This is a genomic window from Bacteroides ndongoniae (genome assembly GCF_900108345.1).
Taxonomy (GTDB): Bacteria; Bacteroidota; Bacteroidia; order Bacteroidales; family Bacteroidaceae; genus Bacteroides; species Bacteroides ndongoniae.
This window is the reverse complement of record NZ_FNVV01000012.1, coordinates 807,401-922,743: the sequence shown is the minus strand read 5'-3', so window position 1 is coordinate 922,743 and position 115,343 is coordinate 807,401. Positions and strand designations below refer to the sequence as shown.

Here is a 115,343-nt window from a genome sequence, read left to right as displayed (position 1 = left end):
TGACGGGTGACGGCATCCTCGCCCAGCAGTTTCTCGTAACGGGTCAGTTCGCGGCGGGCATTCTCCATCTGCACGCGGGCCTCCTCGATGCCTGCATCGCTCACACTCAGGTTGTTCTGCGTGGTGGCAATGCCTGCCGTAGTGGCCTTGCTGCCTGCCAGCGCATTGGCAAGGTCGGCCTCGGCCTGTGCCAGACGCAGGCGGAACTCAGTATCTTCGATGATGACCAGCGTGTCGCCCTTGTGTACGGGTTGGAACTCCTCGAAACAGATGCGCTTGATGAAGCCCTGTACGCGGGTATTCACGGGGGTGATGTGCTGCTTCACCTGTGCATTGTCGGTATATTCTACACGGCCCAGGTGCAGGAAGCGCGAGCAGACGTAAACCAGTCCTGCCACGAGGCAGCCGATGATGACGATGTTGTATATCAGTTTCTTTGCAGTTCTTGTAATCATGACTTTAAGTATTATGGTTTGTTGAATATATGAAATAAGAAAGGTTAGAGTGTATGCGTGATGTAACGCATCTTATAATAATTGTAGACAACGTTGATGCGCGCGTTCACCAGCGCCAGGTCGGCACTGAGTTTCATGTTGCCGGCATCGAGCATGTCGGTCAGCAGGGCCAGGTCGTTGTCGTAGCGGTTGCTGGTCACGCGGTAGTTCTCGTCAGCCAACTGTACGCTCTTCTCCTGCGTGTGCAGGTCGGTGAAGGAGGTCAGGAAGTTCACGTAGCCTGCCTGTACGGCATTCTCCACCTGCTCGGCTGCCAGTTCGTGTTCTTCCTGCGCCTTGCGGGCGTTCAGACGTGCCTGCTTCAGCTTCTTGTTGTTCTTGAAGAGTGACGATATATTGTACTTCACGCCCACGCCTACGTAACAGTAGTTGAAGTTGTTGTCCAGCACAGGCACTTCGATGGTGATGGGGCCGTCCAGATGCTCGGCTGCTACCAGCGCCACTTTGGGCAGCAGCTCCGAACGCTCCAGCTTCACTTTCTGCTTGCCCATCTCGACCGAAAGGCCACTCTGTTGCAAGGCCAGGTTGCTTTGCAGGGCCATCTGTTGCCAGTCGCTTTCGGCCAGCGCGGGCACGTCGGACGAGAGCAACGTAGTGTCGGGGATAATCTCGGTGCCGGCCGGCAGATGCAAGGTGGTCACCAGCTGATGGTTCATAATGCGGCGGGCGTCTTCCACTTGCGCCAGCTGCAGCTTCAGCGTTTCGCGTTGCAACTCGTAGCGGGTGATATCGTTCTTCAGGGCAGTTCCCTGGTTGCGGCGTGCCTCCATGTTGCGGATTACCTGTTCGGCCAGTTCCAGGTTCTTCTGCAAAACCTGACGCTGATTGCCCAGCTTATAGATGTTCAGGTAGTAGCCTATCAGCAGGAAACGGATTTCCTGACGGTTCTTCTGTGCGTCCAGTCCTGCCATCTGCTGGCCCAGTTCGGCCAGGGCAATGCTGCTGTTCACCGCACCACCGGCGTAAATCACCTGTTGCGCCTCAAGAGCGAAATTGTTGCCGAAGTGGGGCATCGGAATGTTGGTGCCGTTGCTGAAGTCGCGGTCCCACAAGCGGCCGTCGCCCAGGTAGCTGACCGACAGACTGGCGGAGACATCGGGCAGACGCTGTGCCTTGGCGGCCTGCAGCGCTTGGTCGGCAGCCTCGCGGGCCGTGGAATAGGTTTGAATACTCTTACTGTTTTCGTCGGCCAGGCGGAACATCTCATCGACGCTCAACAGGCGGCCCGACGAAGCGGACTGGGCGTAAAGGCCCGGACTGCACAGCACTGCCACACACAGCACCATGAGTCCTTTTCTGTAACTCATAAACATGTAATAATTGAAGTTAAGGGTTACGGTTGTACGGACAAGGCACCGGTCCTCCTGCCGGCACGCGACAACACGACCTGTCACCGGACAGTCCGCAAAACCTGAATAAGAAATTGAAATCGGATGGGAAATGCTTCCGCCCGTCGGACGGAAGAAACAGGAATTAAATCAGAGCAGCCACACCCCAGGCATGGAAGTCGTGTATCTTGTTCTGATAACGGATGGCGATGTGGTAAAAACGTATTTTCATTCTGACTTTCTTTTTCCTGCTGATTTGCGGGTGCAAAGGTACAAAATCAGACACATAAGTTGTAACCTTTATAGGCCCAACTTATAACATTGTTTAACAAAACCAACGTAAATCAGGTCAACGAAAAATAATATTGGTGATGACCTGTGCACCGACGTGGCGGTTCAGGTTGCGCACCAGCAGGTCGCGCCCCATCATCAGCTCCTGCCGCAGGGCAGCCGAGGTGAGGTGAACGTAAAGCACTTGATTCTTTATATAAAGATCGCGCGTGTACGAGGCAATGGTCGGACCCAGCACTTCGGGCCACGCGTTGATGAGCCGCCGTTCGTTGAGCGGCGACTCCAGGCACTCCTGACGCAGGTAGTGCTGTATCAGCTTGCCTATCTGTTCGGCATCGTTCCGTTTCATGCTTCGTCCTCCTCCATTTCCGATACTTCGCCCCGCTCTACGCGGAACATCTTGTAGTCGCTGCCCACCTTATGCAGAATGCGGTCGAGGTGTTCGCGGTTGGTATCGGTGATGAATATCTGCCCGAAGCTGTCGCCCGCCACGAGCTTGATGATCTGTTCCACGCGCGAAGCGTCAAGCTTGTCGAAGATGTCGTCAAGCAACAGCAACGGCACGGTCGAGCCTGTCCGCTTCAGGAAGTCGAACTGCGCCAGCTTCAGTGCCACCAAGTAAGTTTTGTTCTGCCCCTGCGAGCCCTCGCGCTTGATGGGGAAGTCGCCCAGCAGCATGTTCAGTTCGTCCTTGTGCACCCCGCGCAGCGAATAGCCCATGATGCGGTCGCGCTCGCGGCTGGCCTTCAGCACTTCGAGCAACAAGGCGTCGCGTGCGTGCGAATCGTAGGTCAGCCCTACCCGCTCCTTGTCCTGCGAAATGAACGAATAGAAGTTCTGGAAAATAGGAATAAACTCGCGGATAAACTCTTCGCGCTTTCTGAATACCACTTCGCCCGTCTGTGCCATCATCTCCTCCCAAACCAGCAGCAGCTCGTCCTCGACGGGTGTTTCGCTTTTCAGCAGGACGTTGCGCTGAGCCAGTGCCTTGTTGTAGCGTATCAGAGCTTCGAGATACTCCTTGTCGTACTGCGAAATAACCACATCCATAAAGCGGCGACGCTCGTCGCTTCCCCCGGCAATCAGGTCCGAATCGGCAGGCGACACCATCACCAGCGGCAGGAAGCCGATGTGGTCGGACAGGCGGGTATATTCTTTCTTGTTGCGCTTGAACTGCTTCTTCTGACGGCGCTTCATGCCGCAGTATATCTCCTCCGGACTTCCATCGGCTGCTTCGTAGAACCCCTGAATGACGAAAAAGTCGGCATCGTGGCGGATGTTCTGCGAATCGATGGGGTTGCCCGCGCTCTTACAGAACGACAGGTAATAGACGGCATCCAGCAGGTTGGTCTTGCCCATGCCGTTCTGTCCGAAAAAGCAGTTCAGCTTGGGCGAAAAAGACAGCTCGACCTGCTCCAGATTCTTATAGTTGAGTATCGATATGCGCTTAAGTATCATGTAAATCTATCGCTAAGTTGACGTACAAAGATAGGCCTTCTTGCGGAAAAGCGGGCCGAAAATAAAGGTTTTCAGCAGCAAAACAAAAAAAGATGCCGCTAAATTTCGCCGATAACTATAAAAAACTTACTTTTGCGGGTCGAATTCCCTACATAAGAATAATAACAAAAAGTATATATCAAAAATGGCAGAACAAAAAAAGACCAACGAAGCCCTGAACGTGGAAGATGCGTTGACACAGTCAGAGGCATTCCTCATCAAAAACAAGAAAGCAATTATCGGTGCCGTGCTGGCAATCGTCATCATCGTGGCCGGAGTAGTGATGTACAAGAATCTGTATGCACAACCTCGTGAAGAGAAAGCACAGGCTGCCCTGTTCAAAGGACAGGAATATTTCGAAGCCGACAAGTACGAACAAGCCCTCAACGGCGACAGCATCGGTTACAAAGGCTTCCTGAAAGTGGCCGAAGAATACAGCGGAACTGACGCTGCCAACCTGGCCAAGGCTTATGCAGGACTTTGCTACGCTCACCTGGGCAAATACGAAGAAGCTCTGAAAGCACTCGACAGCTTCAGCGGCAACGACCAGTTGGTAGCTCCCGCCATGAAAGGTGCTATGGGTAACTGCTACGCTCAGCTGGGTCAGCTGGACAAAGCCGTATCGCTGTTGCTGCAAGCAGCCGAAGAGGCCAACAGCAACGCCATCAGCCCCATCTATCTGCAACAGGCCGGAGAAATCCTGGTGAAGCAAGGCAAGTACGATGATGCCATCAACGCTTACACCACTATTAAGGAAAAATACTTCCGTTCTTACCAATCCATGAACATCGATAAGTACATCGAGCAAGCCAAGTTCATGAAGAAGTAATTGCGCGAAGCATATATACCTTATATATAAGAAATACCGAAAGCACGGAATACATGGAAAAAACACGGAAAGGAGAAGTCCCCGTGGTATCCGTGTAATCCGTGCTTTCGCTTTATACAAACCGCCTTAAACCAAACTCAAAACCATAACATTTTAACACCTATGGCAACAGCTTACCACAATCTTTCCGACTACGACTTCAACTCAGTACCCAATGCCGAGAAAATGAAATTCGGTATCGTCGTTTCCGAGTGGAACTACAACATCACGGGCGCACTGCTCGAAGGTGCCGTGAAAACTCTGAAAAAACACGGAGCTAAAGAAGAAAACATCCTCATCAAAACCGTTCCGGGCAGTTTCGAACTGACTTTCGGAGCCAGCCAGCTGATCGAATATAGCGAAGTAGACGCAGTTATTGCATTGGGCTGCGTAGTTCGCGGAGATACGCCACATTTTGACTATGTTTGCATGGGAGCGACCCAAGGCATAGCACAATTGAACGCAAGTGGCGATGTACCAGTGATTTACGGCCTGATTACGACCAATACAATGGAGCAAGCCGAGGACCGCGCCGGAGGGAAATTAGGCAATAAAGGCGACGAATGTGCAATTACTGCAATAAAAATGATAGATTTCGCTTGGAGTTTACAAAAATAGTCGTATCTTTGCATCGCAATTGAGAAACAAAGGTGCTTCACCCGAGTAGCTCGAAAGCCAAAGGGCAAATACCAGAGTGGCCAAATGGGGCAGACTGTAAATCTGCTGGCTTACGCCTTCGGTGGTTCGAATCCATCTTTGCCCACATAAATTTGCGGAAGTAGCTCAGTTGATAGAGCATTAGCCTTCCAAGCTGAGGGTCGCGGGTTTGAGTCCCGTCTTCCGCTCTTAAGAGAATCAGATAGTTATCGCAAGATTTCTATCTGATTTTTCTTTTCTGCCTATTCCAATCCCCCACCATCTCTGAATGATACAAGTGGTGCTCGCGAGAGACACTTGTGTGGCTCACGAGCCACACTTGCATTGCTCGCGAGCCGTGCAAGTGTCCCATAAATGAATGGCAAGTGTCCTACAAAGGCGATAAAAACAGAGTAAAAAAAGAAGACGCAGAAAGAAATCCGTACCTGCCCGAACATAGGAAAGAAAATTACCATATCTTTGCCGCAAAATGCTTCTGCTATCTATCTGACGAATACATATGAAAGCAACTGAAACCAGCCCGCTCCGGCAGAATATGCTGCGGGAAATGAAAGACTATCTGATGATCGCTTTGGGCATGATCATGTACGGCATCGGCTGGACCGTATTCCTGCTGCCCAACGACATCACCACCGGAGGCGTGCCGGGCATCGCGTCCATCGTCTATTTCGCTACCGGTTTTCCGGTGCAGTACACTTACTTCGGCATCAACGTGCTGCTGTTGCTGCTGGCCATACGGATACTGGGATGGAAGTTCAGCATCAAGACCATCTTTGCCGTGTTCACTCTGACTTTTTTCCTGTCCGTCATCCAGAAGCTGACCGAGGGTCTGGTGCTGCTCGACGACCAGCCCTTCATGGCCTGCGTCATCGGTGCCTCGTTCTGCGGAGGCGGCATCGGCATCGCCTTTTCGGCGAACGGCAGCACGGGCGGAACGGATATCATCGCCGCCATCATTAACAAGTATCGCGACATCACGCTGGGACGCGTCATGCTGATCTGCGACCTCATCATCATTTCATCCAGTTACTTCGCGTTGCAGGACTGGGAAAAGGTTGTCTACGGATACGTCACCCTTTACATCTGTAGCTTTGTGCTCGACCAGGTGGTCAACAGTGCCCGCCAGTCGGTACAGTTCTTCATCATCAGCGACAAGTACGAGGAGATAGGACAGCACATCAATAAATATCCGCACCGCGGCGTGACGGTGATTCACGCTTCGGGCTTCTACACGGGTCACGAGGTGAAGATGCTGTTCGTACTGGCCAAGAAAAGCGAGTCGCCCATCATCTTCCGGCTGATCAAGGACATCGACCCCAAGGCATTCGTATCGCAGAGTGCTGTCATCGGAGTCTACGGCGAAGGGTTCGACAAGATTAAGGTAAAGTGACGAATTTCCCCTCTTTCCAGGTATAAACCACAGGGCGGCGGACAAAAGGTTTCAACCGGTCCGCCGCTTCTTTTTCCATATAGTCGGGGGTGCAGAAGGTGAAGGTCAGCGCGGCATCGGTGGGCGAAAGCGAAGCCTTCAGGAAGAGGATATCGGCCTGGCGGCGGGCATCCTGATAGTCGTAGATGTCGGCCGAGTCGGGGGCGGCTTCGATGAAGTCGTCCGTCACGGGCAGAGCGGGCAGGAAGTCGGCAGCGGGCAGCTCTTTCCAGTCGGTGGTGTAGAAACGGATGTGGCTGTCGCACGCCGGGGCGCAAACGGTAGAGACGGTGCACACCACCTTGGTGCTATCGGTCAGCGGCAGCAGTTTCATCTCCCAGGTGCTTTGGGGCGTCATGCGGATGTGGATGTAGTCGGGCGTCAGCGCAGTCATCTCCGACTTGCCGTCGAAGCGGTTGGTCACTTCGGCCTTCATTTTGCTTTCCAGAAAGTCGATGAAGTCGGCACGGTTCACCGACGTCAGCAGCAGATTCAGCGAATCGGGCATGGCCTTGAAAACGTCTTTCGCCAGCTGTGCACGCAGCGACAGGGGCAGCACCAGCAAGCTTATAGCGAGTAATATCAATCGGTTCATAACGGTTAATTAATAGTTTACAATTAATAATTAATAGTTGATGGGGGAGGAAATGAACGAGTCTTCATCCTTCATTCTCCATTCTTAATTCTTCATTCTTAATTCTTCATTTCCCTCCTATTTGCTCCCCAAATATAAGAAGAACATTCCTATCAGCACCAAAATCAGGTCGACAGCCTTGCTTTTTAAATTCTTTTCACGGAAGAACAAGGCTCCAAACAGGAACGACACCACCACGCTGCCCCTGCGCACCATCGACACGATGGATATCATCGAATCTTCGTAACTCAAGGCATAGAAGTAGGCAAAGTCGGCCGCACAAAGGAACAGCGAGATGAAGACAATGGTCCACTTCCAGCGGAACGGCGTACTCGACTTACGCTTGGGGTACCACAACAGCAGGATAACGGGGCACATGATGAACACCTGATAGACATTGTACCACGACTGCACCAGTATCGGGTTGAGGCGGGTCATCAGATACTTGTCGTACAGGCCGCTGATGGCACCTGTCACCGCAGCCAGCACGATGAAGAAGATCCACTTGTTGTGACTGAAGTCGATGCCCTCCTTCTTGCCCGAACGGCTCAGCATGAAGAACGAAGCCACGGCCAGCAGCACGCCCGCCCACTGATACAGGTTGAGCCGCTCGCCGAAGAACAGCATGGCGCCCACTAACACCATCACCGGACGCGTGGCATTGATGGGTCCCACGATGGTGAGCGGCAAGTGCTTCATGCCGAAGTAACCGAACACCCACGACGAGAGGACGATGAACGACTTTACAACGATATACTTATGCGTTTCCCATCCTGCCACGGGCATCTCGAACATCGTGCCCTGCAGCACTTCGGGCGCCGCAAACGACAGCACGATAAAAGGCAGGAAAATCAGGCTCGAAAACAGTGTATTCAGAAACAGGACGGGCAACACGGCGTTGTCGCGCAACGACTGCTTCTTGAAGGCGTCGTAAAAGCCCAGCAGCGCAGCCGAAAGAAAAGCAAGCAATAACCACATAATAAAAAAACGAATTAACAGACGTAAGTCTTACATATATAATAAGGAAAGGAGCCTCATCGCTCCTCTTCCTTCAAGAACAGTTCCTCGGGATAGGCCACGTCGACCAGAAACAGCGCATTGCCGGGTACGGAAGTCCCCGCACGGCAGCGGTCCTTCTGCTCGATGACCCGGCAGAAACCCTCGACCGACAGTTTGCCGCGGCCCACTTCGAGCAGCGTGCCCACAATGGCCCGCACCATGTTGCGCAGAAAGCGGTCGGCACGGATGGTAAACACCCAGGTCACCTCGTCCAGTTGTGTCCACTCGGCGTGCATGATGCGGCAGTTGTTGGTCTTTACGTCGGTATGCAGCTTGCTGAAGCTGGTAAAGTCGGTATAGTCGAACAAGCGGCGCGCCGCTTCGTTCATCCGGTCGAAGTCGGGCCGTTGGAACAGTCGGCAACGGTATTGCCGGTCGAACGGCACCTTCGCCGTCGTGACGTAATACTTGTACATGCGTGCCGTGGCATCGAAGCGTGCATGCGCATCGGGCTTCACCGCCCGCAGACGGTAGACCGAAATGTCGGGCGGCAGCAGACGGTTCAGCTTGTCGGTCATGAAGGCCGTGTCCAGGGGCTGCTCACTGTCGAAATGAGCCACCATCAGCGAGGCGTGCACCCCGGCATCCGTGCGCCCGGCTCCCGTCACCTCCACCTCGCGGCGCAGCAACGTCGAGAGCGCCTTCATCAGACACTCCTGCACACTTGCCCCGTTGGGCTGTATCTGCCAGCCGTGATAGGCCGTTCCGTCGTAAGCCAAATAGATGAAATATCGTTGCACAGTTCTTCCTTTTTATATTAGAGGATTCAAAAGAAAAGGACATCTGTCCGTAACCTGCCAGCCGCTCGCAAGCATTCGTCCCGCATCCGGCCATCGGTCAGCCTGTCCCTGCATTTTGGGTGCAAAGATAATGCAGTTTCTGCGGATTAAAGTATCTTTGCCGTGACTTTTGCAAAGACTTGCATATAAATTCACAAAAACAAAGCAATGAAAAAGAACAGATTTACACACTACCTCCCCCTCGTGTTGCTTGCGGCAACCGTAGCTACGTCCACCCTGGGAAGCTGCAAAAAGAAAGACATGTCCCTCAAACTGAACGAACCGCGCAACATCAAGGGCGTCGTCAGCTATAAGCGTTCCTTCGGCGACCTCAACGCCAAGCACCTCGAAGTGGCCCGCGCCATCGGCATCGCTCCCCTAGGCTCGCGCCAGGAAGCCGAAGCCCTGAAGGAGAAGCTTCGCCACATCCAGACCAACGACCTCTACGCTGTCGACTCACTCACCCACTCCATCCCCTACCTCGTGCCCGGCGCAGCCGATCTGCTCGACAGCATCGGAAGCAACTTCCTCGATTCGCTCACCTCGAAAGGACTGAATCCGAATAAAGTCATCGTCACCTCCGTCCTCCGCACCCAGGACGACGTGAAGCGCCTGCGCCGCCGCAACACTAACGCTTCGAGCAATTCTGCCCACTCCTACGGCACTACGTTCGACATCAGTTGGAAACGTTTCGAAAAAGTAGAAGACGAAGACGGCCGCCCCTTGCAGGACGTCAGCGCCGACACACTGAAACTTGTACTGTCCGAAGTGCTGAGAGACCTGAAACAGAATGGCGAGTGCTACGTCAAATACGAACTGAAGCAAGGCTGCTTCCACATTACTTCGAGAAAATGAATAAAGAAGCATCGTTTTTGCATAAATAATCTTCTTTTCGGCAAAAACAGAATAAAAAATCATTATTTTTGCATATTCTTTCCAAAATAATCCCTACTTTTGCAGCGTTGAAAGAATAATTATACAGAAAGATGAAGAAAAAAGCCAATCGGTTAGATGCTATCAAGATGATTATTTCGAGCAAGGAAGTCGGCTCGCAGGACGAGCTGTTGCAAGCCTTGGGAGAAGAAGGATTCGAACTGACGCAGGCAACCCTCTCGCGCGACCTGAAGCAACTGAAAGTAGCCAAAGCTGCCAACATCAACGGACGGTACGTGTACGTGTTGCCCAACGACATCATGTACAAGCGCAACAACGATCAGAGTCCCAGCGAAATGCTGATGTACAGCGGATTCGTATCGCTTCAGTTCTCGGCCAACATTGCCGTCATCCGCACCCGCCCGGGCTATGCCAGCAGCATGGCTTACGACATTGACAACCGCGAGTACGAAGGCATACTGGGCACCATAGCAGGCGACGACACCATCATGCTTGTGCTGCACGAACACACCTCGCACGAGGAAGTACGCCAGTTCCTGTCCAGCATCATACCGAACATCCAATAAAAGAACGCCGGCAAGCACCCCCGAAAAGAAGCATTCGTCAACGAGCGTCCCCAACGGGCCACACCCGCCAACGAAAAACGCCAAGGGCCGATGCCGACACACACAGAAGTAAACGATATAAAAGAACAAAAGAAATAAACTGATCAAGAGAGAAATGGATTCGAAACAAATTGAAGTCATGGTGGCCGACGCTTCACACGAAGTCTACGTCGACAAGATTTTGGATACCATACGCGAAGCAGCTAAAGTACGCGGCACCGGCATCGCCGAACGCACACACGAATATGTAGCAACCAAGATGAAGGAAGGAAAAGCCATCATTGCCCTGTGTGGCGACGACTTTGCCGGCTTCACCTACATCGAAAGCTGGGGAAACAAGCAGTATGTAGCTACCTCCGGTCTGATTGTACACCCCAAGTACCGCGGACTGGGACTGGCCAAACGCATCAAGCAGGCCTCCTTCCAGCTGGCACGCCTCCGATGGCCCTGGGCCAAGATATTCAGTCTGACCAGCGGCGCCGCCGTTATGAAGATGAACACCGAGCTGGGTTACGTGCCTGTTACCTTCAACGAACTGACCGACGATGAAGCCTTCTGGAAAGGTTGCGAGGGATGTATCAATCACGACATACTGGTGGCTAAGAATCGCAAGTTCTGCATCTGCACCGCCATGCTCTACGACCCCGCGCTGCACGAAGAAGACAGAATCTGACATAAATAAAGAATGAAAAATGAAGAATGAAGCATTTTCAGATTCAGGACGCAGGATTCATTCGACAAAGAAACAACAAATAAAGCAAAAACAGCGATGAAGAAAAGGGAAAGAAGAGCGACAAAGCCATTCTTCATTCTTAATTCTTCATTCTTAATACAATAGTTATGGAAGCAAAGAAGAAAAAAGTAGTTGTCGCATTCAGCGGCGGGCTGGACACTTCGTTCACCGTGATGTATCTGGCCAAGGAAAAAGGATACGAAGTATATGCTGCCTGCGCCAACACCGGCGGATTCAGTGCCGAGCAGCTGAAAACCAACGAGGAGAACGCCTACAAACTGGGCGCCGTGAAATACGTGACACTGGACGTCACCCGCGAATACTACGAAAAGAGTCTGAAATACATGGTTTACGGCAACGTGCTGCGTAACGGCACCTACCCCATCTCCGTCAGCTCGGAGCGCATCTTCCAGGCACTGGCCATCGCCCGCTATGCCAACGAAATCGGTGCCGATGCCATCGCCCACGGTTCGACCGGAGCCGGTAACGACCAGGTGCGTTTCGACATGACTTTCCTTGTCATGGCACCGGGTGTGGAAATCATCACCCTGACCCGCGACATGGCTTTGAGCCGCCAGGAAGAAATTGACTACCTGAACAAGCATGGCTTTGCCGCCGACTTTGCCAAACTGAAATACTCGTACAACGTCGGCATCTGGGGAACCAGCATTTGCGGCGGTGAAATACTCGACTCTGCCCAGGGATTGCCAGAGAGCGCTTACCTGAAGCACTGCACCAAAGAGGGCACCGAGCAACTGCGCCTCACCTTCGAGAAGGGCGAACTGAAAGCCGTGAACGACGAACACTTCGACGACCCCATCAAGGCTATTCAGAAAGTAGAGGAAATCGGAGCTGCTTATGGCATCGGCCGCGACATGCACGTGGGCGACACCATTATCGGCATCAAGGGCCGTGTAGGTTTCGAAGCTGCTGCCCCCATGCTGATTATCGGCGCACACCGCTTCCTGGAGAAATACACCCTGAGCAAGTGGCAACAGTACTGGAAGGACCAGGTAGCCAACTGGTATGGCATGTTCCTGCACGAAAGCCAATATCTGGAACCCGTAATGCGCGACATCGAAGCCATGCTGACCGAAAGCCAGCGCAACGTAAACGGTACGGCCATCCTCGAACTCCGTCCGCTGGGCTTCCACACCGTAGGCGTAGAGAGCAAGGACGACCTGGTGAAGAACAAATTCGGCGAATATGGCGAGATGCAGAAGGGATGGACAGCCGAGGATGCCAAGGGCTTCATCAAGGTTTCGTCGACTCCGCTGCGCGCTTACTATGCTACGCACAAGGACGAGTTGAACAACATCTGACAAGCGTATGAGCACGGACAAAAAACTACGACGCCCACGCAACGGCCGCATGATCGCAGGCGTGTGCGCCGGTCTGGCCGAGTTCTTCGGCCTTGACGTTTCACTGGTACGCATCGTCTATACGTTGGCTACGATATTTAGCGCCTTTTCCGGCGTCATCATTTATTTCCTGATGGTACTGATTGTGCCCGAAGAGGAAAACCGTTATTTTAGACAGTAAAAACACAGATTATTTATGATAAAAGTAGGAATTATCGGCGGGGCCGGCTACACGGCAGGCGAACTGATCCGTCTGCTGCTGAACCACCCGGAGGCGGAAATCGTCTTCATCAACAGTGCGAGCAACGCCGGAAACAAAATAACCGACGTACACGAAGGTCTGTACGGCGAGACCGACCTGACCTTTACCGACCAGTTGCCGCTGGACGAGATTGACGTGCTCTTCTTCTGCACCGCCCACGGCGACACACGCAAGTTCATGGAAAGCCACAACGTCCCCGAGGACTTGAAAATCATCGACCTCTCGATGGACTACCGTCTGAAGAGCGACGACCACGACTTCATCTACGGTCTGCCCGAACTGAACCGTCGCGCCACGTGCACGGCCAAGCATGTAGCCAATCCGGGCTGCTTTGCCACCTGCATCCAGCTGGCTCTGCTGCCGCTAGCCAAGAACCTGATGCTGAACGACGACATCATGGTGAACGCCATCACAGGCAGCACCGGAGCGGGCGTGAAGCCGGGTGCCACGAGTCACTTCAGCTGGCGGAACAACAACATCAGCGTCTACAAGGCTTTCGAACACCAGCACGTGCCCGAAATCAAGCAGTCGCTGCGCCAGCTTCAGAACAGCTTCGACTCGGAAATTGACTTCATCCCCTACCGTGGCGACTTCCCGCGCGGCATCTTCGCCACCTGTGTGGTGAAAACCAAAGTTTCCTTGGAAGAAATCCGCCGCATGTACGAGGAATACTATGCCAAGGACTCCTTCACGCACATCGTGGACAAGAACATCGACCTGAAGCAGGTGGTGAACACCAACAAGTGCCTCATCCACTTGGAAAAGCACGGCGACAAACTGCTCATCATCTCGTGCATCGACAACCTGCTGAAGGGTGCCAGCGGCCAGGCCGTTCACAACATGAACCTGATGTTCAACCTCGAAGAGACGGTGGGACTGAGGCTGAAGCCGAGTGCATTTTAATGAAGAATGAAGAACGAAGAATGAAGAATTCACGCAACAGAAAAGACTCGTTGCTGCATGCCAAAAGCTATGCATTTGCATTGCGGGTGATTGGCATGAACAGGTACTTGAGAGAAGAGGTACAAGAGTTCGTGCTGAGTAAACAAATTCTTCGTTCGGGTACGGCCATCGGCGCACTGATTCGTGAATCAGAGTTTGCCCAAAGCCAAGCCGACTTCATTAATAAACTGAGCGTAGCGCTGAAGGAAGCAAATGAAACCGATTACTGGCTCAATTTGCTTCACGACTCACAATACATAAACGACTATTCGTTCGAAAGCATGGAAAACGACTGCGGCGAACTCATCGCCCTGCTTGTTTCCTCCATCCGAACGGTAAAAAATAACCTGAAGAAGAATGAAGAATAAACTCAGGAACACATCGGGAAAATTCTTCATTCTTCATTCTTAATTCTTCATTTAAACATGAAACTTTTCGACGTATACCCCCTCTTTGACATCAACATCGTCAAAGGAAAAGGCTGCCACGTGTGGGACGAGAACGGTACGGAATATCTCGACCTGTATGGCGGCCATGCAGTCATCTCCATCGGCCACGCGCATCCGCACTATGTGGAGATGATCAGCCAACAGGTGGCCACACTGGGATTCTATTCCAACTCCGTCATCAACAAACTGCAGCAGCAGGTGGCCGAACGACTGGGCAAAGCCAGCGGTTACGAGGACTACTCACTGTTCCTCATCAACAGCGGTGCCGAAGCCAACGAAAATGCACTGAAGCTGGCTTCGTTCTACAACGGACGCACGCGCGTCGTGTCGTGCGCCAAAGCTTTCCACGGACGTACATCGCTGGCCGTGGAGGTGACGAACAATCCGAAAATCATCGCTCCTATCAACGACTGCGGACACGTCACCTACGTGCCTCTGAATGATACCGCCACGATGGTGGCCGAGATTGACAAAGGCGATGTCTGCGCCGTCATCATCGAAGGCATTCAGGGCGTGGGAGGCATCCAGCTGCCTACCGACGAGTTTATGCACGCCGTACGCGAGGCCTGCACGCGCAACAACACCGTGCTCATCCTCGACGAAATCCAGAGTGGTTACGGACGTAGCGGTAAGTTCTTCGCCCACCAGCATCAGGGCATCCGTCCCGACCTCATCACCGTGGCTAAGGGCATTGGCAACGGTTTCCCCATGGCGGGTGTACTCATCAACCCCATGTTCACCCCCGTGTACGGACAGCTGGGAACTACCTTCGGTGGCAACCACCTGGCTTGCGCCGCCGCACTGGCCGTGCTCGACGTGATGGAGCAGGAGAACCTCGTGGACAACGCCGCCCGCGTAGGCTCGTATCTGCTGGACGAACTGAAGAAGCTGCCGCAAATCAAGGAAGTGCGCGGACGTGGCCTGATGATCGGTCTGGAGTTCGACGCTCCCATCAAGGACCTGCGCCTGCGTCTGCTGAAGGAACAGCACGTATTCACCGGCGTCAGCGGCACCAACGTCATCCGTCTGCTGCCGCCCCTGTGCCTGTCGATGGACGAAGCCAACCTCTTCCTGGAACGGTTCAAGAAGGTGCTGGGATAATGGGTGCCGGCACATAGCACTATATACATAGGAGGGTGTAGAAATAAAGTATACATCCTCCTTGTTTTTCCCCCACCTGCCCCCCTCGCGAGCGACACTTGCAATCCATTTGTTCCACACTTGCACGGCTCGCGAGCCACACTTGTGTTTCTCGCGAGCCGTACAAGTGTCTCTCAGAAGCCCCTCAGGCACTTCCTCCGCAAAGCTCACGGCCACTCCCCCTCCATCTGCTTTTTCGCAAGGAAAGACAGCATTTTGATAGTATATTCTAAAAAAAATGTATAATTTTGCCCGAAGAGAAAAGAATTTAATTGACCAACGATATGAAGATAGCAATCATAGGTGCGGGCAACATGGGAGGAGCCATCGCCCGCGGGCTGTGCAAGGGAACCATCATCCCTGCCGCCAACATTATCGTATCCAATCCCTCGGCTCAGAAGTTAGAAGCCCTGAAGGCCGACTATCCCGACATCTGCACCACCAGCGACAACTGCCAGGCTGCCAGCCAGGCCGACATCGTGCTGCTGGCCGTCAAACCCTGGCTGGTACACGACGTGCTCAGCGGAATCAAGTTGAACGAACAGCAGATGCTCATCTCCATCGCCGCCGGCATCAGTCTGGGCGAAATCTGGAACCTGCTTGGATGTCCTCAGATGCCCATCTTCCGCCTGATACCCAACACCGCCATCAGCGAGATGCAGAGCATGACACTCATTGCCAGTGCCCACGCCAGTGCCGAACAGCAACAACTGGTGCTCGACATCTTCAACGAAATGGGACTGGCCATGCTGCTGCCCGAAGAAAAGTTTGCTGCTGCCACGGCCATGACCTCGTGCGGCATTGCCTATGCCCTGAAGTACATCCAGGCAGTCATGCAAGCGGGCATCGAGCTGGGCATCTATCCCAAGGACGGCATGAAGATGGTGGCCCAGTCCGTCAAAGGTGCCGCCGAACTCATCCTAAAGGGCGACACCCATCCCGCACTTGAGATAGACAAAGTCTGCACCCCCGGCGGACTTACCATCAAAGGCATCAACAGCCTGGAGCACGACGGATTCACGTCGGCACTTATCAAGGCGGTAAAAAACAGTACCATTTAATACTAAACACTAACAGCTAACCACTAAATAACAGTATGGACGAACAGATTAAACAAATAGCCGAGCGTCTGCGTGGACTGCGCGACGCCATGGAACTGACAACGGAAGAACTGGCCAGCGATTGCGGCATCGACCGTCAGGAGTACGAACAAGCCGAATCGGGCGAGCACGACATCTCCGTAAGCATGATGCAGCAGATAGCCCGCCACTACGGCATCGCCCTCGATGCCCTGATGTTCGGTGAAGAGCCCAAGATGAGCACCTACTTCCTGACCCGCGCCGGCAAAGGCGTAAGCGTAGAGCGAACCAAAGCCTACAAGTACCAGTCACTGGCTGCCGGATTCAAGGACCGCAAGGCCGACCCGTTCATCGTCACCGTCGAGCCCAACGATAACCCCATGCACTACAACACGCATCAGGGACAAGAGTTCAACCTCGTCATCGAAGGTACCCTGCTGCTCAGCATCGGCGGCAAGGAAGTCACCCTGTATCCGGGCGACAGCATCTACTTCAACTCCAGCCTGCCACACGGCATGAAAGCGCTGGACGGAAAAACCGTACGGTTCCTGGCAATAATCATGTAAATGAAGAACTAAAAAATGAAGAATGAAGAATTTCCATGCGGCGGGACAGCTTGTCCGGATTCTTCGTTATTCGTTCTTCATTCTTCATTCAAACAGAGATTCTTCATTCTTAATTCTCAATTCTTCATTAAAAAGATTCTTCATTACAACAACTATGATAGAAAGATTTCTAAAACAGACCACATTTACCTCACAACAGGACTTCAAAGAGAACCTGAAAATAAACGTACCCGAGAACTTCAACTTCGGCTACGACGTCGTCGACGCCTGGGCAGCCGAACAACCCGATAAACCCGCCCTGCTCTGGACCAACGACAAGGGCGAACACCGCCAGTTCACCTTCGCCGACATGAAGCGCTACACCGACCAGACGGCCAGCTACTTCCAAAGCCTTGGCATCGGCCACGGCGACATGGTGATGCTCATCCTGAAACGCCGTTACGAATTCTGGTTCAGCATTGTGGCCCTGCATAAGCTGGGAGCCGTTGTCATCCCCGCCACCCATCTGCTGACGAAGAAAGACATCGTCTACCGCTGCAACGCTGCCGACATCAAAATGATTGTCTGCGCAGGCGAAACGGTCATCACCGACCACATCACCGCCGCCATGCCTGAGTCGCCTAGCGTGAAGTGCCTGGTCAGCGTAGGTCCCGAAGTGCCCGAAGGCTACGAAGACTTCCACAAGGGCATCGAAGCAGCCGCACCCTTTGTTCGCCCCGAACACGTCAACACCAACGACGACATCTCGCTGATGTACTTCACCAGCGGCACCACGGGCGAACCCAAGATGGTGGCTCACGACTTCACCTACCCGCTGGGACACATCGTGACGGGCTACATCTGGCACAACCTGAAGCCCAACAGCCTGCACCTCACCATCGCCGACACCGGCTGGGGCAAGGCCGTATGGGGCAAACTGTACGGACAGTGGATAGCCGGAGCCAACGTCTTCGTCTACGATCACGAGAAGTTCACGCCCGCCGACATCCTGCAGAAGATTCAAGACTATCACGTCACCTCGCTTTGCGCGCCGCCCACCATCTTCCGCTTCCTCATCCACGAAGACCTGACGAAGTACGACCTGTCTTGTCTGGAGTACTGTACCATCGCCGGCGAAGCTCTGAACCCCGCCGTGTTCGAGACCTTCAAGAAACTGACCGGCATCCGTCTGATGGAAGGATTCGGGCAGACCGAAACCACCCTGACCGTAGCCACCATGCCCTGGATGGACCCCAAACCCGGCAGCATGGGTTTGCCCAATCCGCAATACGATGTCGACCTCATCGACCACGAAGGCCGCTCGGTAGAAGCCGGTGAGCAGGGACAAATCGTCATCCGCACCGACAAGGGCAAGCCCCTCGGCCTCTTCAAAGAGTATTACCGCGATCCCGAACGTACCCGCGAAGCCTGGCACGACGGCATCTACTACACAGGCGACGTGGCCTGGAAGGACGAAGACGGCTACTTGTGGTTTGTAGGCCGTGCCGACGATGTCATCAAGAGTTCGGGCTACCGCATCGGCCCGTTCGAAGTAGAAAGCGCGCTGATGACCCATCCTGCCGTTGTAGAGTGTGCCATCACCGGTGTGCCCGACGAAATCCGCGGTCAGGTAGTGAAAGCCACCATCGTCCTCTCCAAAGCCTACAAGGACAAGGCCGGCGACGCCCTCATCAAGGAGCTTCAGAACCACGTGAAGAAGGTGACCGCCCCCTACAAGTACCCGCGCGTCATCGAGTTCGTCGACGAACTGCCCAAGACCATCAGCGGAAAGATCCGCCGTGTGGAGATACGAAAGAACGACGAGAAATAATAAGCAGTAGCTATTATGTCATTAAAAATTCCCAGTTAGGAAAAAATTTTTTCCTAACTGGGAATTTATTTTTCCCTAACTGGGGAAAAAATACAGGCTACTTATAGCCATTCTGTAACCCTGCACAAGGCAAACAGACAGCTGCTGCCCAATCCTCAATCAACCACCTCGAACAGCAGCGCCAGGCTCGAATACTCTGCCCGCAATGCGGATGCTACAGACAGTCCTGCCTCCTTAAGTATCTTGCCGCTGATGACTTTGCCGTTCAGGGCCGAAGGCTTCTGCTCATTTTCCGGTGTAAGGTCGGTGATGCGGTATGTTTTGTTTTCGTCCAAACCGGAAAGTACGACGTCGGGCATAAGCTGGTTGAGGAAATGCTCTGTCTTATAAACAAACAGTACAGCCTTATCCTTTTCAGGAGTGGCATACATCAGGGAAGCAATTCCTTTCTTGTCGTACGGAGATACAAGGCGGTAAAGATCGCCAAACTGTACAACCGGACGTATCTTCTTGTACGCAGCTATGGCTCTTCCGGCAAATGCCTTATCGGCATCGGTCATGTCCTTGGGCTGTATTTCCATGCCAAGGCGGGCGGACATGGCAACGTCGAAACGGTATTTCAGCGGAAGTACCCTGCCAGTCTGGTGATTTCTGTTGGCGCTTACATGAGAAGCCATCGCTATGGACGGATAGAAATTGGAAACGCCCCACTGCATATAGATGCGTTGCAAGGCATCCGTATCATCGCTCGTCCAGAATTCGTTGAAATAAGGCAGGAAGCCGTAATTCACTCTGCCTCCGCCACTGGCACATGCCTGAATCACCAGATTCGGATATTTTGCACGAATGCGCTCCAATACTTTATTCATGCCCCGATGATACTCGATGTAGATGTGCGACTGTTTCTGACTGGGCAGATAGTGGGAACCGTAGTTCATAAGAGCCGCGTTGGCATCCCATTTGATATAAGCTATTTCGGGATATTCAGTCATCAGTTTGTCGACTACGCCGAATACAAAGTCCTGCACTTCCGGATTGGTCAAGTCCAGCACAACCTGGCTTCCTCCACGTCCGGTCGTAAGCGGGCGATTGTCCTGACTCAGTACCCAGTCGGGATGCTTCTCAAACAGTTCGCTTTTGGTGTTGACCATTTCCGGTTCAATCCAGATGCCAAACTTGATATTATGTTTTTTGGCCGAAGCCAGAAGCCCTCCGATGCCTTCGGGCAGTTTTTCCTTGCAGACGGTCCAGTCGCCCAGACTTGTTTTGTCGTCATTGCGCGGATATTTGTCGCCAAACCATCCGTCGTCCATTACGAACAGTTCGCCGCCCATTGCCGACATGTCTTTCATCATCTGGTCCATTCCTTCCTGATTGACATTGAAGTACACGCCTTCCCAACTGTTCAGCAGGATGTCGCGTTCTTTGTTCCCCTGATTCAGCTTGTACGCCCGGGCCCATCTGTGGAATGCACGGCTCACGCCGCCCTTGCCTTCGGAACTGTAGGTCATGGCCAGTTCGGGAGTTACGAACGTTTCTTTAGGCTCTAAAATATAATGCGAAACTTCCTCGTTTATTCCTGCGATTACATTGATTCTTGAGTTGTCTGCAATAATCTTCATCAGATAGTTTCCGCTCCATGCCAACGATGCTCCGATCACCCTTCCGTTTTCTTCCTGCGGGCAACCATCCAAAGTGAGCATAAACGACGGATTGTCTGTCTGCGTATTGCGTATTCCCTCCTTGTTGGCTATTACCTTCTGTCCGTTGGTCAGCTTCTCTTCTTCCATCATGTTTTCGGCGCCCCACGTACCGTGAAAATGAGTCAGCCAGTTATCGGCACGTTTGACCGGCAGCGATGCAGAGGCGAACTTGTACAGGGTAAGCGCCTTCTTTGCGTTATTGGTTATTTCGACCCATGTCGAGATGACGTCCGTTCCCTTATACGCCTTGTAATACTGCTTGACAACCAAAGGATAGACTTTGTCCTTCAGCGTGATTTCGGTTATATCCGCTTCCTCGTCCGAGTACTGCCTTACTCCCTCCACAACCAGGTCGACCGACATATTGCCGTCCGAATGTGCCACGGCAAAAGCTTTCTCGCCATACGAACTGATGCCGAAGCACGGATAAGTTTCTGCCCAGTATGCCAGATCGGCATTGTATATGCCGTCTATTTCATTCTCGGCGATTTTCGTTCCGTAATACTGGAACCTTGCCTGTTTTCCCTCGTCAGCCTTGATAAGCAATGAGGTGTGCCGCGTTGATACCAAATAGTCTTTTGCCGCCAGTGTCCCTGCCGACAATGCTCCTAAAAGAAGCAATCCTAAAAATTTTCCATTCATACGTATTCAATCTGTTATTATAATACAACCTATGTGCAATATTCGCTAAATAATCTGACATCTGCAAGCAAATGGGCAAGAGGTTACAGGGGATGCAAGGGCGAAGCGGTAGGATGCGAAGTTGGGAAGGGGGAATGAATCTTTCAAGATTTATGTAAACTCGACGCAACCGCCTCAAAACAAAAATCGCAACCAGCTGTCATCCAGATGATTGCGATTTTTATTTCGTACTCGAAGCGGGACTTGAACCCGCACAGCCGCAATGGCCAAGGGATTTTAAGTCCCTCGTGTCTACCGATTCCACCATTCGAGCATCCATAAATAGGAAGGGGAACAAATGGAGCGGAAAACGAGACTCGAACTCGCGACCCCAACCTTGGCAAGGTTGTGCTCTACCAACTGAGCTATTTCCGCAGGTCGTTTTTGAAGAACGGGTGCAAAGATAAAGACTTTCACCATTACCACCAAACTTTTCGACAAAAAACTTGCTTTTTCTTCCAACCCTTCTGCCTGTCGAGGAGAAATCGACCCGACGGCAACAAGGCGAGGCACCCTGCTCAGGGCTCGCCGGAAGGGCTTTTGCAGGACACTTGCACGGCTCGCGAGCAATGCAAGTGTGGCTCGCGAGCCACACAAGTGTCCCACAAATGGATTGCAAGTGTCCTACAAACGGGCTGCAAGTGCCCCGAAAAGGGGTACTTATCAGCGACCCAGCAGGGCACGTTCGGCCTGCTCCATGCCTTCGAAGTGGAAGCCATCGACTACCTGCTGCATCAGGGCCGAAATGGCGTCGTTGCACAGGTTGCCGATGCTGCCCTCGTGCGTGTGGTGCACCTCCTTGCAGGGGGTGAAGCGGCCGGCTTCGATGTCGAGGCCCACCTTCTTGTAGGCGTCGCGGAAGGGCATCCCCTCGCGTGCCAGGCGGTTCACTTCCTCGACACTGAAGATGAGCGAGTAGCGGTCGTCGTCGAGGATGTGCTCGTTCACCTTGATTTCGTTCATGATGTAGGTGGTCATCCGCAAGCAGTCCTTCAGCTCGTCGAAGGCGGGCAGAAATACTTCCTTAATGATCTGCAGGTCGCGGAAGTAGCCCGAGGGCAGGTTGTTGGCTATCATCATGATCTGCTGGGGCAGCGACTGTATCTTGTTGCACTTGGCGCGGGTCAGTTCGAAGACGTCGGGGTTCTTCTTGTGGGGCATGATGCTGGAGCCGGTGGTGCAGTCGTCGGGCAGCTTGACGAAGCCGAAGTTCTGACTGTTGAACAGGCAGGCGTCGTAGGCCAGTTTGGACAGCGTCCCTGCAATGGTGGCTAAGGCGAAGGCGACGTTGCGCTCCATCTTGCCGCGTCCCATCTGGGCATAGACCACGTTGTAGTTCAGCGAGTCGAAGCCCAGCAGACGGGTGGTCATCGTGCGGTTCAGGGGGAAGGACGAACCGTATCCGGCAGCGGAGCCGAGCGGATTGCGGTTGCACATCTTGAAGGCGGCTTGCAGGAAGAGCATGTCATCGACCAGGCTTTCGGCGTAGGCGCCGAACCACAGTCCGAACGACGAAGGCATGGCTATCTGCAGATGGGTGTAGCCGGGCATCAGGACGTCCTTGTAGCGTTCGCTCTGGCAGATGAGGACGTGGAAAAGCTGTTCGACGGCTTCGGCTATCTCCTTGATCTGTGCGCGGGTGAAGAGTTTCAGGTCGAGCAGTACCTGGTCGTTGCGCGAGCGTCCGCTGTGTATCTTCTTGCCTACATCGCCCAGGCGGCGGGTCAGCATCAGTTCTACTTGCGAGTGTACGTCTTCCACTCCGTCTTCTATCACGAATTCTCCCTTTTCGGCCTGCGCATAGATGTCCTTCAGCGCGGCAAGCAGCTGTTTCAGTTCGTCGGCGGTCAGCAGGCCGATGCTTTCGAGCATGGTAATGTGGGCCATGGAGCCAAGTACGTCGTGCTTGGCCAGGTAGAGGTCCATTTCACGGTCGCGTCCCACCGTGAATCGTTCGATGTCCTTGTTTACTTGGACGGATTTCTCCCAAAGTTTCTGAGCCATATCTTGTATTGAGGTGTTTAAGGGTTAATGAAACGTTTCGTACATCAATAGGGTATCATCGACAGCATCTCGGCCATCTTCTCCACGCCGTCCTGCAGGGGTTTCTGCACCATGGCTTTCATAAAGGGGTTCAGCTCCAGGCCGATGGTCAGCTTCATTTTGCATTCGTTTTCGGCCGTGGGCAATATCTGTATCCACAGGTTGAAGGGCAGCGGCGAGGTGGTGGTGCCGAACTTGATGCATTTGCAGGGTTCTTTTTCCACAATCTGCAAGGTGATTTTTCCTACGGGCGGCACTTCTACCGACAGGCTTTCGGCGTCGAAGGTCAGGTTCTTCACCTTGTCTTCGGGCAGGCGGTCCTTTACTTTCTCCAGGTTGTTCAGGTCGGACAGTTTCTCGTAGACAGCAGCCTGCGAGGCGGCTATCATCTTAACGCTACTTTCGAATTTGATCATATATCACGAGTTCTTTAAAGACAAAAAAAGAATCATTCGGACAATAACTATCCGAACAATTCTTTCATCATACAAAAATATTTTCCAAACAGTATTTATTTACCGGCATCCCAATGAGCGGGGTCTTTACGCCATTCGTTCAGCGTTTCGATGTCAGACTCTTCGATATAGCCGGTGCGCAATGCCACTTCCATGACGGCTTCGTAGTTGGTCAGTGTCACCAACGGCACTTTAGCCTCCTTGAATGCCTTTTCGGCAATGGGGAAACCATACGTGTAGGCAGCAACCATACCTATAACTTCGCATCCGTCGCGACGGATGGCATCGACAGCTTTCAGGCTGCTTCCGCCTGTCGAAATAAGGTCTTCTACTACTACAACTTTCATTCCCGGACGAAGCTCGCCTTCGATCAGGTTCTCCAATCCATGGTCCTTCGGCGTGGAACGCACATATACGAAAGGCAGGTTCAGCGCGTCGGCCACCAATGCACCCTGCGGGATGGCTCCGGTTGCTACGCCGGCAATGGCATCAACCTGTCCGAAACGTTCCAGGATAAGGCGCGTAATCTCTACTTTCACGAAATTACGCAGAGACGGATAAGACAACGTCTTGCGATTGTCACAATAGAATGGAGACTTCCATCCGGAAGCCCATGTGAACGGGTTGGCCGGTTGTAACTTAATCGCTTTAATCTTCAGCAATTTTTCTGCAAACAATCTTTCCAAAGTTTTCATAGCAAACTAACTTATGATAAATACGAATGCAAAAGTAAGGAAAGAGAATGAGATTTGAAAAAGGAAAGCCGATATTTTTTTTCAGACCGCCTCAAAGGCCTCCTCGTCGGGCACGTCGATGCAGCGACGGATGTCCTTCATTTCGAAACCACGGCTCAGGGCGAACCGTATCAGTTTGGCATTCAGCTCGAATTCGCTTGCCGCGCGGACGCTTTTCCGCTTGGCAGCCAGCAAGCCGCGCAGCACGCTCAGGTAGTCGGCCTCGTCTATCTCGTTGAGCAACGGCAGGTAAACCAGCTTCGGGATCTTCTTCAGCTGCAGCGCCTGACCTATCTTTACCTTGCCCCACTTGGCCAAGCGGTACTTGTCGCGCACGAAAGCACGGCAGAAGCGCTCTTCGTCAATGTACTTTTCTTGTTCAAGTCGGTCGGCCAGACGGTTCACCACGTCGTAGGGCAAGCCCCAGCGTTGCATTTTCTCTACAATCTCGGCACGACAATGCTCGGCAGCGGCACAATAAGCCGCCACTTTGCGGAAAGCTTCAGTTTCTGTGATTTCTGTCATTTCTTAGCTATTACAAACCGGTCATTTCCGGAAATATCTTGTTCGACGAAGGCTTCGGCATACCCCATCTGCCGCAACATCTCTACGGTGTCGGGGCCGAAAGCCCGGTTGATTTCAAAGTACAGCCTGCCGCCCGGCACCAGCAAGTCGATGCCCAGCTGCGCAATGCGGCGATAAAAGCGAAGCGGATCATTGTCGGGCACAAACAGGGCCAAAGCCGGCTCCCAGTCGAGCACATTACGCTCCATATCGGTCCGTTCGGCCTCGGTCACGTACGGCGGATTGCTCACAATCACGTCGTAGCACTCGCGCCCGTCGGGCTGACAGGTCAGTACGTCGTGCTGCTCGAAGCGCACCGACGCGCCTAACGAATCGTTGTTGCCACGCGCCACGGCCAATGCCTCGTCCGACACGTCCCATGCCCGCACGTCGGCCTCGGGCAGTTCGCACGACAGGCTGACGGCGATGCACCCGCTGCCCGTACCTACATCCAATATCCGCGCCGTGGGCGACACCTGCTTCAGCATCCTCTCCACTAACTCTTCGGTTTCGGGACGGGGAATCAGCACCCCGGGCTTCACGCGGAACGTCCGCCCCAGGAAGCGGGCAAAGCCCTGAACGTATTGTACGGGTTCGAAATTGCACAGGCGCGAAAGAATGCGATCCAATTCCTGTTCCTCGTTTGGAGATAAAATCATATCTTTGCCCAAGTAATAGTCAACCGTGCTTTGCCCCAGCAGCTCGCAACAGACAATCTTGGACAAAGCGGCAGCCTCCGCCCGCGAATAGCATTGCTGCAGGCGGCGGCGAATATACGAAACGGTTACACTCATGAACGGGTCGGGCTGAATTTGCCCGCAAAAATACGAAAATCCGAAAAACGACACTGTAATGGAAGAAGAAAAATACATGCGCCGCTGCATCCAACTGGCCCAAAACGGCCTGTGCAGCACAGCCCCCAATCCCATGGTAGGCGCCGTCATCGTCTGCGACGGACGCATCATCGGCGAAGGCTACCACGTGCGCTGTGGCGAGGGCCACGCCGAAGTCAACGCTATCCGCTCCGTGAAAGATCCCTCCCTGCTGCGACGGTCCACCATCTACGTCAGCCTGGAGCCTTGCTCACACTACGGGAAGACGCCTCCCTGCGCCGACCTCATCATCGAGAAAGGCATTCCCCGCATCGTCGTAGGTTGTCAGGACCCCTTTTCGAAAGTAGCCGGTCGGGGCATACAAAAGCTCCGCGATGCCGGACGCGAAGTCGTGGTAGGCGTGCTCGAAGCCGAGTGCCGGCACCTCATCCGCCGCTTCATCACCTTCCACACACACCGCCGCCCCTACGTCACACTGAAGTGGGCCGAATCGGCCGACGGCTACATCGACACGCTTCGCGACGGCGGAAGCCCCGTTGTATTGTCCAACCCGCTGACCGCCATGCTGGTACACAAACAGCGCGCCGAGCACAGCGCCATCCTGGTAGGCACGCGAACCGCCCTCCTCGACAATCCTTCGCTGACCGTGCGACACTGGTACGGCCGTTCGCCCGTGCGTGTCGTGCTCGACCGCAACCTGTCGTTGCCAACCAGTCTGCATCTGTTCGACGGTACCGTCCCCACCCTGGTCTTCACCGCCCGACAGGCCACTTCGACCCACAACGTAGAGTACATCCAGGCCGACTACACACGCCCCCTGCTTCCGCAAATCATGGAGACACTGTATCAGCGCGGCCTGCAATCGTTGCTGGTCGAGGGTGGCAGCCAGCTGCTGCAATCGTTCATCGACAGCTCGCTGTGGGACGAAGCCTTCGTCGAAAAGACTCCCTTGATGCTACACAACGGCGTCAGTGCTCCCCGCATGGACAGTCATTTTTCTTACGACACCGTGCAGCATTTCGGGCACGACGTTCGTCATTACTATGCAGAAAGGCTCTGTAAATAGCCTACATCGAGAAGTTTTTGGTCGGCAAAAACGGCCTCATTATCTATAATTTTATATAAAACTTCTCCATAAAGCTGTTTAGAGAAAAAATTGTTCCTATTTTTGCAACTTGTAAATAAACACTATCGTACGAAAAAGAAATGAGAATAAAATTTTTATCTGTTATTGCGTGTTTTCTGCTCATGTCTATAGCCATCAGTTCGTGCCTCAGCTCGGACGACGAATACGAGGTTAGTTCCGATGCCACCGTACATGCCTTCGGTCTGGACACTATCCACGGAAAACACTATCCATTCACCATTGACCAAGTCAAACGAGAAATCTACAATATAGACTCCCTGCCAGTAGGCTCCGACACCATCATCGACAGTATCCTCATCGATACTTTCTACGTCACGGGCTATGTCACTTCAGGGAACATCACCGACACCATACTGAACATCAACAACTATCAGAACCTGACCGGAGCCGCAACCGTCGAAGGCCTGAAGTTCAAAATCTACGCAGCCGACGGACTCACAACCCGCGACTACACGCTGCGCATCAACATCCATCAACAGGAGCCCGACTCCCTGCAATGGACCAACATGACCGACCGCATTGCCGGATTCCCCTCCGCCTCCATCGCCAACCGCCAGAAAGCCGTGACGCTGGACAACAACCTGCTGGTATACGTGCTGGAAGGTACATCGCTTACCGCATACCGCACTTCGACCAAGACATTCAACAGCTGGGAGCAGATCAGCGTACAGGGACTTCCCGCACTCGACCGTATCCCCGCCTTTGTCAAGAACAGCAATGAAACAGTCAGCCCGCAAGCCGATGCCGAAGACGTCTTGTATGCCTCGACCGGCGATGGCAACGTTTACCGCTCGACCGACGGTATCAGCTGGAACCTTGTAGAAGCACTGAGCGGCAACGTAGAAACACTGATAAGCAGTTTCCAGGGACAACTGATCGGTATACTGGGTCACGAAGGCAATTCCTACCTCGTCACAGCACAGGAAGGTAATACCGCCTGGCCGGCCATCGACAGCAACACGCCGACCGTACCCGAAGAATTCCCCACCGAAAACATCTACTCCACCGAATTCCAGACAGCCAACATGCTGGATGAAATCATGATCGTGGGCAAAACCACCGGAGAGAAAATCATTCCGTGGGCATACGACGGACACAACTGGGCGCAGATGGATCCCGGAACTTCGTACGACAGTTATTGCCTGACCGCCAACATCGGTTACTATCCGTCCATCATCTATTATGGCGGACAGTTCTACATCACGGGCGAACGGCTGCAAAACTTCTACAAGTCCGATGCCGGACTGGCATGGTACAAGACCGAAAGCATGTTCCTGCTGCCGAAGGACGTAGAACTGCGAGGCAACTACTCGCTGGCCGTCGACAACGACAACTTCATCTGGTTGGTAATAGGCCAGTCGAGCGGCACACCGAACGAAGTTTGGCGCGGACGTCTCAACCGGTTGGGATTCAAACAGCAATAACCGGACAGCGGCACCAGCCGCACACCTTTTTTCCGTTACATATATATAAGGAATAGGAAAACACCAAAAGAAGCAAGAGAGATGCAAGATACAGAGCAAATAGATTTAAACCGGATACCACGACACGTAGCCATTATCATGGACGGAAACGGGCGATGGGCCAAACAGCGCGGGCACGAACGCAGTTTCGGACACCAGGCCGGAGCCGAAACCGTGCACATCATCGCCGAAGAAGCGGCACGGCTGGGCATCAAGTACCTGACGCTGTACACCTTCTCCACCGAGAACTGGAACCGCCCCTCCGAAGAAGTGGCCGCACTGATGAGCCTGCTTTTCGAGAGCATCGAAGAGGAGACGTTCATGAAGAACAACATCAGCTTCCGCATCATCGGCGATATAGCCAAACTGCCCGCCAACGTGCAGGAAAGGCTACAAGCCTGTGTGGAACATACATCGGCCAACACCGGCATGTGTCTGGTCCTCGCACTCAGCTATTCGGCACGATGGGAAATCACCGAAGCCACCCGGCAGATAGCCCGCCTGATCAAGGACGGAACGCTGCAGCCGGAGCAGATTGACAGCGAACTCATTTCGCAGCATCTGGCCACCAACTTCATGCCCGACCCCGACTTACTGATACGTACCGGCGGAGAAATCAGACTGAGCAACTACCTGTTGTGGCAATGCGCCTACTCCGAACTCTACTTTTGCGATACATATTGGCCCGACTTCCATGCCGAAGAGTTGCGGAAAGCCATCTGCGACTATCAGAAGCGGGAACGCCGGTTCGGAAAAACCAGTGAACAAATCAAATAAACCAAAACATATTTAATCATTACTATAAATGCATTATCGTATTTTCTCCTTATTCGTGGCGTTTATCTGCCTCTTCGGCTGCGCAATGACCACTGCGGCACAAGAACAACAAGATTCTACAGCCACTGCCGGCGAACAGAATGAAAAACCGGTCATTCTCTACTCGGGACAACCCAAGAAGTATGAGATTGCAGACATCAAAATAGAAGGAGCCAAGAACTATGAAGATTATGTCATCATCGGGCTGTCGGGACTGTCGAAAGGACAAGTCATCACCATCCCCGGCGAAGAAATCACCGAAGCATGCCGCCGCTACTGGAGGCACGGCCTCTTCTCCGACGTCCGCATCGAAGCCGACAAGATAGAAGGAGACAAAATCTGGCTGACCATCCACCTGTCCATGCGTCCGCGTGTGTCAGACATACGCTACCACGGCGTGAAGAAGTCCGAACGTGAGGACCTCGAATCACGTGTGGCACTGCTCAAGGGAAACCAGATCACCCCCAACGCCATCGACCGCGCCAAGACCCTCATCAAGCGCTACTTTGACGACAAGGGATTCAAGAACGCCGAAGTCCTCATCACACAGAAGGACAACCCCGAGAAGGAGAACGAAGTTATCGTCGACATCACCATCGACAAGAAGGAGAAAGTGAAAGTGCACGAAATCACCATCGTCGGCAACCAGGCCCTCACCACCAAGAAGCTGAAACGGGTGATGAAGAAGACCAACGAAAAAGGCAAGCTCATCAACCTGTTCCGTACGAAGAAGTTTGTTGAAGAGAACTACGAAGCCGACAAGCAACTCATTATAGACAAGTATAACGAGCTGGGGTACCGCGACGCTATGATCGTGAAGGACAGCGTAAGCCCCTATGACGAGCGTACCGTCAACGTATTCATGCAAATCGACGAAGGCCAGAAGTACTACCTGCGCAACGTAACGTGGGTGGGTAACACACTATACACCTCCGAATACCTGAACTTCCTGTTGCAGATGAAGAAGGGCGACGTATACAACCAGAAACTTTTGGACGAACGACTCAACTCGGACGACGACGCCATCGGTAACCTTTACTACAACAACGGTTACCTGTTCTACAGCCTCGAACCCGTGGAAGTGAACATCGTTGGCGACTCCATCGACCTAGAAATGCGTATCTACGAAGGACGCCAGGCCACCATCAACAAAGTCAGCATCAACGGTAACGACCGCTTGTACGAGAACGTAGTACGCCGCGAGCTCCGTACACGTCCCGGCGAGCTGTTCAGCCGTGAAGACCTGATGCGTTCTATGCGTGAAATACAGCAGATGGGACACTTCGACCCCGAACAGATCACGCCCGACATACAGCCCCGACCCGAAGACGGTACCGTGGACATAGGCTACAATCTTATCTCGAAAGCCAACGACCAGGTAGAATTCTCGGCCGGATGGGGACAGACGGGTATCATCGGAAAGCTGAGTCTGAAGTTCACCAACTTCTCACTGGCCAACCTGCTGCACCCGGGCGAAAACTACCGGGGCATCCTGCCGCAGGGCGACGGACAGACACTGACCATCAGCGGACAGACCAACGCCAAGTACTATCAGTCGTACAGCATATCGTTCTACGACCCCTGGTTCGGCGGCAAGCGACCCAATGCCTTCTCCGTATCGGCATTCTATTCGCGCCAGACCGACATCAGCAGCCAGTACTATAACGATGCCTACCTGAACAGCTACTACAACAGCTACTACAGCGGACTGTACGGCTACGGTATGTACAACTACGGCAACTATACCAGCTACGAAAACTATTACGACCCCGACAAGTCCATACAGATGTGGGGACTTTCGGCCATGTTCGGTAAACGTCTGAAGTGGCCCGACGACTACTTCCAGTTCACCGCCGAGCTGTCGTACCAACGCTACCACATGCGCGACTGGCAGTATTTCCCCGTCACCAACGGTAAGTGCAACGACCTGAGTATCATCCTCACCCTGTCGCGAAGCTCTATCGACAACCCGATCTACCCGCGTACCGGTTCCGAGTTCTCGTTGTCTGCACAGCTCACACCGCCCTACTCAGCCTTCGACGGAGTGGACTACAGCAAGTACAACACCAACAACCAGGACGACATGAACAAGATGCACAAGTGGGTAGAATACCATAAGTGGAAATTCAAATCGAAAGTCTACATCCCGCTGGCCGACCCCATCACCGTAAAACGTACGCCGGTCATCATGGGACGTGCCGAATTCGGTTTGCTGGGCCACTACAACAAGTATAAGAAGTCGCCTTTCGGTACCTTCGACGTGGGTGGTGACGGTATGACCGGTTACTCCTACTACGCAACCGAGACCATCGCCCTGCGCGGATACGAAAACAGCTCATTGACACCTTACGGCAACGAAGGTTACGCCTACACCCGTCTGGCACTCGAACTGCGCTACCCGTTGATGCTCGAAACCAGTACGACCATCTACGCACTGGCCTTCGCCGAAGCAGGTAACGCATGGCACGACGTGAACAAGTTCAATCCCTTCGACCTGAAGCGTTCGGCCGGTGTCGGTGTCCGCATCTTCCTGCCGATGATCGGTATGATGGGTATCGACTGGGCTTACGGTTTCGACCCCGTGCTCGGATCGAAGCAATACGGCGGAAGCCAGTTCCACTTCATCCTGGGACAAGAGTTCTAAACCGTCCTGCGGAACCCCGCGAAACGGTGCGTCGAGCCACACTTGTACCGCTCATGAGCCACACTTGCACGGCTCGCGAGCCACACTTGCATTGCTCACGAGCCGCACTTGCATTACTCACGAGCCATGCTTGCACCGCTCGGACAAGACAAAAAACACAGCTTCGGCCCACGCGAAAGCTTCCGGCCGAAGCCAACAGACAATAATAACCTAAAAAGAACGGACGTTATGAAAAAGAGTGTTTTACTGATGTTTACGCTGTTGGCCATGTGTCTGACAGCTCAGGCGCAGAAGTTCGCACTGATCGACATGGAATACATCCTGAAGAACATCCCCGCCTACGAAGAAGCCAACACCCAGCTCGAACAGGCCTCGCGCCAGTGGCAGGCCGAAGTGGACAAACTTGCCCAGGAAGCCAAAACCCTGTACGAGAACTACCAGAACGCCGGCAGCAAACTGACCGACGCCCAACGGAAACAGAAAGAAGACCAGATTGTAGAAAAAGAAAAATCGGCCGCCGAACTGCGACGCAAATACTTCGGCCCCGAAGGCGAACTGGCCAAACAGCGCAACGAACTGATGCGCCCCATACAGGACGACATCTACAACGCCGTCAAGCAGATTGCCACCCAGCAGGGATATGCTGCCGTCATCGACCGCGCCTCGGCCAGCAGCATCATTTTTGCCTCGCCAAGCATCGACATCAGCAATGAAGTCCTCGCAAAGATGGGATATTCAAATTAATTTCATAAATTTGCTACCGATAGCCGGAACAACTGGTTAACACTGAAGAAGAAGAGAATAATAATCATTAAAACAATAAACGTTATGCTTAAAAAATTCGCACTTGCCATTGCATTGTTCGCACTCCCGCTGGGAGCTATGGCACAACAGAAGTTCGCTCACATGAACTCACAGGAAGTTATCACCGTAATGCCCGAATTCACTAAGGCACAGGCCGACCTCGACGCACTGGCCAAACAATACCAGAAGGAAATGGAAACCGGTGAAGCCGAACTCAACAAGAAGTATCAGGAATTCCTGCAACAGGCAGATTCACTGCCCCAGAACATCGCAGAAAGACGTCAGAAAGAAATTCAGGACATGGCACAGCGCCAGCAACAATTCCAGCAGGAAGCTGCACAGGCCATGCAGAAGGCACAGACTGATGCTATGGCACCTATCTACAAGAAGCTCGATGAAGCCATTCAGGCAGTGGGCAAGGCAGAAGGCGTAATCTACATCTTCGACCTGGCACGTACTTCCATTCCCTACATCGGAACAGAAAGCATCGACTTGACAGCCAAAGTCAAGACACAACTGGGCATCAAATAACAAGCCCCTCCTTACATTACTCACCACAGACCGCCACCGGCCAGCACACGCCCACATCCTGCGGCAACCCGTGCAACAGCCGCGACCGTCTGTGGTGAATTTGTTTTAGTACCACTATGAAACAGAACCTCCCCACCACGCCCGGCCCCATCGGCGTCTTCGACTCCGGATACGGCGGACTCACCATCCTCAGCAAGATTCGCGAGGCACTGCCCCAATACGACTACATCTACCTGGGCGACAATGCCCGTGCCCCTTACGGCACACGCTCGTTCGAAATCGTCTACCTGTTCACCCTGCAAGCCGTCACCAAACTCTTCGAAATGGGATGCCACCTCGTCATCCTGGCTTGCAACACAGCCTCGGCCAAAGCCCTGCGAAGCATCCAGATGAACGACCTCCCCACGCTCGACCCTACCCGCCGTGTGCTGGGCGTCATCCGTCCCACCGTCGAGTGCATCGGCAACATCACTCGCAACGGACACGTAGGCATACTGGCAACAGCCGGCACCATCAAGTCCGAATCCTATCCCCTCGAAATCCGCAAGCTCTATCCCGACATCAGCGTCAGCGGCGTAGCCTGCCCGCTATGGGTATCGCTGGTGGAGAACAACGAAGCCACCGGCCCCGGTGCCGACTACTTCGTGCGCAAGTATATCGACCAGCTGCTCACCCTCGACCCGCTGACCGATACCGTCATTCTGGGTTGCACCCACTACCCGCTGCTGCTGCCCAAAATACAGCAATACATGCCCGCCCACATCCGCACCGTGGCCCAGGGTGGACTCGTAGCCGAAAGCCTGAAAGACTACCTGCACCGCCATCCCGAGATGGACGCCCGCTGCACCCGTCAGGGCACCTGCAGGTATTACACCACCGAAGCTACCGAGAAATTCTCCGAGTCGGCCTCCACTTTCCTCAACCAGAAGATAGACGTGCAACACATCACACTGGAATAAATCAGTCCCGCCGGCAAAAGCTTTTCACTCAAACCCTTGTTTTTCTCACAAACTGCACTAACTTTGTGGGAAAAACCATCAAATTCATAATAATATGAAAGAAAAAGACACAAGTAAACTCATCGAAGTGTTCAAGGGTTCCCTGTGGGAAGCCGAACTGGTGAAAAGCCTGCTTGGAAACGCAGAAGTAGAGTGCGCGTTGAAAGACGACATGGTGGTGAACGTAGCCGTGCCCGCTACCGCTATCGACGTAAGTGTGCTGGTCAACGAAAAAGACTTTGAAGCGGCCATGGAAGTGGTGCGCGAATACGAAAAGAAGAAAATCGCAGAATAACCCTGCACACAACAATCCAGAATCACAAATAATGAATCGACTGACAAGAATAGCCGTCAAGATAGGCAGCAACGTACTGACACGCCGCGACGGCACACTGGACATTACACGCATGTCGGCACTCGTCGACCAGGTAGCAGCCCTGCATAAGGCAGGCACCGAAGTGATTCTCGTTTCCTCTGGAGCCGTCGCTTCAGGGCGAAGCGAGCTGTGCCCGGCCAAACGGCTGGATAGCGTCGAGCAGCGCCAGCTGTTCTCTGCCGTGGGCCAGGCCAAACTCATCAACCGCTATTACGAACTCTTCCGCGAACACAAGATAGCCGTAGGCCAGGTGCTCACCATGAAAGAGAGCTTCGGCACACGCCGCCACTACCTGAACCAGAAAAGCTGCATGACCGTCATGCTTGAGAACGGTGTCATCCCCATCGTCAACGAGAACGACACCATCGCCGTCAGCGAACTTATGTTCACCGACAACGACGAACTCAGCGGACTTATCGCCACCATGATGGACGCACAGGCCCTCATCATACTGAGCAACATCGACGGCATCTACGACGGACCGCCTTCCGACCCCGGCTCGGTAGTTATCACCGAGATAGCCCACGACCGCGACCTATCCGACTGCATACAGGCATCGAAGTCCAGCTTCGGACGCGGTGGCATGCTTACGAAGACCAACATCGCCCGCAAGGTGGCAGCCGAGGGCATCACCGTCATCATAGCCAACGGCAAGCGCGACAACATCCTGAACGACATCGTGGACAACGAAAACGCACGGCTGACAGCTCCGGCCGACAGCCAACCGGCAACTCCGCTGCCCCAACCCGACCTGCTGTACACCCGCTTCGTAGCCTCGCCCCAACCCGTGTCGAGCGTCAAGAAGTGGATAGCCCACAGCGAAGGCTTTGCCAAAGGCCGGCTGCACCTCAACCCGCAGGCCGCACAGATACTGGCATCGAGCCGCGTGGCCAGCATCCTGCCTGTAGGCATCACCCGCATCGAAGGCGACTTCGAGCGCGATGACCTGGTGCGCATCATTGCCCCCGACGGCACACCCATCGGCGTAGGCAAGGCCAACTGCGACGCCGCACAGGCCCGCGAGGCCATGGGCAAGCACGGTAAGAAGCCCGTGGTGCACTACGACTACCTGTACATTGAATAAATGAAGAATGAGGAATGAAAAATGAAGAATGAACAATGGACTATAACGTCATAAGAATAATTCCAACCCATCCCCTTCGTTTTTAATTATTAATTATTAACTTTTAAATGTCTACACCATGAATTTGAACGATACATTCGCCGCCGTACAGTCGGCCAGTCGCGAACTACTGGCACTGAGTGACCAGACTATCAACGACATACTGCTGGCCGTGGCCGACGCCACCCTGGCCAACACCGACTACATCCTACAGGAAAACCGCAAGGACCTGGAGCGCATGAATCCTGACAATCCCAAGTACGACCGCCTGAAACTGACTGCCGAACGCCTGGCCGACATTGCCGCCGACACGCGCAAGGTAGCCTCGCTGCCGTCGCCTTTGGGTCGTGTGCTCAAGCAGAACGTATTGCCTAACGGCCTCCGGCTGCGCCGCGTCAGTGTGCCTTTCGGTGTCATCGGTATCATCTACGAAGCACGGCCCAACGTCAGCTTCGACGTCAGCGCCCTGTGCCTGAAGAGCGGAAACGCCTGCATCCTGAAGGGTGGCAGCGACGCCGACTGCTCCAACCGCGCCATCGTGAGCGTGATACACCAGGTGCTCGAACGCTTCGGCGTCAATCCGCACGTGGTCAAACTGTTGCCAGCTACCCGCGAAACCACAGCCGAACTGCTCCACGCCGAAGGCTACGTCGACCTCATCATTCCGCGCGGCAGCAGCAGCCTCATCCGGTTCGTGCGGCAGAACGCCAGCATCCCCGTCATCGAGACCGGCGCAGGCATCTGTCATACGTACTTCGACCGCTACGGAGACCTGAAGAAAGGTGCCCCCATCATCCAGAACGCCAAGACGCGCCGCGTCAGTGTCTGCAACGCGCTGGACTGCCTGATTATCGACTCCTCGCGCCTGACCGACCTGCCTGAACTCTGCATGCCGCTCGACCCTTATTCTGTCACCATCTACGCCGACCCGCGCGCCTATGAGGCATTGGAGAACTTTTACCTGCCCGAACTTCTGCAACCTGCCAGCCCCGAAGATTTCGGCACCGAGTTTCTGGATTACAAGATGGCCATCAAGACCGTCGACTCCATCGACGAAGCTCTGGAGCACATCCGCCGCTACGGCTCGAAGCATAGCGAGTGCATCGTGACCGAGAATGCCGAACACGCCGAACGCTTCTGCCGCGACGTCGATGCCGCCTGCGTCTACGTCAACGCGCCCACCTCGTTCACCGACGGCGCACAGTTCGGGCTGGGTGCCGAGATAGGTATCAGCACCCAGAAGCTGCACGCCCGCGGCCCCATGGCTCTGGAGGAAATCACCACCTACAAGTGGATCATCGAGGGCGAAGGCCAGATACGGAAATAGACTCAGAACACGGGTATCGTATAAACCAGCCCCAGCGAAACGCGCTGCGCCGAGTAGCCCTCGGCACCTAACGAGCGGGCACGGGCGGTGAGCCCGTAGTTCTTGTAGAGCAGATGCAGGAAGATGCGCAGTTCGCAGTTCTTCATCGGAAAATATTCCCCGCACAGTTGTACGTTCCACGTGCGGCGGTATAGGCCCTTCGCGTAAGGGCCGTTTTCTTTATATACGCTCCCCGTTTCGTAGGCGCCTTTCACATAGACGTTCCAATTAGGGTGCAGGCGGTAGTCGAAGTTCAGAATGGTGGTGAAGTAGGACACGTGCTGCGCCGTCATACCGCCGTCGGGCAGCGAAGCCGAAAGTTCGCTCACCAATCCCTTCGTGTCGATCCCTTCGCGCGAGTACATGAAATCGACATAGGCCACGACGGGGCCTTTTTCCCACACGTTGCCCGCCGTCAGATAGAGGATGTCGCGCTTGCGGGCCAACTCGCCCCACGAGACGGAGTAACGCATGTTCAGGGCGCGGTTCAGGAAGTAGCCGTCCCAGTTGAGGGTGGAGAGTACGGGCACATGCACCTTGCCCACATCCTGAGGTGCCCCGTAGAGAAAGGCGCCATCGTCCTTGGCGGCGGAGTTGTTCACCACCTGCAGGTTCAGCGTCTGCGTGGGCGAAAGGCTGACGGCTCCGTTCACACCCGCCTGATAACACTCGATGTAGTTGTTGAAGTCGCTGAACTCGCGCACGCGGATGGCATCCACCCAGTATTCGTAACCGCTCAGCTGGATGGCCTGCTTGCCCACGGTGAGGGCAAAGCGGGGAGTCATGCGCCACGCCACCGACGCCACTTCGACCGACGAGGAAAGGTTGTCGAGCGCGTGCGGGTTGCTGTATTTGTTGAACGACTGCCTGAAGTGGTACGAGAAGTCCTTGCCGAAGTCGCCCAGCAACTCCAGCCGCACGCCGTTCAGCTTGAAGGCGGCTTCGTCGAGCGAACCGTCGTTGAAGCGGGCCGCCGCCGAGGTGTAGAACTGCAGGTTCATGCTGCTGGAACTGATGGACTTTCCGCCCTTGGTGAAGCGTTCGAGCAGCGTTCGCCCTTCTTCGGGCTCAATCAGCGGGTCTTGCGCCCGCATCCCCGTACAGGCAGCCAGCAGGCAGGTGCCGAGCAGGATTCTCTTCAGATGGGTACAGTGTCTGTTCATATCGGTATGCAGATTCTTGGTTCAGCCGGGCAGGCCGGAGGAAGAATGCTCCGCTCCTGCCCTCTTGACAAATGTAAGGGTTTCATTCCGAAACAGAAACAGAAAGAGGCAGTATTTCCGCCGGGTATGTTCTGAAACATCCGGCAGAAGCCGTCCTCCCCACCCGAAAACGCCCGGAAACACGAGCCACAGACCCCGTTTGTGGGACACTTGTACGGCTCGCAAGCAATGCAAGTGTGGCTCGCGAGCCGTACAAGTGTGGAACAAATGGAATGCAAGTGTCCTGCAAATGGGGGGGCAAGTGGGCACAAACAGGACGATACAGCCAGACTTACCTTATCCATTTACTTTTCGAAAATCGATGGCAGCAACTTTGTGCCGATGACACGACTATAAAAAAACAAGAAGTCTCAGTCGTAATGACCGAGACTTCTCTACTTCCTTTTTATAGTGCAGATGCGACGACTACGCTCGCATGGGCACTTTTACCGTTGCAAAGGTAAGCATTGTTTTTTATTCCGCCAAATTATACGGTTTCAACATTCCAACTTGGATATTTGCGCGATAACTTCTTTAGCTTCAGCAGTCTGAATGGCACAGACAAGATTATGGATTTCTTTCTCCAATTCCGTTCTTCGGGCTTGTGAGATGCAACCCAGAAGATAGCTTACAACATCTATGCCACCCTTAATGTTATGCCTGCAATCGGCAGATATGTCAGCAGGCAAACGCTTAATACCCTTTGGGAAGTCCATGCGGTAGATACAGCCTCCGTGTGCACATTTGTTACGAAGCACACGAATGGTTTCCAGGTAGTTGCAGAAAACGCCCCTTGAACAACCATAGGCATTGGCTACCAGGTCCTTTGCTTCCGGCTCCTTCAACGAATCATATAAGGTAATGATATTGCCGATGGTCATAAATTCGATGGTCTTCCATGCCGGAGCATATATGCCCGGATGATTTGCATGGTGATGCTGGATGATGGGATTCTTACGCATAGCGGCATAGACCTGTTCTTCGAAGTCGTTTACGAATTTGGCAGTCACATACTTACGGCTGACAAACCAACAAGGGTCATCAACGTACCGAAGCGAAATATTGTAAATGAACTTTGTACGGATATTGACCTCGATACGGTCGAGAGCGTTAAGCAGCAGCCTTCGGAGTCTGGTATCAAATTCATAAAGATCATAGACACTCTTGAATGTGGTGCCAGGTTTTAGCTTATGGTCGCGGTGTTCCAGACATGGGAATTTTATCTCGTATGGAAAAGAATAGAACCCTAGGCGATAATAACCGACATCGAGGAGAATCTCTTTTGCTTTCTCCTCATCGTCAAACGCCATACCGTTTGATTTCAGTCTGGCGATTTGTTGGTCTATCGTATATGCTTTCTTCATTTCAGCCTTACTAAGTAAAAAGGCAAAAATACTCTTTTTATATGAAACAAACGACTTCTTTATACCGTGATTTTATCTGCCGATAATGAGCTGTACCACCATAGGGCAAGCACTCTTGGCATCCGCACCGCTCTATATAAGTCAAGATAACAGACAGGGCGCATTATTCTTCCTAAATTCATCCGTAATCAGGCGAATTTCACTATCTTTGCTATCCATACATATACATCAACTAAAGAAGCCGATTATGAAGAATTTTACTTGCGTGCAGGACATCGGTGACCTGAAGTCCGCACTTGCCGAAGCTTTTGAGATAAAGAAAGACCGTTTCAAATACGTAGAACTGGGCCGCAACAAGACGTTGATGATGATCTTCTTCAACTCCAGTCTGCGCACCCGCCTCAGCACCCAGAAGGCGGCACTGAACCTCGGCATGAACGTCATTGTGCTCGACATCAACCAGAGTGCCTGGAAGCTGGAGACCGAACGCGGTGTCATCATGGACGGTGACAAACCCGAACACCTGCTGGAGGCCATCCCCGTGATGGGCTGCTATTGCGACGTGATAGGCGTGCGCTCGTTTGCCCGCTTCGAAAACCGCGACTACGACTACAACGAAGTCATTCTGAACCAGTTCATCAAGTACTCCGGCCGCCCCGTCTTCTCCATGGAGGCCGCCACGCGCCACCCGCTGCAGAGCTTCGCCGACCTCATCACCATCGAGGAATACAAGAAGACTGCCCGTCCGAAGGTAGTCATGACCTGGGCTCCACATCCGCGTCCGCTGCCGCAAGCCGTGCCCAACTCGTTTGCCGAGTGGATGAACGCTACCGACTATGAATTCGTCATCACCCACCCCGAAGGCTACGAACTCGATCCGAAGTTTGTGGGCAACGCCCGTGTGGAATACAACCAGATGAAAGCCTTCGAAGGCGCCGACTTCATCTACGCCAAGAACTGGGCCGCCTATACCGGCGACAACTACGGACAGATACTGAGCAAGGACCGCGCCTGGACCGTGAGCGACCGTCAGATGGCCGTGACCAACAACGCCTACTTCATGCACTGCCTGCCCGTTCGCCGCAACATGATTGTGACCGACGACGTCATCGAAAGCCCGCAAAGCATCGTCATCCCCGAAGCTGCCAACCGCGAAATATCGGCTACGGTAGTGCTGAAACGAATGATTGAGGGACTGAAATAAGATACTGAGAACAAAAGGTTCGAATACAGATTACGCGGATTATCACAGATTCATTCCATCGGGTAGCCCCATGTGATAGAATCTGTAATAATCCGCGTAATTCTGTTTATGCTGTGGTGTATACCGGTTTTCCGTTACTTCTCGACCGCCTTTCCGGCCTGTACCCATCCGGTGATGCCTTTGTCTAAGTCGTACACCTTATAGCCCTTTTTACTCAGAATACTGGCTGCCTCCTTGCTGCGACGACCGCTGCGGCAATACAGTGCTACGGGCTTTTCTTTCTGCAAAAGGGAATCGGCCACCTGCACAAACCCTTTGTCGAGCACGTTGATGTTGATGCTGCCGGCAATGTGGCCTTCGGAATACTCGGCCACGGTACGTACGTCGAGGCGTTGCACCTCGGGATTGGCAATCAGCGACTCAAACTCATCGGCCGAGACAGACTGGTAGTCGCCACCTTTCTGCTGGCACGAAAACAGCGCCATCACACAGGCGCACAAATTCAGGAATAATATCTTCATACGTTTAATGATTTGAGTTGGCAAACAAACATGTTGACAAGCCGACGGGAACGGGCACAGACGTAAATCTGCGCCACCCGCATCGCCCGCATCCGAAGCATGTTCTTCAACCTGCAACAGCTTCTTCCGGCTTCCTGTAACCTGTTATTCAGTCACGTCGAATTCGTAAGTCTTCACGCCCTCGTCGCTGTCCGTGGTGTGCACGCTGAAGTACACCCGCAGGCTGCGCACATCCTCGTCGTCCAGATACTGCCGCAGGGGCACGGACGCATAGGCGCGCTTGGTGTAGTCTTCTACGTCGCTGGTAGCGTCGTGATAGAGGGTGAGGCGGACGGTGGCACAACCTTCGTCGTCGACAGTCACCTCATCCTCAACAAAGCCCAGCGTATGTACCGCCTGCTGCTTCACCGAGAGCACCATGTTCAGGTAACCACATCCCAGCCAGATGCTCGTCACGTCGGCCGGCTTTGTCTTTACACCGCCCTTAAAGCTGTCGGCCGGTTTGGGCAGAGGTGCTATGGCCTTAGACAAGGCATACAGACGTACACCTTCACCACCATCGGCTGCCGTCTCCAGGCCATAATTGCTGATAACGCGCACCAGCGAGTCGGCATTGATACGCGTGCCCGAGTCGTCGGCCAACACGGTGTAGCGAGCTCCGTCGTCGGTCTGCACCGACTGCAACGTGCCGTCGGCTCCCGAATAGGCAGTCAGAAACTCCAGCTTCACCGAAGGATAGTAATAGTCGTCATCGTCGCCGCACGACGCAAACAGAGTGGCCAGCAACAGCATCAGCCCGTATAAGCAACCTTTCTTCATAACGTCACACTTTCAGGTAATTGGTCAACGGATTGGCATACATCTGCAACAGCTTCGTGCGCAGGAAATCCTCGTCCTTGCCGGGCAAGTCGATGCGCGAGAGCTGCTGCTCCAGATAGGCCGCAAAGCGTTTCTCGTCGGCTTCGGTGTAGTGCGATGCAAACTCGCGCGCCGCGGTCAGCAGGTCGTGAGCCACGTAGTTGTTGGGATACAGGCGGTAGTTGGCATGTATGCCAGCATCGAGCAATGCGGAAACCCGGGCAAACAGTTCGGGCTTGGGTAGCGAACGGTCGAACGACTTCAGCGCCTCGTTGATGCAAGGTGCCGTCTGGAAGTGTACACGGCCTTTGTAGCCGAAGATACCCGTCTGCATGTTCTGCAGGTCGTCGGCCTGCGTTTTCTTATAGTCGGGGTTGTCGCGCTTCAGCTGGAACTCGCGTGCCTTCAGGAAGTCGCACGGGTCGAACTCATACGAAATGGACAGGGGGACGATGTTCAGTTCCGACAGGCGGTCTATGATGTCGCCCTCGCCACCCATGGCCATCATTTTGAGTACGCTGTCCTGGGTGCGGTCGTCGGAGTCCTTGGCGCGTCCCTCGCGCTGTGCAATCCAGATGGACTGTTTCTTGTCGCGAATGGTGTAGTGCATGTAGCGCGACATGCGGGCAGACGATTCCAGCTTCTGACGCATGGTGAGCGCACGCTGCACAATGAACGACTTGTTGACCCGCACCAGTTTCTTGATCCAGGGATAGATGAGCAGATTGTCGCCGATGGCTATCTCCACCGTGTCGAGTCCCTGTTCTACCAGCATGACGGAGAGCAGTCCGGAATCGAGCACGATGTCGCGATGGTTGGAGACGTAGGTGTAGGCCGCCTGACGGTCGGTCAGGGCAGAAATATCCAGCGTCACTCCGTCGGTAGCTTCCTTGATGATCTTCTTCAGCAGTCCGTAACAGAAAGTTTTCTGAAACTCGAATTTCGTCTTGCAGGCACGCATCTGTCCGGCAATGGCCTCGAAGGGGATGCCTGGCATTACGGCGCCCACGACCTGTCTGAATGCCGGGTCGGCAATCAGCTCCTCGAATATCTGCGGGAGTTCGCTGTCGTGGTAAGGGCGGATTTCGTCAAATTCCTCGTTCATGACTATAAGTTTTTGAGTTAATGTGATAATATGATAGTGAAGCTACGAAGCCATGCGACCGTCGGTCTGCAAGAAATTCTTCATACTTCATTCCTCATTCTTCATTTCCCTGTTCTTTATTTTTCGAAAGCGTTCTCGATGATGTCGGTCATCACGTCTTTGATGTCCATGCCGGCGGCACGCACCTGCTGGGGGATGAAGCTCGTGGCCGTCATGCCCGGGGTGGTGTTCACTTCGAGCAGGTTGATCTTCTCGCCGGCGGTGACGATGTAGTCCACACGGATAATGCCGCGTGCACCGAGTATGTCATAGATGGCCGAAGTGAGTTGCTGTACGCGGTCGCGCAGCTCGTCGGGAATGCGAGCGGGGGTAATCTCGTCGGACTCACCGTTGTACTTGGCCTTGTAATCGAAGTATTCGTTGTGGCTTACGACTTCGGTGATGGGGAAGACTACAGACTTCTGGCGCGTCTTATAGCAGCCGCAAGTCAGTTCGGTGCCGTCCATGAAGGCTTCGATGACTACTTCCTGTGCCTCGTCGAAAGCCTTGGCGATGGCGGGCTGTATTTCGTCGCGCGTCTTCACCTTGGTGACTCCAAAGCTCGATCCGCCCAGGCTGGGCTTGATGAAACAGGGCAGGCCTATCTTTTCAATGACGTCGTCGTCGCTGATGGTCTGACCCCGGCGCAGAAGCAACGAGTCGGCAATGCGTACGCCGAAAGACTTGAGGTACTGGTTGCAGGCAAACTTGTCGTAAGTGAGCGAGGCAGCCAGCACTCCGCAGCAGGAGTACGGGATGTGGAGCATGTCGAAGTAGCCTTGCAGACGTCCGTCTTCGCCGGGCGTGCCGTGAATGGTGATATAGGCAAAGTCGAAGGTCACCTTGCGGCCGTCGAGCTGAAAGCTGAAGTCGTTGCGGTCGACGGGCACTGTGGTTCCGTCGGGCAGCTGCACGTGCCAGTCGAGTCCGTGCATCTGTACGATATAGAGTGTGTACTTCTCCTTGTCGATGAAGGAGTAAATGCCCTGTGCACTACGCAGGGAAACATGAAATTCGGAGGTATCGCCTCCGCCTACGATGGCAATTGTACGTTTCATTCTAAGTTTCTGTTACTGATGTAGCTCCGCCACTTGTCGATGAGCCGTGACATGTCGTCGGGCAGCTGGGAGGTGAAGTGCATCTCCTGGCCGGTGACGGGATGGACAAAGCCCAGCGTCATGGCGTGAAGCGCCTGCCGCGGACAGGTGTCGAAGCAGTTGTTTACGAATTGTTTATATTTTGCAAAATGCGTTCCTTTCAGTATCTCGTGGCCGCCGTAGCGCTCGTCGTTGAAGAGGACGTGGCCGATGTGCTTCATGTGCACGCGTATCTGGTGGGTGCGTCCGGTTTCGAGGATGCACTCGACGAGGGTGACGTAGCCGAAGCGTTCGAGTACGCGGTAGTGGGTGACGGCATGCTTTCCTTCGCCATCGGGCAGGACAGCCATCTGCATGCGGTCGCGCGGGTTGCGGCCGATGTCGCCCGTGATGGTTCCTTCGTCCTGTTCGACGTTGCCCCACACCAGGGCACGGTAGCGGCGCTTCGTAGTCTTATGGAAGAACTGGTTGCCCAGGTTAGTCTTGGCGTCGGGGGTCTTGGCGATGACGAGCAGACCGGAGGTGTCCTTGTCGATGCGGTGGACGAGGCCCACGTGGGGGTCGTTGGCATCGTAGTCGGGGACGTCCTTCATGTGCCAGGCAATGGCGTTGACCAGCGTACCGCGGTAGTTGCCGTGGCCGGGGTGTACAACGAGTCCGGCGGGCTTGTTCACCACCATCAGGTAGCGGTCTTCGTAGACGATGTCGAGCGGGATGTCCTCGGGGATGACCTCGTTGTCGTAGCGGGGACGGTCCATCATAATGGTGATGACGTCCAGCGGCTTCACCTTGTAGCTGCTCTTCACGGGGCGACCGTTGGCCATGACGAAGCCTGCGTCGGCAGCCTTCTGTATGCGGTTGCGCGAAGCGTTGGTCAGGCGGTCGAAGAGGTACTTGTCGACGCGCATCATCTCCTGTCCGCGGTCCACCACCACACGGAAGTGTTCGTAGAGCTGTGCCGCTTCGCCCACGGGTTCGATGTCGTCAAGGTCGTCGGCATCGATGGGTTCGGTGTCGGGCAGCGGGGTGTCGGGCAGCGCGGCCGGAATGTCTTTTCTGTCAGCTGGTATGTCGGTAGTCATAGTTGCAGTCTGTTGGTACGTTATAGCGATGAACGTTGTCAGAACCAGGATTCTTCGTCTTCGTCGGCAGGAGCACCGGTTTCGGCACCGGCCGTATCTTCCACTCCGAGGGAGTCGGTCTCCAGTTCGGGCTCTCTCTCACCGTTTCCGACAACGAGTCGCAGCATGGAGCCTACGGGCACCTGCTCGCCGATGGCCAGGGGGCGTCCTTTGTACTCGACGCTGTACACCCAGTCCGTTTCGCCGGGTATCTTGCGGATGGAGTCGAGTCGGAATCCGGCTGCCAGCAACCGGGCTTCGGCCTGACGGAGGGAACTGTTGTCGGCCACGTCGGGGACATTGCACAAGGGCACGCTAAGGGTGTTGATGGTGAGGTAGACGATGCGCCCCTGCTTGACACGCTGTCCGGCCGAGGGGTTGTGGTCGAGGATGCTTCCGGCAGGGAGCTTCTTGACATAGGTCGAGTCGGACACGACACCAGACAGCCCGCGGTTGAGCAGCAACTGCTGTGCCTGGGCGACGCTCATCCCCTTGATGTCGGGGACGGTGACTGCCTGTCCGTGGCGGGTATATACGTCGAGGCCCTTCAGCACGCCGTAGACTACGGCGACGAGCACGATAATCATTGCCAGTATGTTCAGCCAGAAAAAGCGGTTCTGGCGGAAAGAGAAAAATTCTTTTATCGTCATAATTGATGCGTTATTTGGGGCAAAGATACGCAATAGTAGCAAGAAACACGAAAGTTGAGGGTGGAATTTCAGCGGAAAGGACACGAGTGCCTGCAACAGGCTTTATACAACACTTGCACGGCTCGCGAGAGACACTTGTACGGCTCACGAGCCACACTTGCACCGCTCGCGAGCCGTGCAAGTGTCCCACAAAAGGCCCGTCGCCGCCCGCAGGGGCAGAAAAAAAGAGAGCACATCCGCACCGGATGTACTCTCTTCTTTATCTTTTCGTTACAAGGGAACGGCTTAGGCCTTCACTCCGTTGTATTCGTCAGAAACAGTCAGTTTCTTGCGACCTTTAGCACGACGTGCTGCCAATACTCTGCGGCCATTGGCTGTAGCCATTCTCTCACGGAAACCGTGTTTGTTTCTTCTCTTTCTGTTGGAGGGTTGAAATGTTCTTTTCATTATTGTATCTTTTTTACGTTATTATTCTCACGAATTCGGGCTGCAAAAATAGAGACTTTTTTCAAAATAACCAAGAGATAACTCATTTTCTCTCAAAAGTTTTTGCGATTTTTACCGAATTCCATTAATTTTGCACCCGCATTTCGCAAGAAGAGAACACACTACAGTCCGTGTTCACCCGAAGGACGCCGCCTCGCATGACTGGCTCGAACTTGCTTGAAAGACTTAAATTAAAATACATATATAAATAAAAGAAGATAGTTATGATTAATGCCCAAGACATTAAAATCGGAACTTGCATCCGCATGGACGGCAAGCTGTATTTCTGCATCGACTTCCTGCATGTAAAACCGGGAAAAGGTAACACTTTCATGCGTACGAAACTGAAAGACGTAGTAAACGGCTACGTACTGGAACGCCGCTTCAACATCGGTGAAAAGCTGGAAGACGTGCGCGTAGAACGCCGCCCCTACCAATACCTCTACCACGACGGTAACGACTACCAGTTCATGAACCAGGAGACTTTCGAACAAATTCCCATCGCCCACGACCTGATCAACGGCGTTGACTTCCTGCTCGAAGGCCAGGTAGTAGATGTAGTTTCCGACGCTTCGACCGAAACCGTGCTCTATGCCGACATGCCTATCAAGGTGCAGCAGAAGGTGACTTACACCGAGCCGGGTCTGAAAGGCGATACTGCCACCAACACCCTGAAGCCAGCTACTGTTGAGTCGGGTGCTACTGTACGTGTTCCCCTCTTCATCAACGAAGGCGAAACCATCGAAATCGATACTCGCGACGGTTCTTACGTGGGCCGCGTGAAGGCATAAATACAAGCCTGAAAAAACAAAAGAAAGAGGCTGTCGGCGATTGTCCGACAGCCTCTTTTCGTTTCTGCACAAAGACCGTTTCGGGATAAGACAGTGACTAACCTATTTCTTTCTTCATCCGACTGCCGCCTTTGCACCGAAGAATCATTGCTGTTCGTTCGAGAAAGAGTACGGGAAGTCGGCCGGCTTCGTACCGCGATTCGTGGCCGGATGGTCGTCCATGCCGAACACCAGTCGTCCGCCTTGCAGCAGATCGAAGTGTTTCAGGTAGTTTCGGGTATAGTTCTTCCCCTGCCAGCGGAGCGACTTCACGTAGACATTCTCGCGACTGTTATCGGGTGCCTCGATGGAGAGCGTGCGTCCGTTTTCAAGATGAAGCGTGGCCTTGCGGAACAGCGGTGAGCCAAGCACGTACTCGTCCGTCCCCGGGCATACCGGATAGAAGCCCAGAGCCGAGAACACATACCAAGCTGAAGTCTGCCCGTTGTCCTCGTCGCCGCAATAGCCGTCGGGCGTAGGCGAATACAGTCCGTCCATCACACGGCGCAGCCAGTATTGCGCCTTCCAAGGCTGTCCGGCATAGTTGTACAGGTATATCATGTGCTGAATCGGCTGGTTGCCATGCGCATAGTTGCCCATGTTCATCACCGTCATCTCGCGAATCTCGTGTATCACCTGTCCGTAATAGCTGTCGTCGAACAAAGGCGGAACGGCAAACACAGAATCGAGCATCGTCACAAAAGCCTCACGGCCTCCCATCAGGTCGATCAGTCCCTGCGGGTCGTGGAATACAGACCAGGTGTAGTGCCAGCTGTTTCCTTCGGTAAATGCGTCGCCCCACTTCAGCGGCGAGAAAGGCGACTGGAAGTCACCACCCTTGTTGCGTCCGCGCATCAGACGGCTTTCGGGGTCGAACACGTTCCGGTAGTTCATCGCACGTTCGGCAAAACGCTTCTGCTCTTCCGCCGGACGGTTCAACGCCTTGGCCAGACGATAGATGCACCAATCATTATAGGCGTACTCCAGTGTGCGGGCCGTATTCTCCTTGATGTTCACATCGTAAGGCACATAGCCCAGACGGTTGTAGTAGTCATGTCCCAGACGGCCAGTGGAAGGAACCTTCGGATGCACATGCTCCGTGCCATGCACCAGGCCGCGGTAAAGCGTCTCCACATCGTCCACCCGCACTCCTTTCAGATAAGCGTCGACCAGCACCGAAGCCGAGTTGTTGCCAATCATGCAGTCGCGATGTCCCGGGCTGGCCCATTCGGGGAAGAAGCCGCTTTCGCGATACGCATTGAGCAGTCCTTCCTGCATCTGACGGTTCACAGAAGGATACATCAGGTTCAGGAAAGGGAACAGACAGCGGAATGTATCCCAAAAACCCGTATCGGTGTACATGTAGCCGGGAAGGACCTGTCCGTTGTAAGGACTGTAGTGCACCGGATTTCCATCGGCATCGAACTCGTAAAACGCCCGCGGGAAAAGCAGCGAACGGTACAGGCACGAATAAAACGTGCGCTGTTGCTCCCAGCTGCCACCTTCTACCTCGATGCGTCCCAGTACGTCGTTCCAGGCCTCGGCTCCCTTCTGCACCAGTGCATCGAAGCCGTCGGAACCCAGTTCCAGCAGGTTGCGTTCGGCCTGTTCGTAACCGATAAACGAAGAAGCTATCCGCGCGTGCACTTTCTCGCCCTTACGGGTAGAGAAGCCGATAACGGCTCCCGCATGCGCAGACTGCTGCTCGCAGACACCCTCGCGCAAGTTGCCGTTGTCCACCGCAGCCGTATAGGTGAAAGGTTTGTCGAACTCTATCACAAAATAGTTTTTGAAGTTGTCGGGCACCCCGCCGGTGTTGCGTGTCGTATAGCCTACGATGCGTCTCTCGTCCGGCAATATCTTGACGTACGAACCCTTGTCGAAGGCATCGACCACGATGTACGAACGCTCGCTGTCGGGGAACGTGAAACGGAACATCACCGCCCGTTCGGTAGGCGTCAGCTCGGTGAGGACATCGTAATCGGACAGGTATACCTTATAATAATGGGGCTTTGCCACCTCTGCCTTGTGCGAGAACCAGCTGGCCCGCTTCTCTTCGTCGAATTCGGGTTTACCGGTCAGCGGCATAATGGAGAACTGTCCGTAATCGTTCATCCACGGACTGGGCTGGTGCGTCTGCTTGAAGCCGCGTATCTTATTCAACGTATAGACATACTGCCACCCGTTGCCCATCTTTCCCGTCTGCGGAGTCCAGAAGTTCATACCCCACGGCCTTGCAATGGCCGGATAAGTGTTTCCCGCCGAAAGTTCGAAAGTGGATTGTGTTCCCATCAGGGGATTGACATAGTCAACAAGTCCCTGCGCACGCAGAAAGGCATCCAGCCTGACAGTCAGAAGCAACAGGGAGAGAAGAAAGATTTTTTTGATCATACTATCATACTCTAATTCACAATAAACAGAAAGAACCTACTTTTTTAAATTCAGACGTTCCATGAGAAGCTTCATATAGAACCCTCCTACCACGGAACGAGCCTTGAAATTCATCATTTTAGCAGATTTCGTATCATACCAGTCGCTTAACGGCACACGCGAGGACGTTTCATCGGCATACTTATACACGGTATGGACAAACTTCAGGAAATCGTCCTGCGTTCCCAGACAGGCAGTCCACATAATCCAATCGTTTTTGCTATAAGTTTCGCGCGAGTCCAAAGGCAGGCCGTAAGCATTCATCTTGCCGTGATAGAACTTCATTTCCGTTTCGGCCACTTTGGCCGGAAAGAGATTCCACCCGAAAACTTTGTCCCAAACCATGTTATACTTCTGGCTCCAGGTTCCCGGCTTGTCGAATGCCAGCCGGTAATGGTCTCCGTCAAAAGCCATCTTCTCCCATTCGGTCGCCATGTCGCGCGCCTTTTGCCCGAATTCGTCAGCCACAGAGTCGTAGCCTAACATGCGTGCCATTTCAGCATAGCCGGCAATTGCAACAATAGCCTTTACAGACAAGTTGACGTTATGTGCCCAATGCCCGGCAAAATCGTCCGTACACACCTGGTTCTCGGGATCCAATCCGTACTCGGCCAAATAATTCGTCCACGTTGTCAACGTCTGCCAATGCTGAGCCGCAAATGCAGCATTGTTCTCTCTCAGCGATATGGCTGTAGCCAGAATCACCATGTTGCCAGCCTCTTCAATCGGCATGTCTCCCCCGTAAACCACTCCGTTGGCAATGGGATATGTTCCCAAATCGTGTGTCGGATAAGGTTTCTTCCAACGTCCGCTCTCACTGTAATAGAAAATAGAACGCATCATTCCCTTCAGCAACTCCGGATTGTACACCAGGAACAAGGGAGCCGACGGATAGGTGATATCAACCGTATTGACACACCCATTACTATTGTTTTCCTTAGAGAAGAAGAGTACGTTCCCGTCGTCATCGGTAAACAGCTTATGCGCGGCTATCGTTTGCCGGTAAACCAATGCCAACAGTTCGGCATACTCTTTTCCGCCGGCTTTCTCAGCCTCATTCATCAGTTCCAAGTCGAAAGCACGGCAGCGTTCCATCCGCGATGCATAGTCGGCGTACGCACGCTCGAAGGCAGTAAATATATCCACCCTTCCGTCGTGCTTCCAGTAAGCCTGCCGACGTTTATAGAAATACTCCAAGGCATAAACATCATCATAACCCAGCATCAGGAAGCCCGACTTTCCGTCGACATCCACCTTGCCCAGATTGTCGGTGTAAGCCATCACAGGCATGGTCTGTTGCCCCGTACTTTCCAACGAATAAAACTCCGGCGAAATCGTTCCTTCATCGAGGAAAGACCTCTTTAAGCCATAATAAGTGCCTAAAGCTGTCTTCTTGCCAATTCCTTTGGCCGATGCCAAATAAACATGTCCCCAGTCTATCCGAACGATGTCACCCTTACGGGCTGTATAAGCCTGATCTACTGTTCCGGCCCGCAAATAATCCATTCCGTTCTTTGCAAAAGCTTCCGACTTTACCGGCTGGCTGACTTCGTGCACAGCCAATAACGGAGATGTTTCGAAATAGACCTGTACATCGTGCTGCTTCTTGTCCAGCGAACGCACACGGTAAGAAATATAATTGATCGGAGTAGAAATCAAATCGAGGTCGTCCATCAGCAACGGAGCTGTAAAAACCAAATCCAGTTCGACCGGACCGCATTCAAATGTATAATAGGTCTGCGTAGGCAATACGTCCACCGATTTCTGGTGCGCCTCGTTGTCGAAACGACATACGGAATCACCTTTTCTATACAAGCCAAAGTCAAGATAGGCACCATGCACCGTGTTGTGGCAGTGAACCGCAATGACATTCTTTCCCTTCCGCAACATCTGTTTCTCGGCAACCGACAGTTCTTTCCAGACATCGTTTCTCCATGTATTCCCCGTAGAGACCAACAGATTACCATTCAAATAGATCTCCGTCACATCGTCATGCGAATACTTCAGCAACAACGGAACATCCTCATCCAACGAATCCATTACGAATTCTCTCCGTACCCAGATGTCGGAGTTTTCCTTACTCCATTTTGTTTTTATCCGCTTGTTTTCCGAAGTTCCGAACGCAGCCTTTCCTATGTTCCAATGTCCGTCGTTATAATCCAGCTCATACCAATTCTCTTCGGGAGCACGATCCATCAGAAAGCGTCCTTCCCACGCCTCATCATCCGTCATAGGCAATATCGCTTCGTAGACCTGGCGGTCTTTTCCCATGAAACGATAAGTCTTTCCATCTACACGTATAGCCCCCATGATAGGATGTTCGTCCGCAGTCCAATGTTCGGTATTTCCATCGGTCAACTTATCATACGGAGACCAAATGGAGAAATAAGGATCCGACGTGATCAGCGGAACAGAAGGTGCACGCAAGTCGACACTCCGGACAGGCTTAAACAGATCGTCTGCCGCCGATGCACGAAGCGCCGTCAATGCACTCAATAATAACAGAAATAATAATCTCATTTACTTAGTCCAATTTATTAAATTACAACAGGATGTCAAAGTATCCCAAAAGCAACGGAAGATTATCCGCGGCACGCAATCCGATACACAGAATGCAATGCACGACGAATAATCTCCGTTCCACCCCTTAATTTTCTTCAAGCTGTTTCAGCGTACCGTCCACACTATAAGTCTTTCCGTCAGTATCGCGATATACATACTTGAACGTAAAGCCTTTTGTCTCGGGATCGTACACACCTTCGCTCGAAAGTACCTCCAGCTTATCCCAACCAGACATACTCAGCGTATTGTCTTCGGGGTTGATCTTCATGCGGATGCAGGAGCTGGCGATGTTACGGTTTTCTTCAATAGTGGCCAGATTGAAGAAACGCACTTCATGCTCATCTATTGCCTTCAGCGTACGTACCGATGCTACCATTGACGGATCTCCCACCGGCTGACCATCCTGCAACTCTTGTTTAATGACGTTCAACTGGTAACTGTCAGAATATTGATTAGCCATATTGAACGTAAACAGCAGAATCGTATCCGGTTTCGAAATCTCGCAGGAAGCTGAAGCCAGTTTGAAAGACAGCATATAAAGCGAATCACATTCCAACTCGCGTGCCTTAATCTTAATAGGCACACGTGCATACGTATCGCCAGCCTTAATCACCCCAGACATGGAAGGAACGCTGTATAACCCTTCATCAATCTTATGATAACGAGGCTGCCCTTCACCGATATATCGCTGATTGTACTCATCAATTGCATCGTCAGCCTCTACCAAAGTAAACTGTACATCTGAATCGATCACCAGGCTTCCGCCTACCCCAACCGAAATATAAGTCTCCTGCTCCTCGTCCGGAGTAAAATATACACTCTTCGTCTGTACCTCGTCAGCAGCACCAACAATGAATACTTTCTTCACATACTGCTCATCCTTCAGCGGATCTTCAATACATCCGGAAAAAGAAAGCATCAATCCGGATGCGGCCAATAAATATATAAATTTTCTCATAATTATTTTCCATTATTTACAATAACTTCATTAATTACCAACCGGGGTTTTGTACCAGTTTGGGATTCTTGTCAAGCGTATTTCTATGAATCGGGAAGAAGTTCATCTTGAACGAGAACGAACGACGCGCATACTTGTAATTAACAATGGTCGGCATATAGAACAGCTGACGTTCGTTAGACTTAGCCTCTACGTTCATACCCATAATAGGTTTGTTCAACATCTCCATAGCATCACCCCAACGTCTCAAATCAAAGAAACGCATATGTTCGCATGCAAACTCAATCTGGCGTTCACGCTTTATCAGGTCACGCATTGCCTCACGATTGTTGGCCTCAGCTTCCGTTATACCCGGCAGACCGGCACGGTAACGTATTTGATTGAAGGCCTTGCAAATTTCAGCCGGATCACGCGTAATCGTTTCACCACTTTCAGGATCGGTATACGTACCATCCATTTCATTCAAAGCTTCCGCATAGTTCAGCAGGATTTCAGCATAACGGATGATGGGGAAAGCTTTCTGACGGTTAGTACCTTTCAGATTATCTTCCGGATTGGTATACTTCTTCAATGTATATCCGCTATGACATTTATCATCCGGCAATTGAGCATTAGGCTGAACCGTTCCATCCTTATAATAAGTAGCCTCAATATTTTTAAAGCTAGTCTCTGTACCCAGATAAGAAGAACCCGGCCAGAAACAATGACAAAAGCCTATAGAAGCATAGAAACGAGGTTCTCTGTTGACAAACATCTTAGCTGTACGAGGCATTATTTCGTATCCTGAAAATTCGAGCAAAGCACCAGAAGAAGTTCCGACTTCCTTGTAAGCCTCATCAGGTCCTGGATAAGGATATTCGGCACTCGAATTATTAATATCACGACCATCTACCATGTAATAAGCATCAATCAGACTTTGTGTCAAGCTCAATCCATTTGCTCCACCCATTGCTTGTGGCATTACAATCCAGTTGACCGATTCATCACCTCCTCTCCACGAGTCACAAGCGTAAATTATTTCGTCGTTCGACTGCAAAGGAGTTTCTCCATTAAACAACTCACTGTACGAGCGCAACGGGTCAATATTTCCTGCACCGTTCGGGAAAGATTCTTTTGAGACATTGGCTGGAAGTTCAGGCGTCTTGGTATTTTTAGGAATAGTATGAAGTTTATATACTCCCAAGTCCATTACTTCCTTTGCAGCCAATGCAGCTTGTCCCCATCTGTCGGGATCATAGTTTTGAGAAATGAAGTCTCTTCCATCCGAAGTTTGCCAGCCACTGTAAGCTGTATTTCCATTGAACCACGGACTAGCCTGCATCAGACGAACTCTCGAAATCACAGCTAAAGCAGCTCCCTTAGTCGGCTGATAGATCTCGGAAGTCGCCGAACGTCGTTGCAAAAGCATTTGTGAAGCCATTTCCATAGATTCGCAAATATAATCGCAGCATTCATCGAACGTATTTCTTTCTATAGCCATATTTTCGATCGTTTCATCAGTTTCGAATGGGTCATCCGGAATAATAGGTACCGGACCATATTGACGAATCAAAAGATAATAATAATATCCTCTTAAGAAATAAGCCTTTCCGGCATAATCACGTCTGTCGATTTCGGAAATATCCAAGCATTCGTTGATACGCTTAATTACTACATTAGCTTTCCGGATCCCTTTATAGAATTCACCCCAACGTGCAAAATAATTAGTAAATTCATTTATTTCATCCCGAAGATATTTCGTACCGGCATGGCGATCATCATTCCAAGCCACGAAATTTTCATCACTGGCTGTCTGGAAAGGATCGGCTGAGTGTGTATACAACCGGCTTTCATCATTCAGATAAGCAGCTGCTCCATTAATATATTGATCCAATAAGTTTTTACGGGAAAATACCGAATCCAAGCTGGTCATATCATCAATATAGCGGTCCACATTCAGGAAATCACAAGATACCAGACTGCATCCCCACAATCCCAAGCAAAGAGCTATTTTATAAAAATTCTTTTTCATTTCTTACCTTTTAAAATTTAACATTCAACTGCAATGTAAAAGAGCGTTGTAACGGATATACGGCACCGTTGCTGGAAGCCTGTCCCGGATCCCACAACTTCACATCGTCCCAGCAAGCCAAATTATCACCTATCAGGCTGATGGTAGCACTCTCCATACCAATGTTATTGCGCAACCAAGCGTTTGTCCAACGATATGAGATTTCTACATTCTTCAAACGCAGATAACTTGCATCGGCCATCCAGAACGTAGAAGCCCGGTTATTGTTGGCATTATTGCCATAAGACAGACGTGGGAAGCGGGCATTCGGATTCTCTGTTTCTTTTGTACCCGAAATTTCCGCACTGGTCCAGCGGTTCTTCTGATCGGCCACAATTGACAATACATTACCTGTCTCTCCGCCGACAAACGGATAAAAACCTGCACCACCATAGAAGAAGTTAGCTTTGCCTGTTCCCTCAAAGAATGCACTGAAAGTCCAGTTCTTATAACGAAGTTCTGCTGCAAATCCGTATTGTATCAAAGGTGTATTTGCATAAGACAAGGGAACTACGTCATCATCGTTAATCAATCCGTCACCGTTTACATCCTTGTACTTGATATCTCCCGGCAACACTTCCTTTTCAAAAGTCTGTCGTGGGCTGCTGGCTACATCTTCCTCATCTTCGAACAATCCCAATGCGATCAATCCACGCAATACTCCATACGGATAACCCGTATTGGCCTGATATGGATAACGAATATTGGCCTGTTCCCAATTCGTGATTTCATTTCTTGTAATAGTATAGTTTCCACGTAAAGTCAGATGCAAGTCTTTACCAAAAGACTGATTGAAACTTACATTACCGTCGATACCGGAACTTTCCATTGAACCAACATTCGAGAAAGGCAATGAAACCCATCCTGCTTCTTCTGGAATAGAAGCACGCTCCTGGAAAATACCAGTACGAATATCCTTAAAGAAATCGGTAGTCAATTCAATCTTATTGTCCCAAAGCTGAGCATCAATACCGAAATTGTATTTTTTCGCTGTTTCCCAACGTAAGTTATCTGCTCCCATCTGAGCTTCTCCAATACCTGTACCCCAAGCACTATTCAATCCTCCAACAGTAGTCAAATAAGGGAAACGGCGGTTTCCGGCAACACGGTCGTTACCAACAGTACCAATAGAACCACGGAACTTCAGGTAATTAATAAACGGCAAGTGCTCTTGGGTCCATTCATATTGAGTCGGAGTCCATCCCAATGCTATTGCAGGGAACAATCCGAACTGTTCTCCTGGTTTGAAGTTTTCAGAACCCGTATAACCGATATTGGCTTCAACAAGATAGGTATCCTTATAAGAATAAGTAGCACGACCGGAAAGAGCCTGGTAACGTACCGGAATCGAAGAAATAGCATCCCCAGCATCCGATGTCTTGTAAGTCTCCATATAATAGTGTACCAATCCAGATACCCGATGGTCACCAAACTTTCTTTCGTAGTCGGCACGTGTTTCAAAATAGAACTTCTTGTCAGCACCTGTTGTACGACTATAAGTAGCATCCTGCTTAGGAACAGTCAATTCTGTATTCAGAGTGCCATCATAGAAAGAGCGGTCGGTTGCATAATACAGGTCCGGCATTTTCAGACGATAAATGTTATGGTAACTGTTACCTGTAAACGAGAACAATGCACTGACAGACAAGCCCTTTGTTATCATATCCAACTCCTGACGAAGATTCAGGTTCATCTTCGAAGTAGAACGGTCGCGTTCCTTATATCCTGTATGATTCAACTGAACATACGGAGATACCTGATCACCATTAGCTCCATAAGCAGAAAGTTTACCGTCTGAATACCTTACAGGAACTGTTACCGGCGTCAGGTTGGCCTGTGCTGTCCAAAGAGCATCATTATTGTCACTATCACCGTAACCGGGCATATTCTGCATGGTAAATACCTGGTCCAACCCCAAAGAAAGTACGGTAGTCTTTGTCAGATTGGCATCGATATTAGCACGGAAAGAATATTTCCGATATTTTACATTTGTATCGTGTTTGTTAGCCGACTTATCCTGATTGAAAATAGCATCTTTATTCTGAATACCAATACTCAAGAAGTAACGGGCAGCTTCACCACCACCGCTCGCACTCAGATAGTGCTGATTACTAAATGTATGATCTTTCAGGATAACATCTCTCCAATTTACATTCGGATAAAGATCCGGATCCAGACCACTCTTGAACAAATCCAGTTCAACATCGGTATAACGAGGTTTCAATCCTCGTGAAAGACGAGCTTCGTTAGCCAAAGCAGCATAAGTAGATGCATCTACATATTCCGGCATTCGTGCCGCATACGAAATGGTTCCGTTAGTTTTAAATTCTATTTTCAGTTTTCCGGCTTTACCACGATTAGTTGTCACTACCACAACACCGTTGGCACCACGCACACCATAAACTGCTGTTGCCGAGGCATCCTTCAAAACGGTGAAACTTTCGATATCGGCAGGATCCAAGTCATTCAGATTTCCTTCTACACCATCAATCAGCACCAATGCACCCTGATTGGCACCAAATGTACTGATACCTCTGACCCAGAATTCTGAAAAGTCTTTTCCCGGTTCACCACTACGCGTTACAGCAATAATACCCGGAACACGACCTCCCAACATATTGGTTACAGAAGTTGCCGGAACATCCAATTCCGCCGGAGCTATATTCGTTACAGCTCCTACCACACTCACTTTACGAGCTGTAGAACGTCCTACAACAACCACTTCATCCAAGGTTCCAACATCCTCTTTCAAAACAATCTTAACCCGTTCTTTCGAGTTGGTAACCTTGTACTCTTCCGTCTTATAACCTATAAAAGAGAACTGAAGTATATCATTCTTATTAAGCCCGGAAATACGAAAACGTCCATCCAAGTCAGTCACAACGCCTTTTGACGGATTATTCTTTACCACCACTGAAACTCCTATCATGGTTTCACCTTTTTCGTCCATGACAGTTCCGGCTACCATATAGCCCTGCTGCGCGTATGATACCTGGCCACACAACAGCAACAATATAAATATTATAAATGTGTTTCTCATATCTCTTATTCTATTGCTAATTTACGAACACTTACTCCCCAGAATTGTGTAATGTAAAAATTCTCTTCCTCATCCATTACAATATCCCAAGGTCCATTAAATCGAGATAAATATGGAACGCCATCGGTAGTTCCAGGAGCTCCATATGCACCAGCTATCGTAGAAACAAGTCCTGACGGATATGCGATCTTTCTTATTGTATGACACTGAACCTGAGCCACATAAATATTTCCATCACGATCGACAGACATACCCATCGGCGAAGTCATTTGTGCTTCATCCAAATAACCATCTTGTCCGCCTACTCCTTTAAACCCAACATATTCTTCAACCGTTTTTCCATCTAAACTTATTTTATAGATACCATGAGCAAATTCTTCAGACATCAAAAAACAATTCATTTGCGGATGCCATACCAGATGATTATCTGTTGCATTAATCGTTGAACCACAATTTTCATTCAGCAACTCAACAAGACCAGGGTCTTCTATATTGACACGTCCAAATTTTCCACCGTTATCTCTAAAATAGAGCCATTCTTCATCTGGTCCAAAACAAGCACATTGTATAGTTCCAGGGAAGCCTGGGATATCTTCTGCTATTACACGCGGCAACCACAAGTTATCTTGTTCAAATTTATACAGAGTATGAGGAGTACCGTAACGAATAAAATATGCGGTTTTTCGATCTTTGGTAACAGCTGGTTTACCTGCCTGTAAACCAGTTACTAACGTAATTACTGTATTATCATTTAAAGCAGCCATACGTATTCTCCAGTCAAAACGTTCGCTGATTAAAAGGTTATTGCCTGTAACCATTCCCAGACCACAGGTCCATCTGAAACGAGCTCCTGTTAATGTACCATCATTATCACCAGCAACATCACTTTTTCCCACAACTGTAGTCACAGACTCTTTCACTGAATAGCCAAAGGTCTTATCCGCACAAGTAACAGTATCCTCACCAATAACGACACTGACACTGTTATTCCCTGCCGGTTGTTTCGGTACCAGACAGTAAATCATATCCCCACTGGATGATATAACACGAGCTTCCCGTGTCTTATCAAAGAGAACCTTGATGTTTTCAATATCAGTTCCAAAATTAGAACCTTTGATGATACACTTTGTACGCATACCTCCCGAATCCGGTTCAAACGTATAAAATTCAACCGGCTTGGAAGGATCATACGGAGTTCCTGCCGGAGCACTGTACGACTCCGAATCATTGCAAGCAGCTGCCAATAAACCTACAGCAACTACTGCAAATCCTAAAGATCTCATTCCTTTCATAATTATTAGTATTAAAGTTTTATTAAACAATTACTATTCAAAAAAAACATTGTATCCTAAAAACATCTTTTTACCTTTTTGTTACCTTCTTATCCCGATCATCTTTTACCTTCACTCAAATTTCAAAAGCCAAATCCTTTTGAGTAATCAATGGAGTTAACTTACGTAACTTGATTCTTCAAACTAAAGAATAGTATTCTCGTAACTATGAGAATGGTTTTCTCACAACTATGAGAATACTTTTCTCATAACTATAAGAATGGTATTCTCATAACTATAAGAATGGTATTCTCATAACTGTGAGAATAACCTTCGCCAACTTGTTTATTTCCGACACGCAGTAATCCGAAATTCACTAGCCTTAAGAATCATTTCTTTTGTGAATAGTCAAACGACTGAAAAATAGCCTTAATACGGTTCATGTCGAATTTGGGAGTACGGTCGTAATAATAAATGCCGTTTTTCTCCTGCTCTACATCCGTCAGTTGCGTATAGCAAAAGCCGACAACAATATTGGAACTGCCCATAGCCTGTACCAATCCTTCCAAACGTTTGTAGAAATCTTCCATAGCTTCCGGAACTGAGCCGTATCCCCATGAAGTGCCATTTTCTTCCGGTTTCATCCAACCGTTACGATAGAAGGATGGTTGCGGTCGCGTATCACCACTTCGGTCCATTCTGCAATGAAATTGCGTGCAGCCAGTTCATCATCATGATTCATCGCCCAACTTGCACTTTCGCTCCATGTGAGGTACCCCAATTTGTCGGCCCAATAATGATACCGTTCCTCAAATACTTTCTGATGCAAACGGGCACCATTGAAGCCGGCATCCTTGCCCAGCTGGATATCCTTTCGTAAAGCCTCATCCGACGGAGCCGTCCAGATGCCGTCCGGATAATATCCCTGATCTAAAACCAAACGCAGGAAGTAGGGCTGATTATTCAAGTAGAACTTTCCATCAGCAGTATGAATTTTACGCATCCCCACATACGAGGTCACCTCATCCAGCAAGTTTCCCTGTTTGTCCTTTATCCGATAGACTATATCGTACAAGAAAGGATTTTCCGGAGACCAGAGCTTCATCTTCCTGACCGGGAGTACCAACATGGTTCCGTTGACACACGATGCTTTCCGGCTGGCTATTGTTTTCTCGCCTTCCTTCAGAATAACTTCAATCTCATTATCGGATTCCTGAAAGAACTCCGGCGAAACAAACAGCTGTTCCTGATCGATATCCGGACGCAAAACAGCCGACTTCAAGTCTTTTCTGTCCACCGCTTCCATCCATACAGTCTGCCAAATGCCCGTTACACGCGTATAGAGACAGCCGTTGGAATAAAATGTCGGCGACTGTTTGCCTCCGGTCTGTTTTCCGGAACGCAAATCATCGGTTACACGGACAACCAGATTATGACGCATGCCTGCTTTCACCTGACGGGTTATATCGACCGAAAACGAAGAAGAGCCTCCATAATGACGCTGCACAAAGTTTCCATCAAGATAAATCTCCGCATAATAGTCTACGGCACCAAAATGCAGATAAATGTTTTTGCCCGTCCAGTTTTCGGGTATATCAATCATGCGCTGGTACCACATGCAATTGATGAAGTCGGTATATTCCACTCCCGAAAGCTTGCTTTCCGGGCAGAAGGGCACTTGTATACGGTCCTTCAAGCAATTGCTATTCTGCAGATTGCGATGGGTACCCGATTTTCCGAAATCGAATTCGTAGCTCCACTCTCCATTCAGGTTCACCCAATCGTTTCTTACAAACTGAGGACGAGGATATTCCGAGCGGGGAAGCACACCAGCAGCAAGATGCAGACAACCAATGCACAGACATAACAAAGTCAACAACCTTTTCATAAGTAGCGGTTCTGTTTGCCAATCAGAAGTTAAAGAAGCCTGAAGAAGTATTGTCCGTCACAACAGCCATCAAGAATGCGGCACATGAAGCCAACCAACACATTCCGACGGGCTTCCTACCTCTGATTTACATTATTTATAATCAAGTTTAGGAATCACAGCATAGACTTTTATTGGAGGGAGAATGTACCGGAACAGTTCCGGTACATTCCTCTTCAAATCCTGCTATTATTTTTTCTTCATTCTCAGTACAGTTACCGAATTCGGCTTAAACTCATACTTAAATGAAGTTGAGAACTTGTTGTATGTAGTTTCTTCCGGTGTAATCTTAAACGGTTCTTCGAATGAGTTTTCTTCCAATTTGGAAGCAGCACTCAGCGTAACCACACGGCCGTTCTTTTCCACTTCGCCGCCTGCCAGATTGATCTGGGTAAGACACGGATTATCGGAAGCATTCACAACTTTCATAATCACTTCGCCTGCATTTTCATCATATCCGGCAATGTAGAACTTACGTTTCAAAGGCTCGTTCTGGTGAGTCAGAACCTGTCTGCCATCCATGTAATAGTCTGCACCATTTTCTGTAATGACAATACGTACCTTATGCCAGTTGTTTTCGTCCAGTTTGTCTGTTACCTTCTCCGACAATGTAGAAGAATTGTTGTCGTGTACTGTTTCGATGACAGAACATGAATTGTTCCAACCTCCCACATTCAGCATATAGCCTCTGCGCAGACTGAGGTCTTGCAAGCCGAAATAGAACAGGAAGCCTTCGTTACCGCTCAGTTTGTTTACTTCAAACTCGATTACGCTACCCTTGTTCACCTTACCCGTTTTCCAGAGCAAAGCCGTACGGTTTTCGCCACTTGTCTGAGTATAGACTCCGTTTTCCTGTTTCCAGGTTCCATGCTTCACTTCCCATTGAGAGTCGTCTGTCATGTCAGCTGCCAAGATCTTGCCAGCAGCATCGGTCACTTTCAGGTTGCGGAACTGAGTCTGTGTGCTCCAGGTTCCCATACCCACATAGCCTTCGTAGTCGATAAAGGGCTCCAGTGCTTCGGGTTCGACTGTACCTTCAACCTTCAAGTTGTAGGTAGGCTTATTCTCGACAAACAGTTTCTGAACATAATACGAAGAACGTCCTACGACCTGATTGTTTGACATCCAGATCAGGTTGGTTGGCCAACCGCGGTCATTCCGGTTCTCAAGCAGCGGAGCATAAGAAGCCATTGTCACCAGATCGCTGTTGCGCTCCATACCTGTGATGAAAGCAGCCTCGCTCAATGCAGCAAGCATATTGCCTCCTCCTACACCTTGGTTACAAGCATATTCACCTACATATACCGCATACTTACCTCTTTCATGGTTGTCGAAGATATTGGCATTCTTGAAGAAATACTCCGGTTCTACATACCAGTGCGGGTCTACCATGTCCGTCTTACGAGCTTCGCCGATACCGCCGATACCATGATTGGAAATCAATGTCAGCTGCGGATATTTAGCTTTGATGGCATCGTAGAACATGTTGAAACGACGGTCGTATACCGGTCCCGAATTCTCGTTACCAATCTCGACATAAGCCAGAGGATAAGGTGCCGGATGTCCTTCCTTGGCACGGACAGCACCCCATTCCGTATCAGTGTCACCGATGGCATATTCGATCGCATCCAATGCATCTTCCAGATAAGCCTCGGCTTCTTTATCAGAGCAAGCTTCGCCGGTACGTGCCTGACAGGCTATACCCACGTTGCACACATACATACCTTTGGCACCGATATCCTCGCAGAAATCCAGGAACTCTTTATAACCAAAACCGTATGTGTTGCGGTATCCCCACGTATCATATTGTCCCGAACGGGCTGCCGGATCGCCCAGCGTCTTCTTCCATTCCACACGGTTGACCAGCGTAATACCCTCGACGATACATCCTCCCGGCCAGCGAATGAAAGCGGGACGAAGACCTTCGAGCATCTGTGCCACGTCCTTACGCATTCCGTTCTCGCGTCCTTTATAAGTATCTTCGGGGAAGAGGGATACATAGTCGAAGTAATAAGTATCTTCAGCAGGCAAATCGATAGACAGACGTCCTACAGAGGTTGTGTCCGAAGCTTCGATCGTAGCTTTGTACTCCTGCCATGTTCCCGGAGTAAGGGTAAAACTTGCCTGACCCAGTTCGCGGTCGTCCTTACCCAACAGACGTACTTTCAGCTCACCGTTGCTCTTTGTGTTACGGACAAACATACGCAACTTATAAGATGCGTCCTTCTGTAAGGCAATGCCCCAATATCCTTTGTTGACCAGCGAAACACCCTCGCCCAGCTTGGCCACCTCGACCTTCATCGAAGTAGGAGCTGTCTTGAAGTTGGGCTGTTCCGTCACCAGTGCAGCTGTTGCACCGGCAGCATCTTTCTGCACCAGTTCCCAGCCGGGATAAGGATCGGTTCCCCATTTGAAACGTCCTACTGTAGGTTTTCCCACCATATGATTAATAACCTGCGGAGGTACCAGTTCACCATTTTCTACCGTATAACCTTCGGGCAACACTCTTTCTTCGAAACTACGGTTCATCAGCATTTCACCGTAAAGTCCTCCGTCGCCCGCATGGTTGATTTCCTCGAAAAAGATACCATACATAGAGGATGGAACATCCGCTTCGTGCGAAGCCAAATCTACATTCAGGGTCATTTCCGGCTCTTGTGATTCGCAAGCGCTCAGGCCCACCAGAAATGCCGCGCATAAGCAGTAAAGATTTCGTTTCTTCATAATATTTTTTATTGATAGTTTAAGTAAATAATTCATTAGTTCGATTGAGTCTTTCTCAGAGTATCCGGCCGGAGTCTGTCCGTCCAACTGTCGGTTAACAGCAAGGCGTCACTCATCACCGCCTTGCCCGTTGACATGTGCAAAGAACTATTCCAGACCTTAACAAAAGGGTTAAAAGCGGATTAATTAACCCAGATTATTTATTAACCCGCATTAATCTTTTGCATTTTGTCTCACCAACCGGCATCCGAACACACCTCCTGCCGTCTGCCGGGGATTTGCCTGGAAGCGGATCTTGATTTTATCCTTATTTTCCAACAAATCGGCAGGTATCGGATACTCCACTTCGTAGACTTCATTCTTGCCGGTATCGTTCAAAGTCACCTCGGCTATGGCTGTTCCGTCCACTTCGATGCGGAAGGAACGGTTTCCTCCGTCGCGCCCCCAGTAACGGGCCAGCAGAGACAGGTCGGTGCGTTGCTGTGTAGACATTTCGAATTCAAAATATCCTCCGTCAACAGCATCACGCCAGCTGTAAGTATTCAGCATTCCGGCGTTCGTCTTTTCGCCGACAAGGCGGTGGTCTCTTTCCGACTGCATTTCGAATCTGATTTCATCCACCATCCGGCTTCTGATTTCCTTTTCCCGTTTCTTCCGTTCTTCGTATTTCACCTTCTCTGCTTTCCATTTGGCAGGTGTAAAGAAGTTCATGTAAAGGGCATAATCTTCATCGTTCACCGAGAACAAAGGACGCAGATTCAGTCGGCAGTTGTCCGACAGACGGTCCGAAACAAATTCCAGTCTGCTCAGATCGGCCCTATCCATCAGCTGCATATAGTCGGTTGAACGGTCGGCCACGATGACAGGATCGGAATCAAGCGGATCACGGTCTTTCGCCAGTACGTTGGCCAGCAACACCGGACCGTACATAAACACCCGACATTCTTCCTTATCGGGAGCGGGCACCGTTTCCATTTTCATAGGCAAACGTACATCGACCACATCGCCGGCTTTCCACTTGCGGTCCAGTACGACATATCCTTTTTCCTCTTTCAGATCTGAAAGGCGTTCACCGTTGACTTCCACTTCCAACGGGGCAGCCAGCCAGGAGGGTTTCCGTATATACAGGCTGAAGCGCTTCTTACGTCCTTCGGCAATGCGCAGCTGCGTACGGTCGGTAAAGGGGAAGGAAGTATGCTGTTCAATCCGTACGTTTTCGTCTTCCCAATCCAGAGTTGAGGGAATGAACAGATTGACATACAGTTTCTTGCCCGTATGGTTATAGATAGCTTCCCCGTACTTCACATGATTCTCCAGGCCGGTACCGACACAGCACCAGAAAGCATCGAAAGGCGAAGAGAATGCCTTGTGACCGCCGTTCAGATGGTTCAGATAGTAGACCACCATACCAGTTTTGGAATGTTGGGAAGCCAGAATATGATTGTACAACGCCCGCTCGTAATAGTCCATGTAGCGGGAATCGGCCGTAAAGGCAAACAGCTTCTTCGAAAGCTTCAGCATGTTATACGTGTTGCACGTCTCGGTAGAGTTGGAGCTCAAGTGCTCCGATATTTCGTCGACCGGCGTAAAACGTTCGAAATTGCTGTTACCGCCATTGGCGTACGAATGATGCTCTACGACTGTGTGCCAGAAGTAGTCGGCAATATCGTACAGACTGTCGGAAGCCGTTACCCACGAACCGGTGGCACAGCCGATGATTTTAGGAATAATGGTATTGGCGTGCATCCCGTTCAGACGGTCCTGACGGGCAGCCAGCGGATCGAGCACAGCCTTGTGATAAAAGCGGCCGGCAAGTTTCAGGTAGCGTTCGTCGCCAGTCAGCGTATACAGCACATACATGCTGTCGTTCATACCGCCAAACTCGCATTGCAACATCTGCTGGAACTGCTCGTCGGTCAAGCGATCGGATAGGTTCACCATCCAGTCGGCCAGCTTGCAGACTACATCGAGTGCCTGTTTGTTGCCCGTATGCAGATAAGCATCCATCAGTCCGGCAAACAGCTTATGCTGTGTGTAAAGCGGTACCCATCCGCCGTTCAGGTCGAAACCGGACGAATAGAGTTTGCCTTCGGATATTTCCGTAAAGATCCGTTCCTGCTCGGGAATACCACCTACATAGCCGGCCATGACACCCGTGTAGTGCGCCTGGCACTTGGCCAGTTCGCTTACAGTATAGTCTACGATTTCCTTAAAGCGTACGTCCTGCGTAGCTGCATACTGCATGGCACAGGCCGAAAGGTAATGTCCCAACGTATGTCCGGAGATGTTTTCACTCTCCCAGCCTCCATAAATTTCACCCTTGACAGGCAGCCCGGCAAACTTATGGAAACGATGCAGGAAACGGTCGGGCTTCAGGTCGAGCAGCCACTTGGCATCCAACATCATGGCGTTGCGAAATACACCGTCAGTCAAGGCAACGTCTTTCAGCGGAAAATCATAAAGTGCAACCTCGCCCCGGGGCGTTGCAGCAAATTTCTGTCCCTCAGTTACGGGATAGAACGACTGGGCACACACGTGGCCTGCAGCCGCACAACAAAGAGCAATAATGAGTTTTTTCATGATATTTCTAATGTATAGGATTATTTTATTCTGTCAGTAAAAAGATAGAAGCGGATATACACACACGATTGTTAGCGTTTCTCCCCCTTCCGGACTGAGCGGACCGAATCGGCAGCTCCCATCAGTTTCTGGTTTGCGTCGATGATGCTTTTCACCTGTTCCGGATAATAGCTCATGCGCACCCTCCACAACAGTTCGTTGAGCGACACCGGACGAATACCGTCATCGAGCAATTCTTCGGTTGCCACAATAGGGCTGACACCCACCGCACTCTCTCCGCTCACCTTGCTTGTCTGGCCAAAGTCGGACCAGGCATGAACAATCGTCCACGAATAACGGTCTTCTGCTACAGACAGTTTCTCGTCACGGTTGATCAGCGATGAAACATATTCGGGAGTGCCGCAAGCCGGACGGGCAGGATTCACTTCGTTCCACAACGAGAAAGTAGCCGTAAGAAGCGGAATCTGCATTCCCTTTTTGTTCTGGAACCAGAATACTTTCTTTCCCAGTTCGTAAGGGAAATACTGGATGGCTATCATACCGGTTATGTCGGTCATTTCTTCGGCATAGATCTGGAAAGCCTCCTGTGCCTCGGGGCTTTGTACATTCTCGCAAATAGCGCCATACACCTTAACGCCGGTCTTTTGCAGGAAACTGTTCACTCTGCGGGCAAAGCATCGCAACAGTTCTTTACGGTTTTTACGCTTCACGGCAAAAAGGTCCGGATACTGGTAGCCTCCACCGTATTCGATAAAGGTGCCGTTGCCTTTTCTGACCACCATCTCATTCCAGCTGACAGGCGAAATCACCGACAGGTTGGCCGGGCAGAGGGTCCAGTTCATTCCCTGGTCCGCTGCCTGCGGATGTCCCAGGTAGTGAGGATTGTCGATGAAGTTGCCCATGGTCCATTGCATGTTGTCGCCGTCGCTCATCACAAAGGCATGTACATACGACGAATCGGCAAAGTTGATCTGTTCCGGCTCTACCTCAGTGACCTTGCGCAACGGAATGCGGGGAGCAGCCGCCGAAATAAGAGGCAAGTTCATGCACCAGTTGGAGGCTGTATTGAAGTGTCCCCACTCCGTCACCAGCTTGGTAAACTTGAATTCGTCACCACATCCCCACCCCACGATGGGCGAAAGCGGTTTTACCCACTCCAGTATCTCGTTAGCTGTCTCTATTTCGTCGGCATACAGCATCAGGCGGTGGGAAATGGCATAGTCGCGCATATTCGAAACGGCGGGATGAATGCTCAGTGCCGAGGTGTTGCTCAGCAGCCGGCGGTTCTTTCTGAAGCATTCGATCGTAGTCTCGCCCCGTGCGTCTTTCAGCTTCACCAGTCCGTGAGCCAAGGCTTCCTTCTCCAGCGAAACGTCGATAAGAACTCCCGACAGCAGCGAAGCGTATACCGTTGCCACGTTGCTGGAGTAATTTTCTATCTTGGTACCGTTACCCTTGTCTGCCTCGTACAGCACGTAGCCTCTCACTATGCCTTCTTTCTTCAGATAGTCCACCAGTTCCCAGGTATCCATCTGAAAAATTTCACGGATGTCCAGTGCCTCCATACTTTCCCTGAACAGTCTGCGATAGGCTTCATTACCGGTTTCCATCCACACCATCCGGTCGAAGCGTTCTTCGTTGACAGCCTTGGCTGCCAAGCCCGAAAGCGATTCCAACAACATCCGTTCCGCACTGTTGGCAGAACTTTTACATACTATCAACTTTTCGGGCGCTTTCTGTTCCGGCCACCCGTAACGGTCGTCACCTCCTGCCGCAGCACCGCACAAAGTAGCAGAGAGCAGCAGGCAAAACAACAAGATCACATTCCTTTTCATCATTATTATGTCAACATTATTATTTAAGAAGCTCATCCGATGGTAGCGGGAAACATTCCGCTCCATATTTTCCCACAAAAGAAGCCCCACAGCCTTAACCTAGCGATTAAAAAGGGGTTAATTAACCCAACTTTTTTATTAACCCGCCCCAGAAAGCCTCCAAAGGGCATACGGTTCATGTAAAAAGCTACAGCGAGCGACTGGAGGCAACGGCTTTTTTGCGTACATTTGCACACGAATCCTTCCCCTGCTCCGCAACTTCCATGGCGGAGAAAAAGTATGTGCAGCGACATTTTTTCAATCATATATAAACTTAACGGAAAATGAAAAGAAAACCTGTATTCTTTGCATGTCTGATGCTGGCGGCATCGCTGTCTGCACAGCAGGGGAACGTCACAAGCGGCAACCCCGTATTTCCGGGCTGGTATGCCGACCCGGAAGGCATCGTCTTCGATGATACCTATTGGATATATCCCACCGTCTCCATGCTGCATGGCGAGGACACGCTGACCTACCGGAAAGAGGCCAGACGGAAAACCCGCGCCATCAATCCCGACTACAACCAGCAGACTCACCTCGACGCATTCTCGTCCAAGGACCTTGTGCACTGGACCAAGCATCCGAGTGTGCTTTCCATCGAAAACGTCAAGTGGGTGGAGTATGCCATGTGGGCACCTTCCATCATCCGGGCCAACGGCAAGTACTACCTCTTCTTCGGAGGCAACGACATCCAGAGCGACAACGAGTACGGAGGCATCGGTGTGGCTGTGGCCGACCGTCCCGAAGGACCGTTCAAGGACGCACTGGGGAAACCGCTCATCTCGAAGTTCGTCAACGGGGCACAGCCCATCGACCAGTTCGTATTCCGCGACGACGACGGACAGTATTACATGTACTACGGCGGGTGGCGCCACTGCAATGTCGTCCGGCTGAAGGACGACCTGCTGAGCCTGAAACCCTTCGACAACGGAGAATACTATCGCGAGGTGACTCCCGAAAACTACGTGGAAGGCCCCTTCATGATGAAACGGAACGGAAAATACTACTTCATGTGGTCGGAAGGCGGATGGGGCGGTCCGGACTACAGCGTGGCCTATGCCATCGCCGACTCGCCTACGGGCCCCTTCAAGCGTATCGGAAAGATATTGCAGCAAGACGAGCAGGTGGCTACCGGAGCCGGACACCACTCCGTCATCCAGATACCGGGAAAGGACGAGTATTACATCGTCTATCACCGTCGTCCGCTGGGATGCACCCATTCGGGCGAACGGCAGGTGTGCATCGACAAGCTGGAGTTTGACGAACAAGGCTACATCAAGCCTGTCAAAATCACGTTCGAAGGCGTAGCACCGGTGCCGCTGGGCGGAAAGCGCTGACGCCGTCACTCCTATCATACTTGCAGGCAGAAGAATATCAGCCTTTCAGCAGTTCGTCCATCGAAAGGGGGTATTCTTTTCCCTGCATCCGTTTGTATTCGCGTGCAAACTGCGAATATATCTTCTGTGCCTCTCCCCTCATCTTCTGTTCCTTGCATACGTTCAGTGCGGCCTGCAACGCCTGTTCGTTCAGCGGATCAATCTCGAACACCAGCTGGCAGACGGACAGAACGTCGCTTCGCTTCAGCAATTCGTCCTGACGGTTCAGCCACGACAGCAGCCAGCCCAGCAGGCGGTCTTCGGTCCGGCCCTTAATCTGGTCGAAGAGATCATCGTCGATTCCTTTCAGAAACTTTCCTCTTGCCAACAGCGGCAACAGGTCTTTGGCACGTTCCGGCTGACCGGCATATTCGGCCGCATGCATGTAGTCGCAGAAACACTCGTCGGACAGCGTGATGTTGAAGAAGCCTTTGCTGTAGTTCAGGGTGATGCCGTCCATCTCGGCCAGCGTCTTGCGGAGGTGGTTGATGGTGACACCTTTCAGGTTCTTCACTTTGGCATCGTCCTTGTCGGGCCAGAACAGGGTGTTCAGCGACGACGACAATACGCCTGTGCCCTCGGCACTCTCTACCAGAATGTAGATGAAAAGCTGCTTCAGCTTGTTGCTGAACATGTAGGTGATGTCGCGGCCCGCGCGGTCGTACACCGTAAAGTCGCCAAACAGATAGACGGCGCTGCCTCGCTTGACCGGTACTTCTTCTTCGGCCGCCGAGCTGACTACGGCCTCGGCAGCGGCAGGTGCGGCAGACGGCGCCACGGCAACTACTTGCCGGCTAACGGTCATACGCCTGTACAGCAGATATGCGCCAACGGCCAGCACGATGACCACCGGCAACAGCCACCACAGTCCCGCCGAACGGCGTGCAGCGTAGTGTGGCACCAGTTCGTCCTGTGTCAGGGGCGGAAAAGCAAGTTCGTAGGCCGAAACCCGCACGGTGTCGGGCTGCGAATTATAGTGTTCCTGAATGACGCAATACAGCTTGTCGGGCATCGTACTTTTATACAGGGTCAGCGAAGTTTCGATGGCCACTGCCAGAAAGGGAATGGAGTCGCCCACGGGAACGGCTGTCCCGTCGGCCAGCGCTATCCGGTAGAGCTGGACGGACGAATTGCGGTTGTACTCCTTGTAGCGCAAGGCATACAGCGCGTTCTCGGGCTCGGAGTAGATCATATTGTTGCCCACTACCTCCTTGACCGGCGAGGGCAGTTCCCAACACTTCTTGACTCTGCACGAAGGCAGACTCACTTTGTAGAGGTCGTTATAATAGATTCGGCCAAGCGACTGGTCGCCGCTGCTGTTGCCCACACCGCCGTAGATGTAGAGCACCGTATCGCCCACGTGGGCCATACCGGCGTTGAAGCGGGGCGAAATGACGTCGCCCGTCGTACGCAACGTGTCTATCGAGCGGGCATCGGGACGATAGGAAAGCAGGGCATTGCTGTAGCGCTGGTTGCCGAAACCGCCGAACATCAGCAGTCGTCCGTGGCGCGCGTCCCAGTACGTATTGTGATGGTGCAGCTGCACGGGCAGCGATACGGAGTCGGTGGGACACCATTCGGCCCGCGTCAGGTCGAGCGAAGCCACGGTCGTGTTGCCGGGCGGTATGCCGTTGATTTCGTAGACGTAGAGCCGGTTGTCGCCCGCAGGCAGGAAGTTCGTTCCCAGACGAATCTTCAGCGGCAGCGGGTTGGCACAGGGCACGGACTGCATCGAGCCGCGCTGCAAGTCGTAGCCGTAAAGCGAATCGGCCGAGAAGACGTATATCTTCTTGCCCCTGCTGTCGAAATTGGCACCGCAGGGACCCAGTATCTTTTGTGTGAAGACCGGTTTCCAGTAGTAAGCCTCGTTGACTAACCATATCGGATTCTGCACCTCACCATATACCGTGCCCGAAGCATCGTGCACAGCCGTACCGGCATTCTCCGACAGAGGGAAACGGTATTGGCGCCCGCCGCCCCTGACCGTCAGGTTGCGCAGAGCGAAAGTAGGCAAGTCAACTGTAAATTCGTCGCGCCCGAAATAGATGTCCGGACAAATCGCCTGCCCGAACTCGGAGACCGACGTCACCTCGGCTTCCTGTCCGCCGACCGACAGACGAAGGGTTTTCTTCTGCAAGTCGAAACCGAAACTGACCGGCAACCAGCGGCAGCGGAGGGAGTCGTTGACAAAGCTGACCGAAGCATAGCTGGCTTTTCCGTCGGAATTGATTTGGAAGACGCTTTCGCGATCGTTCTTATAGGTAAAGATAAAGCTGAAGACACTTTTCGAGTTCAGGTCCTTCATCCGGAAGATGTAGCCGAACGTGTTGAACTCCTTAATCTGCACCTCGAAGTCGAGCACCAGCTCGTTCTTGAACTCGGGTACAGCCTCCTCGGCAAACACTTTGTACGAAGTGCGATCCTCCATGCGGTACGAATTTCCCAAAAACTGAAGCCCGTCGGCCAGCGCCGGAACCGTCCAAAGGAAAAACGCCAACAACACATACCACTTCATACTCTTCTTTGCTTTCTTTCTTTTCATAGCCAAACCGCGGGTTAGAACATAATCAATGACAAAAGTAGCCAAATATATCTAAATGGAGTATAAATGCCACATAATTTGTTCGCCCATTTTTCGGCCGGAGAGCGGTCGCGCAGCCCCCGCGAGCCGTGCAAGTGTCTCTCGCGAGCCATGCAAGTGTCGCTCACGAGCCGTGCAAGTGTTGCTCGCGAGCCGTACAAGTGTCCCACAAAAGCCCTGCGACATACCCCTCAGCAGGCCTTCGGAAGCTCTGCCATCCGTACTGCCCGGAGAGAACAGAAGAGAAAAACGAATATCGCCCCGCATTATTCCCCGATAACCGAATATTTTTCCTACATTTGCCTCCGTCAAGAATAAAGAAACACACCATGCGCTATTCCTTCATCATCCCCGTATATAACCGTCCCGACGAAGTGGACGAACTGCTGCAAAGTCTGCTGCAGCAAACCTTCCGCGACTTCGAAGTCATTGTGGTGGAAGACGGTTCGTCGGTGCCTTGCCGCGACGTGACGCTGAAGTACGCCGACCGGCTGGACCTGCACTACTACACCAAGCCCAACTCCGGCCCCGGCCAGACCCGCAACTACGGTGCCGAACGCAGCCACGGCGAATACCTTATTATATTGGATTCGGACTGCATCCTGCCCCCCGGCTATCTGGACGCCGTCGAGGCCGAACTGCAAGCCGCGCCTGCCGATGCCTTTGGCGGACCCGACCGCGCACACGCGTCGTTCACCCCCATACAGAAGGCCATCAACTACTCCATGACCTCGTTCTTCACCACCGGCGGCATCCGCGGTGGCAAGAAGAAGATGGACAAGTTCTACCCCCGCAGCTTCAACATGGGCATCCGCCGCGACGTCTATCAAGCCTTGGGCGGCTTCTCGCGCATGCGCTTCGGCGAGGACATCGACCTGAGCATCCGTATCTTCAAGGGCGGGTACCGCTGCCGCCTATTTCCCGGCGCATGGGTCTATCACAAGCGACGCACCGACCTGAAGAAGTTCTTCAAGCAGGTGCACAACTCGGGCATCGCCCGCATCAACCTCTACAAGAAGTACCCCGAATCGCTGAAGCTGGTCCACCTGTTGCCTGCCCTCTTCACGCTGGGCACCGCCGTACTGCTGCTGGGCACCCTGTTCTGCCCCTGGTCGCCCCTGCCCCTACTGCTCTATGCCCTATTAGTGATGGCCGACTCGACCGTGCAGAACCACAGCCTGCGCATCGGGCTCTATTCCATCGCAGCCGCCTACATCCAGCTCATCGGCTACGGCACAGGCTTCTGGCGCGCGTGGTGGAACCGCTGCGTATGCGGCCGCGGGGAATTCGAAGCATTCAAGAAGAATTTTTATAAATAACGTTGCACCACAGAGGACACAGAGTTTCACGGAGTTCTCAATTTCACCACAGAACACCGGAAAAAGAACCACAGATCACACAGATTAACACGGATTACAATTTCAACAGAATAAAAAAATCTGTGTTAATCCGCGTAATCCGTGGTAAATAAAAAAACTCTGTGAAACTCTGTGTCCTCCGTGGTGAACCCCAAAAGAAGCACACCATGAACAAACTCACCATCAAGCAACTGGCTGCCGAAGACCGTCCCCGCGAAAAGATGATGCTGAAAGGCGCCGAAGCCCTGAGCGAAGCCGAACTGCTGGCCATCCTCATCGGTTCGGGCAATGCCGAAGAAAGCGCCGTGACACTGATGCAACGCGTGATGAACGACTGCGGCAACGACCTCAACCAACTGGGCAAGTGGGAAATGCGCGACTTTGCCCGCTTCAAAGGGCTGGGACCTGCCAAGAGCATCACCATCATGGCCGCCCTTGAACTGGGCAGACGCCGCAAACTGAGCCAACCTGCCGAGCGCCCTGCCATCCGCTGTTCTACCGACATCTACGAGCTGTTCCACCCCCTGATGTGCGACCTGCCTACCGAAGAGTTCTGGATACTCCTCCTCAACCAGGCCGGAAAAGTAATCGACAAAATCTGCATCAGCCGCGGAGGTATCGACCAGACCACCGCCGACGTACGCACCATCCTGCGCGAAGCCCTGCTGCGCCGCGCCACCCAGCTGATACTCGTCCACAACCACCCCTCGGGCAACACCCGCCCCAGCAACGACGACCGCCGCCTGACCGACCGCATCCGACAAGCCGCGCAAATCATGAACATACGCCTCACCGACCACCTCATCGTCACCGACGGCAGCTACTACAGCTTTGCCGACGAAGGCGCCCTCTGACCCGCACAGCACACAAGAAACCACGGTCTACGATTTTGTCGTTTCAATTAAAATACATAGCTTTGCCACCATAAACAACCCTTAACAACGCAATTCGTATGACCCGATTTGAAATAGAAGAGAAAATAGTAGCCATGCTCAAGACCGTATATGACCCCGAAATACCCGTCAACGTCTATGACTTGGGCCTCATCTACAAGATAGACGTAGCCGACGACGGCAGCGTCAACATCGACATGACCCTCACCGCTCCCAACTGTCCCGCGGCCGACTTCATCATGGAAGACATCCGCCAGAAGATAGAGAGCATCGAAGGCGTCAGTGCCGCCACCATCAACCTCGTCTTCGAACCCGAATGGGACAAGGACATGATGAGCGAAGAAGCCAAACTGGAACTGGGATTTTTATAACGAATAAAACTACATACCATGAACAAGAAACAACTCAGCCTGCTGGCCGCCACCGCACTGCTCTGCGCCTGCCAGCCTGCATCGAAACAGACTACCATTACCGGCAACCTGACCGGTACCGGAAGTGATACACTGATAGTAAACTACTTTGCCCTGTCGGACCTGAGCCGAAGCGCGGTGCAAAGAGATACAATAGCCATGCAGAATGGGCAATTCTCCTTCCAGCTTAAGAACGACAGTGTACCGATGGAGGCCTATTTCTATGCCAAACCCAGTAATGGTGCCGAAGCAGCATCGCTTCGCCAGACAATCGGCGTAGTAGCCTTCCCCGGCGAGACAGTGGAGGTAAGCGGCTCCATGGACGACTACCATCTGAAAGGAAATGCCTTCCACCAGGCCTACGAAGAAGTGCGCAAACAGTACAAGCCCTATGAGGACAAAATGCACAAAGTGACACAAGTCATCATCGACATGCAGAACAAAGGAACACTGACGCCCGAACGCATCGACTCGTTGCGACAGCTCTATGAACCCATCCATGCCGATATGCAAAAGGTGAAGGAAGACTACATCCGTCAGCACCCCGACGAAGACCTCTCCGTTTATCTGATATCCGATATGGGCAGAACCGCAAGCGACCTGCTCGACCTTGTCGGCGAAAAGGCACAGAATGGTCCGATGGCTTCGCTCTATCGCGCCATGATAGAAGCTATCGCCCAACAGAAAGCCCGCAAAGAAGCACAAAAGAACATCACAGAAGGCGCCGACGCCCCCGACTTCACCCTGAAAGACCTACAGGGCAACGACCTCACCCTGTCGTCGCTGCGTGGCAAGTACGTGGTGCTGGACTTCTGGGGTAGCTGGTGCGGCTGGTGCATCAAAGGCATCCCCGACATGAAGAAATACTACACCAAGTACAAAGACCGCATGGAGATACTGGGCATCGACTGCCGCGACACGGAAGAGAAATGGAAAGCTGCCGTCAAGGAACACGAACTGCCCTGGCTGCACGTGCGCAATACGGACGAGACAGACATCACCGTGAAGTATGGCATACAGGGATATCCCACCAAAATCGTCATCGATCCGCAAGGCAAAATCGCCAAAGTAGTGGTAGGCGAAGACCCCGCCTTCTACAAATACTTAGACGAACTGTTCAAATAAGAGATAAACGCCAACCCCTAACATCAAGCCTGATATGAAGAACGTATATTTCCTTTCCGACGCACACCTCGGCTCACGGGCCATCGAACACGGGCGGACGCAGGAACGCCGCTTAGTCAACTTTCTGGACAGCATCAAGCACAAGGCAGCTGCCGTCTATCTGCTGGGCGACATGTTCGACTTCTGGTACGAATTCAAGACCGTCGTGCCCAAGGGATATACGCGCTTCTTGGGCAAACTGTCCGAACTGACCGACCTGGGCGTGGAAGTGCACTTCTTCACGGGCAACCACGACATCTGGTGCGGCGACTATCTGACCAAGGAGTGCGGCGTCATCCTGCATCGCCACCCCCTGACCACCGAAATCTACGGGAAAGAGTTCTACCTGGCCCACGGCGACGGGCTGGGCGACCCCGACCGCAAGTTCAAGATGCTGCGCACCATGTTCCACAGCCGTACCCTGCAAACCCTCTTCTCGGCCCTGCATCCGCGCTGGAGCATGGAGTTCGGGCTGAACTGGGCCAAGCACAGCCGCCTGAAGCGCGTGAACGGCAAGGAACCCGACTACATGGGCGAAAACAACGAGTTCCTGGTGCTCTACACCAAGGACTATCTGAAGAGCCATCCCGACATCAACTTCTTCATCTACGGACACCGCCACATCGAGCTCGATCTGATGCTGAGCGCCACCTCGCGCATCGTCATCCTGGGCGACTGGATCAATTACTTCTCGTACGCCGTATTCGACGGTGAAAACCTTTTCCTCGAAGAGTTCATCGAAGGGGAAACGAAGCTGTAAAAGCCGACTGTATAGATACGAAAGAAGGGTGCATTAAGCAGAAGAACTGATTTTTCAGGCACGGATTACACGGATTTTTACGGATTGTTTTATTCTTTTCACCGTGATTTTCCGTGTAATCCGTGCCTAAAATTTGTAACCTGTTCTTCTGCTTAATACACCCTCTTCAGCTTGCGCCCGGCGCAAGGCCGCGGTGGGTTACCACTTGTAACCGGCAGCCTTGGCGATGCGTTTCGGGATGTCCGTATTGTCCATCTTGCCCATGAAGAGCTTCGAGCCGGCACCTACGGCAAATACAGGTACGTATTCGGCCGAGTGGCTTCCGGTGGTCCAACCCAGCTTCGACATCTGGCTCAGTACCTTCTTGGCAACGGCGGCCAGCGGTTCGGTCTTCGAGTAGAGGCTCTCTTCGAAGACTACCTTATTGCGGACAAAGGACGATTCGAACTCGTCTCGCAACATCTTCTCCTGCTCCCAGGTGGGTGTCAGTTCGCCCCAGAAGCCCATGCGTTCGGTCAGCAAGGCTTTCACGTCTTCCCAAGTGGCTTTGTTGCCCTTGGCTTTGCGAAGGTCGGTAAGGGCGCGCGACAGCAGGTCAACCGACTGTTTCTGGCAATCGAGCGACTTGAGGTTCAGCGTGTAGTTGCTGTTGCCCAGTCCCAATCCACCGGTTTCGTGGTCGGCTGTAATCACAATCAGCGTCTCTTTGGGGTGCTTCTTGTAGAATTCGTAAGCCACACGGACGGCGTTGTCCATGTCGATGACTTCCTTGACCATCGTGGCGGGATCGTTGCTGTGGCAAGTCCAGTCAATCTTTCCACCCTCGACCATGAGGAAGAAGCCCTTCTTGTTGTCGCGCGACAGGAAGTCGATGGCGCTCTCGGTGATCTGTGCCAGCGTCAGGTCGCCCTCGTTGCGGTCGATGGCATAAGGCAGGCTCGATGCGTCGGTACCGTCTTTCTGAATCAGCACCATCTTGTCGGCATCACCGGCCTTGGCCTGATATTCGTCAATCCCGCGGGCGATGGTGTATCCGGCCTGCTCGATGATGGGGTAAATGCTGGGAGCATCTTTCTTGTCGAACGTACGGGCGGGTTTCAGGAAACCGCTGCCTGCGTAGAAGTCGAAACCGGCTTCGGGCAGCTGAAGGGCTATTTCGTAGTACATGCTGCGGTCAGGCTGGTGACCATAGAAGGCTGCCGGAGTGGCGTGATCGACACTGACGCTGGTGGTGACACCCACCTTCTTGCCGGCACGTTTGGCACGCTCGGCCACGCTCATTACCCGTTCCTTGTTGGCATCTACGCCGATGGCACCGTTATAGGTCTTCACACCGGTGGCAAGGGCCGTTCCGCCGGCTGCCGAGTCGGTGATGGAGTTGGAAGCCGAGAACGTGGTGGCCATGCCTGCCACGGGGAAGGAAGCAAAGCAGAGGGGCTCTGTGCCGATGCGTCCCTGTTGTTCGCCCAGGTACATTTCGGTAGTGTTCACCTGGTTCAGGCCCATGCCGTCGCCAATGAAATAGAATACATACTTTGCCTGCTGTGCTTTTGCCACCAAGGCCACCAGCAGGAAGAGCATCAAATACGTCAATCGTTTCATAACTATGATATAATGGTTAATAATACAAGCAAAGGTAGGTATTTTCGGCCTACCTTCACTCCTCTTTTCCGTTAAAACAACGAAACTTCAATGCACTGTTCATAGGCTGTCAGCAGGTTGGTTACCTTGTAAGCAACGGGGTTAGTGCCGTTTTTGGGTACCGACACAACAACCGAAGCCCTTGCCGGCAGCTGGATACATGACGGATAGCCCTTGACTTCCGAAGCCACTTCAAGTCTGAAGGGGACGTCGCACGTATTGGTCACCGTCACGTAAGCCGAAGCCTCTGTTGCATAGTGTGAAGGCTGCACACGGACAGCTCCTTCGAAGAACTTCTTCAGGTAATCTTCCTTGCCTATCAGCGTATCGTAGAACCAGATGAGCGTACGCCCGCCAAAAAGAGCTTCCTTAATGGCAGCCGCCGTATGTTCCTTGGCCAGCACGAGGGTCAGAGGACGGTGCGACACCTGCGTCCTGTCATACAGGCGCTCGATGACATCGTGTACGTCGGTATTGGCCATCAGCGTCAGTTTCTTTTCCTTGGCCCATTCCAGCGCTTTGGGATACCACTCGAACTCGTTGAACACTTCGATGCCGTTCAGCAAGCCTTCCTTCCAGAGGCGTTCGTGTATGTCGTGCCACTTCACTTCCTTGACGTTCCATCCCGGATGATTCCAAAAGATGTAGGCTCCCTGCCTGTGTGCCTCGCGCAGTGCTTCCACAACGTCGTCCTTCTGCAAGGCATCCACATCGTTCAGAAAGAGGGCATTAAGATGTCCGGGGGGCATGGAACGACTTATTTCGGCTCCCTTAATCAGAATGATGCCGCGCCGCAGCGCCTCATCCTCGGCATTCTTGAAAGCCAGATCCAGGTCGCCCTTCTTCATGCCTTCGCGGGCAGGTTGTCCCTCTACGTGGTCGCTCAAGGCAATGGCATCAAGACCTTCTTCCCATGCCTCGTTGACACGAAGTGAAGGCCACACGATGCCGTCAGAAAAGACGGTATGGATGTGGAAATCGCACTTCAGCAAGTCGTATCCGTCAATCTGCGGCAGACTGATGTCACGACGTACTTTCGCTCTCTCCTGCCCCATCTTGATACGGTCGGGCAGCTCTTGTGTTTGCTGGGCATACATTCCGCTCCAGCAGGCGGCAGCCAAAACTGCCGTCATCAGCAATCGTTTCGTTTTCATTTTTTCATTTTATGATTATCGGGTTATTTTCCGGGTACTTCCCATCCATAGTCGATGTACTCCCAAGAGATGCGGTTGTTTTCGTCCACTTTGACCAAAAGGAAGCCTTCCTGCGTAGTCAAGAAAGGTCCTTGCCACCAGCATGCCGACACGGCACCGGCAGTGACAAACCACAAGTCGCGTTCCTGAATCTGCTCGTAGATGTGCTGGTGTCCCTGCAGGACGAGTTGCGTATTGTGCTCCTTCAGCAAGTCAACCACAGCCTTGCTGTCGGCAATCATATCCCAGGCCTTCATCGTACCTTCCACTACGGGATAATAGAGCGACAGCATGGGCACGTGAAGCGAAACAATGACCGGCGTCTGAGGGCTCACTGTGTCAAGGTCGGCCTTCAGCCAGGCCAATTGCTCGGCGCCTACGCTGTAGGGTGCCTCACCACCCTGCGGATAAAGACTGTTGAGGGTAACAAAATGAACACCTTTCTGCGTGAACGAACCGTAAGTCTTGCCATAATGTTTCTCGAACATTCCAAAACCCAGTGTATCGGCCTTTCCCCCGGCCAGGTAGAACCGGTCGTGGTTTCCGATGGTGAAATGGGCCGGCAGTCCGGACTCCTTCACCAACCTTGCAAAGCGTGCATGCAAGGTATCGGCAGTCACTTCGGCATCGCCCAGCTGGTCGGTATCGGCATTGTCTCCGCCAAAAAGTACAAATTCGGCTCCTTGGTCGGCAGCGACCTTCAGGGCCTTCTTCAGGCCTTCGTTGCCATTGCCGCTATTGTCCTTGTTCAGGTGGACATCAGTCAAATAAGCAAACGTCAGTTTGATGGCAGGTTGTTGAGACTGATTCTGCCGGTCAGTCTGATTGCAGGAAGCCAGACTGACAGCACAACAGCACAGGACCACCCACTTTGATAAAAATCCTTTTCTCATTTTCGTATTGTTTTAAAAGAGTTATTCATTGAATGCTTGCGGGGAGGGATCATTCCCAGCCGAAGAGTTGCGGTCCCAGATTGGGATTCAGATCCATCTCGTGACGGGGAATGGGACGATAGTAGAACTTCGGTTCCTGGAAAGTACCCATGTCCTTGATGGTCTGAATGGTACCATGATCGCCGTCACTCAGATAAACGGTGGCATTCTGGTCGTCGATGGTTCCGGCACGGTAATAGACCAGTTTCTCGCCCAAGGCATTGGTTTCTTTGTCTTCTTCGGCAGGAATCGACTGCGAGGAAGGAATCAGGCAGATGTCTTCGATGCCGTCGCCGGTCAGGTCGAACTTGCCCAAACTGGGGAAGTAGAGTCCTTCGGGCTCATGCTCCAACAGCTTGCCGGCGTGCCAGCGCATGAGGTCGTCGAAGCGGAAACCTTCGAACGCCAGTTCCACACGACGCTCGCGACGGATTTCGAGCAGCGTCGATCCGACACCGGGAAAGGCTTCTGCCATCACGGGATCGACAGGCGGATTCATCTGCAAGTGAGGCATTCCGGCACGGTCGCGCAGCAGGTTGACCGTCTGATCCAGCACGTCCTGCGTCAGTTCGCCCAGTTCAGCCTTTGCCTCGGCATAGGTGAGCAGCACTTCGGCATAGCGGATGACGGGGAAGTCGATGCCCACGTAGTAGTTTTCGTCCTTGTTGTTGATGAAGCCTTTTATCTGGTGGTAGCCCGAGAAGTTCTTGTTAAGTTCCTGCACATAGATGCCGGCACCGGTGGCATAGGTCATGGTGTTGACCAGTTCCCAGCCCGGATAAGCCAGTGTCTGATAGATGCGCGGGTCGCGGTCCTTGAACTCATCGACAAACTGACGGGTCCGATAGTCGGGCTGCGAAGAATAGTAGGAACCGTCCTTCATCAGGTAGGCCTGTACCAGATCTTTCGTGGGACAGGGAATGTAGTTGCCGAACATGTAGGCCCAGAATCCGTTTTCGGCCACGTCGTTCTCGTAGTAATGTGCCTGTATCATCTCGGGATTGGTGGTCAGGTCGGGGCTGTTGAACAGCGTGGAATAGTCTTCGTAGGGATGTCCTGTATTGTAGATGCTGAAACCGCCTTCCTGCATGACTTGCCAGGCGGCATCGGCTGCCATACGCAGATAGTCGGCGGCGGTCTGTTGCAGGTTCAGTTCGTCGTGATACTTGCGGTAGGTGCCTTCGTACAGGGCATGACGGGCCATGGTAGCCAGTACAATCCACTTGTTGATGGCACCTAAAGGTTCGGTGGCACGGACGTGTTCGGCTGCAAACTGGTAGTCTTCGAATATCTTGCCGATAACGAAGTCGCGCGAGTCGCGAGCCTTATACAGGTCCGGGTCGTCGGTGGTGAGCACTTTATCGTACCAAGGCACATCGGAATAGGTTTTCACCTTATCCATATAGAAGGCGGCGCGGTAGTAACGGGCTACACCCTGATAGTGGGCCAGGACATCTTCGGTCACTTTGGCGCGTCCGCAGTTGGCCAAGAAGAAGTTGATGTCGTACAGACGCTCCCAGCTCCAGCCGGCATTGATGGTGACCGAGTTGGGATTGGGCGATGTCATGATGTTCTTGATTTCGACGTTCGAAGTCGTGGCTACATCGTCGGTACCCTCGTCGGAGTCGTAGCTGTAACCTGGTGTGTTGACCAGACCGTAACAATACATCTGCAAGTCGCGTTCGGTATTGAAATACGATTCCACACCGATTTCCGTATGGGGTTGCCGATCCATAAACGAATCGTTGCACGAAGTAGCCAGCAGCAAAGTGACTGAAAGAGCCAGGGAAGGTATAATCAGATTTCTCATTGTCATTTGTAATTTTAGAATGTTACGTTAAGCCCGCAGGAGAACTGGCGGTTGAAAGGATAAACATAGCCGAAAGAAGACGTATCGGTAATGGACTCGGGATCGAAGTAAGGCTTCACTCCGCTCCATTCGCACAGGTTGTCGGCACTGACAAATACACGCACCCGGCTCAATCGGGCTTTGCGTACCCACTCTTGCGGCAGCGTATAGCCGACGGTGATGTTCTTCACACGCAGGTAAGCGGCATTCAGCATGTAGCCTGTCTGGGGAATGGCCAGGCCCATCGCCTGGTCGATGCGGGTTCCCAGGTTCTTATCGGCCAGCCACGATTGCAGGATGGGGTATCTGGCATCAAGGTTCTGGTTGGCCAGTCCGGCGGCGATGTACGATTGCGAATGCTTAGCCATGTCGACCTCGCTGTCCGTTGTGGGGCGGTAGAAGTCGAAAGTGTGCAACTGTCCGCCGCTGTAGGGTTGCTGGTAGAAGCCCCAGTACAAGTAACTTTGCGGATAGAAGTCGCGCTTGCCGATGCCTTGCAGGAAGACGGCTACATCGATTCCGTTCCATTCGGCACTCAGATTCAGGCCGAAGCGGAAACGGGGAGCCGAATTACCGATAACGCTCAGGTCGCCCGGATCGTCTACCGTGACCGACCCTTTGGTGATGCGGTGGTCGCCGTCCAGGTCTTTGTACTTGGGCCAACCTTCTACAATTTCGAGTGCCCCCCAAGGGATGATTTCGGTTTCGTCCAAGGCTGCTATTTCGTCCTTGCTGCTGAACAGGCCATCGCTCTGCAATCCCCAGATTTCTCCGATTTCCTGCCCTTCGTAATACTGCGTCAGGTTGCGGGTAGGATTGTCGAACTTAGTGATCCACGTACGGCTGTCCGACAGGATGAAGCGGGCCGCCCAGTTCAGGGGTTTTCCGGCCAGGCGGAACTCGTCCTGATAGCCGATACTCAGTTCCCAGCCGCGCGTCTTCAGGTTGGCGGCGTTCTCCTGCGGTTCTTCCTTGCCCAACACACCGGGCAGCTCGCGGCCCATGGTAAGCATTCCTTTGGTGTCGCGACGATAGAAATCGAACGAGGCCGTCAGCTTGTTGTCCAAGAAGCCCAGGTCAATACCGCCATTGACAGTACGTACTTCCTCCCAGGTGTAGGCCGACGATACCAAGTCGGGCGAAGTCACCGTCTGCTGCAGTTCGCCGTCAATGATGTAACTGCCCAACTGCGAACTCATATAAGGAATGTAACCGTATTCGCTCACCAGCTGATTGCCCAGCGAACCGTAAGAAGCGCGGAGCTTGAATTGAGAGAAGATGTCGCGCAGGCCGTCGAAGAACGATTCGCTGTCCACCCTCCAGGCTACCGAGCCCGAGGGAAAGAAGCCGAAACGCTTGTTCTTGGGGAAACGGGACGTACCGTCGTAACGGCCGTTCAACTCGAAGATATAGCGGTTGTCGTACGAATAGTTGGCACGGAAAAAGCAACCACGGATGGCCCAGTCACGGTAGGTCTGGCCGACGTATTGGGTGCCGGAAGCCAAACCGATGGAAGGCAGAGCAGTAGAGATGATGTCGTAGCGCTCGGAATGGAAGTTGTCGGAACGGTTGTACTCCTGATTGAAGCCCAGGATGGCGGTCACCTGATGGCGGTCGCGAAACAACTTGTTGAAGGTACCATACACTTCGAACACCGTGTACAGGTCGTCTGTGCTTTCCTTCCAGGCACGGCTTTCGCCCTGCTCGCGGATATCGTCCGGGCCGTAACCTACCTGGTAGGGGGTCTTGTACCAGTCGTATTCCTGATGTCCCTTCATGAAGGTGAAGTTGGCATTGATTACCAGCATACGTTTCCAGAAGTTCAGTTCGCCGGAGAAGGTGCTCTGAAGGCGTCCGTAAGTATCCTTCTCCTGACCGCCATCGACCAGCTGGGCCAAAGCCGTACCCAGTTCGCCGCTGGCCCAAGTGCCATCGGGGTTGCGGTCCATGTCGTGCGGTTCGAGGTCGAAGAACACACTCATATCATAATAGCTCGGTTTTTTACGTTCGGTCACCACGTAAGAGGTGTTGTTCGAAAGGGTCAGCCAGTCCCATACGTCATAGCTCACCTTGCTACGCATGCTGTAGCGGCGGTACTTATCGTTGTCCACAATGCCCGAAAAGATACCGTTCTCGTCATCGTAGCCGCCGGAAAGGTAAAAACGGGTCTTCTCCGTCCGCCCCGACACCGATACCTGATGCGTCTGGGTGAAGGTGTTACGGTTCAGGTAGTAGTCGGTCCAGTCACGGTTGCCCATGTACTCCCACTGGGTCTCGTCCAGCGGGTTCAGGCGCACCGAGGGAGTGCCGTCAGGATTGTCCGAACGCTGGCGTGCCCATTCGAGGCGTTCGTCACTGGTGACGTGTCCCGAACTCCAGGGAGTATTGAGCACGGCGATGTTCTTCAGCTTCAGGTAAATATAGGGATCGGAAGTCTTCTCGGTCAGCGACGAAGGACGTTTCCAGGCAAAGTTGCCGTTGTAATCCACTTGTATACGGTCGCTATTGCCCTGCTTGGTGGTAATAAGTATGACACCGAAAGCGGCACGCGCACCGTAGATGGCGGCCGACGAAGCATCCTTCAGGACCGAAAGGCTTTCGATGTCTTCGGGCAGCAGACGGTTCATCTCTTCTACGTTGGCCGACACACCATCGATCAGAATCAGCGGACTTCCGCCATTGATGGAGGCCTCGCCACGGATGTTGATGTTGGCCGATTTTCCCGGTTCGCCGCTGGTGAAGTCGATGTTCAGGTTAGGAATCATGCCCTGCAAGCCTCGCGAAAGATCGGCAATGGGGCGTTTCTCAAGTTCTTTGGCACCGATCTGGTCCACCGAACCGGACAGGTTGACTTTCTTCTGGATGCCATAGCCCACCACCACGACTTCGTCCAGCGCGGCAGCGTCTTCTTCGAGCACCACCTTCAGTTGCTGTTGTCCCGCCACGGGAACCACTTTGGTGGCATAGCCCACAAAGCTGACTTCGAGTACGGCCTCGGACGAAACGGACAACGAAAAGTTACCGTCGATATTGGTCACCGTACCGTTGCCCGTAGCACGCTCGCGCACCGTAGCGCCCGGAAGGGGTTCGCCTGCGGCATCGACTACACAGCCATCCACTAATATCTTTACACGGACCTGGTCCACCGAAACAGGCAGACGACCGCCGCTTGCAGCCAATGCCGGCAGATTGCAGCACAGCAGTCCGACGGCAAGGCATAACATACATCTCTCTAAGAATTTCCGTTTCATAATCGTTGTTTTAATTCGACGGCAAAATAAGGGATTGCCGGTTACGGGAAAATTACGCCCCCTTAACATTCTGTTTGCAACCTTGTTGCATTTCGATTACGCGGAAACTCCATTCCATGACTGCCCCAAAAGCAAATGGGGGAAGGACGGGAAGCATGCAAAAAAGGGTGCATCCACCACGGACACACCCTTGCATGAAGAAAGATAATTCCTATAATATTAGTTGTTCAGTATAGCTACAGTATCTGAAGCAATCATCAGCTCCTCGTCGGTGGGGATGACTACTACTTTCACTTTCGAGTCGTCGGTCGAGATGACCATTTCCTCGCCGCGCACCTTGTTCTTCTCGGCATCGAGCTTCACGCCCATGTATTCGAGGCCGGAGCAGGCACCCCAGCGGGCCGAAGCCTGGTTTTCGCCCACACCGCCGGTGAAGACGATGATGTCCACGCCACCCAGTGCGGCAGCATAGGCACCGATGTATTTCTTGATGCGGTAGAAGTACATGTTCTCGGCCAGACGTGCTTTCGGGTCGCCCTCGGCAACGGCGTTTTCGAGGTCGCGCATGTCGCTCGACTTGCCGAAGATACCCATCACACCGCTCTTCTTGTTGAGCAGGTTCGAGATGCCCTGTGCGTCGAGGCCTTCTTTCTCCATGATGAAGCTGACAGCACCGGCGTCGATGTCGCCACTGCGTGTACCCATCATAAGGCCTTCGAGCGGAGTGAGACCCATGCTGGTGTCTACGCACTTGCCATCCTTGATGGCAGTGATGGAACCACCGTTACCGATGTGGCAGGTGATGATGCGCAAGCCTTCGGGTTTCACGCCCAGGAACTCGCATACGCGTTGCGATACGTAGCGGTGTGAAGTTCCGTGGAAGCCGTAGCGACGCACGCCGTACTTCTGGTACAGTTCGTAGGGAACGGCGTACATGTAGGCGTAGTCGGGCATGGTCTGATGGAAGGCGGTGTCGAAGACGCCAATCTGCGGCACGTTGGGCAGGATGGCTTCGATGGCATGAACGCCTTTCAGGTTGGCGGGGTTGTGCAGCGGAGCCAAGTCGTTGCAGGCTGTGAAGGCATCGAGCACTTCCTTGGTCAGCAGTACCGACTTGCTGAACTTTTCGCCGCCGTGCACCATGCGGTGGCCTACGGCATTAATTTCGTCGAGCGACTTGATGGCTCCGTACTCGGGGCTGGTCAGCGTGTTGAGGATGAACTCTACGCCTACGGTGTGTTCGGGGATGTTTTTCTCCAGAATCTTCTTTTCGCCGTTGGGCAAAGTCAGCTTCAGGAACGAGTCGGGCAAGCCGATTTTCTCGATACCGCCCTGTGCGATGACCGACTTGCTGTCCATGTCGAACAGCTTGTATTTGATGGATGAACTTCCGCAGTTCAGAACTAAGATTTTCATAAAGAATAAAGAATTAAAAAATTAAGTTTGCAAGTTTCGAAGTTGAAAGAAGTTATAGAAGTTAAGGGAAGTTATAGAAGTTAAAGCCGTCAGTTCAGCAAAAGGCAATCTGCATAAACTGTTTCTATTGGCTTTTAACTTCCAAGCCCACCCAAAGGTGGGCGATAACTTCTATAACTTCTTTAACTACTATACTCTCTGCAAGAAATTACTTGCTTTCCTTGGCTGCGATGGCCTGGTTGGCAGTGATGGCGATCATGCGGTAAACGTCCTCGATGGAGCATCCGCGCGACAGGTCGTTCACAGGGCGTGCGATGCCTTGCAGGATGGGGCCTACGGCGTCGGCATGACCCAGACGCTGAACCAGCTTGTACGAGATGTTGCCTACTTCGAGGGTGGGCACAACGAGCACGTTGGCATGTCCGGCGATGGACGAACCCGGAGCCTTGCTGGCACCTACTTCGGGCACGAGGGCGGCATCGGCCTGCAATTCGCCGTCGATGGCGATGTCGGGAGCCATTTCCTTGGCTATCTTCAGGGCCTCAACTACCTTATCTACTACTTCGTGCTTGGCCGAACCTTTGGTCGAGAAGCTCAGCATGGCCACTTTCGGATCGAGTCCGGCAACGGCGCGTGCGGTGCGTGCGGTGCAGACGGCAATCTGTGCCAGCTGTCCGGCATCGGGCACGGGTGTTACGGCTACGTCGCCCATGACGAGGACACCGTTCTTACCGTATTCGGGAGCGTGGGTGAGCAACAGCATGGCACCCGATACGCAGGTGATGCCCGGAGCGGTCTTGATGATCTGCAGGGCAGGACGCAGTACGTCGCCCGTCGTGTTGCGAGCACCGGCCAGCTGACCGTCGGCGTCGCCGTTCTTTATCATGAGGCAGCCCAGGTAGAGCGGGTCGAGCACCAGCTTGCGGGCTTCTTCGATGGTCATGCCTTTCTTCTTGCGCAGTTCGCAGAGCAACTGTGCGTACTCTTCCATCTTAGGATGGTTTGCGGGGTCGATGATGGTGGCTTTACCGATGTTGCCCAAGCCCCACTCTTTGGCGCAGGCTTCGATTTCGGCCGGGTTACCCAGCAGAATCAGGTCGGCTACTCCGTCTGTCAAAATCTGGTTGGCAGCTTTCAAGGTGCGTTCTTCGGTTCCTTCGGGAAGAACAATGCGTTGGCGGTTTGCTTTGGCGCGCTCAACGATTTCGTTAATTAATCTTTGCATGATAATATATAGTGTATAAGAATAACCGGAAGTAATCTGTGTAATTCACGCTGCAAAAATACACAATTTTGCAATATCAACATTGCAATTCGGGGCTATTTTGTGGGAGAAATGATAAATATTGGAAAATTTAACACAAACCGCCGACGGCCGACAGCCGCGCTTCGGGGGTGCGAGCCGTGCAGGTGTCGCTCGTGAGCCGTGCAAGTGTCTCTCGCGAGCCGTGCAAGTGTTGCTCGCGAGCCACACAAGTGCGCCGCAAACGATAACTTTTTCCCCTCCCGACGGCACAACCGACCGATAGAATCGCTACCTTTGCAGCCGTTTTCAGTATAACCGCCCGACGGGGAGCGACTCCGCCGGAGCGAAATGTACAATAAGGTATTACTTTTTTTAGCTTAACAGTATTATGATTCGTCAATGCGCCATCCTCTTCGGATGCCTTGCCTTGGGTGAACTGATTGTCTGGCTGACGGGCGTCAAACTGCCGTCCAGCATCATCGGGATGCTGCTGCTCACCCTCTTCCTGAAACTGGGTTGGATCAAGCTGCACTGGGTACAGGGCATGTCCGACTTTCTGGTAGCCAATCTGGGATTTTTCTTCGTGCCGCCCGGCGTGGCACTGATGCTCTACTTCGACGTCATCGCCGCCGAGTTCTGGCCCATCGTCATTGCTACGGTAGCCAGTACCGCCCTGGTACTTGTCTCGACCGGCTGGGTACACCAGCTTCTGCACCGTTATTTCCATCGTCATCCCTTAACCCGTAAACAGAAATGAATTATCTCGAAAACAACTTTTTCCTGCTGGCCGTCACCTTCGGCGTCTTCTTCCTGTCGAAGCTGTTGCAGAAGAAGACCGGCATCATGCTGCTCAACCCCATCCTGATTACTATAGCTGTGCTCATCATCTTCCTGAAGATGGCACACATCGAATACACCACCTACAACGAGGCGGGCCACCTCATCGAGTTCTGGCTGAAACCGGCCGTCGTGGCCTTGGGCGTGCCCCTGTATCTGCAACTGGAGACCATCAAGAAGCAGATTCTGCCCATCATCCTGTCGCAGCTGGCCGGATGCGTGGTGGGCGTCGTTTCCGTCGTGCTCATTGCCAAACTGATGGGTGCCTCGAACGAAATCATCTACTCGCTGGCGCCTAAGTCCGTCACTACCCCCATCGCCATGGAGGTGGCCAAGTCGCTGGGCGGCATCCCCTCGCTGACGGCAGCCGTCGTCGTCTGTGTAGGTCTGCTGGGCGGCATCCTCGGTTTCCGAATGATGCGCCTGACGGGCGTGCAGAGTCCCATGGCGCAAGGCCTCTCGATGGGAGCCGCCGCACACGCCGTAGGCACCTCGGCCGCGATGGACGTCAGCCGCAAGTACGGCGCCTTCGCCAGCCTGGCCCTGACGCTGAACGGCATCTTCACCGCCCTGTTCACGCCGACGTTGCTTGAGCTGTTGGGGTTGCTGTAGAGCGACGCTCCGCAGAAGAATACAAAAAGAGAGAGGGTGTGCCAGCATTAAGAGATATCATCTTAATCTGACACACCCTCTCTGTGTGCAGGCGAACTTACCGAACGCCCTTTCGGGCCATTAGCCCGTATACGAGTGTGAAGCCCAGCGGACGCTGTCCGTTACAGTCCGCTGAAGCTGATGCCGTCGAATACCAGCGAAGGGATGCGCCACGAACGGTTCAGCATAGCATCGTTGCCCACCTCGACCAGCGAGCTCCACAGCTGCACCATGTTGCCCGTGACGTTCATTTCGTTGACGGGTTGCGTCAGCTTGCCGTTCTCGATCAGGAAACCTTCGATACCGTACGAGAAGTCGCCCGAGCTGCTGTTGCTGTTTCCGCCGTTCAGTCCCGTCACCAGGATACCGTTCTGTACGTCGGCCACCAGTCCGTTCAGGTCCTTGTTGCCCGGCTCCAGAATCAGCAGCGACGGCGAACTGATGGTAGGTGCCACGCCCATCTTCTTGGCATTGTAAGTATCGATGAAGTAAGTCTTCAGTACGCCCTTGTCGAAAATGAGCAGCGGTTCTGTGGCCACACCTTCCGAGTCGAAGTAGCGAGCACCATTGGCTCCTATCAGATGGGGTTCGTCCTTCAGCGTCAGCTTCGTGGAGCCTACCTGCTGGTTCAGCTTGTCGAGCAGGAACGAGTTCTTCTGCTGCAACGACGAGCCATAGAGGGCACTGAGCATCGGGCTAAGCAGACTGCCCGAAGTCATGGGGTCCAGCACCATGGTATATTTGCCCGACTTCGCCTTCCGCTGCCCCAACTTACGCAACACCCGTTCCAGCGCCTTGGAGCCGATGCCGGTCTTCGGCAACTGGTCGTAGAAGAGACTGCTGCCGTACCAGTAATCTGACGGACGTGCCTCGCCCTCGCCCCGGACGGCTACACTGGCCGAAACCGAGTACCAGGTGCTCTTCTCTTCGCCTTCGAAGCCATTGCTTATCAGGCGGTAGGCTGCGCTTTCGCCGTCGCTGTAGGAAGTATCGACCGAGATAATCCGCTCGTCCTTGCCCATCACTTCGTCGGCTGCCACGCGGGCCAGTTCCACTTTGTCGTCGGGATTGATGTCGTAGAAGCGGTTGTCGAACAGTTTCAGGTCGGGCTTTCCGCCTTTGTAGTAGCGGCTGGGGTCGGCCAGCACGCGCGACTCGTCGGGAGCCAGATAGCGTGTCGATTCAATGCCGTTCTTGATGAAAGTTTCCAGTTCTTTCTTGTCCAGCCGGTTGGTAGAGTACGAACCGTAGCGACCATCTACATACAAACTGATGGCCAGTCCGCCTTCCGATGCCTGTTGCAGGCGGTCCATCTTTCCGTTGCGCAGCTCAAACGACGAATTGGAGTTGGCATACAACACCAGTTTAGCTGCCTGGCATCCGTTCTTCAGGGCAAAGTCCATTGCCCATTGTGCCAGTTTCTTATTATTGTCTGTTATCATGTTCTTTATTAATGATTAATGGTAACTAATTCTTCATTCCTCATTCTTCATTCTTCATTTTCCTTATTCTCCACCTACCGTCAGTTTGCTGACCAGAGCCGAAGGCATACCGCAGGTGACGGGGCACGACTGTCCGTCCTTGCCGCACGTCCAGGTGCCGTTGTCTATCTTGGCATTATCGGCCACCATAGTGATATCGGCCAGTGCCTTGGGACCGTTACCGATGATGTTGATGTCCTTGATGGGTTGCGTCAGCTTACCGTTCTCGATGAGGTAGCCCGACTTAACGAAGAACGTAAAGTCGCCTGCACCGATCTGCACCTGTCCGTTGGTGAAGTTCTGTGCATAGATGCCCTGCTTGACGGTAGAGATGATGTCTTCTTCGCGCACGTTGCCAGCCTCCATGTACGTGGCACGCATACGGGGGATAGGCGTGCAGCGGAAGGTGTCGCGGCGTCCGTTTCCGGTAGGAGCCACGCCGTAGAACTTGGCACTGATGCGGTCGTGCAGATAGCTCGTCAGTATGCCTTCCTTCACGATGTAGGTCTTCTGACCTTCCACACCTTCGTCGTCGAAGTTGACCGAGCCGCGGTTGAAGGGGATGGTACCGTCGTCCACCACGTTGATGTGCTCGTTGCACACCTTCTTGCCTAGCAGGTCGCTGAAGATAGACGTTTTCTTACGGTTGAAGTCGGCCTCGAAAGCATGACCGATGGCCTCGTGCAGCAGGATACCCGAACCGCCGGCTCCCATCACAACGGGCATTTCGCCGCCTTTGGGCTTGACGGCCTTGAAGAGGATGGCCGTATTGTCCACCGCTTCGCGAGCCAATGTCTCGACAATGTCGTCGCTTAGGAATTCGAAGCCCTTGCGGTACGAACGCGAGGCAAATCCGTTCTCCATCTGTCCGTTCTCTTCCATGATGCAGACGGCCATGAACGATACCATCGGGCGGTAGTCGTAATAGCTCACGCCCTCGGAGTTGCAGAAAAGCACGTGCGAGGTAGTGTCGCTCAGCGAGGCCTGCACCTTGCGTACACGCGGGTCGAGCGAGAAGATTTTCTCGTTCAGCTTCTCCAGATAAGGGATTTTGGTCTTCAAGCTGACTTCCTCCCAGGGGGAAATCACGGTATAGCGGTTCTTGGCGATGGTTTTCTCGGTCAGTCCGACGGGCTTACCTGCCTTGCCCGACGTAGCGATGCGGGCAGCTGTACGGGCGGCACGCAGCATTTCGTCGAGCGTCACTCCCTCAACATAGGCATAACCCGTCTGGTCGCCTGCCAACACGCGGACACCCATACCGAAGTCGATGTTCGAACCGCAACGGTTCACTTGTCCGTCCATCAGCGTAACGCTGTTATTGAACGTATGTTCGAAATAGAGATCGGCATAGTCGCCGCCTTTTTCGAGGGCGGCAGCCAGTACTTTCTTCAGATCGGCTTCGGTCACACCGAAGTGAAGCATCGCTGCAGCCACGGCCGACTTGTCATCGGCTGCCCCAAGCGCCCGGCGCACCGGTTCGGGCATGGCCAACGAAGGCATTGCCAGTGAACCCAGCACGGCAAGACCTCCTGTACGTAAAAAGTTTCTTCTATCCATATATTTGAGTTTTTGAGTTTTTAAGTTTAGTTGACGAGGGGACGAGGCGTCAGGCCACAAGGAGGAACGGTTTTTAGTTGACGAGTTAACGAGGCTTCAGGCAACGAAGAGGAATTACTTGTTCCTTGTCAACTCGTCTACTTGTCAACTTGTTCCCTACCTATCCCCTACCCCTCCTTCGTCAGCAGGCTTTCTAGCTCTTCGGCGGTGAGGCGCAGGTGGAACTGGCCCTTGTAGGCCACGGAGATGGCGCCAGTCTCTTCGGAGACAATGATGGCGTGCGCATCGGACACTTGCGAGATGCCCATCGCAGCACGGTGGCGCAGTCCCAGTTCCTTGGGAATGTCCAGGTTGTGAGAGACAGGCAGGATGCAGCCGGCAGCCTTGATGCGCTTCTTGCTGATGACCATAGCGCCGTCGTGCAAGGGGCTGTTCTTGAAGAAGATGTTCTCGATGAGCCGTTGGTTGATGTTGGCGTCGATCACGTCGCCCGTGCGCACTATCTCATCGAGGGGCATGTTGTGCTCCATCACGATGAGGGCGCCTACCTTCTGCTTGCCCATGCTGATGCAGGCCATCACGATGGGCATGATGTCTTCGTGTTCGAGCGTTTCCTTCTTGCCGCCAGTGAAGAACCGCACCAGCGCACTGGCATGGCGGTGCGAACCGAGGGTGAGCAGAAAGCGTCGTATCTCTTCCTGAAACAGCACGATGAGCGCCAGCACACCCACACTGACCAGCTTGTCGAAGATGGAGCCGAGCAACTTCATCTCAAGCACCTGCGACACGACAAGCCATATCAGGATGAACACCAGTATGCCCGTAAACACGTTGATCGAGCCGGAAGCTTTCATCAGCTTGTACGTGTAGTACAGCAGGAAGGCGACCAGCAGGATATCTATAAAGTCTTTTATGCCAAATTCGAAAAACACGGTTGTTGGTTTTATTATTAGGTTTTATTATATGTTAGTTAACAAGGGGACAAGTTAACGAGGCCACGAGGGGACTTGCTTATTACCTTACTAATATCTTGTTCACTTGTTTTTCTCGTCAACTCGTCAACTTGTCAACTCGTCAACTCCTCAACATCTTCTCCACAATCTGCACCGTCTCGACAGCCTGGCGGACGTCGTGCACACGCAGGATGTCGGCTCCCTTCATCAGGCAAAGGGTATCGAGCACGGTGGTGCCGTTGAGCGACTCTTGCGGAGTGGTGCCCAGCAGACGGTAGATCATCGACTTGCGCGACACGCCCACAAGCAGCGGCAGGCCGAAGATACGGAACTCTTCGAGGTGGGCCAACAGCTGATAGTTGTGGTCGAGCGTCTTGCCGAAGCCGAAACCGGGGTCGAGGATGATGTCCTTCACGCCCAGTTCGTGCAGTTGCTGCACCTTGCGGGCAAAGTAGAGGAAGACCTCGCGCAACAGGTTGTCGTAGTGAGGCTCGTGCTGCATGTTCTGCGGGATGCCCTGCATGTGCATCATGATGTAGGGCACGTTGAGCTGGGCCACGGTGGAGAACATGTCGGCATCCATCTCGCCCGCGGCGATGTCGTTGATGATGTCCACGCCGTATTCTTCGACACACATGCGGGCCACGTCGGCACGGAAGGTATCGACCGAAATCACAGCATCGGGCACCGTGCGGCGAACGATTTCGAGTCCGCGGCGCAGGCGGTCCATCTCTTCGCGCGGCGAAACGTCGGCAGCACCGGGACGCGAGGAATAGGCTCCCACGTCGATGATGGCGCCGCCTTCGTCCACAATCTGACGGGCGCGGCGGGCTATCTCGTCTTCAGTCTGCATGCGGCTGTCGGCGTAGAAAGAGTCAGGGGTCAGGTTCAGGATGCCCATGACGCAGGGCGTCGAGAGGTCCATCAGGCGGCCTCCCACGTTGATGTATTTGGTTTCGAGGGTTTTCATATTTCTGTAAACGGTTCTTTTTAGGGGTTTTCCTGTTTGTGCAAAAGTAAGAAAAAAAGCAATAGGGCGTGAGGGGATGGGGGCTTTTTATTTCCTTATTTCCGCGGAGGCGGATATCCTCTTGACGCAAAAACAGAAAGGAAGGCATTCTTCCTGCCTTCCTCTCCTCCGATGTTGGCCGCGCGGCTCCCGTTTGCTGTTTTCAGACGAGCGGCGGCATGGCGTTTCCTCCGATCACTCCGGCAATGGCCGAGGCCACTGCGATGATGACTTTCAGGACAATGTCCCAGACGGATTTCTTCATTGCCATAACTGATTCCTCCTTTCGTGTTTTTAATTTTGATTTGTGTTGATTGCGGCGGGCGGCACCGTTGTTTGCTGCATACCGCCCTAAACCTTAAACCCTAAACGCTAAGCCCCAGTTTATCCCAGCGGATCTTCGCCTCCGCCGCCCTGGCTACCTCCGCCACCGGGCTGACTGCCGCCTGTCGAAGTGGTTTCGCCCTTCCAGGGTACGCACTTCACGCCGGTTACCAGCGAGCGGGTGGCCACGGTGCGGTCCTGATTGCGGGTCGAGGCGGGTGTGAAGTGCACGCGCAGGGCAGCCTGTGTGGGAGTGACCTCGGCAGCGGTGGCGGCTCCCATACCGCGCGAACGCATCACCAGGCGGAAGGTGCCCAGTCCGTCGAGGGTGACGCTTTCGGACGCCTGCAGATGGGTGGTCATCACGGTGACCAGGTTGTCGATGGTGTTCTTCACGTCACCCGTGGTCAGCGAGGAGTAGGCGGCTACTTCGCGGGCTATCTGGGTGGTGTCAACGTTGCCCGTATAGACGGCGCGGGGGTGATACAACCTCTGCCCTTCTTCGTTGGGCAATGTGGATTGGATGGTTTTGTAGATCAATGCCATAGTTTTAAGTTTTTAAACTGTTAATAAATCGTGTTCTTTTTCTTTGTGTCTTAAGCTTAACCACATTGCAAAGATAGGCATTCACGGGGATATGTGCAAATGTTTCGGGCGGTTGCGTTCAACAAAAAGGAGGTTTTGTTTTCAACAAGTAAACATGAAGAAAAATATGTATTCGCGCAAAAGAGCCTACTATTATTTAATACTTCTTGAACAGTTCCGAATGGCTTCCAAGCCTCAATACATCAATGACATCTGTTTCCGAATCCAGCCATATCAGCAGGAAATCCCCCTCAATATGGCATTCCATACAGTCCTTATAATCTCCCTTCAGCATGTGAGCCTTGTATTCGGGCGGCAATTCGATTTCATTCTGAAGCATACGAAACACTTCCAGCAATTTCGCCAATTTGCTGGGATTGTTACGATACCTTTTAAAGTCCTTTTTATATTGTGTCGAATAACGCAGTATCTTCATTATTCACAAGACTTTATCATTGCCTCTATACTGCTGGTATCTATGGTACCGGCGAATTTGCCGGCACGTGCCTCTTTAATGGCTGCAACTGTTTCGTCGTTGGGTTCCGAACTCATCACATCCATCAAAGTAGTTTCCACAAAATTATTCAGGCTCAAATTGGCCTTTTTTGCTTTCTCGTGCAAGACTTTCAACAAGTCTTCACGCAGCCGAAAAGAAGTTTGTTTTCTTACTACTGTTTCCATATCATCAGACATTATGATGTGTATCACAAAAATAATACATTCCATTGCAATATCCAAATCCGAGGGGCGTTTTGTTGCCCTTTCACCGCCCTCCCCCGCACAAACTCAGCAGATACCGTCCCGGCTGACGAATCTTGCCGTGACTGGTGCGCAGAGGCTCGAAGCCTTTCCACACGGGATGACCGATGACGCCAAAGTTGCTCTTCAGCACGATGGCATACTGTTCGGCAGGCGGCACGCGAAACTGCATCAGGTTGTAGAGCAGGCCGTCGAGGTTGCGCTTCAGGCCGTCGGCAGGGGGTTGCAGGCGGGCTACGTCGGCTTGTGTCCATTCGTGGCGTACAGAAAGAGGATTGTCCTCCACGGCCTTCGGGGCCGTGTCGGCAGTTCCCACGCTTTCGGGGGAACTATCGAGGAGGGGATTTGCTATGCTTTGCTGTGCTATGCTATGCTTTGTGTACCGCGGGCAGGTTGAACCTGCCTTTTCGGCCTTATCCGCTGCAGATTCCGGCTGTTCGGCAGCTATGTCGGCAGCGTCGGCTTCGGGCTGTTCAGGTTCGGACACTTGCAAGCGGTAACGCTCGTCAATGCTACTATTCGCACGGCGACGGGTCGAGAAGAGATACTGCCGCTGTATGTCGGCAGAAGTCAGAATGTTGTACCGACCGAACATATCGGCATCGAACAGGCCATACTCTACGGCCAAGCGAATGATGCGCCGCACATCGTCGGAACGGACGTCATGCAACTGATCTACAAGATCTTCGTAAAACAATTCGTCAGCCACTACGTAATAGCCTTCGCCACCATAGACGGCGCAGAAGGTTTGCAGCAGAACAGCCACCACACTGTCGCCTCCTCCATGCTTCACAAGGCGACGAAGCAGACGGCTTTGCAAAAAATCAGTATTCATAGGGAAATAGTCGAGACCCTTTCTTTTTATTCTGGACATAGGACATAAAAATGAAGAATGAAGAACGAAGAATGAAGAATTTTAAATAATGGAGAACGACACGATTCACCACGGATTGCGCAGGTTATCACAGTGTTAACAAACACGTGACAACCCGCGCAACCCGTGGCAAGAAACGGCATCAGAACGGGTACAGATCCTCCTCCTGCTCGCGCAGACGTGCCAGACGGCGGCGGTGATGCTCTTCCACCGTGGCCAGTGCCCGACGGATCAGGCGCAGACGTTCGTCACGGTCGGCCACCTGCGTAATGACGGGCGAGCGGCGGCGCGACTTCGACTCCTGCGACTTCGACTCCTGCGACTTCGCCCGATGGCGTTCGCGGTTCACCGTCCGGCGGCAATCCTTGCAGTAAGGGTCGGGCCGCTGCGTACGGCTGTTCACATAAAATTCTTCAAGGGGCAACACCCTCTTGCAACGTCCGCAACAACGTACGGCGTTCGGCTGATTCGATTCGGAAGTTTTCATAATAATATTTTATTTTACAGATGAATGTCTCAATCGGAAGCGATGTCTCCGAGCAACACTTGCACCGCTCGCGAGCCACACTTGCACGGCTCGCGAGAGACACCAGTGTGTATTTTCCATTAAATAGTTTGCAGTATTTAAACAAAACCACTATATTTGTTGCTGCAAATATAAAACGATTTTCAATAAGAAAACAACAAAACGCAGATTTTCGCACGAAAAAGTTTATAATCCACTGAATATAAACTTCGTACAACGGAAATCCGCGTTCAACAACCCCGATTCGAGAAAAGAAACCACCATCAACCCCCGAAACACCGGAAAGGAGGAATCCGACCTATGGAAAAGAAAGAAGACCTGATGTTCGACGTGACCGACATCGTACGACGCGCCAAACTGGCACTCGACCTGAAGAAAGACAACGAACTGGCACAATACCTGGGCGTCTCGCGCTCGACGCTGAGCAACTGGATGGCGCGCAACAGCATCGACTTCGGCCTGCTGCTGAGCCGCCTGCCCGACGTGGACTACAACTGGCTGCTGACCGGCAAGGGCATCCCCCGCCATCGCCCCAACTACTGCGACAGCCCCGTGGCCAGCGGCGAAGTAGAGCTGCTGCACACGCCCAAGTCGCCCGACCCGCTGGACGAGCGCAGCGTCACCCTGTACGACGTCACCGCCGCCGCCAACCTGAAGACCCTGCTGGCCGACGGCCCCCAGTACGTACTGGGCAAGATACAGATACCCAACATCCCCCGCTGCGACGGCGCCGTCTACATCAGCGGCGACTCGATGTACCCCATCCTGAAGTCGGGCGACATCGTAGGCTTCAAGTCGCTCACCTCGTTCGACGAAGTCATCTACGGCGAGATGTACCTCGTCTCCTTCGACCGCGGCGGCGACGAATACCTGGCCGTGAAGTACGTCAACCGCTCCGAGCAGCCCGGCTGCATCCGCCTCGTCAGCTACAATCCCCACCACGAGCCGATGGACGTGCCCCTCAGCTCCATCAACGCGATGGCCATCGTCAAGTTCTCCATCCGCAAGAATCTGATGATGTAAGGGTGAGGGGCGAGGCAGAAGAAACGAAGGGAACCGCAAGAATCAAAAAAAAAGCCCGGCCGCACCGTTGGGCGATGCAGCCGGGTTACAAACAAAACAAACATTCACTTACTCGATAAAGTAAGGATTTCCGCCGCGCTTCACCAAGCCTCGGCGAAATGATCCCGTTTCACAACGGGATAGCGTTAATCTAAAAAAATGTTCGCTGAATCAATCCACTTCAAAGCCGACCGTCACATCGAACGAACCGCTATCACTGATGTCGATGTCCTCGACCACAAGCGTGTAGCAGGTATTGCGTTCGATGTCAGACTTTCCTTCCGGCAAAATTTTCGACAAAGGAATATCATAAATAACCTCGGCCGGACCTGCGCCAAACAACGTCTGTTCGCCATAAAGACGTAGCGTCATCTGACTGGCCGGAGCCGCGTACAGATAGAACAGGGCTTTGTACAACCGGTCGGTATAAGTGCCGAATACATCGGTCCGCTCTACGTTCTCGGCCACAGGAGCTGCATTGGTCAGCTTAATCTTCCCGCACTGGGCAAAATCCACATTCGGGAAGACGTACGAAAGCGTGCTGGCCTCCAGCAGTTCGGCTTTCGTCAGGCTGAAGCCGGTAATGTTCTCCGGGTCGTAAATCTTCAGGTCGAGGCGTGCCACTACCCGTTGCAGGGCAGCCTGCACGGCAGGAGCCTGGTCGGTCCATGCCGGAATCTTGGCTTCGGCCGTCATCAGCAACGGACAGGCAAGGGGTGCGCTCATTGCGTCGGTAAGCAGCGACTCGAACTCGGACTTCGTCACCGCACCCGGCGCCGCACTTTCTACCAACGAAGTGACTTCCGCGCCATTGGCAACCAAGAGCACCGTGCGGGCACTCTTATCTTTCAAGCCGTCCAGCGTCACATTTTTGCTTTCGGTGGGTGACTGCGGCACCCAATCTTCTGTCACAAGGTTTTTATATACTTTTTCCAACTGTCCGCTGTTGTCGAACAGGTAGGCATCGAGGGTTTCCACGGTACACTCCGCCTCGGTAGCCACCGCATAACTGTCTGCTCCGGCACGCGTCATCGGCTGGCTGATGCAGATTTCCAACGACTGCCCTTCCGCCTCGTTCAGCACCGGATTCTCATCGCCGGTACAGGCCGTGAAGGCCAACGCGGCAATAAAAGGTAAAAATATCTTTTTCATAATCTGTATTCCTCCATTTATTTTTCTTTGATGCTGCGGATACGCAAAGCATCCCAAGCGCGTAGTTTGCTACTAGTATTGTTGCTTGTAGTATCCTGCTGCACACTTATTCCGGCAGAACTAAATGCCACAAAATACTTCGCTAAATTACCTCCACACCAATAATAGGTATCAGTAGTGCTTTTACTCAACCGAGTACATCCATAAGGATAACCGCCATCATAAGTTGCCTCAATATAGCCACCTTGAAGGGTGATGGTCTGTTCCGAACTTGTATATTCTCCCTTTTCATCGCACTCATAAAATTTCAGCACGAACTTACTGCTCGAAGCCGTTCTGCCACTGATATAGTAGTGCTTATTATTATAAGTCAAATAACTAAAAACATTACTTGAAGCGCCAACGGCCACCAAGGCTTCCCAATCTGTTTTTGTAGCCATGCGATAACCACTTTCAGACGGATCAACACCGCTCCAAGTTCCCGGACGATGAGTATCAAACACCGAGACTTCAGTGTCTTCATCCACCGCAGGATCGGCAATGCCATACAAGAAAAACTTCTTCCCGTTCTCGCCAACGGCATCTTTACTGCTAGCCCACTGTTCCAAAGTAGCTGCACCGGGTTTGTTGATTGAAGGCAATTCATCCCAGTCCGGTCCTTCCGGTTCCGCCGGCTCCGCCCCTGCCTGAACGACATTGTAAGTCACCTTCACTTCCGGTTTCAGCATGTTACGAACTACAAACTGACCGGTTCGTTCTGTTTCGGCAGTATTCTTGGCAACTACCACCTGGAACTTCTGTACCAGCGAGCGGGTTTCTGTTACTGTCAGCCATTCGCTACCATTCAACACATCGACCTTTACTCCTATATTGCTGCTTTCAGATGTAACGGAAAAAGCAGCCCCTTCAGCAGGAACATAAATTGTCTTTACGTCGCCAGCCACAGCTTTGTTGTCATCTTTCAGCGTAATGCCGGAACCGTCAGGATTTACCGTAACCTCCAAACCGTCTTCTACCGTCACTTCAGCGTCGATGTTCTTCTGAGTCCAGTCGGTCACTGCCACTTCCGCCTCGATGGCGCCATCTACTTCTTCCAGCGTCACCACATACAGCTTGTTGCGTTTGATGGCAGGCTGGGCATTCTTGTTGGTAAACGTAGCTATCGGCAGGCTCGTATGCACCGTGCCGTCGGCAGTCGTTCCTTCGAACGAAATCTGCAGACCGCTTTCCTTGGCATCGCCTTCGTAAGTGTAGAATATCTGTGCCGAAGCATCGGTTGCCACGCTCAGCCCCGTATTGGTGCGGGTTTCTTTGCTGTCATCTTCCTTGGCGATAGTAGAAGTCAAGTCCTCTACATAGAACGATTGCTTTACGCCGTTCTCCATCACTGCCTTGGTGATGGTCAAGCCCGGCACCTTGTTCACCACGTCGATACGGCCTACCATACGAATCATGGAGAAGTTGATGTTCAGGTTCTTGGTGGCGTTCGTGATGCGGGCAACGTTTGCTCCCTGCATCTTCAATCCGCCAGTTAGCCACTGATCGTAATCATCGGTCGTAGCACGCAGTTGCAGGTAGTCACTGTAGGTGCTCGCGCCTTCCGTCAAGTTCAAAACGGATTCATTGGCAATGGCTTCAATGTAGTAATCACCCTTCACTAAGTCGATAGCAGGATTGCCTTGGGCAATCTGTTCCTTGGTCAAAGAAATCACTTTCTTCAGTACGCCCTTCTCGCTTCCGTCATAGTCAAAGCAATAAAGGCGGATTTGGTTCAGAGCTTTTTCAGCCTCCGTAGCCTCAGTCGTTTCGTCGGCACGGGTAGAGGCTGTACCGTCGGGCAAGCTAAAGCTTACCGTTATTCGCTGGCTCGCGCTGCCATCCATCATGCCCTCTTCGCTGGTACACGCATGAAAAGCAAAGGCCAACAGGGTGCCAAACAGATAATATATGTACTTTTTCATGATTGTTAGGGATTAAAATTACTGATTAAAGACCACTTAAAGGAAGCCAAGGTGTTACCGTAACCTGTTCCGTCACTTCTGCATCTTTTATAGGCAATACACAACCGCCGAAACAACGCGGAGCAACATCAATGTACATATCAACCTTACCCGATGCAAAATCTAATTCCAGGAATTTAGCACCATATCCATTAGTTCCCAACATAGTATTTGCAGCTGATTCAGAAGACCAGTAAACACCAGTTGTTCCCTTACCGTCCAATTCAGCCTCATTATTTAAATATCCATACGCATACAGACGAATCGAGCTTGCGTTATTAAATATCGCATCATCAACAGTGACATTATCCGAATTCGTCTTTACTGATGTAATTTCTACATAAGGAGTTGATGCACTTACCACTTTCCATTGCATCGCGTACTTCACACCATCTATAACTTTGACTTCGGCACAACTTCCATTAACCTCGCCGCCTGTAGGTATCAATACAGACAATTCGTCAGCAGTAGGCACTCTATAACCTACCGGACAAGGATTTCCACCCCGTTGTTCCCATGTATAATTTGAATTGCTTCCACAATAATCCAACGGATTCACACTAAGCCCTGAAACTTTACCGAAAATAATAGAACAGTTAATTACGCGTTGTTCCGTCCAAGAATCATTGCCCATCCAACAACAACCGTAAGATGCTCCTAATCCAGAATCAAAAAGATAACCAAACTTCGTATTATAAAGACTTATTCCGAGAATAGCTTGACTACTATTTGGATAAGATCCGCTAGCACTACCACCACTATTAAAATGAGTCCTGCCTGTCGAAGAAGGGAATCCTAAATAACGACCCCATTGGAAGAAGTGAGCATCCGTATTATGATTAGAAGTCAGAACGCCATTCTTTATTCCATTGGTATAAGTATTCATGGTTGCAAAACCACCATTACCATATATATTTACATTAACAGTCCAACCGTCAGCATTGGCAACTTTCGTCAACGTTCCTTGCACATAAGACGGATTCTGGCCTTCACCTCCCCAGTTACCCATATCTCCGGGATTAGAGCCTTCTTCCTCTACCCCTTCCTGCGTAAACGTAATCGACACCGTCGCATCAGCTATCAGTTTATTTGTAGCAGTCACCGTCAGCGTACGTTCTTCGGAAGTAGCATTGGCAGGGATGGTCAGTGTCCAATAACCTTTTTCCCACAGATAGTCGGCACGGGTTTCAGCAGGAGCTGCCAGCGTCCAGTCGTCGGGCAGAGTGGTATGAGTCAGGGCTGCTTCGATGTTCGCGCTCTTCACATACAGATAATAGGTAACAGCTGCATCGGCGGCAACGTTCACCGTCTGGGTGCTCTTCAGGTCTCCTTCTTCCGGATAAACCACCGTTGCTTCGGGCTCCTGAGCCTTGTCGGTAGCGGCAGTCATCATCAGGGCACTTCCGGCACCGATTTCCAAGCTGGAAGAAATTTCAGACCAGTCCGTCACTGTCAGTTCAGGTTCGATGGTACCACTGTTGTTCACTAACTTCACGGTGTACAAGTGGTTGCGGAGTACTTGGGCAACGGGAACTTCCGTACGGTATGCCGCACCGTTCATCGTGCCGGTGATTACCATTACTGTACTGTTCTCCGGATTCTCGTAAGAATAAGGTACAGTGCTTTCGCCCGTTTCGGCATCGGCAGGAATAGTAAAGCTATCGCCATCGGCATGTTTCACCAAGTAAGATTTCTTCACGGCTCCTTTCAGCGTGAAAGCCACATCGCTGACACCGGCCTCAACGGCTCCTTCTACCTGGAAGGTGGCGGCCAGGCGCACCAGCTCCATGCTGAGTGTAGTGGTTTGTCCGCCTGTCAGTGTGACGCCCGCAGCGCCTTGCATCAGCAGGTTACCCTCGAAAGCGGCTGTCGTGGTCTGTGCCAGAAAATCGCCGTAAGTGTTGATGCCCGTCAGCATCTCGGCATTGGCAATGGCCTCTACATGATAGGTTCCGCCTTCGGGCACCTTGAACGAACCCGGAAGTCCGGCATCCGTTTTATCGCTCAACGTAACGGGAAGTGTATATTTCAGTTCAGAGCTTTCCTCCGTTCCCTCAAAAAGATAGACCGTAACCTTCTCTACAGCCGTTTGGTCGACCGCACGAGTCACGGCAAAGCCGTTCAGTCCGGTAAAGTTCATCCGGACCATCGCCTCGTCTCCGGCATATCCGCCCGCGTTGTCCAGTTCGCTGGAGCAGGCGGCGAAACTTGCCAGCATGGCAAGTATCATGATACGTGATATGATATTTTTCATAAATCTGATTCCTTAGTCTGTTAATAGAATTATTCGGCAGCCTGTGTCACTACCAGTGTGTAAGTGACGTTAGGATCTGCATCGGTCGAAAGCTCGACGTAAGCCTTGCGGAGCGCTCCACTTTCGTTGGCCGAAGTGGCGGCGATGGTCAGGGTATTACCCGAAGGGGTAGCCGTCAGGAAGTCGGCGCCTTTGGTCACCTCGGCTTTCCAGGCCACGTTGGTAGTCACGGTCAGCTGGGCACTGCTGCCTTCGGCCTGGGCCAGCGTCAGCTTGTTGCCGGTCAGTCCGTCGCCCGTCACTACAAAGTTGTCCACCTGTACGGGATGTTCGATGGTGTCGCCGTCTTCCCAGTCGCGTACGGTGAAAGTCACGTCTACCGTAGCATCCAAGCCATTAATCTTGGTAATGGTCACTAAGTAACGGGTATTGCGCTCCACTGCCAGCTGATTGCCATCGGCATCGACAAACGGGAGGTCGAAAACCGCAAGTACGGTCTTTCCGCCTACCGTCAGGTTACCGGTTACCACCAGTTTGACGTTGTCGGTAGCAGGAGCTTCGTAAGGATAGAGCAAACTGTTGTAATAAGCTGCTTCGGAAGTTGTGGAAGGATCTGCTGTAATCGTCTGCTCCAGCTTCAGCGTGGCAGAACCGTCGGCGTAGTTGCCTTCCGAGGGGAAGATGAACGAGTTGGGCCGTGCGTTTACCATCTCTAATTTGGAGGGAACGAACGATACACCTTCCTGTGCCTTGACGGCAAGGTCGATGCGTGCTACCACGCGCTCCAACGCCACACCGCTGACAGTCACCGAAAGCGGATTGCCGTTCCAGGCATCAGCAGCCACAGTAGCCTCGGCTGTCATTGGCAACGGGTTGGCTTCGGTTACTTCCGGATTGGCCGTCATCACGTTCATCAGCAATGCACGGAAAGCCGATTCCGTCATACCTGCAACAGCATTTTCTTTCAGCGAAGTAATGTCCGTTCCGTTTGCCACGAAGAAGATTTTCTTTGCTGTGCGGCTTACGCCGGACAGGGTAACGGTCTTACTATCTTCCAACGTTGCAGGAGTCCAGCTATCTGACAGCAGATTATTGTATTTCTTTTCCAACACATAGTCCTGAGTCTCTGCAGCGGGAGCAAAGAGATAGGCATCGAGAGTTTTCACAGTGCACTCGGCTTCCGTAGCCACCGAATAGGCCGTACGGGTATTCGCTTCGGTCGAAGCCGACAGTTTCAGTTCCACGTTCAGACCGCCTTCTTTACGGACATCCAACGCGGATTCTTCATTGGAGCAGGCAGCACACAGCAATGCGGCCAGCACTCCGAATAACAGTCTCTTCATCATGTAGCTTTTTTTAGATATTAAAGAACAAAAGTTGCATTATCCCCAATCCGGGACACTAAATTCGAATCCCCCTTCCACTTCGACGAGGAGGACTTCTACAACGGGCGGTTCATACGCCACAGATACGCATTCTTTTTCCATACACATAGAATTTTTATGCGTCGATCCAGTTCCTAAAAAGACAAAATTGATTTCCTAGTTACAAGAAGCGTGGAACTGCGTGCTGTTTCACCGATTTATCCGAAGGCCCTAGGAATAGCCCAGCTACATACGAGAACAGACAGCAGACCCACGCTATGCGTGAGAAACTACCGTGCCATTCTTGTGTAGCTTGAAAATTTCCTAGGTTTTCGAATACAAGAATGAAGCACAACGCTTCTACCAATTTCTTTCCATAAGTTGTGCCGCGAACACTTTCGGCATGCACGCTGCAAATATATCTGTTTTTTTCAAAAAGAGCAAAACTGTTTTCAACTTTTTTTTGCGTTTTCTTTTTTTACCGTACAGAAAGAAATTGTATAGCGGCAAGTCCACAATGAATTGAATTGAAATATTATATATTAAGGTATTCCAACGGATGAAAAAGCTAAAATACCCTCAATCGATTATACTTAAAAACAAACAGGCCCTTACTTGGGATTATGAAGAATATTAAACTAACAGGAAAAAATATAAAACGTTCGCACGAGCCTGCCTTCTGCCACCGTAAAAAATAAATCCTCCCCCCCTGCGACGAAGCAGCCCCAAAAACCACTATCTTTGCCCCCGCAACCGATACGGGAGGGCACATCCCCAAAAGCAGCAGGCAGTTGCCCGGGCTTTTCGACATCCCCTTCCACGCACTACATACAATATACAATAGAATCATTATGGATATCAACGCCCTCTATCAACTGTTTCTGGAGTGCAGCTGCGTCACTACCGACAGTCGCAACTGCCCCGAAGGATCACTCTTCATCGCCCTGAAAGGCGAAACGTTCAACGGAAATGCTTTTGCCGCCCGCGCGCTCGAAGCCGGAAGCCGATACGCCGTGGTCGACGAACCCCAATACGCTCCGCAGGGAGACCACCGCTACTTCCTCGTGGACAACTGTCTGAAAGCCTTGCAGCAACTGGCCAACCACCACCGCCGGCAGATGGGCACGCGCATCATCGGCATCACCGGCACCAACGGCAAGACTACGACCAAGGAACTGCTGGCCGCCGTGCTGTCGCAAAGTCACCATATACTCTACACCGAAGGCAACCTGAACAATCACATCGGCGTGCCCCTCACCCTGCTTCGCCTGCGCACCGAGCACGAGCTGGCCGTCGTAGAAATGGGAGCCAGCCACCCCGGCGACATCAAGGAACTGGTGGACATCGCCGAACCCGACTACGGACTCATCACCAACGTGGGCAAGGCCCATCTGGAAGGCTTCGGCTCGTTCGAGGGAGTGATGCGCACCAAGGGCGAACTCTTCGACTTCCTGCGCCGCCACGGCGACTCTACCGTCTTCGTCCATCACGACAATCCCTACCTGTGCGAAATGGCCTGGGGCCTGAACCCCATCTACTACGGCACCGACAGCAGTCTGTACGTCAACGGGCAGGTGACCGGCAACTCGCCCTACCTGGCCTTCGCCTGGAAAGCCGGAAAAGACGGCGAACGCCACGAAGTGCAGACTCACCTCATCGGCGAATACAACTTTGCCAACGCACTGGCCGCCGTCACCGTAGGACGCTTCTTCGGCGTTGAGCCTGCCAAGATAGACAAAGCCCTGCAAGAGTATGTGCCGCAGAACAACCGCTCGCAGCTGAAGCAGACGGCCGACAACACCCTCATCATCGACGCCTACAACGCCAACCCCACCAGCATGCGCGCCTCCATCGGCAACTTCTACAAGATGAAGGCCGACCACAAAATGCTCATCCTGGGCGACATGCGCGAGCTGGGCAAGGACAGTGCCGAAGAGCATCAGAAAGTAGTGGATTATCTGGAGGAATGCGGTTTGCGCGACGTCGTCCTCGTGGGCGAACAGTTTGCGGCCACCCGCCACACCTGCCCCACTTATCCCGACGCTCCCGCCCTGATCGAGCATCTGAAGGCCGACAAGCCTCACGGCAAGACCATCCTGATAAAAGGTTCGAACGGAATACGGCTGAGCTCGGTGGTAGAGTATTTGTAAGAGGGAAACAGAATAGATACGCGGACGACGCGGAGAAAGCGGACGAACACGGACGATAATTTGAATAAAATAAAATCCGTGATGATCCGTTTATTCCGCGTCGTCCGCGTATCCATCCCTACCCTCTTCTCCGCATCAGCACAAACCGCCCCACCAGCGAGGCCAGCAGCACTCCCGTCGTATTGGCGGCAAAGTCCAGCCAGTCGCCACCGCGATACGTGGTGCAATACTCCTGCAACAGTTCCACCACCCCGCTGAACAGCACGGGACACAGCGCCGCACCCACCCAGGCGTGCCACATGCGCACCCGGCCGGCATCCTTGCGGTGTGCCCGCACAAACTCCAGCCACAACATGCCCGACATGCCCAGGTACATACACACGTGCACCACCTTGTCGATGCCCGGAATGGAGTCCATCTCCGTCTGAGGCGGTTTGAAGAAAGAAAGGTAAACAACCGTCAGAATGATGAGCAGCGACAACGGATACTTCTTTATATAATATAGCATAAGCAGATAATTTTTCTGGTTTTTAATGAACGCCAACGGCGAATCGGTTCTGTTCCGCATGCGACATTGAACACTTGTACGGCTCGCGAGCCGTACAAGTGTTTCTCGCGAGCCGTGCAAGTGTCCCACAAATGGAATGCAAGTGTCCCACACACCGAGGCCATCAGACTTTAACCGACCGCAACTTCATCAGGCTTGCTTCCTGCAAATGAATGTTTTTTCGGCGGAGGATTCGCATAAATTACAATTCGCAATGCAAAAATACGGAATATTTTCTATATTTGCACTCTTTCAACAAATATTCATTACGGATTGTAAGCAAAAAGGCTATTCATATGACAAAGAAAGACAGAGCCAACTTTGGCAGCAAACTGGGCGTAATACTCGCGTCGGCCGGTTCGGCCGTAGGACTGGGCAACATCTGGCGATTCCCCTACGAAACAGGCAACCACGGCGGAGCCGCCTTCATACTGGTATATCTGGGATGCATCCTCCTGTTCGGAGTCCCCATCATGATAGCCGAGTTCTCCATCGGACGACGTTCGCGCGCCAACACGGCAGGCGCCTACCGCATACTGGCTCCGGGCACACACTGGCGCTGGGTGGGACGCATGGGTGTGCTGGCCGGATTCCTCATCCTGGGCTACTACTCGGTAGTGGCGGGCTGGACGCTGGAGTACACCCTCGAAGCGGCCACCAACAGCTTTGCCGGCAAGTCGGCCGACCAGTTCATCGCTGCTTTCGGCAACTTCGTGGCCAATCCCTGGCGGCCTACGCTCTGGATGATTATCTTCCTGCTGGCCACGCACTTCATCGTGGTGAAAGGCGTAGAGAAAGGCATCGAAAAGTCGTCGAAAATCATGATGCCCATCCTCTTCATCCTGCTTCTTATCCTGGCCGTGTGCTCCATCTCACTGCCCGGCGCAGGTGCAGGACTCGAATTCCTGCTGAAGCCCGACTTCAGCAAGGTCGATGCCAACGTGCTGCTGGGTGCCATGGGGCAGGCCTTCTTCTCGCTCTCGCTGGGTATGGGATGCCTGTGCACCTACGCTTCTTATTTCCGCAGCGACACCAACCTGCCCAAGACGGCCTTCAACGTGGCAGCCATCGACACGGCTGTAGCCATACTGGCGGGCCTCATCATCTTCCCCGCCGCCTTCTCGGTGGGCATACAGCCCGATGCCGGTCCCAGCCTGCTGTTCATCACCCTGCCCAACGTCTTCCAGCAAGCCTTTGGCGGACTGCCTTGGCTGGCCATCATCCTGTCCATCATGTTCTACGTGCTGCTGGCGCTGGCGGCGCTCACCTCTACCATCTCGCTGCACGAGGTGGTGACGGCCTATCTGCACGAAGAGTTCAACATGACGCGCAGCAAGGCGGCCCGTCTGGTCACCGCCGGTTGCATCGTGCTCGGCGCGCTCTGCTCGCTGTCGCTGGGTGTGGGCAAGGAATACACCCTGTTCGGACTGACGCTGTTCGACCTCTTCGACTTCGTGACGGCCAAAATCATGCTGCCGCTGGGTGGATTCTTCATCGCTCTCTTCAGTGGCTGGTATCTGGACAAGAAGATTATGCGGGGCGAGTTCACCAACAACGGCACCGTCAAGATCGGTCTGTTGCTGGCCTTCATCCTGAAGTACATTGCCCCGATAGGCATCGCCTTCATCTTCATCAACGAGCTGGGACTGCTGAAATAACTGCTGCATGCGGCCAAACGGGAAGAATAAGAAACGATGGGCCCTCCTGTGGCAGTTCTTCACCTGCAACGAGAGGCGGGGCGTCGTTCTGCTGGGCATCGGTGTGATACTGCTGTATGCGGCCATTCAGGCCGTCATGCTTCGCCATGACCGTACCGCCCCCGACGGAGAAAACCAGCCGGAGCAACAGACCGCCGAAGGCCAACACTCCTTTGCCGACAGCCTGAACGGCAGGCAAGGGCAACCCGACGAAGCCTATCCGCCGTCCTCGGACGAGGGCCGACAAGCACCCGTCCGCCTGACACCCGTCGCCTTCGACCCCAATACGGCCGACTCGCTCACCCTGCGCCGTCTGGGGTTGCCGCAGTGGATGGTAAGCAACGTACTACGCTATCGCAGCAAGGGTGGGCGTTTCCGCCGGGCCAAAGATTTCCGCAAGATTTATGGGCTGACGCAGCAACAGTTCGACACCCTGCGCCCCTACATCGTCATCGCTCCCGCCGACAGCGACGGCTCCGCATCCGTGCCGCCCGTACACTCGCCGTCCGCCACACAGCAAACTTCCTCGTTACTGCTTGCCCGCCAGCACACCGACAGTCTGCCCGCCCGTCCGCAAGTGCAGAAGTATGCCCCCGGCACCACCGTCGACCTGAACCGCGCCGACACCACCGAACTGAAAAAGATACCCGGCATAGGGAGCGGCATCGCCCGCCTCATCAGCAACTATCGCCGGCAGCTGGGCGGCTTCTACTGCGTCGAACAGTTGGGCGAGATAGGCCTCGACCATCACCAGTTGGCTGCATGGTTCCGCATCGACACCACTGCCCTGCAACGCCTCGACGTCAACCGCACCGGCATCGAACAGCTGCGCCGCCACCCCTACCTGAACTTCTATCAGGCCAAAGCCATCGTAGAGTATCGCCGCAAGCACGGCCCACTGAAGAGCCTCAAACCCCTCGCCCTCTACGAAGAGTTCACCCCCGACGATCTGGAACGCCTCAGCCACTACCTGAGCTTCGAATAACCCCGACTCAACCGCCGGACATACGGATTTTGCACCCGATTCGTACAGAAATCAGGGAATATTGCACGAAGTTCGTGCAGTTTTTGGGGGATTTTGCACAAAGAAAAGAAGATTACTCGCTCACTGCGACCTCAGAATCTTGCACCACCGCCCCATCCTTCAGATGAATCGTGCGGTCGGTAATGCAGGCCAGGCTCTCGTCGTGAGTCACGATGACGAACGTCTGCCCCAGGCGGTCGCGCAGATCGAAGAAAAGTTGGTGAAGTTCGGCCTTGTTGTGTGTGTCGAGGCTGCCCGAAGGCTCGTCGGCCAGTACCACGGCGGGGTGGTTGATGAGGGCACGAGCCACAGCCACGCGCTGTTTCTCGCCACCGGACAGTTCGCTGGGCTTATGCGCGGCACGGTCGGCCAGTCCCAGCAGATTCAGCATTTCGAGGGCGGACGACTGGGCTTCGCGGCGACCCAGACCGGCTATCAGGGCGGGTATCATGACGTTCTCCAACGCAGTGAACTCGGGCAACAGCTGGTGGAACTGGAAGACGAAGCCGATGCGGCGGTTGCGGAAGGCAGAGAGTTCTTTCTCCTTCATGCGGCCTACCTCGGTACCGTCGATGCGGACCATACCCGTGTCGGGCGCGTCGAGCGTACCCATGATTTGCAACAGGGTGGTCTTTCCGGCACCGCTGGGACCTACGATGCTTACTACTTCGCCTTTCTCTATCTGCAGGTCGATGCCCCTGAGTACCTGGAGGGAGCCGAAACTCTTGGTTATGTTTTCGAGTTGAATCATTCGTTATGGATTTATGCGGATCAGCAGTTGGCAGGACGCGGCCAGCTGTGCAAGCCTCCGCAAGCCCTGCCTTTTCATTATTCATTATTCATTTTTAATTCTTTCAGAGCCTCCTGATGACATACTCGGCCAGATAGCAGCCGAAGACGGCGGGCATGTAGCTCACCGTGCCGCAGGTGGACTTCTTGTTCTGCTCGTCGTCGGTCAGGAGGACGGCGTTCGGGTCGGCCTGCTCGGTGCTGAACACGACGGGCAACTTATGGCGGATGCCCATCTTTTGCAGGCGCTTGCGCACAGCCTTGCTCAGTCCGCAGTGGTAGGTGTCCCAAATGTCGGCAAAGCGCACCTGCGTGATGTCGCTCTTGGCGCCTGCCCCCATGCTCGATACAATCTTGATGCGCCGCCTCAGGGCTTCGGCTATCAGGTGGCACTTGGGGGCCAGCGTATCGATGGCATCGACCACAAAGTCGTAGCGGTCGGCGTCGAGCAGCGCGGGGATGTTCTCGTCCTTCAGGAAGACGGGCAGCACGTTGAGCTGCACATCGGGGTTGATGTCGCGGAAGCGGGCAGCCAGCACTTCGGCTTTCGGCAGGCCCACGGTGGAGTGCAGCGCAGGCAGCTGGCGATTGATGTTGGTGGGCTGTACGGTGTCGGCATCGACAATCGTCATGCGGCCCACACCGGCACGGCAAATCATTTCGGCGGCATAGGCGCCCACACCTCCCAGTCCTACTATCAGCACGTGGGCACGGGCCAGTCGCTGCCTTTTCTCCTCGCCCAGCAGCAGCTGGGTACGCTGTTGCCAGTCGGGGCACGGAGTGTCGCCGGCAGAGGCGGCGTTCGGTATATTCATGTCAGTCATTAGGCATTGTTCTTTTTAAACCATCGATAGAACCAGCGACCTACTTTCTCGTAGTGCTGCGGATCGTTGTTGCCGCGCGGGTTCGAGAAGGAGAGTACATCCTGCGGTTCGCCCAACTGGTCGGGGTAGAGCACAATCAGGCTGTTGTTGGCAAAGTAGCGGCTCAGCTGTCCGGGCAGTTTCTCGAACGAGCTGTCGTACGAGATGGAGCCGCGGCGAGCACTGATGATGACCAGCAGGTGGTCGTAGTTCACTTGTCCGGTCAGTATCAGCAGGTCTTCCCAGTCGTCCAGCAGGGAGTAGTCGGTCAGCGTCTGGCTATATTTCTTCTTGATGAGGGCTTGCAGGGGTACGGCTGTCTCTTCGTTCGAGAAGAAGTGGACGCGGCAGCCCAGCGTGTTGCCCATGCGGCAGAAGTGTTCTACCCACTTCTGGAAGCCCGCTTCGTATTCAGCCTTGGGCGGCACGGCCACAATGATGCGGCGCAGCGTGTTGATGGGGATCAGGAACTTGGCCACCATCACTTCGCGGTTCAGTCCCTTGAGCAGACTTTCAGTCAGCATACCGAAGAAGGAGTCTACGATGGTCATCTTGCGGTGCAGACCGATGACAACGTCGGTCACTCCGTGCTCCTTCGCCGTATGGATGATGCCCGCGGCAATGTTCAGGTCGTAGCGGCTGATTTGCTTCAGGCGCACATCGGCCGAAGCGGTAATCATGGCGGCTTTCTCCAAATAGCGCTTGCCACGCACATCGGAGCCGTTGGGACTGTTGCTGTCGTTTACTACGTTCAAGGCCAGCAGGTTGTCTTTCTGCTTGGGGTCGCGTATCACCAACGACAGGTTGATAAGGTCTTCTATCGTGTCGGGATTGGCAATCGGGATCAGAATCTTTTCGGGCTCGCGCGAACGGTCTTCTTCGGGATGGGCTTCGTCCATGGCTACGGTGCGCGCGGCACGCTCGGTGACGAACGAACTGACAATGCAGGTGACCAGAATCAGCAGGATGGTGCCGTTCAGCACGTCGTCGTTCAGCAGACGTTCGCCACTCGGCAGGATGATGTTGTAACCCACCAGCACGGCAGCCAGCGTGGCAGCGGCCTGCGCCGTACTAAGGCCGTACATCAGTTCGCGCTCGATCGACGTCATCCGATAGGCTTTCTGCGTCAGCCAGCAGGCTATCCACTTGCCCAGCAAGGCCATGACAATCATCACGCCCGCCACCTTCAGCGAATTGACGTGACCAAACAGCACGTTGACATCTATCAGCATGCCGACGCCTATCAGGAAGTAGGGAATAAACAAGGCGTTGCCCACAAACTCCAGGTGATTCATCAGCGGCGACACGTGGGGAATGAGGCGGTTCAGCACCAGTCCGGCGAGGAATGCGCCGAGGATGCCTTCCATGCCCACGAACTCCATCAGTCCCGCACCCAGAAACACCAGGGCAAGGACGAAGATGAACTGCATCACGTTGTCGTCGTAGCGGCGGAAGAACCAGCGCCCCAGGCGGGGAAACGACCACATGATAAACGCACCCAGAATGATGACCTTCACCACCAGCCACAGCCAAAACAGTCCGTCCGACTCGCCCTTGAACATGCCGCCCACAACGGCCAGCACAAGCAGCGTCAGGGTGTCGGTGACAGCCGTTCCGCCCACAGCGATGCTGACACTGCGGTGGCGCGACACGCCGTAACGAATCACAATGGGATAGGCCACCAGCGTATGCGAGGCATACATACTGGCCAGCAGAACCGAGGTCAGCACACCATACTTC

General features: G+C 52.8%; 96 protein-coding genes, 4 tRNA genes and 1 pseudogene (2 of these 101 running past the window's edge). 40 read left to right on the top strand and 61 right to left on the bottom strand.

Annotated elements, in window-relative coordinates; all coding sequences use genetic code 11:
- The 5 genes from BQ5591_RS03900 to recF form a co-directional block, all read right to left on the bottom strand.
- A protein-coding gene (locus BQ5591_RS03900; RefSeq protein ID WP_083380868.1) for an HlyD family secretion protein crosses the window boundary here: on the bottom strand, positions 1-455 show its beginning. The gene continues 580 nt to the left of window position 1, outside the view; the window shows 455 of its 1,035 coding nt (coding positions 1-455); the start codon lies at positions 453-455; its stop codon lies off the left edge, out of view.
- Positions 456-499: 44 nt separating this feature from the next.
- The gene (locus tag BQ5591_RS03895) at positions 500-1,822 is read right to left on the bottom strand and encodes a TolC family protein (RefSeq protein ID WP_071148508.1); all 1,323 of its coding nucleotides are present in this window, start codon (positions 1,820-1,822) and stop codon (positions 500-502) included.
- A gap of 166 nt (positions 1,823-1,988) precedes the next feature.
- The gene (locus BQ5591_RS21530) at positions 1,989-2,129 is read right to left on the bottom strand and encodes a hypothetical protein (protein ID WP_162841927.1); all 141 of its coding nucleotides are present in this window, start codon (positions 2,127-2,129) and stop codon (positions 1,989-1,991) included.
- 63 nt (positions 2,130-2,192) lie between these two features.
- The gene (locus BQ5591_RS03890; RefSeq protein WP_022162989.1) at positions 2,193-2,483 is read right to left on the bottom strand and encodes a DciA family protein; all 291 of its coding nucleotides are present in this window, start codon (positions 2,481-2,483) and stop codon (positions 2,193-2,195) included.
- Positions 2,480-3,592, bottom strand: a complete 1,113-nt coding sequence (gene recF, locus BQ5591_RS03885; protein ID WP_071148507.1) for a DNA replication/repair protein RecF — start codon at positions 3,590-3,592, stop codon at positions 2,480-2,482. The genes BQ5591_RS03890 and recF overlap by 4 nt, the downstream gene beginning before the upstream one ends.
- A 184-nt stretch (positions 3,593-3,776) precedes the next feature.
- On the opposite strand from recF, the gene BQ5591_RS03880 reads away from it, so the two are divergent.
- The 5 genes from BQ5591_RS03880 to BQ5591_RS03860 all read left to right on the top strand — a co-directional run bounded on the left by BQ5591_RS03880 (position 3,777) and on the right by BQ5591_RS03860 (position 6,546).
- A complete protein-coding gene (locus tag BQ5591_RS03880) occupies positions 3,777-4,460 on the top strand; it encodes a tetratricopeptide repeat protein (RefSeq protein WP_022162991.1) in 684 nt (227 codons plus the stop codon).
- 162 nt (positions 4,461-4,622) lie between these two features.
- A complete protein-coding gene (ribH, locus tag BQ5591_RS03875) occupies positions 4,623-5,117 on the top strand; it encodes a 6,7-dimethyl-8-ribityllumazine synthase (protein ID WP_022162992.1) in 495 nt (164 codons plus the stop codon).
- Between the two features lie 62 nt (positions 5,118-5,179).
- A tRNA-Tyr gene (locus tag BQ5591_RS03870) sits at positions 5,180-5,262 on the top strand.
- Positions 5,263-5,271: 9 nt separating this feature from the next.
- Positions 5,272-5,344, top strand: a tRNA-Gly gene (locus BQ5591_RS03865).
- A 311-nt stretch (positions 5,345-5,655) separates the two neighbouring features.
- A complete protein-coding gene (locus tag BQ5591_RS03860; RefSeq protein ID WP_071148506.1) occupies positions 5,656-6,546 on the top strand; it encodes a YitT family protein in 891 nt (296 codons plus the stop codon).
- Here the strand turns inward: BQ5591_RS03860 and BQ5591_RS03855 are convergent.
- From BQ5591_RS03855 to truA, 3 genes are all read right to left on the bottom strand, one after another.
- A complete protein-coding gene (locus tag BQ5591_RS03855; RefSeq protein WP_071148505.1) occupies positions 6,533-7,180 on the bottom strand; it encodes a DUF3256 family protein in 648 nt (215 codons plus the stop codon). The two genes, BQ5591_RS03860 and BQ5591_RS03855, sit on opposite strands and share 14 nt — an antisense overlap.
- A 117-nt stretch (positions 7,181-7,297) precedes the next feature.
- The gene (locus BQ5591_RS03850; RefSeq protein WP_071148504.1) at positions 7,298-8,197 is read right to left on the bottom strand and encodes a DMT family transporter; all 900 of its coding nucleotides are present in this window, start codon (positions 8,195-8,197) and stop codon (positions 7,298-7,300) included.
- Between the two features lie 56 nt (positions 8,198-8,253).
- On the bottom strand, positions 8,254-9,018 hold the full coding sequence (gene truA / locus BQ5591_RS03845; protein WP_071148503.1) for a tRNA pseudouridine(38-40) synthase TruA: 765 nt from the start codon (positions 9,016-9,018) through the stop codon (positions 8,254-8,256).
- A gap of 207 nt (positions 9,019-9,225) precedes the next feature.
- On the opposite strand from truA, the gene BQ5591_RS03840 reads away from it, so the two are divergent.
- The 11 genes from BQ5591_RS03840 (at position 9,226) to BQ5591_RS03790 (ending at position 18,898) form a co-directional block, all read left to right on the top strand.
- Entirely contained in the window at positions 9,226-9,912 is a 687-nt protein-coding gene (locus tag BQ5591_RS03840) for a DUF5715 family protein (protein WP_071148502.1), read from the top strand.
- 131 nt (positions 9,913-10,043) lie between these two features.
- Positions 10,044-10,517 carry an arginine repressor gene (locus BQ5591_RS03835; RefSeq protein WP_022162998.1) on the top strand — a complete coding sequence of 158 codons (474 nt, stop codon included), beginning with the start codon at positions 10,044-10,046 and terminating at the stop codon, positions 10,515-10,517.
- Between the two features lie 154 nt (positions 10,518-10,671).
- Positions 10,672-11,229, top strand: coding sequence for a GNAT family N-acetyltransferase (locus tag BQ5591_RS03830; protein ID WP_022162999.1), 558 nt, complete (start codon positions 10,672-10,674; stop codon positions 11,227-11,229).
- Between the two features lie 167 nt (positions 11,230-11,396).
- Entirely contained in the window at positions 11,397-12,611 is a 1,215-nt protein-coding gene (locus tag BQ5591_RS03825; RefSeq protein ID WP_071148501.1) for an argininosuccinate synthase, read from the top strand.
- Positions 12,612-12,618: 7 nt separating this feature from the next.
- Positions 12,619-12,831, top strand: a complete 213-nt coding sequence (locus tag BQ5591_RS03820; RefSeq protein ID WP_022163001.1) for a PspC domain-containing protein — start codon at positions 12,619-12,621, stop codon at positions 12,829-12,831.
- A 15-nt stretch (positions 12,832-12,846) separates the two neighbouring features.
- Positions 12,847-13,815 (top strand): N-acetyl-gamma-glutamyl-phosphate reductase, encoded by a 969-nt coding sequence (argC, locus tag BQ5591_RS03815; RefSeq protein WP_071148500.1) that lies wholly within the window; start codon positions 12,847-12,849, stop codon positions 13,813-13,815.
- A gap of 20 nt (positions 13,816-13,835) precedes the next feature.
- Positions 13,836-14,222: a four helix bundle protein gene (locus tag BQ5591_RS03810; RefSeq protein WP_235817032.1), complete on the top strand. Its 387-nt coding sequence runs from the start codon at positions 13,836-13,838 to the stop codon at positions 14,220-14,222.
- Positions 14,223-14,279: 57 nt separating this feature from the next.
- Positions 14,280-15,404, top strand: a complete 1,125-nt coding sequence (locus BQ5591_RS03805) for an aspartate aminotransferase family protein (RefSeq protein WP_071148498.1) — start codon at positions 14,280-14,282, stop codon at positions 15,402-15,404.
- Positions 15,405-15,727: 323 nt separating this feature from the next.
- Complete coding sequence (proC, locus tag BQ5591_RS03800) at positions 15,728-16,504, top strand: pyrroline-5-carboxylate reductase (protein ID WP_071148599.1); 777 nt, start codon at positions 15,728-15,730, stop codon at positions 16,502-16,504.
- A gap of 35 nt (positions 16,505-16,539) precedes the next feature.
- Positions 16,540-17,088, top strand: coding sequence for a helix-turn-helix domain-containing protein (locus BQ5591_RS03795; protein ID WP_022161971.1), 549 nt, complete (start codon positions 16,540-16,542; stop codon positions 17,086-17,088).
- Between the two features lie 154 nt (positions 17,089-17,242).
- On the top strand, positions 17,243-18,898 hold the full coding sequence (locus BQ5591_RS03790; protein WP_071148497.1) for an AMP-binding protein: 1,656 nt from the start codon (positions 17,243-17,245) through the stop codon (positions 18,896-18,898).
- A gap of 155 nt (positions 18,899-19,053) precedes the next feature.
- Here BQ5591_RS03790 and BQ5591_RS03785 read toward each other — a convergent pair whose 3' ends face one another.
- The 8 genes from BQ5591_RS03785 to prmC all read right to left on the bottom strand — a co-directional run bounded on the left by BQ5591_RS03785 (position 19,054) and on the right by prmC (position 25,872).
- Positions 19,054-21,243, bottom strand: a complete 2,190-nt coding sequence (locus tag BQ5591_RS03785; RefSeq protein ID WP_071148496.1) for an alpha-galactosidase — start codon at positions 21,241-21,243, stop codon at positions 19,054-19,056.
- 228 nt (positions 21,244-21,471) lie between these two features.
- Positions 21,472-21,556, bottom strand: a tRNA-Leu gene (locus BQ5591_RS03780).
- A gap of 25 nt (positions 21,557-21,581) precedes the next feature.
- Positions 21,582-21,657 (bottom strand) — tRNA-Gly (locus BQ5591_RS03775).
- Between the two features lie 288 nt (positions 21,658-21,945).
- Entirely contained in the window at positions 21,946-23,286 is a 1,341-nt protein-coding gene (argH, locus tag BQ5591_RS03770; RefSeq protein ID WP_071148495.1) for an argininosuccinate lyase, read from the bottom strand.
- A gap of 44 nt (positions 23,287-23,330) precedes the next feature.
- A complete protein-coding gene (locus BQ5591_RS03765; protein WP_022161889.1) occupies positions 23,331-23,741 on the bottom strand; it encodes an SRPBCC family protein in 411 nt (136 codons plus the stop codon).
- A gap of 95 nt (positions 23,742-23,836) precedes the next feature.
- Positions 23,837-24,475: an orotate phosphoribosyltransferase gene (pyrE, locus tag BQ5591_RS03760; protein WP_071148494.1), complete on the bottom strand. Its 639-nt coding sequence runs from the start codon at positions 24,473-24,475 to the stop codon at positions 23,837-23,839.
- Positions 24,476-24,556: 81 nt separating this feature from the next.
- Positions 24,557-25,039, bottom strand: coding sequence for a regulatory protein RecX (locus tag BQ5591_RS03755; protein ID WP_071148493.1), 483 nt, complete (start codon positions 25,037-25,039; stop codon positions 24,557-24,559).
- Positions 25,036-25,872 carry a peptide chain release factor N(5)-glutamine methyltransferase gene (prmC, locus tag BQ5591_RS03750; protein WP_071148492.1) on the bottom strand — a complete coding sequence of 279 codons (837 nt, stop codon included), beginning with the start codon at positions 25,870-25,872 and terminating at the stop codon, positions 25,036-25,038. Before prmC ends, BQ5591_RS03755 begins: the two co-directional genes overlap by 4 nt.
- Before the next feature lie 58 nt (positions 25,873-25,930).
- On the opposite strand from prmC, the gene ribD reads away from it, so the two are divergent.
- From ribD to BQ5591_RS03700, 10 genes are all read left to right on the top strand, one after another.
- Positions 25,931-26,977, top strand: a complete 1,047-nt coding sequence (gene ribD, locus BQ5591_RS03745) for a bifunctional diaminohydroxyphosphoribosylaminopyrimidine deaminase/5-amino-6-(5-phosphoribosylamino)uracil reductase RibD (RefSeq protein WP_071148491.1) — start codon at positions 25,931-25,933, stop codon at positions 26,975-26,977.
- 140 nt (positions 26,978-27,117) lie between these two features.
- Positions 27,118-28,482 (top strand): DUF6242 domain-containing protein, encoded by a 1,365-nt coding sequence (locus BQ5591_RS03740; protein WP_071148490.1) that lies wholly within the window; start codon positions 27,118-27,120, stop codon positions 28,480-28,482.
- A gap of 81 nt (positions 28,483-28,563) precedes the next feature.
- Positions 28,564-29,298, top strand: coding sequence for an isoprenyl transferase (locus BQ5591_RS03735; protein WP_071148489.1), 735 nt, complete (start codon positions 28,564-28,566; stop codon positions 29,296-29,298).
- Between the two features lie 28 nt (positions 29,299-29,326).
- Entirely contained in the window at positions 29,327-31,981 is a 2,655-nt protein-coding gene (bamA, locus tag BQ5591_RS03730; protein WP_071148488.1) for an outer membrane protein assembly factor BamA, read from the top strand.
- 228 nt (positions 31,982-32,209) lie between these two features.
- The gene (locus BQ5591_RS03725; protein ID WP_022161900.1) at positions 32,210-32,725 is read left to right on the top strand and encodes an OmpH/Skp family outer membrane protein; all 516 of its coding nucleotides are present in this window, start codon (positions 32,210-32,212) and stop codon (positions 32,723-32,725) included.
- 84 nt (positions 32,726-32,809) lie between these two features.
- Positions 32,810-33,316, top strand: a complete 507-nt coding sequence (locus BQ5591_RS03720) for an OmpH/Skp family outer membrane protein (RefSeq protein WP_022161899.1) — start codon at positions 32,810-32,812, stop codon at positions 33,314-33,316.
- A gap of 116 nt (positions 33,317-33,432) precedes the next feature.
- Positions 33,433-34,275, top strand: coding sequence for a glutamate racemase (murI, locus tag BQ5591_RS03715; protein ID WP_071148487.1), 843 nt, complete (start codon positions 33,433-33,435; stop codon positions 34,273-34,275).
- Between the two features lie 94 nt (positions 34,276-34,369).
- A complete protein-coding gene (locus BQ5591_RS03710) occupies positions 34,370-34,609 on the top strand; it encodes a DUF2007-related protein (protein ID WP_022161897.1) in 240 nt (79 codons plus the stop codon).
- 31 nt (positions 34,610-34,640) lie between these two features.
- Positions 34,641-35,774: a glutamate 5-kinase gene (proB, locus tag BQ5591_RS03705; RefSeq protein WP_071148486.1), complete on the top strand. Its 1,134-nt coding sequence runs from the start codon at positions 34,641-34,643 to the stop codon at positions 35,772-35,774.
- A gap of 118 nt (positions 35,775-35,892) precedes the next feature.
- Entirely contained in the window at positions 35,893-37,140 is a 1,248-nt protein-coding gene (locus BQ5591_RS03700; RefSeq protein ID WP_071148485.1) for a glutamate-5-semialdehyde dehydrogenase, read from the top strand.
- Between the two features lie 2 nt (positions 37,141-37,142).
- Here the strand turns inward: BQ5591_RS03700 and BQ5591_RS03695 are convergent, their stop codons facing one another.
- Together BQ5591_RS03695 and BQ5591_RS03685 are read right to left on the bottom strand one after the other, a co-directional pair.
- The gene (locus BQ5591_RS03695; protein ID WP_083380880.1) at positions 37,143-38,321 is read right to left on the bottom strand and encodes a porin; all 1,179 of its coding nucleotides are present in this window, start codon (positions 38,319-38,321) and stop codon (positions 37,143-37,145) included.
- A 557-nt stretch (positions 38,322-38,878) separates the two neighbouring features.
- The gene (locus tag BQ5591_RS03685) at positions 38,879-39,745 is read right to left on the bottom strand and encodes an Abi family protein (protein ID WP_071148483.1); all 867 of its coding nucleotides are present in this window, start codon (positions 39,743-39,745) and stop codon (positions 38,879-38,881) included.
- 247 nt (positions 39,746-39,992) lie between these two features.
- On the opposite strand from BQ5591_RS03685, the gene BQ5591_RS03680 reads away from it, so the two are divergent.
- The gene (locus tag BQ5591_RS03680; RefSeq protein WP_071148482.1) at positions 39,993-40,949 is read left to right on the top strand and encodes a Rossmann-fold NAD(P)-binding domain-containing protein; all 957 of its coding nucleotides are present in this window, start codon (positions 39,993-39,995) and stop codon (positions 40,947-40,949) included.
- A gap of 134 nt (positions 40,950-41,083) precedes the next feature.
- On the opposite strand, the gene BQ5591_RS03675 is transcribed toward BQ5591_RS03680, so the two are convergent.
- The 7 genes from BQ5591_RS03675 to rpmH form a co-directional block, all read right to left on the bottom strand.
- Positions 41,084-41,470 carry a rhodanese-like domain-containing protein gene (locus BQ5591_RS03675; protein WP_071148481.1) on the bottom strand — a complete coding sequence of 129 codons (387 nt, stop codon included), beginning with the start codon at positions 41,468-41,470 and terminating at the stop codon, positions 41,084-41,086.
- Between the two features lie 144 nt (positions 41,471-41,614).
- Positions 41,615-42,289, bottom strand: a complete 675-nt coding sequence (locus BQ5591_RS03670; protein ID WP_071148480.1) for a NigD1/NigD2 family lipoprotein — start codon at positions 42,287-42,289, stop codon at positions 41,615-41,617.
- 4 nt (positions 42,290-42,293) lie between these two features.
- Entirely contained in the window at positions 42,294-43,433 is a 1,140-nt protein-coding gene (locus BQ5591_RS03665) for a 1-acyl-sn-glycerol-3-phosphate acyltransferase (protein WP_071148479.1), read from the bottom strand.
- 116 nt (positions 43,434-43,549) lie between these two features.
- On the bottom strand, positions 43,550-44,530 hold the full coding sequence (locus BQ5591_RS03660; RefSeq protein WP_022163916.1) for a D-alanine--D-alanine ligase: 981 nt from the start codon (positions 44,528-44,530) through the stop codon (positions 43,550-43,552).
- Positions 44,527-45,651 carry an RluA family pseudouridine synthase gene (locus tag BQ5591_RS03655; protein WP_071148478.1) on the bottom strand — a complete coding sequence of 375 codons (1,125 nt, stop codon included), beginning with the start codon at positions 45,649-45,651 and terminating at the stop codon, positions 44,527-44,529. The genes BQ5591_RS03660 and BQ5591_RS03655 overlap by 4 nt, the downstream gene beginning before the upstream one ends.
- A 38-nt stretch (positions 45,652-45,689) precedes the next feature.
- Entirely contained in the window at positions 45,690-46,340 is a 651-nt protein-coding gene (locus BQ5591_RS03650) for a PASTA domain-containing protein (protein WP_071148477.1), read from the bottom strand.
- Between the two features lie 285 nt (positions 46,341-46,625).
- On the bottom strand, positions 46,626-46,787 hold the full coding sequence (gene rpmH / locus BQ5591_RS03645; protein ID WP_007564314.1) for a 50S ribosomal protein L34: 162 nt from the start codon (positions 46,785-46,787) through the stop codon (positions 46,626-46,628).
- A gap of 263 nt (positions 46,788-47,050) precedes the next feature.
- Between rpmH and efp the strand changes: the two genes are divergently transcribed.
- Positions 47,051-47,617, top strand: a complete 567-nt coding sequence (gene efp / locus BQ5591_RS03640; protein WP_022163913.1) for an elongation factor P — start codon at positions 47,051-47,053, stop codon at positions 47,615-47,617.
- 144 nt (positions 47,618-47,761) lie between these two features.
- Here efp and BQ5591_RS03635 read toward each other — a convergent pair whose 3' ends face one another.
- The 10 genes and pseudogenes from BQ5591_RS03635 to BQ5591_RS03590 form a co-directional block, all read right to left on the bottom strand.
- Entirely contained in the window at positions 47,762-50,047 is a 2,286-nt protein-coding gene (locus BQ5591_RS03635; protein WP_071148476.1) for a GH92 family glycosyl hydrolase, read from the bottom strand.
- A gap of 36 nt (positions 50,048-50,083) precedes the next feature.
- Positions 50,084-52,606: a glutaminase family protein gene (locus BQ5591_RS03630; protein ID WP_071148475.1), complete on the bottom strand. Its 2,523-nt coding sequence runs from the start codon at positions 52,604-52,606 to the stop codon at positions 50,084-50,086.
- A gap of 127 nt (positions 52,607-52,733) precedes the next feature.
- Positions 52,734-53,606 carry a BT_3044 domain-containing protein gene (locus BQ5591_RS03625; protein ID WP_083380867.1) on the bottom strand — a complete coding sequence of 291 codons (873 nt, stop codon included), beginning with the start codon at positions 53,604-53,606 and terminating at the stop codon, positions 52,734-52,736.
- Between the two features lie 34 nt (positions 53,607-53,640).
- On the bottom strand, positions 53,641-55,617 hold the full coding sequence (locus BQ5591_RS03620; protein WP_071148473.1) for a RagB/SusD family nutrient uptake outer membrane protein: 1,977 nt from the start codon (positions 55,615-55,617) through the stop codon (positions 53,641-53,643).
- 10 nt (positions 55,618-55,627) lie between these two features.
- Positions 55,628-58,696, bottom strand: a complete 3,069-nt coding sequence (locus tag BQ5591_RS03615) for a SusC/RagA family TonB-linked outer membrane protein (RefSeq protein ID WP_113740836.1) — start codon at positions 58,694-58,696, stop codon at positions 55,628-55,630.
- Between the two features lie 5 nt (positions 58,697-58,701).
- Positions 58,702-59,988: an IPT/TIG domain-containing protein gene (locus BQ5591_RS03610; protein ID WP_071148471.1), complete on the bottom strand. Its 1,287-nt coding sequence runs from the start codon at positions 59,986-59,988 to the stop codon at positions 58,702-58,704.
- 368 nt (positions 59,989-60,356) lie between these two features.
- Positions 60,357-61,855: pseudogene (locus BQ5591_RS03605) on the bottom strand (glycoside hydrolase family 2 protein).
- Between the two features lie 228 nt (positions 61,856-62,083).
- Positions 62,084-64,618, bottom strand: a complete 2,535-nt coding sequence (locus BQ5591_RS03600; protein WP_071148470.1) for an alpha-L-arabinofuranosidase C-terminal domain-containing protein — start codon at positions 64,616-64,618, stop codon at positions 62,084-62,086.
- 213 nt (positions 64,619-64,831) lie between these two features.
- The gene (locus BQ5591_RS03595) at positions 64,832-67,198 is read right to left on the bottom strand and encodes a glycoside hydrolase family 127 protein (RefSeq protein WP_071148469.1); all 2,367 of its coding nucleotides are present in this window, start codon (positions 67,196-67,198) and stop codon (positions 64,832-64,834) included.
- A 71-nt stretch (positions 67,199-67,269) separates the two neighbouring features.
- A complete protein-coding gene (locus BQ5591_RS03590; protein WP_159434428.1) occupies positions 67,270-69,036 on the bottom strand; it encodes a GxGYxYP domain-containing protein in 1,767 nt (588 codons plus the stop codon).
- A 320-nt stretch (positions 69,037-69,356) separates the two neighbouring features.
- Here BQ5591_RS03590 and BQ5591_RS03580 point away from each other — a divergent pair, with 320 nt between their 5' ends.
- Entirely contained in the window at positions 69,357-70,409 is a 1,053-nt protein-coding gene (locus BQ5591_RS03580) for a glycoside hydrolase family 43 protein (protein ID WP_071148466.1), read from the top strand.
- A 37-nt stretch (positions 70,410-70,446) separates the two neighbouring features.
- Here BQ5591_RS03580 and BQ5591_RS03575 read toward each other — a convergent pair whose 3' ends face one another.
- Entirely contained in the window at positions 70,447-72,990 is a 2,544-nt protein-coding gene (locus BQ5591_RS03575; RefSeq protein WP_159434427.1) for a Kelch repeat-containing protein, read from the bottom strand.
- A 368-nt stretch (positions 72,991-73,358) separates the two neighbouring features.
- Between BQ5591_RS03575 and BQ5591_RS03570 the strand changes: the two genes are divergently transcribed.
- From BQ5591_RS03570 to BQ5591_RS03550, 5 genes are all read left to right on the top strand, one after another.
- Complete coding sequence (locus BQ5591_RS03570) at positions 73,359-74,348, top strand: glycosyltransferase family 2 protein (RefSeq protein ID WP_071148465.1); 990 nt, start codon at positions 73,359-73,361, stop codon at positions 74,346-74,348.
- Between the two features lie 206 nt (positions 74,349-74,554).
- Positions 74,555-75,241 (top strand): RadC family protein, encoded by a 687-nt coding sequence (radC, locus tag BQ5591_RS03565; RefSeq protein WP_071148464.1) that lies wholly within the window; start codon positions 74,555-74,557, stop codon positions 75,239-75,241.
- 98 nt (positions 75,242-75,339) lie between these two features.
- Positions 75,340-75,651, top strand: a complete 312-nt coding sequence (locus BQ5591_RS03560) for a metal-sulfur cluster assembly factor (protein WP_071148463.1) — start codon at positions 75,340-75,342, stop codon at positions 75,649-75,651.
- Between the two features lie 18 nt (positions 75,652-75,669).
- Positions 75,670-76,815 (top strand): TlpA disulfide reductase family protein, encoded by a 1,146-nt coding sequence (locus BQ5591_RS03555; RefSeq protein ID WP_071148462.1) that lies wholly within the window; start codon positions 75,670-75,672, stop codon positions 76,813-76,815.
- Between the two features lie 34 nt (positions 76,816-76,849).
- Positions 76,850-77,614 carry a UDP-2,3-diacylglucosamine diphosphatase gene (locus tag BQ5591_RS03550; protein ID WP_071148461.1) on the top strand — a complete coding sequence of 255 codons (765 nt, stop codon included), beginning with the start codon at positions 76,850-76,852 and terminating at the stop codon, positions 77,612-77,614.
- A 198-nt stretch (positions 77,615-77,812) separates the two neighbouring features.
- Here the strand turns inward: BQ5591_RS03550 and BQ5591_RS03545 are convergent, their stop codons facing one another.
- From BQ5591_RS03545 to pta, 7 genes are all read right to left on the bottom strand, one after another.
- Positions 77,813-79,216 carry an alkaline phosphatase gene (locus BQ5591_RS03545; protein ID WP_071148460.1) on the bottom strand — a complete coding sequence of 468 codons (1,404 nt, stop codon included), beginning with the start codon at positions 79,214-79,216 and terminating at the stop codon, positions 77,813-77,815.
- Between the two features lie 71 nt (positions 79,217-79,287).
- Positions 79,288-80,409, bottom strand: coding sequence for an Sb-PDE family phosphodiesterase (locus tag BQ5591_RS03540; RefSeq protein WP_071148459.1), 1,122 nt, complete (start codon positions 80,407-80,409; stop codon positions 79,288-79,290).
- A gap of 23 nt (positions 80,410-80,432) precedes the next feature.
- Positions 80,433-81,341: a metallophosphoesterase family protein gene (locus BQ5591_RS03535; RefSeq protein WP_071148458.1), complete on the bottom strand. Its 909-nt coding sequence runs from the start codon at positions 81,339-81,341 to the stop codon at positions 80,433-80,435.
- A gap of 49 nt (positions 81,342-81,390) precedes the next feature.
- On the bottom strand, positions 81,391-83,190 hold the full coding sequence (locus tag BQ5591_RS03530) for a RagB/SusD family nutrient uptake outer membrane protein (RefSeq protein ID WP_071148457.1): 1,800 nt from the start codon (positions 83,188-83,190) through the stop codon (positions 81,391-81,393).
- Between the two features lie 14 nt (positions 83,191-83,204).
- Positions 83,205-86,480 (bottom strand): SusC/RagA family TonB-linked outer membrane protein, encoded by a 3,276-nt coding sequence (locus tag BQ5591_RS03525; RefSeq protein WP_071148456.1) that lies wholly within the window; start codon positions 86,478-86,480, stop codon positions 83,205-83,207.
- Positions 86,481-86,699: 219 nt separating this feature from the next.
- Positions 86,700-87,896, bottom strand: coding sequence for an acetate kinase (locus BQ5591_RS03520; RefSeq protein WP_071148455.1), 1,197 nt, complete (start codon positions 87,894-87,896; stop codon positions 86,700-86,702).
- A gap of 208 nt (positions 87,897-88,104) precedes the next feature.
- The gene (gene pta / locus BQ5591_RS03515) at positions 88,105-89,121 is read right to left on the bottom strand and encodes a phosphate acetyltransferase (protein WP_071148454.1); all 1,017 of its coding nucleotides are present in this window, start codon (positions 89,119-89,121) and stop codon (positions 88,105-88,107) included.
- Positions 89,122-89,530: 409 nt separating this feature from the next.
- On the opposite strand from pta, the gene BQ5591_RS03510 reads away from it, so the two are divergent.
- Positions 89,531-89,899 (top strand): CidA/LrgA family protein, encoded by a 369-nt coding sequence (locus tag BQ5591_RS03510; RefSeq protein ID WP_022162971.1) that lies wholly within the window; start codon positions 89,531-89,533, stop codon positions 89,897-89,899.
- Complete coding sequence (locus BQ5591_RS03505; RefSeq protein ID WP_071148453.1) at positions 89,896-90,591, top strand: LrgB family protein; 696 nt, start codon at positions 89,896-89,898, stop codon at positions 90,589-90,591. Before BQ5591_RS03510 ends, BQ5591_RS03505 begins: the two co-directional genes overlap by 4 nt.
- Positions 90,592-90,752: 161 nt before the next feature.
- Here the strand turns inward: BQ5591_RS03505 and BQ5591_RS03500 are convergent, their stop codons facing one another.
- The 10 genes from BQ5591_RS03500 to BQ5591_RS03460 form a co-directional block, all read right to left on the bottom strand.
- On the bottom strand, positions 90,753-92,072 hold the full coding sequence (locus tag BQ5591_RS03500; protein ID WP_071148452.1) for a TldD/PmbA family protein: 1,320 nt from the start codon (positions 92,070-92,072) through the stop codon (positions 90,753-90,755).
- A gap of 63 nt (positions 92,073-92,135) precedes the next feature.
- Entirely contained in the window at positions 92,136-93,671 is a 1,536-nt protein-coding gene (locus BQ5591_RS03495; protein WP_071148451.1) for a TldD/PmbA family protein, read from the bottom strand.
- Between the two features lie 167 nt (positions 93,672-93,838).
- On the bottom strand, positions 93,839-94,603 hold the full coding sequence (cdaA, locus tag BQ5591_RS03490; protein ID WP_071148450.1) for a diadenylate cyclase CdaA: 765 nt from the start codon (positions 94,601-94,603) through the stop codon (positions 93,839-93,841).
- A 142-nt stretch (positions 94,604-94,745) separates the two neighbouring features.
- Complete coding sequence (folP, locus tag BQ5591_RS03485; RefSeq protein ID WP_071148449.1) at positions 94,746-95,594, bottom strand: dihydropteroate synthase; 849 nt, start codon at positions 95,592-95,594, stop codon at positions 94,746-94,748.
- 202 nt (positions 95,595-95,796) lie between these two features.
- Positions 95,797-95,898 carry a smalltalk protein gene (locus BQ5591_RS21330; RefSeq protein ID WP_159434430.1) on the bottom strand — a complete coding sequence of 34 codons (102 nt, stop codon included), beginning with the start codon at positions 95,896-95,898 and terminating at the stop codon, positions 95,797-95,799.
- Positions 95,899-96,017: 119 nt separating this feature from the next.
- Complete coding sequence (locus BQ5591_RS03480; protein WP_071148448.1) at positions 96,018-96,503, bottom strand: HU family DNA-binding protein; 486 nt, start codon at positions 96,501-96,503, stop codon at positions 96,018-96,020.
- A gap of 196 nt (positions 96,504-96,699) precedes the next feature.
- Positions 96,700-96,978, bottom strand: coding sequence for a type II toxin-antitoxin system YafQ family toxin (locus BQ5591_RS03475; RefSeq protein WP_071148447.1), 279 nt, complete (start codon positions 96,976-96,978; stop codon positions 96,700-96,702).
- Positions 96,978-97,223: a toxin-antitoxin system HicB family antitoxin gene (locus BQ5591_RS03470; protein WP_071148596.1), complete on the bottom strand. Its 246-nt coding sequence runs from the start codon at positions 97,221-97,223 to the stop codon at positions 96,978-96,980. The genes BQ5591_RS03475 and BQ5591_RS03470 overlap by 1 nt, the downstream gene beginning before the upstream one ends.
- A gap of 82 nt (positions 97,224-97,305) precedes the next feature.
- Entirely contained in the window at positions 97,306-98,175 is an 870-nt protein-coding gene (locus BQ5591_RS03465) for a DUF4373 domain-containing protein (RefSeq protein WP_071148446.1), read from the bottom strand.
- Positions 98,176-98,317: 142 nt separating this feature from the next.
- Positions 98,318-98,662 carry a hypothetical protein gene (locus BQ5591_RS03460; protein ID WP_071148445.1) on the bottom strand — a complete coding sequence of 115 codons (345 nt, stop codon included), beginning with the start codon at positions 98,660-98,662 and terminating at the stop codon, positions 98,318-98,320.
- Positions 98,663-99,001: 339 nt separating this feature from the next.
- Between BQ5591_RS03460 and BQ5591_RS03455 the strand changes: the two genes are divergently transcribed.
- Positions 99,002-99,724 carry a LexA family transcriptional regulator gene (locus BQ5591_RS03455; protein WP_071148444.1) on the top strand — a complete coding sequence of 241 codons (723 nt, stop codon included), beginning with the start codon at positions 99,002-99,004 and terminating at the stop codon, positions 99,722-99,724.
- Between the two features lie 210 nt (positions 99,725-99,934).
- On the opposite strand, the gene BQ5591_RS03450 is transcribed toward BQ5591_RS03455, so the two are convergent.
- The 4 genes from BQ5591_RS03450 to BQ5591_RS03435 are packed head-to-tail and all read right to left on the bottom strand — an operon-like array spanning position 99,935 to position 106,512.
- A complete protein-coding gene (locus BQ5591_RS03450) occupies positions 99,935-100,915 on the bottom strand; it encodes a fimbrial protein (protein ID WP_071148443.1) in 981 nt (326 codons plus the stop codon).
- A 17-nt stretch (positions 100,916-100,932) separates the two neighbouring features.
- On the bottom strand, positions 100,933-102,876 hold the full coding sequence (locus BQ5591_RS03445) for a BACON domain-containing carbohydrate-binding protein (protein WP_071148442.1): 1,944 nt from the start codon (positions 102,874-102,876) through the stop codon (positions 100,933-100,935).
- 25 nt (positions 102,877-102,901) lie between these two features.
- Complete coding sequence (locus tag BQ5591_RS03440) at positions 102,902-105,169, bottom strand: fimbrial protein (RefSeq protein ID WP_113740835.1); 2,268 nt, start codon at positions 105,167-105,169, stop codon at positions 102,902-102,904.
- A 29-nt stretch (positions 105,170-105,198) separates the two neighbouring features.
- Positions 105,199-106,512, bottom strand: a complete 1,314-nt coding sequence (locus BQ5591_RS03435) for a fimbrial protein (protein ID WP_205410618.1) — start codon at positions 106,510-106,512, stop codon at positions 105,199-105,201.
- Between the two features lie 872 nt (positions 106,513-107,384).
- On the opposite strand from BQ5591_RS03435, the gene BQ5591_RS03425 reads away from it, so the two are divergent.
- Positions 107,385-108,683: a UDP-N-acetylmuramoyl-tripeptide--D-alanyl-D-alanine ligase gene (locus BQ5591_RS03425; protein WP_071148438.1), complete on the top strand. Its 1,299-nt coding sequence runs from the start codon at positions 107,385-107,387 to the stop codon at positions 108,681-108,683.
- A 118-nt stretch (positions 108,684-108,801) separates the two neighbouring features.
- On the opposite strand, the gene BQ5591_RS03420 is transcribed toward BQ5591_RS03425, so the two are convergent.
- Positions 108,802-109,191 (bottom strand): VanZ family protein, encoded by a 390-nt coding sequence (locus tag BQ5591_RS03420; RefSeq protein WP_071148437.1) that lies wholly within the window; start codon positions 109,189-109,191, stop codon positions 108,802-108,804.
- Positions 109,192-109,526: 335 nt separating this feature from the next.
- On the opposite strand from BQ5591_RS03420, the gene BQ5591_RS03415 reads away from it, so the two are divergent.
- Together BQ5591_RS03415 and BQ5591_RS03410 are read left to right on the top strand one after the other, a co-directional pair.
- Complete coding sequence (locus BQ5591_RS03415; protein WP_071148436.1) at positions 109,527-110,888, top strand: sodium-dependent transporter; 1,362 nt, start codon at positions 109,527-109,529, stop codon at positions 110,886-110,888.
- 7 nt (positions 110,889-110,895) lie between these two features.
- Complete coding sequence (locus tag BQ5591_RS03410; RefSeq protein WP_071148435.1) at positions 110,896-111,912, top strand: ComEA family DNA-binding protein; 1,017 nt, start codon at positions 110,896-110,898, stop codon at positions 111,910-111,912.
- A 112-nt stretch (positions 111,913-112,024) separates the two neighbouring features.
- Here the strand turns inward: BQ5591_RS03410 and BQ5591_RS03405 are convergent, their stop codons facing one another.
- The 3 genes from BQ5591_RS03405 to BQ5591_RS03395 all read right to left on the bottom strand — a co-directional run.
- Complete coding sequence (locus BQ5591_RS03405; protein WP_071148434.1) at positions 112,025-112,702, bottom strand: ABC transporter ATP-binding protein; 678 nt, start codon at positions 112,700-112,702, stop codon at positions 112,025-112,027.
- 103 nt (positions 112,703-112,805) lie between these two features.
- Entirely contained in the window at positions 112,806-113,555 is a 750-nt protein-coding gene (locus BQ5591_RS03400; RefSeq protein ID WP_071148595.1) for a tRNA threonylcarbamoyladenosine dehydratase, read from the bottom strand.
- Positions 113,556-113,563: 8 nt separating this feature from the next.
- Positions 113,564-115,343 carry the 3' portion of a cation:proton antiporter gene (locus tag BQ5591_RS03395; RefSeq protein ID WP_071148594.1) on the bottom strand. The gene runs 356 nt beyond the window's last position, so the window shows 1,780 of its 2,136 coding nt (coding positions 357-2,136); its start codon lies beyond the right edge, outside the window — the gene reads right to left on this strand; its stop codon occupies positions 113,564-113,566.

Excerpts from the sequence above, each read along its gene's own strand:
- BQ5591_RS03820 (WP_022163001.1), top strand. The coding sequence starts at position 12,619 with ATGAGCACGGACAAAAAACTACGACGCCCACGCAACGGCCGCATGATC.
- BQ5591_RS03725 (WP_022161900.1), top strand. The coding sequence starts at position 32,210 with ATGAAAAAGAGTGTTTTACTGATGTTTACGCTGTTGGCCATGTGTCTG.
- BQ5591_RS03425 (WP_071148438.1), top strand. The coding sequence starts at position 107,385 with ATGGATATCAACGCCCTCTATCAACTGTTTCTGGAGTGCAGCTGCGTC.
- BQ5591_RS03595 (WP_071148469.1), bottom strand. The coding sequence starts at position 67,198 with ATGAAAAAACTCATTATTGCTCTTTGTTGTGCGGCTGCAGGCCACGTG.
- BQ5591_RS03540 (WP_071148459.1), bottom strand. The coding sequence starts at position 80,409 with ATGAAAACGAAACGATTGCTGATGACGGCAGTTTTGGCTGCCGCCTGC.
- recF (WP_071148507.1), bottom strand. The coding sequence starts at position 3,592 with ATGATACTTAAGCGCATATCGATACTCAACTATAAGAATCTGGAGCAG.
- BQ5591_RS03855 (WP_071148505.1), bottom strand. The coding sequence starts at position 7,180 with ATGAACCGATTGATATTACTCGCTATAAGCTTGCTGGTGCTGCCCCTG.
- BQ5591_RS03850 (WP_071148504.1), bottom strand. The coding sequence starts at position 8,197 with ATGTGGTTATTGCTTGCTTTTCTTTCGGCTGCGCTGCTGGGCTTTTAC.
- BQ5591_RS03415 (WP_071148436.1), top strand. The coding sequence starts at position 109,527 with ATGACAAAGAAAGACAGAGCCAACTTTGGCAGCAAACTGGGCGTAATA.
- BQ5591_RS03570 (WP_071148465.1), top strand. The coding sequence starts at position 73,359 with ATGCGCTATTCCTTCATCATCCCCGTATATAACCGTCCCGACGAAGTG.
- BQ5591_RS03535 (WP_071148458.1), bottom strand. The coding sequence starts at position 81,341 with ATGAGAAAAGGATTTTTATCAAAGTGGGTGGTCCTGTGCTGTTGTGCT.
- BQ5591_RS03765 (WP_022161889.1), bottom strand. The coding sequence starts at position 23,741 with ATGATCAAATTCGAAAGTAGCGTTAAGATGATAGCCGCCTCGCAGGCT.
- BQ5591_RS21330 (WP_159434430.1), bottom strand. The coding sequence starts at position 95,898 with ATGAAGAAATCCGTCTGGGACATTGTCCTGAAAGTCATCATCGCAGTG.
- argC (WP_071148500.1), top strand. The coding sequence starts at position 12,847 with ATGATAAAAGTAGGAATTATCGGCGGGGCCGGCTACACGGCAGGCGAA.
- BQ5591_RS03610 (WP_071148471.1), bottom strand. The coding sequence starts at position 59,988 with ATGAAAGGAATGAGATCTTTAGGATTTGCAGTAGTTGCTGTAGGTTTA.
- radC (WP_071148464.1), top strand. The coding sequence starts at position 74,555 with ATGAACAAACTCACCATCAAGCAACTGGCTGCCGAAGACCGTCCCCGC.
- BQ5591_RS03450 (WP_071148443.1), bottom strand. The coding sequence starts at position 100,915 with ATGAAAAAGATATTTTTACCTTTTATTGCCGCGTTGGCCTTCACGGCC.
- BQ5591_RS03530 (WP_071148457.1), bottom strand. The coding sequence starts at position 83,190 with ATGAGAAATCTGATTATACCTTCCCTGGCTCTTTCAGTCACTTTGCTG.
- BQ5591_RS03630 (WP_071148475.1), bottom strand. The coding sequence starts at position 52,606 with ATGAGATTATTATTTCTGTTATTATTGAGTGCATTGACGGCGCTTCGT.
- BQ5591_RS03505 (WP_071148453.1), top strand. The coding sequence starts at position 89,896 with ATGAATTATCTCGAAAACAACTTTTTCCTGCTGGCCGTCACCTTCGGC.
- BQ5591_RS03465 (WP_071148446.1), bottom strand. The coding sequence starts at position 98,175 with ATGTCCAGAATAAAAAGAAAGGGTCTCGACTATTTCCCTATGAATACT.
- BQ5591_RS03835 (WP_022162998.1), top strand. The coding sequence starts at position 10,044 with ATGAAGAAAAAAGCCAATCGGTTAGATGCTATCAAGATGATTATTTCG.
- BQ5591_RS03805 (WP_071148498.1), top strand. The coding sequence starts at position 14,280 with ATGAAACTTTTCGACGTATACCCCCTCTTTGACATCAACATCGTCAAA.
- BQ5591_RS03590 (WP_159434428.1), bottom strand. The coding sequence starts at position 69,036 with ATGATGAAAAGGAATGTGATCTTGTTGTTTTGCCTGCTGCTCTCTGCT.
- BQ5591_RS03455 (WP_071148444.1), top strand. The coding sequence starts at position 99,002 with ATGGAAAAGAAAGAAGACCTGATGTTCGACGTGACCGACATCGTACGA.
- BQ5591_RS03460 (WP_071148445.1), bottom strand. The coding sequence starts at position 98,662 with ATGAAAACTTCCGAATCGAATCAGCCGAACGCCGTACGTTGTTGCGGA.
- BQ5591_RS03700 (WP_071148485.1), top strand. The coding sequence starts at position 35,893 with ATGAATTTGAACGATACATTCGCCGCCGTACAGTCGGCCAGTCGCGAA.
- BQ5591_RS03475 (WP_071148447.1), bottom strand. The coding sequence starts at position 96,978 with ATGAAGATACTGCGTTATTCGACACAATATAAAAAGGACTTTAAAAGG.
- BQ5591_RS03410 (WP_071148435.1), top strand. The coding sequence starts at position 110,896 with ATGCGGCCAAACGGGAAGAATAAGAAACGATGGGCCCTCCTGTGGCAG.
- BQ5591_RS03545 (WP_071148460.1), bottom strand. The coding sequence starts at position 79,216 with ATGAAACGATTGACGTATTTGATGCTCTTCCTGCTGGTGGCCTTGGTG.
- BQ5591_RS03675 (WP_071148481.1), bottom strand. The coding sequence starts at position 41,470 with ATGAAGATATTATTCCTGAATTTGTGCGCCTGTGTGATGGCGCTGTTT.
- BQ5591_RS03625 (WP_083380867.1), bottom strand. The coding sequence starts at position 53,606 with ATGAGAAAATTTATATATTTATTGGCCGCATCCGGATTGATGCTTTCT.
- BQ5591_RS03400 (WP_071148595.1), bottom strand. The coding sequence starts at position 113,555 with ATGAATATACCGAACGCCGCCTCTGCCGGCGACACTCCGTGCCCCGAC.
- BQ5591_RS03710 (WP_022161897.1), top strand. The coding sequence starts at position 34,370 with ATGAAAGAAAAAGACACAAGTAAACTCATCGAAGTGTTCAAGGGTTCC.
- BQ5591_RS03500 (WP_071148452.1), bottom strand. The coding sequence starts at position 92,072 with ATGATAACAGACAATAATAAGAAACTGGCACAATGGGCAATGGACTTT.
- ribH (WP_022162992.1), top strand. The coding sequence starts at position 4,623 with ATGGCAACAGCTTACCACAATCTTTCCGACTACGACTTCAACTCAGTA.
- BQ5591_RS03650 (WP_071148477.1), bottom strand. The coding sequence starts at position 46,340 with ATGACGATAAAAGAATTTTTCTCTTTCCGCCAGAACCGCTTTTTCTGG.
- BQ5591_RS03525 (WP_071148456.1), bottom strand. The coding sequence starts at position 86,480 with ATGAAACGGAAATTCTTAGAGAGATGTATGTTATGCCTTGCCGTCGGA.
- BQ5591_RS03680 (WP_071148482.1), top strand. The coding sequence starts at position 39,993 with ATGAAGAATTTTACTTGCGTGCAGGACATCGGTGACCTGAAGTCCGCA.
- BQ5591_RS03580 (WP_071148466.1), top strand. The coding sequence starts at position 69,357 with ATGAAAAGAAAACCTGTATTCTTTGCATGTCTGATGCTGGCGGCATCG.
- BQ5591_RS03755 (WP_071148493.1), bottom strand. The coding sequence starts at position 25,039 with ATGACAGAAATCACAGAAACTGAAGCTTTCCGCAAAGTGGCGGCTTAT.
- BQ5591_RS03600 (WP_071148470.1), bottom strand. The coding sequence starts at position 64,618 with ATGAAGAAACGAAATCTTTACTGCTTATGCGCGGCATTTCTGGTGGGC.
- proC (WP_071148599.1), top strand. The coding sequence starts at position 15,728 with ATGAAGATAGCAATCATAGGTGCGGGCAACATGGGAGGAGCCATCGCC.
- BQ5591_RS03520 (WP_071148455.1), bottom strand. The coding sequence starts at position 87,896 with ATGAAAATCTTAGTTCTGAACTGCGGAAGTTCATCCATCAAATACAAG.
- BQ5591_RS03790 (WP_071148497.1), top strand. The coding sequence starts at position 17,243 with ATGATAGAAAGATTTCTAAAACAGACCACATTTACCTCACAACAGGAC.
- BQ5591_RS03810 (WP_235817032.1), top strand. The coding sequence starts at position 13,836 with ATGAAGAATTCACGCAACAGAAAAGACTCGTTGCTGCATGCCAAAAGC.
- BQ5591_RS03555 (WP_071148462.1), top strand. The coding sequence starts at position 75,670 with ATGAACAAGAAACAACTCAGCCTGCTGGCCGCCACCGCACTGCTCTGC.
- BQ5591_RS03795 (WP_022161971.1), top strand. The coding sequence starts at position 16,540 with ATGGACGAACAGATTAAACAAATAGCCGAGCGTCTGCGTGGACTGCGC.
- BQ5591_RS03510 (WP_022162971.1), top strand. The coding sequence starts at position 89,531 with ATGATTCGTCAATGCGCCATCCTCTTCGGATGCCTTGCCTTGGGTGAA.
- BQ5591_RS03785 (WP_071148496.1), bottom strand. The coding sequence starts at position 21,243 with ATGAATGGAAAATTTTTAGGATTGCTTCTTTTAGGAGCATTGTCGGCA.
- BQ5591_RS03575 (WP_159434427.1), bottom strand. The coding sequence starts at position 72,990 with ATGAAAAGAAAGAAAGCAAAGAAGAGTATGAAGTGGTATGTGTTGTTG.
- BQ5591_RS03860 (WP_071148506.1), top strand. The coding sequence starts at position 5,656 with ATGAAAGCAACTGAAACCAGCCCGCTCCGGCAGAATATGCTGCGGGAA.
- BQ5591_RS03420 (WP_071148437.1), bottom strand. The coding sequence starts at position 109,191 with ATGCTATATTATATAAAGAAGTATCCGTTGTCGCTGCTCATCATTCTG.
- ribD (WP_071148491.1), top strand. The coding sequence starts at position 25,931 with ATGGAAGAAGAAAAATACATGCGCCGCTGCATCCAACTGGCCCAAAAC.
- pyrE (WP_071148494.1), bottom strand. The coding sequence starts at position 24,475 with ATGAAAACTTTGGAAAGATTGTTTGCAGAAAAATTGCTGAAGATTAAA.
- BQ5591_RS03560 (WP_071148463.1), top strand. The coding sequence starts at position 75,340 with ATGACCCGATTTGAAATAGAAGAGAAAATAGTAGCCATGCTCAAGACC.
- BQ5591_RS03655 (WP_071148478.1), bottom strand. The coding sequence starts at position 45,651 with ATGACTACCGACATACCAGCTGACAGAAAAGACATTCCGGCCGCGCTG.
- BQ5591_RS03405 (WP_071148434.1), bottom strand. The coding sequence starts at position 112,702 with ATGATTCAACTCGAAAACATAACCAAGAGTTTCGGCTCCCTCCAGGTA.
- BQ5591_RS03895 (WP_071148508.1), bottom strand. The coding sequence starts at position 1,822 with ATGAGTTACAGAAAAGGACTCATGGTGCTGTGTGTGGCAGTGCTGTGC.
- BQ5591_RS03740 (WP_071148490.1), top strand. The coding sequence starts at position 27,118 with ATGAGAATAAAATTTTTATCTGTTATTGCGTGTTTTCTGCTCATGTCT.
- murI (WP_071148487.1), top strand. The coding sequence starts at position 33,433 with ATGAAACAGAACCTCCCCACCACGCCCGGCCCCATCGGCGTCTTCGAC.
- BQ5591_RS03830 (WP_022162999.1), top strand. The coding sequence starts at position 10,672 with ATGGATTCGAAACAAATTGAAGTCATGGTGGCCGACGCTTCACACGAA.
- BQ5591_RS03670 (WP_071148480.1), bottom strand. The coding sequence starts at position 42,289 with ATGAAGAAAGGTTGCTTATACGGGCTGATGCTGTTGCTGGCCACTCTG.
- BQ5591_RS03495 (WP_071148451.1), bottom strand. The coding sequence starts at position 93,671 with ATGGATAGAAGAAACTTTTTACGTACAGGAGGTCTTGCCGTGCTGGGT.
- BQ5591_RS03890 (WP_022162989.1), bottom strand. The coding sequence starts at position 2,483 with ATGAAACGGAACGATGCCGAACAGATAGGCAAGCTGATACAGCACTAC.
- prmC (WP_071148492.1), bottom strand. The coding sequence starts at position 25,872 with ATGAGTGTAACCGTTTCGTATATTCGCCGCCGCCTGCAGCAATGCTAT.
- pta (WP_071148454.1), bottom strand. The coding sequence starts at position 89,121 with ATGCAAAGATTAATTAACGAAATCGTTGAGCGCGCCAAAGCAAACCGC.
- BQ5591_RS03435 (WP_205410618.1), bottom strand. The coding sequence starts at position 106,512 with ATGAAGAGACTGTTATTCGGAGTGCTGGCCGCATTGCTGTGTGCTGCC.
- BQ5591_RS03825 (WP_071148501.1), top strand. The coding sequence starts at position 11,397 with ATGGAAGCAAAGAAGAAAAAAGTAGTTGTCGCATTCAGCGGCGGGCTG.
- BQ5591_RS03880 (WP_022162991.1), top strand. The coding sequence starts at position 3,777 with ATGGCAGAACAAAAAAAGACCAACGAAGCCCTGAACGTGGAAGATGCG.
- BQ5591_RS03635 (WP_071148476.1), bottom strand. The coding sequence starts at position 50,047 with ATGATCAAAAAAATCTTTCTTCTCTCCCTGTTGCTTCTGACTGTCAGG.
- BQ5591_RS03470 (WP_071148596.1), bottom strand. The coding sequence starts at position 97,223 with ATGGAAACAGTAGTAAGAAAACAAACTTCTTTTCGGCTGCGTGAAGAC.
- BQ5591_RS03720 (WP_022161899.1), top strand. The coding sequence starts at position 32,810 with ATGCTTAAAAAATTCGCACTTGCCATTGCATTGTTCGCACTCCCGCTG.
- BQ5591_RS03445 (WP_071148442.1), bottom strand. The coding sequence starts at position 102,876 with ATGAAAAAGTACATATATTATCTGTTTGGCACCCTGTTGGCCTTTGCT.
- bamA (WP_071148488.1), top strand. The coding sequence starts at position 29,327 with ATGCATTATCGTATTTTCTCCTTATTCGTGGCGTTTATCTGCCTCTTC.
- proB (WP_071148486.1), top strand. The coding sequence starts at position 34,641 with ATGAATCGACTGACAAGAATAGCCGTCAAGATAGGCAGCAACGTACTG.
- BQ5591_RS03440 (WP_113740835.1), bottom strand. The coding sequence starts at position 105,169 with ATGAAAAATATCATATCACGTATCATGATACTTGCCATGCTGGCAAGT.
- folP (WP_071148449.1), bottom strand. The coding sequence starts at position 95,594 with ATGAAAACCCTCGAAACCAAATACATCAACGTGGGAGGCCGCCTGATG.
- BQ5591_RS03620 (WP_071148473.1), bottom strand. The coding sequence starts at position 55,617 with ATGAAAAAGAATTTTTATAAAATAGCTCTTTGCTTGGGATTGTGGGGA.
- BQ5591_RS03685 (WP_071148483.1), bottom strand. The coding sequence starts at position 39,745 with ATGAAGAAAGCATATACGATAGACCAACAAATCGCCAGACTGAAATCA.
- BQ5591_RS03840 (WP_071148502.1), top strand. The coding sequence starts at position 9,226 with ATGAAAAAGAACAGATTTACACACTACCTCCCCCTCGTGTTGCTTGCG.
- BQ5591_RS03550 (WP_071148461.1), top strand. The coding sequence starts at position 76,850 with ATGAAGAACGTATATTTCCTTTCCGACGCACACCTCGGCTCACGGGCC.
- BQ5591_RS03615 (WP_113740836.1), bottom strand. The coding sequence starts at position 58,696 with ATGAGAAACACATTTATAATATTTATATTGTTGCTGTTGTGTGGCCAG.
- BQ5591_RS03665 (WP_071148479.1), bottom strand. The coding sequence starts at position 43,433 with ATGAACGAGGAATTTGACGAAATCCGCCCTTACCACGACAGCGAACTC.
- BQ5591_RS03660 (WP_022163916.1), bottom strand. The coding sequence starts at position 44,530 with ATGAAACGTACAATTGCCATCGTAGGCGGAGGCGATACCTCCGAATTT.
- efp (WP_022163913.1), top strand. The coding sequence starts at position 47,051 with ATGATTAATGCCCAAGACATTAAAATCGGAACTTGCATCCGCATGGAC.
- argH (WP_071148495.1), bottom strand. The coding sequence starts at position 23,286 with ATGGCTCAGAAACTTTGGGAGAAATCCGTCCAAGTAAACAAGGACATC.
- BQ5591_RS03480 (WP_071148448.1), bottom strand. The coding sequence starts at position 96,503 with ATGGCATTGATCTACAAAACCATCCAATCCACATTGCCCAACGAAGAA.
- BQ5591_RS03735 (WP_071148489.1), top strand. The coding sequence starts at position 28,564 with ATGCAAGATACAGAGCAAATAGATTTAAACCGGATACCACGACACGTA.
- rpmH (WP_007564314.1), bottom strand. The coding sequence starts at position 46,787 with ATGAAAAGAACATTTCAACCCTCCAACAGAAAGAGAAGAAACAAACAC.